The following is a 98,653-nucleotide window of genomic DNA, read 5'->3' as shown; positions in this document are numbered from 1 at the left end:
GGGCGGCCGGCCGGGCGTCGGGACGCCTCGCACGGTCTCCCGTACGGCACTCACGGCCGCGGGCGGCTCCGGCTGCCCCGCACCGGCCCCGGCCGGGGAGGCGGGGTCGGGGTCGGGGTCGGGGGTGGTGGGGGCCGGGCCGGGTCCGGGCTCGATCGCGCCCTGGAGCAGGGAGTTGGGCAGCAGCACGACCGCGGTGGTGCCTCCGTAGGGCGAGGGCCGCAGGCGCACCCGCACCCCGTGGCGGGAGGAGAGCCGGCTGACCACGAACAGGCCCAGCCGGTCGCTGTCGAAGAGGTCGAGGTCCTCGGAGTGCTCGATGCGGCGGTTGGCGTCGGCCAGCGCCTCGCGGCCCATGCCGAGTCCCCGGTCCTCGACCTCCAGGACGTACCCGGCGCCGACGGGCTCGCCGCTGACCCGGACCTTGGTGTGCGGCGGGGAGAACTGGGTGGCGTTCTCGACGAGTTCGGCGAGGAGGTGGGTGAGGTCGGCCACCGACGCGCCGACGACGGCGGCTTCCGCGAGGCCGCGGACCTCGACCCGCGGGTAGTCCTCGATCTCGGAGACGGCGGCGCGCACGACGTTCGTGAGCGGGACCGGCACGCGCCAGGCCCGGCCGGGAGCGGCGCCCGAGAGGATGATCAGGCTTTCCGCGTGGCGGCGCATCCGGGTGGTGAGGTGGTCGAGCCGGAAGAGGTCGTCGAGCTCGCCGGGGTCGTCGGCGCGCCGCTCCATGGAGTCCAGCAGGTTGAGCTGCTTGTGCACGAGGACCTGGCTGCGGCGGGCGAGGTTGACGAAGACCCCGCTCACCCCGCTGGCGAATTCGGCCCGTTCGACGGCGGCGCTCAGAGCCGCCCGGTGGACGGTGGAGAGCGCGGCGGCGACCTGGGTGATCTCGTCCTCGGTGGTCCGTCCGGACACGGGCACGGCCTCGAGGTCGGTGTCGATGCCGAGGCCGATGTCGACGGGTTGGCCCGCGCGGAGCCGTTCCATGGCGTCCGGGAGCCCCCGGTGGGCGATCTCCAGGGCGGTGTTGCGCAGCGAGACCAGTTCGACGACCAGGGTGCGGCCGATGCGGACGGAGATGACCAGCGAGGCGGCGACGGCGGCCAGCCCCAGCAGTACCGCCGCCCCGGCGGGGCCGAACAGGCCCTCGGCGAGCGGGTCGGCCCGGCCCGCGGACCCGGCAGCGGCGGCCAGCCGGATGTCGCGCATCGAGCCGCTGACGCTCGTGTACGCGGCCTCCCACCCGGCGGGCACCGCGCGCGGGGCCTCCCGGGGTGCTTCCCGCTGCGCCGTCGCGCCGCCGGCGGGGGTGGTGGCGGGGGCGGCGGCCAGGGCCTTGTCCTCCGCGCCCGTGAGCTCGGCGTAGGACGCGCTCTTCGCCACGGACTCCCAGGCGGCGCGCTGGGCCGTCGGCAGATCCGGGGCGGTGGCGGCGGTCAGGGTGCGGCGGTTCTCGATCACACCGGTCAGGCGGCGGAGCGCATCGGGGGTGCGGGGTCCCGGCACGGCGAGCAGGACGTCCTCGCGGGAGAGCATCTCGCCGGCTCGGGCGAACTCCAGCAGGACGCGGCCGTCGGGGCCGGGTACGGGGTCCTGACCGCCGGAGAGGGCACCCTCGACGGCGAGGGCGGAGTCGGCGGCCTCGGTGTAGACCGCGTAGGCGCCGTCCGGGGTGGCGCGGCGCTCGGTGACGTCCTTGCGGGCCGCGGCGAGCCCTTCCGCGCGGGAGACGAAGGTGTCCAGTCGGGTGACCACGTCGCCGTGGTAGTCGCCCGAGTCGGCGACGGTGTGCCGGTTTCCCAGGCGGAGCCGCCGTACGGCGTCGTCCGTGCGCCGGGCCTGCTGCTCCAGGGCCGCCGCCTGGTCGGAGGCCGGATCGGCCAGGAAGCGCACGGCGGCCCGGCGTTCGGCCTGGAGCTCGGTCAGGGCGGCGGCGACGGGTGTGCGGATCTCGGCGTCGGCCTGCCGGACCCGGCCGATCCGGGCGACGTCCTGGGCGGCGGCGACGGCGGCGAAGGCCCACAGGCCGAGCAGGGAGACGACGGGGACCATCAGCAGCGAGACGATCTTCGCCCGGACGGTGGCGGGGCGCAGCCGGATCCGGGGGCGCGTGCCGACGGGAGCGCTCCCGGCCGGGTCGGTACGCGGGTCCGGGACCAGCGGTTCCACGGCGGGGGGACCGGCGTGCGCCCGGCGGCCGCGCACCGGGGGCACGGGTGGCCGCGGAGCCGCTGCCTGCGGTCTTCTGCGGGATGTGCGCATGGGCTCCTCGTTCGGGGCGGTGCGGGGCGGCGGGGCCGGGACGGGCGGTCGTTCAGTGCGCGGGCACGGCGCCCTCGCCCCGTCGGCCGGGGGCCGCGGGCGGGGGGACGGCGCCGTGGGCCGAGGCGGACGCGGCGCGTTCGTCGGCGGTCGGGGACAGCGCCACGAAGGCGGCGGTGATGAACAGGTAGGAGCCGAGCCCGACCGCGAGCGGGAAGATGAACTGCAGGGCGGTGGCTCCGGGCAGCGCCTGGTCCGAGGGGGTGACGCGGACGGAGACGGCCAGCATCCCGGTGTAGTGCATGCTGCTGACCGCGAGGCCCATGACCAGGGAGGCGACGGCCACGGCGGCCGGCGACTTGATGTTGAGGGCGGCCCACAGGGCGGCGGTGGCGGCGACGACGGCGATGACGACGGACAGTCCGACGGTGAGCGGCTCGTAGGAGACCCGGCCGTGCAGGCGCAGGGCCGCCATGCCGAGATAGTGCATGCTCGCGACGCCGAGTCCGGTGGTCAGACCGCCGAGGACGAGGGACCGGCCGCGGGCCGTGCCGTAGCCGACGGCGAAGACGCCCGCGCCGACGACGAGCACCGCGACGAGCAGGCTGAGGATGGTCAGCGGCACGTTGTAGTGGATCTCGGTGCCGGTGACGTGGAAGCCGAGCATCGCGACGAAGTGCATCGTCCAGATGCCGGTGCCGATGGCCGAGGCCGCCGTGAGGAGCCAGTTGCGGCGGGAGGCCCCGGTGGCGGCGAGCGCGCGGACGGTGCAGCGCAGTCCGAGGGCGGCGCCGATCGATGCCATCACATATGACAGTGCGGGTGTCAGCCAGCCATAGGCGGCGTGGTCCAGGTGTCCCATGGCCACGGGACGCTAGTCCGGGTGAGGGCACGAACAGGGGGAGCATTTCGAAAGCCGCTGGAACTGCCGGAATATGACAGAGATACGTTCGTCTCCGATCACGCCACGTGCCAGCTTGCACACGGCCCCCGGGCGGGCGACGGTACGGGATCATGGGGGCATGAGCCGTACGAACGAGGACCACACACACGTGCAGGAGTTCTTCGGGGCACGCGCCGCCGACTGGGACCGCAAGTTCCCCGAGGACGGGCCCGCCTTCGCGGCCGCCGTGGGCGAGCTGGGCCTGGCCCCCGGCGAGCGGGTGCTCGACGCGGGCTGCGGGACGGGCCGGGCCCTGACCCCGCTGCGCGCGGCCGTCGGCCCTTCCGGCACCGTGCTCGGCGTGGACCTCACCGAGCGGATGCTGGCCGCCGCCCGGGAGGCCGGGCGGGACGCCGACGGCACCCTGCTGCTCGCGGACGTGGCCCGGCTCCCGCTGCGCGACGGGTCCCTCGACGCGGTGTTCGCGGCCGGGCTGATCGCGCACCTGCCCGACCCCGCGGCCAACCTGCGCGAGCTCGCCCGCGCGGTCCGCCCCGGTGGACGCCTCGCGCTGTTTCACCCGATCGGGCGAGCGGTGCTCGCCGCCCGCCACGGTCGCGAGCTGACCCCGGACGACCTGCGGGCGGAGCACAACCTCCGCCCGCTGCTGTCCGGTTCGGGCTGGGACATGACCTCGTACGCCGACGAGGACGCCCGCTTCCTGGTCCTGGCGGCCCGCCGCCCCTGAGCCCTTCGGACCCTACGTCGCCCCGCACGCCGGGGCCGCCCCGGCGCCCGGCGGCTACGCGGGCGGCTGGGCTTCGGCTCCGGCCGGGCGGCGCGGATGCGGCACGGGGCAGCCGCCCGCGCCGGGCACGGGGAACGTACCGAGCTCGCCGACGTCGTAGCCGTCGGGGTAACCCTTGATCTCCGGGTTCTGGCGGACGTAGTGAGGGGCCCGGCGGGGCGGCAGGAGCCGCACCGCGCGGCCCCGCAGCCACAGCGCGCCCCGGACCAGGCGCCGGAGGCCGGGGCCCGGGGGCTCGTAGCGGAAGGCGCTCAGCAGCGGCTCGTCGAGGAGGGTGAGGCTCGCGCGGCGCACGGCGGGGGCCAGCGGTGCCGGGTACCAGGACGCCATCAGGTCGAGGGTGGAGTCGGCGACCTCCCGGCCCCCTTCGTCCCAGCCGAAGTGCTCCTGTTCGTAGGCGTTCAGGGTGGTCTCGAACTCCTCGTAGGAGCCCGGAACGTCCTTGATGCCCAGCCGGCGGCCGAGGGCGGCGTAGTAGTTGGCGCAGGCCCGCCGCTCGTGCCGGGTCAGCGGGCGCCAGCCGTAGGCGTCGATCCAGCGGGCGGGGATCACGACGAACGTGCACAGGACGTAGCGCATGTCGTCGTCGGAAATGTCGTAGCTGCGGTGCATCTGGTTAACGCGACGGATCGCGGTGCGCGCCGTGTCGCTGTCGAAGCCGTGCTCGACGACCGCGTCGAGGAGCAGCGCGGTGTCGTCGTAGCGCTTCTGGGCGCGCCGGGTGAATTCGGCCGTCTCGGCGAGCAGGCTGCCGATGGAGGGGACGGCATAGGTGCGGAAGAGCGCGAGTTCCAGGGCGCGGGAGAAGTCCCACGGGAACTCATAGGTGGCGGTGAGCCGGTAGATGGCCAGGAAGTCCTTGTCGGGGTCGAGCCGGAGGATCTCCCTCAGCCGGTCGTAACGCTGCACCGGTGTCCCTTTCTGTGGCGGGTGCCCAACTCTACGTGCAGGTAGCGGGCTTGGAAATCGCCGCCCGCGGACTCTCGACGCGCGTATTACCCGCTGGTTAAGGTGCGCCGACGAGAGAGCGATCGGGAGGCCACGTGTCCGCTGAGGAGGATGGGGGTTCGCTGTTCGTGCTGACCGCCGTACTGCTGACCCCCACGCAGTTCCCGACGGCGTTCGGCGACGATTTTCCGCAGGCCTGCGCCCTCCTGGGCGTGCCACCGGTCGCCGGCGGGTACGGGCTGGTGCTCGGACAGGACGCGGAAGGTGCGCGCTGGACGGTGGTCGTCGACGACGTTTCGCTCGTGGCCACCGCGATCGCCTCCTGGGACTGCGGCATGGAGTACGAGCTGTCGCCCGACGAGAGCACGATCGTGCTCTCGCTGGCGGGCTGGCCGCTGGATCTGACGGTGGCGGCGCCGGGCATCCCCGAGCCGCACGACCCCGAGCAGGGTGCGGACGGCACGGGGCGGGTGCCGCTGGCTCCGCCGTCGGCGGAGTCGTGGGGCCCGGTGCAGCGGCGCATGGGCGCGGACCAGATCGCCCGGGAGTGGGCGGACTGGCGCGAGCGGGTCGCGACGGACGGCGGGGCCGCCGCCGCGGCGCACCCCGGGCTGGCACGGGCGCTGCGGGAGGCCACGGGATACGCCGAGCAGGCGCCACCGCCGGGCCGGGTCCGGTCCGCCTTCGCCGGTGAGGGCGTGCGGACGATCCGGGCGGACGGGCCCGGATGGTCCCTGGTGGCCCGGACCGACGACGCGGCCTTCGTCCTGCTGGACGAGGAGCCGGGCGAGGTCCTGACCGTCCCGCGCGCCGGCGACGCGGAACTGCCCGAACTCCCGGAGCTGCTGGCGGCCCTGGAGCGGGTGGCCACCCGGCCGTCCTGACACCTCGCGGGGCGCCCCGCGGGCCCGCGCCCTCCGGTCGCCCCGGAGCCCGGTCGCCCCGGAGCCCGGTCGCGCGTCGGCGCGTGTGGTGCGGGCCGCCCGCCGCCGGACCGGCGGCCCGCCGATGCCCTGGGACGGCGCGGTCGACGGACCGGGCCTCAGACGCGTTCGAGCGGAACGTGCGGGAGGTCCGGCAGGGTCACCGTGATGGCGTCGCCGGGGCGGATCGTGCCTCCCCGGTGGACCACGCCCATGATCCCGGCCTTGCGGACCACCCGGCCCTCCTCGTCCCGGCCGACGACCTGCTTGAGCAGCCCGTCCTGGAAGGCGTTGATCTGCGGGCAGGGATTGCGCAGCCCGGTCACCTCGACCACCGCTTCCTCGCCGAGGCGCAGGAGGGCGCCCGTCGGCAGCGCGTGCAGGTCTATGCCCTCGGTGGTGACGTTCTCCCCGAGCTGGCCCGGTCCGACGCCGAATCCCGCCGCGGCCACCTCGTCGAACAGTTCCCGGTGGATCAGGTGTACCTGGCGCAGGTTCGGCTGGGTCGGGTCGGCGGCCACCCGTGAACGGTGTCTGACCGTGACCCCCGCGTGCACGTCGCCCTCCACCCCCAGGCCCGCGAGCAGCGTGATGCTCTCCCGGTTGGGCTTGGTGAACGCGTACTCGGCGTTGCTGCTGACCGCTCTGACCCGTGCCCTGCTCATCGAAAACGCCCCCCGTGCGGCCTTCAGCGGCCTAGTTGCTTCCTGGACATGCCCCGCAGACGACGCTTCTGGGAGGAGTCCAGCAGGAGATACGCCACCACCGGGACCCCGATCAGGACCGCCAGTCCTGCCCAGAACCCGAGCAGGGAATACAACACGATGGCTGCCACGACCGCGCCAACGGCGATCTTCGCGCCCTTCGACATCTGCGGGCACCTCCTTCTTCCACGTCGACCACTACCTGTCACAACGCGCCACGGGGGCCGTGCGTTCCCGGCCACCCGGGCGGTCTTCGAAGTGCCCACCCGGTTTCGGCGTGGTGTGGCCGACGTAGTGCTTGCCGGGGACCGGGAGCCGCACGACGATGGGGGCGCTCCGCGCACCCGCGGCGCCACGGCCCCTCGGGAGGGTGACATGGGCGGTCCGTCGTTGGCGCTGCCGGGCGGGGCCGACCCCGTCGAGCGCACGCGCGTCCTGCGGCGGGCGCACGAGGCCTTCACCCGGGACGGACGCGTCGAGCCGCCGGTCCGGGCGGTGATCGCGAAGTCCTGGCGGCGGTGCGCGCGGGCGCGGGTCAGCCCGGAGTGCGCGCCCCGGCTGGAGCTGGCCGGGGCGGATCTGCGGGACTACCGCGCGGCGCACCCCCTGGCCCGGGTGATGCCCCTGTTCCGGGACCTGATCGGGGCGTTCGCGGCGCACGGGGCCCATCTGCTCGCGGTGTGCGACGCGCGCGGCGCGCTGCTGTGGGTCGAGGGGGAATCGGCGACCCTGCGGCGGGCCGAACGGCTGGGCTTCGTACCGGGGGCCCGCTGGGCGGAGACCGCGATGGGAACCAACGCCCCCGGCACGGCGGTCGCGCTCGGGGAACCGGTCCAGGTCTTCGGGGCCGAACACTTCAGCCGCCTCGTGCACCCCTGGACCTGCGCGGCGGCTCCGGTTCGCGATCCCGCCACCGGGCGCGTGCTGGGGGCGGTCGACATCAGCGGCGGCGACGGACTGGCCCACCCCCACTCGCTCGCCTTCGTACAGGCGGTGGCCCGGGCCGCCGAGGCCCAGCTGGCGCTGCTCGCGCCGCAGCCGGCCGACGCGGCCCGGAACAGCCTCACGGCGCTCGGCCGCGACGAGGCCCTGCTGGTGCTCGGCGGCCGGCGGATCGTGCTGGGGCGGCGGCACAGCGAGATCGTGGCGCTGCTCGCACAGCACCCCGAGGGCCTGTCGGGGGAGGAACTCGCCCACGCGCTGTACGAGGACGAGTCGGTCTCGGCAGTGACCCTGCGCGCGGAGGTGTCCCGGCTGCGCACGCTGCTGGGCGCCGCGCACCTGCTCTCCCGCCCCTACCGGACCGCCGCCCCGGTGGAGGCCGATTTCGCCGCGGTCACCCGGCACCTGGCCGCCGGCGCGGTGTCGGCCGGCCTGGCCCGGTACGCGGGCCCCCTGCTGCCGGCCTCCGGCGCACCGGGCATCGTACGGCTGCGGCGGCGCATCGAGGACCAGGCGCGGGCGGCGGTGATCGCCCGCGCGGACGCGGGGCTGCTGACCGACTGGGTGTGCAGTGCGTGGGGCGCGGAGGACCCGGAGGTGTGGCGGGCGCTGGCGGCGGCCCTGCCGCCGGAGGGCCGGCCGGCCGCGCTGGCCCGCGTACGGGCCCTGGACGCTGAGCTGGGCGGCGGGCCGCAGCGGGTGCCCCGGCGGTACGCAACGTACCCGCAACCCGCCCGCTCCTAGCCTCCTCCCCGAGCGCCGTCCGACGACGGCCGGCGCCCGGCAAGGGGAGGAACACCATGGCCCGATACGCTGCGCCCGGTACCGAGGGCGCGCTGATGGCGTACGCGTCCCGCTACGACCACTTCATCGGCGGCGAGTACGTCGAACCGGTCCGGGGCCGGTACTTCGAGAACCCCTCCCCCGTGAACGGCCTGCCCTTCACCGAGATCGCGCGGGGCACGGCGGAGGACGTGGAGCGGGCCCTGGACGCGGCGCACGCGGCGGCCCCCGCCTGGGGCCGGACCTCGGTCGCCGAGCGGTCCGCGGTCCTGCTGCGCATCGCGGACCGGATGGAGCAGAACCTGGAGGCCCTCGCGGTCGCGGAGACGTGGGAGAACGGCAAGCCGGTCCGTGAGACCCTCGCCGCGGACCTGCCCCTCGCGATCGACCAGTTCCGCTACTTCGCGGGCGCGCTGCGCGCCCAGGAGGGGGCGCTGAGCCAGCTCGACGACGACACGGTGGCCTACCACTTCCACGAGCCGCTGGGCGTGGTCGCCCAGATCATCCCGTGGAACTTCCCCATCCTGATGGCCGTGTGGAAACTCGCCCCGGCGCTCGCGGCCGGCAACACGGTCGTCCTCAAGCCGGCCGAGCAGACGCCGGCTTCGGTGCACTACTGGCTGAGCCTGGTGTCCGACCTGCTGCCGCCGGGCGTGGTGAACGTCGTCAACGGTTTCGGCGAGGAGGCGGGCAAGCCGCTCGCGTCGAGCCCGCGCGTGGCGAAGGTGGCCTTCACCGGGGAGACCTCGACCGGGCGCCTGATCATGCAGTACGCGGCCGAGCACCTGAAGCCGGTCACCCTGGAGCTGGGCGGCAAGAGCCCGAACCTGTTCTTCGACGACATCTGGACGACGGACGACGACCTGCGCGACAAGGCCCTGGAGGGCTTCACGATGTTCGCGCTGAACCAGGGCGAGGTCTGCACGAGCCCGTCGCGCGCCCTGATCGAGCGCGGCAGGTACGGCGATTTCCTGGACGCGGCGGTCGCCCGTACGGAACTGATCGTGCCGGGTCATCCCCTGGACACGGACACGATGATCGGCGCGCAGGCCTCGGAGGAACAGCTGAGGAAGGTCCTGTCGTACGTGGAGATCGGCCAGCGGGAGGGCGCGAAGGTCCTCACGGGCGGCGGGCGCATCGACCACGGCGGTGACCTGGCGGGCGGTTTCTACGTCCAGCCGACCATCTTCGAGGGGGACAACCGGATGCGGATCTTCCAGGAGGAGATCTTCGGCCCGGTGGTGTCGGTGACGTCCTTCCAGGACTTCGACGACGCCGTGCGCATCGCCAACGACACGTCCTACGGCCTGGGCGCGGGCGTCTGGACCCGCGACATCAACACGGCCTACCGCGCGGGCCGCGCGATCCAGGCGGGCCGCGTCTGGACGAACTGCTACCACGCCTACCCGGCCCACGCGGCCTTCGGCGGGTACAAGCAGTCGGGCATCGGCCGCGAGACCCACAAGATGATGCTGGAGCACTACCAGCAGACGAAGAACCTCCTGGTCAGCTACTCCCCGAAGAAGTTGGGCTTCTTCTGAGTCCTCAAGTCGGGCTCCTGGAGTGGCGATTGCCCTCCAGGAGCCCTTTCCGGCCATGACCCTCGAGTACCCGCCGGGTGACGGACGGGCGGCCCCGTCGCGATTCAGGGCTCACGGATGCCGTCGCAGGCGATCGGCAGGTGTCGAGGGCCGCGGAGCACCGCATTCTGGCGGTACGGGGGCGGGTCCTCCAGCAGTCGCGGATTCTCCAGCCGACGGGCCAGCTCACTCAGCGCCAGCTGGGCTTCCAGGCGGGCCAGCGGGGCACCGAAGCAGCTGTGGATGCCACTGCCGAAACCGAGGTGCTGGACGTCCTTGCGGTCGGGGTCGAAACGGTCCGGGTTCTCGAACCGTTTCGGGTCGCGGTTGCCGGAGGCCAGGATCAGCGAAACGGTGGCGCCTTGGGGGATGCTCACCCCGCCCACCTCGATGTCGGCGAGCGTGCTGCGCCGCGGCAGCATCTGGACGGGCGGTTCGTACCGCAGCAGTTCCTCGACGATCTGCACCGACAGGGCCGGTTCCTCGTGCAGCCGCTGGAGGACGTCCGGGTGACGCAGGAGGGTCAGCATGCCGTTCGTGATCAGGTTGACCGTGGTCTCGTGGCCCGCGATCAGCATCAGCGCCGCAGTGCTGATCATCTCCAGCGTGCTCATGGAGCCGTCCGGTTCCTCCTTGACGGCCGCGAGCTGGGACAGCATGTCCTCGCCCGGCTTCTTGCTGCGCTCCTCGATCAGCCCGCCCAGGTACATGCCGAGTTCCATCTGCGCATCGGACGCGCCCTTGTGCCCTTCGGCGGGGTCGGCGTCCGGATCGGGGTCCAGGCTCGCGGCGATGGTGTCGGCCCAGCCGTGGAAGCGGGACTCGTCCTCGTGCGGCACGCCGAGCAGCCGACAGATCACCGTCACCGGGAAGGGGTAGGAGAACTGGTCGACCAGGTCGATCCGTTCCAACGAGTCCCCTCCGGCGATGCCGTCGATGAGGTCGGCGACGATGCCGTCGAGCTCACCGCGCATGTCGTGGACCCTGCGCGGGGAGTGCGGGGGCCCGAAGGGCCGGTTCGTGATACGGCGCAGCCGGTCGTGGTCCGGCGGATCGAGCCTGATGAAGACCGGAGGCAGGGCCGAGTCGTCTCCTTCGTCCTGCGCCAGCGGATCGTTCGACGACAGCGTCAGGTTGCGGGGGTCGGAACTGATGCGCGGGTCGTGCAGCAGGCCGTTTATCTCGTAGTAGGTGCTCACGATGTACGGCCCGTCCTCATCGTGGAAGACCGGCGTCCTGCGCAGCTCCTCGTACAGCGGGTACGGATCGGCTCGGTTGGCGTAGTCGATGATCTGCCGGAGCATTGCTCTGCCCATGGCGTGTCCTCGTGAACTCACGGGATCGAGAGGTGGAAGAAGGCACGGGCCGGTGCCGTGCAGTGCAGGGCGCGGACCTCGGGCGTGAGTCGCTTCGGACTCCCGTCGGCTTCCGCCGTTGGCACACTGCTCGTCGGACGACTCCGAGCCAGGCTTCTCCCAGCATGCACGGAGGTCCCCGGAGCCGCCCGCCGGGCGACAGAGCCGCAGGTCACGCCCCTCGACGCGCTACCGACGGCCACCCGCGCGCACGCCCGTCCGGACCTTCGGCAGCCCGTCGGCCCCGCAGCCGGGGCAGCAGTGCACCACTTGGTCGTCATCACGCCGAACGGTGGCGGCGGGCCCTGGGGGTTTTGACTGGTTCGTCCAGCCCCTCCCCCACGGTCGGGGTACGCGTCAGCCGACCCGGAGGCCGACCGCCAGCGTCAGCTCGAGGACCCGGTGTGGCGATGCGAGATCCGGAAACAGATCCCGCAGCTGCGACATCCGGTACCGGACGGTCTGGGGATGGACGAACAACGCCGCCGCCACCTCGTCCCGCCTGCCCTGGTGGAGCAGCCACGCCCGCAACGTCTCCTCCAGCCGCCGTGCGGTCGCGGCGGGCAAGGGCCGCAACGGTGCGAGGGCTCGGGCCCGCAGGTCTGCGAACGCGTCCGCGTCGGCGCTCAGCACCAGCTCGGGCAGGTGGTCCTCGGTGTCGCGGATGTCGGACGAGAGGGAGCGCGCGCGTGCGGCTCGTGCGTACGAGGCGGACGCACGGGTCCATGGCCGGGCCGGGCCGACCACAGCGGTGCGGTCGGTCAGCTGCCGCAAGAGATGCGACCGGTCGGCGTCGGGGACGAGCAGCACACCGAAGGCGTCCGGCAGATCGTCGAGGACGAGGGTGCCCGGGTCGAGCGCGCGGTAGGCGGGCCGGGCCTGGGCGGCGGGCAGCAGGACGGCGGTCAGCGAAACCGGAGGCTGCCACCGGGCCCGCTGGACGGAGGCCAGCAGCACGTCCGGGCTCGCGCCGGCGAGGAGGTCGCGGGCCAGGTGTTCCAGGTGGCGCTCGTGGTCCCGGCCCCGGGCGGCCAGTTCGTCGGCGTGGCCCGCGGCGCTCGCGGCGGAGAGCTCGTCGATGTAGGCGAAGGTCAGCTCGGCGAACTTGGCGACCTCGGCGGCGGGCAGACCCGCGGGTACGGCACCCGCCGCCAGGCATCGCCAGGCCACGCGGGCACCGACGCGGTAGGCACTGAGCAGGGCGTCCATCGAACGCCCGTCGCGCACCTCGCCGCGGCCCAGCTCGTAGGCCGCGTCACCGGCGTCGCCGCCTGTGGCGTTCCCGCTCGCGAGGTCCAGGTAGTGCCCCAGGGCGGTGCGGACGGCTCGGCGGATGGTGACGCCCATGCGGCCCGAAAGGGCGTTGGCGTAGGGAGGGACCTCGTCGATGATCGCCTGGACGACCTCGTCGGCGGTGGTCTTCAGCGCGGCCCGAAGTGCGGTGACCGTTGTCCGGTCCAGGGCCAGGTCGGTGACTCTCCGGATTGGATGGCTCATGCTTTATTCCCTGCGAACAATTCAGCCGACGAAATTTACGTCCTGCGGTCAGGACTTTACGCCTTGTGGCGCATCAAGCTGGGGTCATGACGAGTACCGCCCTCCGCAGTAAGGCGTGGAAACTGCTGGAGATGATCACGACGCCGCTGCTGCCGTCGGACTACCTCGACCTGGTCAGCCCGCTGCGTGCGGGCGCGGACCTGCGTGGGCGCATCGAGGCCGTGCACCCCGAGACGGGCGACGCCGCGACCATCGTGATCAGGCCGGGAAGGGGCTGGCGCGGTCACACGGCCGGTCAGTACGTGCGGGTCGGGGTCGATGTCGACGGGAGGCGCCTGTGGCGCGCCTACTCCATCACCTCGCCGACGGACCGCCGGGACGGCCGCGTCACGATCACCGTGAAGGCGATCCCGGACGGCAAGGTCAGCAACCACCTGGTCCGCAGGGCGAAACCGGGCACGCTGATCCAGCTCGACCAGCCGGCCGGTGACTTCGTACTGCCGAAGGCCAAGCCCGCCAAGGTGCTCTACCTGACGGCCGGCAGCGGGATCACGCCCGTGATGGGCATGCTGCGTGACATCGAGTTCGACGACGTCGTCATGGTCCACTGCGCGCCACGGCCGCAGGACGTGATCTTCCGCAACGAACTGCACGACCTGGTCGCGGACGAGAAGCTGCGGCTCACCGAGGTGCACACCGACACGGACGGCGTGCTCGACATCGCACGTCTCGACGAACTGGTACCCGACTGGGCCGAGCGCGAGACCTGGGCCTGCGGGCCCGCGGGCCTGCTGGACGCCGCCGAAGCGTTCTGGAGCGATCACGGCGTCGTAGAGCGCCTGCACACCGAACGCTTCCGCCCCGGCGTCGTCGTCGCCGGTGACGGCGGCGCGGTCACGTTCAGCACCACCGGCAAGACCGTCGACGCGGACGGCGCCACGCCGTTGCTGGACGTCGGCGAGGAGGCCGGCGTGCTCATGCCGTCCGGGTGCCGTATGGGCATCTGCTTCGGCTGCGTCACGCCGCTCAAGGCGGGCGCCGTCCGCGACCTGCGCACCGGCGAGATCACCGAGGCCGAGCCGGGCGTCCTCATCCAGACCTGCGTGTCCGCCGCGGCGGGCCCCTGCGACATCGAACGGTAGGAGCACCTTGACCGCCATCGACCCCACCGCCCACCTGACCGCGGAGCAGATCGAGGAGCTCGGCCGCGAGCTGGACGCGATCCGCGATGAGGTGATCGCCAGCCGAGGCGAGAAGGACGCCGCCTACATCCGCAAGGTCATCTCGGCGCAGCGCAAGCTCGAGCTGGTCAGCAGGGGTGTGCTGCTGTTCTCGATCTTCCCGCCGGCTTGGCTGATCGGCACCGCCGGGCTGTCCGTGGCGAAGATCATGGACAACATGGAGATCGGCCACAACGTCCTGCACGGCCAGTGGGACTGGATGCGGGACCCGAAGATCCATTCCACCACCTGGGAGTGGGACCACGTCTCGCCGTCCGATCAGTGGCGGCATTCGCACAACGAGCTGCACCACACGTACACCAACGTGATCGGCAAGGACAACGACCTCGGCTATGGCATCATGCGCGTCGACGAGGACCAGAAGTGGCACCCGTTCCACCTCGGCCAGCCGCTGTGGAACTTCATCAACGCCTGCTTCTTCGAGTACGGCATCGCGGCGTACGACCTGGAGCTGGGCAAGAACCTGCACAAGCGCCGCCGCAAGAACCCGGAGTTCCGCGCGCGGGCCAGGGCCGTGGGCCGCAAGATCCGCAAGCAGGTGCTCAAGGACTACGTGATCCACCCGCTCCTGTCGGGCCCTTCGTTCCTCACCACGCTCGCCGCCACGTTCACCGCGAACCTGGTCCGCAACATCTGGTCCCACTCGGTGATCATGTGCGGGCACTTCCCCGAGGGCGTGCAGGTCTTCGAGCGCCGGTCGATCAAGGGCGAGACGCGCGGCCAGTGGTACCTGCGCCAGATGATGGGCTCGGCGAACATCAGCGGCAGCAAGGCCATGCACTTCATGACCGGCAACCTCTCGCACCAGATCGAGCACCACCTGTTCCCGGACCTGCCGAGCAACCGGTACGCCGAGGTCGCGGTGAAGGTGCGCGCGCTGTTCGAGAAGTACGAGCTGGAGTACGTCACCGGGCCGCTGCCCAAGCAGGTGTTCTCGGCGTGGCACAAGGTCTTCCGGCTCTCGCTGCCGAACAAGAAGCCCAAGGTCGATGCGCCGGACCGCGAGCAGGAGCTCGTCGCTGCCTGATTCCCGGTATCCGTTCAGATCTTCCGGCCGTACCGGCGGCGCCTTCTTCAGCTCTCGGTTCCCGCCGTGGCGGGGATGGCCGTGGGGGTGGCGCACATGTTTTCGACGTATTCGAACAGGCGATAAACGTCTCGTTGTTGCACGTGTGCCAGCAGGGGGCGAGATGAAGTACGACCTGTCCGACCGCGTCGTCATCGGGATCGCCTCCAGCGCCCTGTTCGACCTCGCCGACTGCGACGCGGTGTTCCGGGAGCAGGGTGAGGACGCGTACCGGAGGTACCAGGAGGCCCACGTTGACGACGTCCTGGACAAGGGGGTGGCCTTCCCCTTCGTCCGGCGCCTGCTGTCGCTGAACGACCTCGCGGAGCCCCTCGATCCGCTGGTCGAGGTCATCATCCTGTCGCGCAACGACCCGGACACCGGGCTCCGCGTCATGCGTTCCATCGCGGCGCACGGCCTGCACATCAGTCGGGCCGTGTTCCGGCAAGGCCGGTCGTCACACCGCTTCATATCCGCTCTGAACATGTCCCTGTTCCTGTCGGCCAACGGTTCCGACGTTCGGGAAGCGGTGGCCGACGGCCTGCCGGCGGGGCACGTACTCGAGACCGAGCGAGTCGATGACGACACCGACCGGGAACTCCGCATCGCCTTCGACTTCGACGGCGTACTGGCGGGCGACTCCTCCGAGCGGATCTTCCGAACCGCCGGCATCGACGGGTTCCGCGCGCACGAAGTCCTCAATGCGGCCACCCCTCACGACCCGGGTCCCTTGAAGGACTTCCTCGCGGGCATCAACCGCATCCAGCGCCGCGAAGAGGAAGAACGCCGCAAGAACCCCGCCTACCAGCCCCGCCTGCGGGTGTCCCTGGTCACCGCCCGGGACGCCCCCGCACACGAACGTGCCGTGCGCAGCCTCAAGCAGTGGGGACTGCGCGTCGACGACGCCTTCTTCCTCGGCGGCATCGACAAGGCCGCCGTGATGAGCGCCCTCGACCCGCACATCTTCTTCGACGACCAGGTCGCCCACCTGACCGGCACGGCGCCGGCCACCCCAAGCGTTCACGTACCGTTCGGAGTCGTCAATGCACCCCTTCCGGGGCCTGAATGAGTGGCGTACGTGCCGGTCGGTCATGCAAGCGGCTTGCGGTAGCGGACGTACTCGTTCTGCCGCCTGAACCCCACGCTCTCGTAGAGGTCGTAGGACCGGTGCGGGTTTGCCGTGCCCGTGAACAGCCGGGCGGTGGTCGCGCCTTGCTCGCGAAGGCTCCGTAGCCCGTCCAGCAGCAGGGCCCGGCCGATTCCGAGGCGTCGCCGGTCCGTCCGGACACTCAGCTCTTCGACCTCGCCCACGGTGTGGTCGTGGCGGCGGATGGAGCAGAGGGCGACGCCGACCATGTCCTGCCCGTTCCAGGCAGCCCGCCAGCATGCCGGGTCGGCGGTGTCGACGAAGTCCTGGAAAGGCCATTTCTGAGTGAAACCGGTGTCCGCGTACGAATCGACGACCGTCCTCCAGGCTGCACGGTAGTGGCTCGCCCCGATCGGCCCCGTCCGTATCCCGGCCGGCAGTTCACCGCCCGGCTCGGGCAACTGCTGCAGATCGCGCAGCTCCAGCTCGACCAGGCTGAAGACACGTCGGTAGCCCGCGGCGAGCAGGAGCGCCGTGGCGTCCTGCTCGGAGGCCGTGGCGTTCGCTCCGATCACCGCCGTCCGCGCCGTTCCATGCTGTTCGACGAGCCGGCGGATCCGCTCTTCGGCCCAGCTCAGCATGGCCGAGCCGATGCCCTGGCGGCGATGCTCGGGCAAGAGGTGGCCGCTGTGCAGATACAGCCACGTATCGTCCCGCTCCTGCCACCACCGGATCGTCGAGTAGCCGACGACGCTCCCGTCGAGCACTACCAGGATCTGGTTCTTGGACGGCTCCTCCAGCCTGGCGGAAGCCCGGGCGATCTCGGCCGCTGTAGGAAGCCCTTCGACAACGGAATGGGCATCGATCCGGTCCCGTTCGACACACCCCAGCCGCACCGCGGCCATGGCGCTGTGGTCTTCGTCGCCGCGATACCGCCGGAACCCGAAGCCGACGGGAAGGTCCTGTCCTGCCGCGCCATCCAACATGACCGGATGTTCTCGAACTTCGAGGCAGGTCCGCCACCCACTTCACGCCGCGGTCGCCTGGGGCCGTACCTCCGGTCACGCGCTTTCGGCCGGCCCGCGGCCCGGTGGGGGCCGGTTCGGCGAGAGTGAGCCTGCTCGGGTCGAGCGGGCGTACTCGGTGGGAGTCTGGCCGTAGTGCTTCTTGAAGGCTCGGGTGAAGTGGCTGCCGTCCGCGAACTGCCAGTGTGCGGCGAGTTCCGTAATGCTCAAGCGCCCTGACGGCGCGACAAGGGCGAGCCGGGCCTCGTGCAGGCGCCGGTGGCGGATGTACGTGGTCACCTGCTCACCCACGGCTGCGAACGCCCGGTTCAGCGTACGGACGGAGACGTTGAGTTCACGCGCCAGCATCGCCGGGGAGAGCTCGGGATCGGCGAGCCGACGGTCCGCGAGGTCCTTGGCCGCCTGGGTGAGCGCGGGAGCCAGCCGGGGTTCCGCGTCGTCGAACCGGCCCTTCGCCACCGCCTTGGTCAGCTCGACCAGGGTGCCTTGGGCGGCTTCCACACCGGCCGGGCCGAGGTCGGCCACGGTGGTGTGGATCATGTCCGTAAGGGCCGTCAGCAAGCGCATCTCGGCCGAGTCCGCCGGCCCGGTGATGACCCGGCTCCCGAGCAGGGGCTTGAGCTCGCCGGGGGGCAGGACGAGGAACTTCGCCGTGAGGTGTGCCGACGTCTCGAAGGCCGTCAGGCTCCCGAGGTGCCGGACGAGGAACTGCCCGGCCGACACGGTCCGGTCGCCGTGACCGGACGGGCCGCCCAGAGTCCATGCGCCGCGCCGCACGACGTACATGGCAACCAGGTCCTGATCGCCGCCCGGGACCTCCGCGGTCCGGGTTGCCGACGCGGCGTGGAGATCGGCGATCGCCGCGCCGTGCACCTTGGCCACGTTGCCCTTGACCCGGAAGTCACCGATCGTGTCCGGGCTGAAGGCCGGCAGTTGGAAGACATCGTCGCCGACCTGCGTCTGCCACCCGCGCCGGAAGACGTCGAGTCCCCGCGGAGCGGAACCCGGGGCGGTCGAGTCCACCGCGAACACCCCGCGGCTGCCGTCGACTTCCGCTCCCGTACCGTGCATCCCGCTCCGATCCCCTCGTATTCCGTGCTTCAACACCATCCTGTGGTGATCGTGTTCCGCAGGACGCCACCATGACCCATGTGGGCACCGTGCAATCTTCCTATAAACGGCTCGCATGGCAGCGGTCGAGAGATGGTGGCCGGTCCTCCTGCCGCCCCTGCACCCGGGTACCGACCGGTCCGGCCGGGGCGTGCAGGCGCGGCTCGGCGGTCAGCGGGTGATCGAGATCGCGAAGGGCGTGAATCCGCTGGAGCGAATGACGTGCGGGACGAACAGGATCGCGGCCTCCGTGGCGCGGGCGGTCCGGATCCCGCCGAGGTCGGTGATCCATTCCTTGTGCCAGCCGAGGTCGGTGAGGAGTTCGCGGACGGTCTGCTTGGCCAGCGGGTCCTCGCCGGAGAGGAACACGGTGGGCGTCTGGGCGAGCATGCCCGGGGCGGTCATGACCGGGAAGAGCATGGTGTTGAGGGTCTTGACGACGTGTGTTTCGGGGAGTGCTTCCTGGAGTTGCTCGGCGAGGCTCGATCCGGGGTAGAGCAGGTCGGCGGGCAGTCCGTCCGGTCCGTCGACGGTGGCGTTGGAGACGTCCACGAGGATCTTGTCGTGCAGTTCGTCGCGCAGGGCGGCGAGCCGTTCCAGGGAGCCGGCGCCCGGGGTGGCGTTGATGACGATGCGGGCGCGCCGGGCGGCGTCGGCGGCGGCGCCCGGTGTGCGGTCCGCGACGGTCACCTCGTGTCCTGCGCGGGTGAGGGCGGCGGCCAGGTTGCCTCCGACGCGGCCGTTTCCGAGTACTGCGATGGTGGTCATGGTGATGTCCTTGCGTGGGTGCGGTTGTGGTGTACGGGGTCAGCGGGTGAGCGTGGCGACGGCCGCCGCGTGGACGCCGGGCGCGGCGGCCAGGAAGCCGGCGCTCTGCGGGGTCCAGGGGCGGCCTTCGGTGTCGGTGATCCGTCCGCCGGCCTCGGTGACGAGGAGCGCGCCGGGCAGCAGGTCCGCGCGGGCGCCGGCGAACTGCCAGAAGGCGTCGGTGCGGCCGGCGGCCACGTTCGTCAGGTGCAGGGTGGCGGGGACGGCGACGCGGACGACGAGTGCGTCGAAGAGCATCGCGGTGATCGAGGAGCCGACGCGCCGGACGACCTCCTCGTCCTCGTCCGGCCGGGCCTGGCTGGTGGCCACGATGCCCAGAGCGAGGTCCGCGGTCCGGGAGACGTGCAGCGGACGGCCGTCGAGGTAGGCACCCGCCCCGGCGAGCGCGGTGTACGTCTCGCCGGTCAACGGCAGGTGGACCACGGTGAGCACCGGCTGGTTATCGCGTACGAGGGTGGCGGTCACCGCCCACTCCGGCAGCGCGTGCAGGTGGTTGACGTTGCCCTCGGCCGGGTCCACGACCCACCACTCCCCGGACGGCAGCGCCCCGCCGTCCAGCTCGTCCTCCACCCAGCCGGCGTCCGGGCGCAGGGCCGTGAGGCGGGGCCGCAGGATACCGAGGGCCGTGTCGTCATTCGCGGCGAGCGCGCCCATCAGCTCCTCACGGCTCTCGTAGCGGACCACCTCGCCGAACCGCTCGCGCAGCGCCGAACCGGCCTCACGCACGGCGGCCGCGGTCCGGTCGAGCAGGTCGGCGTCGGAGAGGGCGGTGTCAGGGGTCTGAAGGGTTGCGGACATGGTGGTGCTCCTGTCTGAGGAGGGGTGGTGAGGCCGTTCGGGGCCGAACTGCGCGTTGTTTCCTGCGCTTTCGACTCGAAGGTATAGAGCCCCACCATTAACTTCAAATGCATGTGAAGAACGGCAAGGATTACTCGCATGCAATTGGATGTGCATCTGCCCGCCGTGCTCGACGGGTGGTGAGGCGCGATGTGGATGTGGGAGTGCCTTGGGCGCGGGGGAAGGCTCAGTCGAGCAGTTCGGCAGCCCGTTCGGCGATGGCGTAGACGGTCGCATTGGTGTTGGCCGAGGGGATGGACGGCATCACCGAGGCATCGGCGACCCGCAGTCCGGCGATCCCGTGTACGCGCAGGTTCGCAGGGTCGACGACGGCATCGGCGTCGGTTCCCATGCGGCAGGTGCCGGTGAAGTGGAAGTAGGGGCCGGTGGCCTTGCGGATGAACTCGTCGGCGGATGCGCCGCTCGTCCCGGAGCCCGGCACCGCTTCCTGCTTGCGCCAGACGGCGAACGCGTCGGCCTCCCCGATGCGGCGTGCCACTTCCAGGCCCTTGCGCATGACCTCCAGGTCACGCTCGTCGCTCAGATAGCCGGGGTCGACGACGGGAGCGCTCGCGGGATGGGCGTCCGCCAGGCGCACGGAGCCGCTGCTGTGCGGAGCCATCGCGGAGAAGGCGATGGAGTAGCCGCCCGCCGGCGGTCGGCCCCATGCCGACGGGAGCGGTGCGGCGACGACGTAGACCTGGAGGTCCGGCCGGGCCGCGGCGGGGTCGCTGTACAGCAGGCCCATCATTTCGGCCGGCGGGTTGGCGGGAACGAACGGTACGGGCCGGCTCGCCTCGTACACCACTGCCGCCATCGGATGGTCCTGCAGGTGGGAGCCCACTCCCGGCAGGTCGGCGACGACGCCGATGCCGTGTTCGCCGAGGTGTCGTGCCGGGCCGATCCCTGACAGCATCAGGAGGTGCGCGGAACCGATGGCCCCCGCGGTCAGTATGACCTCCGCGCTCTCGACGGACAGGTGCGCGCCACCCACGGTGTACTCGACGCCGGTGCAGCGGCCCGCGGTGATGCGCAGCCGCCGCACGGTCGCGTCCGTGACGACGTCGAGGTTCGGCCGGTCGAGGAACGGGCGGATGTAGGCGTCGGCCGCGCTCTGGCGGGCGCCGCCGGGCAGATTCATGTCGCTCCACCCGAACCCGGTCTCCAGCCCGCCGCCGATGTCCTCGGCGCGTGTGAAACCGGCCTGCACCGCGGCGTCGACGCCCGCCGTGGCCAGGGGATGGGGTTCCGGAACCGGGGCGACCACGACCGGCCCGTCCGTGCCCCGCACGGAGGCGTCACGACCGCGCGTGCTCTCGCTGCGGCGGAAGTAGGGCAGCAGATCGTCGAAACCCCAGCCCGGAGCGCCGAGTCCGGGCCATTCGTCGTAGCCGGAGCGGTGCCCCCGCAGGTGGTAGAGGCCGTTGATGCTCGACGATCCGCCGAGCGCCTTACCGCGCAGCACCTCGGCGGCCCTGCCCGTACCGGCCTGCACGGTCGAGGCGCCCGGCCAGAGGGATGACGGGTCGAACCCCAGGAACCCCCAAGGAGATGCCATCGCCTCGGTCGAGTCCCGGGCTCCCGCCTCCAGCAGCAGCACCCGGACGCCGGGGCGTTCCGAAAGCCGGGAGGCGATCACGCACCCCGCTGTCCCCGCTCCCACCACGACATGGTCGTAAGGACTCTGGCCCATCATGTCTCCGCTCCTCAGGTCGGCCCGGTGCCTCGCTCGGCCGCCTCCGAGCCCGGCGCGCAGAAGGCGTGCAACCGTCTTTGGACAGCCCGGGATTTCCCTTCTGCCGTCGAATCCTAGGAATGGCGACACGGCACGTACTTGTACCTCCGCGACGTCCGTTCGGAACATCAGCGCCATACGGGTGGCGCGACGGGCGAGGTCAGCTCCGGGCGTGCAAGGTGCGCGCGAGCGCGCTCATGCTGATGTCGATGACCGTGCGGAGCTGCTTCTGGCTCGCCCCGGTCCTGCTCATCACGGCCAGCGACTGGTTGACCGCCGTCATGTGAACCGCGAAGTCGTCGGCATCGTCTTCGGCCAACTGTGCGGCGCTCAAAGCGGTCCGCAGCCGTGCGTGCTGAGCGTCCAGGGCTTGGATCGCGCGTGCGGCGATGGTGGGGCTGAGCGCCGGTGCCGCCATCGCGGTCTGGGCGATCAGGCATCCATCCGGTACGTCAGGGTCGGCGATGCGTTGCAGGGTGACGTCGAAGAACGCCCTTACCGCCCGGAGCGGTTCCTCGGGCGCACACGAGAGCGCCTGGTCGTACCTGCTTCCGTACCGCGCGGCGTAGCGGTCCAGGCAGCGCAGGTAGAGCGAGTCCTTGTCGCCGAACGAGGAGTAGATGGAACTGCGGTTCAGTCCGGTCGCCCTGGAGAGGTCGTCGAGAGACGTGTCGGCGTATCCGGCCCGCCAGAACCGGACCATCGCCGCGTCGAGCGCGATGCCCACGTCGAACTGCTTCTTCCCGGCCATCACGCATGCACCTCGCTCTTGTACCGGCCGTTGCGGCCCTGCCCATCCTATCTTGAACTGATCAGTTCAAGATGCCGTAGGCTCCGGACATGACCGACGACGCCGTAGCCCCGAACCGCTCCTGCGACCAGAACCCCGTCCCCGGGTTGCCGCTGCACGACCTTGCGGGTTTCGCCCACCGCTGGGTCGACGCGGAAGGAATCCGGCTCCATGCCGTGGAAGGCGGCCGGCCCGCCGGTCCCACCGTCGTCCTGCTCGCCGGATTCCCGCAGACCTGGTGGGCCTGGCGAAAGGTGATGCCGGGTCTTGCCGAGCGATTCCACGTGATCGCGATCGACCTGCCGGGGCAGGGCCACTCCGAGCGCCCTCAAGGGGGCTACGACACCCACACCGTCGCTTCGCGCGTCCAGGCCGCGCTGACCGCGCTCAACGTGCCGAAGTGCTGGCTCGTCGCCCACGACATCGGAGCCTGGGTCGCCTTCTCGCTGGCCCTGAAGTACGAAGAGCGCCTGCACGGTATCGCTCTGCTCGACGCCGGCATTCCCGGAATCACCCTCCCGGACTCCATCCCGACGGACCCCGACCGGGCCTGGAAGACCTGGCACTTCGCGTTCCACCTGGTGCCCGAACTGCCCGAGACGCTGCTCACCGGCCGCGAGCGTGACTACGTCGGCTGGTTCCTGAAGGTCAAAGCCCTGTCCCCGAACACCTTCGACGGCGCCGAGATCGACCATTACGCCGCCGCCATCGCGGCCGAGGGAGGGCTTTCGGCGTCTCTCGCCTACTACCGCGACGCCGCGGAATCAGCGCGCAGGAACCATGACGCTCTCGAACGGGGGCACGTGACCGTCCCGGTCCTGGGAGTCTCCAGCTCCCACGGCTCGATCCCCGACATGGCCGCCTCCATCAGTCCGTGGGCAGAGAACGCGACCGGCGTCGTCATCCCGCAAGCCGGACACTTCATTCCCGACGAGCAGCCCGACGCAACTGTGGACGCGTTGACCGCGTTCATCGATCCCGAGCGTGTCACCGCTCACGGGCGGAACGCTGGCAGCATCCAAGAGGGCGGCGGGGCGCTCATGGGGTCGGCCGCGGGGAGGCGGCCGCGGGGGCGGAGGCCGTCGTGAGGGTGGCTTCGAGTGATGCCACTCGGTCCGCGAGCAGCCCGAGGGCGGACGCGGCCCGGGAGAGGGGGTCCGCTCGCGGGTCCCCGAGGCCTCGGCTGCGTACGTACGCCGCCTTGACCGCCGCCCACCGCTCGGCCTGCTCCGGGGTGAGGGTGCCGCGCAGTTCGGCGAGCCGGAGCAGGTTGGACTCGGCGTCGGACCTGAGGGTCTGTGCTTCGGCGGCGTAGTGGTCGTCGAGGAGGGCGGCCAGCTCGGCGGGGTTCATGACGGGATCGATACGGGCGGCGATCTTGTTCATGTTGCGGTAGGAGCCCTGGAGGCGGAACGGCGGCTCGGTGCGCGTGGTGTCGCTCTGCGCCGCGGAGGCGATGTACGCGGCGTTGACCGCGAGGACGGTCGTCCGGGCGGTGAGCAGGTGGCGCAGGACGGCGAGGACGCGGTCCCGTTCCGCGGGGAGGTACGGGTGGACGAGGCGGTCCGCACGGGCGGACGGGTCGCCGGCCGCCAGCCGCAGGAGCAGGTCCAGGTCCGTGCGCTCACGGCCCGCGAGGGGCGCCAGCACCGGGTTGGAGGTGAGCGCGTTCTCGATGAAGCTGGTGGCGAAGGCCTCTTCCTTGCCGGTCAGGACGTCGCCGAGGTTCCACACGTCGGCGCGGTTCGCGAGCATGTCGGGGATCCGGAAGGCCTGCCCGGACTCGGTGTAGGGGTTGCCGGCCATGCAGATGGCGAACCGCTTGCCGCGCAGGTCGTAGGTGCGCGCCCGGCCGTCGCGGACGCCCTCCATCCGGCGGGTGGCGTCGCAGAGGGGGATGAACCGCTGCAGCAGCTCGGGCGAGGTGTGCTGGATGTCGTCCAGGTGGAGCAGGATGTTGCTGCCCGCCTCCAGCGCGAAGTTGATCTTTTCGATCTCCTGGCGGGCGGTCGCGTTCGGGGCCTCGGCGGGGTCGAGGGAGGTGACGTCGCGGCCCAGGGCCGGGCCGCTGACCTTCACCAGGACCAGGCCGAGGCGGTCGGCGACGTACTCCACGAGGGTCGTCTTGCCGTAGCCGGGCGGGGAGACCAGCAGGAGCAGGCCGTTGCTGTCGGTGCGCCCGGTCTCGCCCGTGGTGCCGAGTTGCCTGGCCAGGTTGTCACCGATGAGCGGCAGGCAGACCTCGTCGAGGAGGCGGCTGCGGACGAAGGAGGACATGACCCTGGGCCGGTACTCGTCCGGCCTCAGGCGGCTCCTTTCCCTCGCCACCAGTTCCGTGCGCCGTCGCTGGTAGGCCCTGAAGCCGACAGTGGTGTTCGCCGTGAACTCGTGCACCCGGTCGATCAGTTCGTCGATTCGGACGGTGAGCGTCCGGTCGGTGATGCGGGGGTGCCGGCCGAGGAGACCGGCGACGGTGGCGGTCAGGGCGGCGTCCGACCCGTACCGGCGCAGGTCCGGGCAGAGCTCGACGGCGACGGCCTCCGCGAGGTCGCCGGGTTCGACCGGCTCCCCGGTCGCGCCGGCGAAGGCGGTGAGCCAGGCCTCGACGAGCTGGCGCCGGTCCTGCGGTGCGTCGAGGGCGGCGAGGTCCTCGTCGTAGGCGGCGGTCCCCACCGTCCGGCGGAACGTGTCGAGGAGGAGCCGGGTGGCCTTGCCGGTGACGAACCCGCCGGAGGCGGCCAGTTCCTCGAAGAGGTACTCGGCGGCCTGCGGGCCGCCTCCGATGGCGCCGGCGAGCTCCGCCGTGAACGCGGTGATCGCCGGGGTGGCCCCGAAGGCCGTCCGGACCCGGGCGAGGGCGCTCGCGCGCCGGGTCCAGGCCTCCCGCTCGGGGCCGGTCGTCCGGTGCGCCCAGAACAGCTGGGCCTCGGCCCGTGCCCGGGACGGGTAGCGCAGCAGGCCCGCGCCCTCGTGGAGCCGCAGCAGGACGGTCAGGATCGCGGTCGCGTCGTGGTCGTGGACGCCGCGTTCGTAGCCCTCGTCGTACGCGGCCTCCGCGGCCCGCCGCACCAGCGCGGGCAGGTCCGCCCCGGCGAGGGCGGTGGGGCCGTGTTCGGTCAGCAGCCGTACGGCGAGGTACTCGGCGCGGTAGACGTCGGCGTTCTCGGAGGGCAGTGACTGGCCCCAGTAGGCGCGGGTGGCCGCGAAGTCCGGATCGGTGACCGGGGAGCGGTAGTCGGTGCCGGTGAGGGCGAAGGCGAGGCCGTCGCCGTGCGGCACGAGCGCGAGGTCCAGGGGCTGGGTGTTGACGGCGAACCGGTGCCGGCCCAGGCGTACGGTCCGGCCGCCGTCCGCGTACAGCTCCGTGCGGTCGCGCAGGGCGCGGGCGGCTTCCTGCCCGGCGGCCTTCAGCCGGCCGTCGAGCTCCTCGGCGCGGGTGCGCTCGCCCAGTTCCCGCAGTTCGTCCGCGGTGCGGCGGATCTTGGCCACCATCGGGTCGGAGGCGAAGAAGGTGCTGACGGCGTCGGTGTCGGCCAGCGTCGACGCCCGGCGGGTCACGGTCTCCAGGACCCGGGCGGCCGAGCCCGCCAGCCGCTCGGCCCGGCGGGCGCGGTCGTCCTGAAGGGTCTGCTTGCGGGCCGAGAGGGCCTCGTACACCTCGGTGCGCCTGGCGGCCAGTTCCACGAGGAAGGGGTCGTGATCGGCGAAGCGCGACTCCAGTTGTTCCAGGCGCAGCAGCAGGCGGGCCAGTTGCTCGTCGCACGCGTCCGGGGTGTCCGCGGCGGCGAGGGCCCCGGTGACCGTCTGGGCGAGCAGCGCGGATTCGGCCGCGAACTCGGCCCTGCCCTCCTGTGCGAGCAGCTCGCGGCGCCGGGCGTCGAGGGTGGCACGGGCCCGGTTGACGCCGCCGAGCACTTCGGCGATCTGATCCAGGACGGACGTCCGGACCGTCGCGTCCCCGGTGTCCAGGCCGGCGACGATCTCGGTGACGGAGCTCAGCCCCTCGGTCTGCGCGTCGAGCCGGTCGGCCAGTGGCAGCGCTCCGGCGACCGTGGCGATCGCCGCGGCTTCCCGCGTGAGCCGTGCGACCTCCTCGTGGTGGGCCGCGAAGGCGTCCTCGCGGGAGAGGAAGACCATCGCGCGTGCGGCGAAGGAAGCGATGTCGGAGGTGGTCTCCGCGGCGAGCCCGTCGATGCGCCCGGTGTCCGCGTGGCGCAGTTCCCGCAACGTGAGCAGGTGCCCCTGGGCGCGGCGAAGTTCTGTCAGCCGGTCCACCCAGTCGCCCGCGCTACGGGGGCCCTCGCCCCGGATGCGCCGGACCAGCGTGGCGATCCGCCCGGCGGCCCCGTCGAGCGCGTCGGCGGCCCGCCGGGTCAGGGTCCGGACCGTCTCGAACTCGGTCAGCACCTGTTCGGCGGTGGCCCGGAGCTCGCCGAGCGGTGTGCGCAGGTCGCCGAGTTCGGGGTCACCGAGCCAGTGGTGCCGGTCATCGGCACGGACGCAGGCGCTCACGAGCGTCTCGAAGACGGCGGCGGTGGGGGTCGTGTCCGCGACCGCGCCGGCGATCGAGAGGAGGTCCGCTATGCCGCGGACGAGGTCGGCGTTGCCGACGCGGGCCAGTGCCCCGGCGGCGACGGGCCGGCCGGCCGCCTGGGTGTCGCGGGCGTACGGGGTGCTCCACCGCTGGACCGGGTGGACCCGGGCCGGTTCCTCGGGGTCGGCGCGCAGCACCAGCAGGGTGCCGTCGTCGAAGAGCGCGTACCCGTGGCAGGGGATCGGGGTGGCGACCTCCTTGCGGATCAGGTTGTACGGCAGGAGCAGGCTGCGTCCCTCCGCCCGTGCGTGGAAGACGTGGAGGACGTCCTCGCCGTTGGGCGAGCGCACGGCGCGCTCGAACTCCAGGCCCTCGGTGGTGGTGTCGAAGGTCCTGGTGAGCCCGGTGGTGAGGTGGTAGCCGCCGGGGAAGACGATCCCCTGTTCCCCGGGCAGCCGACGGGCCCCCTGTCCGAGGGCGTCGAGGCGGACCACCGTCCCGGTGATGCCGTTGAAGACCAGGTGCCGTGGGGACTCCTCCTTGTACGGGCGCACCCGCAGCAGGATCAGTGGTCCGACGCGGGCGTGATCGATGTCGGCGTCGGCGAGGGACTGGAGCGGTTCGTCGACCGGCTCCCGGTGGATCCCCTCCCCGGTCTCGGTGTCGTCCTCGGTCTTGACGGTGAGGTGTCCGCCGACCGTGGAGACGAAGACCTCTCCCCCGATCGACACGTGCGGGTGCCGGCCCGGGACGTGGTCCTCGCGGGTGGCGGCGGTCCACTCGAAGTCGTACGCGGGCGGCAGGACGTGGTCGCGCTCGCCGCGCGCGTCCAGGAACGTGACGGTTCCGTCGTTGCCCAGGGCCCAGCGCAGGACGCGGACGTCCTCGTCGCCGTCCCCGGTGCGGAAGACGGCGAGCAGCCTGCCCTCGACGTGGCGCAGCCGCAGGAGGCGCGTCTGGCGGTAGTAGCGGTACAGGGCGGCGAATTCGCGGAGGAAGGCCGGATCGTCGAGGAGCCCGGGGACGGCGTCGTCGGGGAGCCGGTTCAGGTCGCGGTCGTGCAGGGTGAGGACGTCGCTCACCGCGGTTTCGGGCCTGTGTCCGGGAACGGGGTCGTGGCCGAAGAGGAGTGCGTCGCCGACGGCCACGATGTCGCGGGGCACGGCGCCGTGCTCGGTGTGCACGCGCCCCGAGCCGGCCAGGGCGGGCTCGGTGGGGCCGAGCCCTTCGGTCCGGCGGGTGTTGAGGGCCTGAGTCCGGCGGGCCAACTCGGCGGACTGCGCGGCGAGGCGGTCCCGCAGCACCTCGTAGGTGCCCGCGTCCATGGAGGACATCGCGCTGGTCATGGTCTGTCCGGCTCCCTGCGGGTGCGTACGGTGTCTGCGGTCTCGGCCCGTCTCGGCGGCGGCGCCCGGGGGCCGGCGCGTCGTGTGCGCCGGCCCCCGGGCGCGTAAGGGGCCCGACCGCGGAAGCGGCCCGGCCCCGGCCGGGTCAGGCCGTGGCCGTCCCGTTGAGGCCGGCGCCCGGCTTCGTGAGCGGCATGTCGGCGATTCCCGACCGGTCGGCCTTCTCCAGCAGTTCCCCGAGCTGTCCGGACTGCGCGCCCGCCCCCTGCATCAGCTTCATCAGCAGCGCCGACACGGTCAGGTTCTGGACGTCGGCGGTCGAGAGGGAGCCGAGCACGCGCGTGATGTCCTGGGTGAAGTCGGACGTACCGTCCAGCCAGGGACCCGCCAGGCGCTGCGCGGTGTCGGAGTTGTGGACGAAGGCGTCCACGCCCTTGCCCAGGGAGATCGAGGAGACGAGACGGTCGAAGAAGACCGAGTCGCCGCCGACGATGTCGATGTCGGCCTTCTCCAGTCCGGCCGCGACCACCATGGCCTGCGCCTCGGCGACCTGGCGCTGCACGTCGAGCCCGGCCAGCCGGATCTCCTTCTCGGCCGCCAGCCTCAGCCGGTACTCCTCGTGCCCGCGCGAGGCCTCGTCCAGCGCGGCCATCGCGGCGGCCTTCTCCGTGAGCCCGGCCGCCTCGGCCCTGAGCTTCTCCCCGATCAACGCGGCCTCGGCGCCCGCCTGCGCCTTCGTACCCTCGGCCTGTGCCGTCAGCCGTGCCTGGGTGGCGTGCGCCTCCGCGCGGCCGGTCTTCTCGATCGCGTCGGCTTCCTTCTCCCGTACCTGCACCGCCGCCAGCCCGGCCGCCGCCGTCTCGGCCTGGACGGCCTCGGCGAGCCGCAGTTTGGCGCGGGCGTCGAAGTCGGCGGACTTCAGCCGGGCCTCGGCGAGCGTCAGCTGTTCCGCGGCGCGGTGCCTGGCGGCGGCCTCCGCGGCTTCCGCCGCCTTGATGTCCTTGACCAGCCGCTCCTGTGCCTCCGCCTCGGCGCCGATGACGATCGCCTGCCGGGTGCGCTCGGCCTCCTCGACCATCCGCAGCTTCTTGATGGACTCCTCCTGCTCGGCGACCGTACGGTCCACCGCGATCCGCTCCCGGACCACGTCGGCGACCTCGCGGCGCTCCGCCTCGACCTCCTTGTCCTTGGCGATCGACGAGAGCGCGGTCTCCCGCTCGCGCGCGATGACTTCGAGCATGCGGTCCTTCTCGATCCGCTCGTTCTCGACGGCGATGACCCGCTCGCGGTTCTTCTGGGCGACCGTGATCTCGCGCGCCTGGTTCTCACGCTGCACCCCGAGGAGTTCCTCGGTCCTCAGGAACGCGCCCTGGGCTCCGAGGCGTTCCTCCTCCTGCACCTTGGCCGTGGCGGCCTCTTCCCGGGCCCGCAGGGTCTCCACCTCACGCCGCTGCTTGATCTCCGCCTCGGACTGCCGCCGTTCCAGTTCCAGGATGGTCTCCCGGGCGTCGACGTTCTGCCGGGTGATCTCCTTCTCCTCCGTGCGCTGGAACTCGTTCGTGCGCACGTGCTCGACGGCCGTCAGCTCCGTGATCTTGCGGATGCCCTGTGCGTCGAGGATGTTGGCCGCGTCCAACTGCGTCATGGGGGTCTGTTCGAGGAAGTCGATGGCCGCGTCGTCGAGGTGGTAGCCGTTCAGATCGGTACCGATGACCTGGATGATGCGGTCCCGGAACTCCTCGCGCTTGGTGTAGAGATCGACGAAGTCGAGCTGCTTGCCGACCGTCTTGAGGGCCTCGGAGAACTTGGCGGCGAAGAAGTCCTGGATGGCCGCGCTGTCGCTCGCCCGCTGCGTGCCGATGGCCTGGGCGACCTTGATGACGTCCTCGACCGTCTTGTTGACCCGCACGAAGAAGTTGATGTGGATGTCGGCGCGGATGTTGTCCTGGCAGATCAGCCCCTCCCGTCCGGTGCGGCGGATCTCGATCGTCTTCACCGAGATGTCCATGTACTCGGCCTTGTGCAGCACGGGCAGGACGACCTGCCCCGTGAAGGTCACGTCGACCTTCCGCATCTTGGAGACGATCAGCGCCTTGCCCTGCTCGACCTTGCGGAAGAGCCGGCTGACGATGACGAGCAGCGCGACCGCGATGAGCAGGACAACGGCGACGAGCACGCCGATGCCCAGGGAGATGGCGTCCATGGTGGGGTCCTTGCGGTGAAGGTGCGGTGACGGGCAGGGGCCGACGGGGGCTCAGCCGGTGGTGCGGGGGTCCAGTGCCGTGTCGTACGGCGCGGCCCAGAAGAACTCGCCCGGTTCGTCGTACGCGTAGAGCAGGGCGATGCTGCCGCGGGTCAGCGGGTCCGCGGCGTACTGGCGGACCTGCACGATGGCGGTCGAGCCGTCGTCGGCGGCCACCTCGGCCTGTCCGAAGCGGGCGTCCACCCGGCCGGTCCGGATCACGGCGATCCGGCCGATGAAGTCCTGGCGCGAGGGCGGCGGGTCGTCGGGCCGGAACACGCGGCGCAGCGGTCGTCGCAGCAGACCCGTCGCGCCGCGGGCGACGAGCAGCGCGAGCGCGAGCAGGAGGAGGGCGGAGCCGCCGCCGAGCCCCAGGCGGTCGGCCAGGACGGTGCCGACGAGGCCGGTGAACCAGGCGACGGTGACCAGCACCGAGACGGAGACGGCGACCGGGACGCCGGGCGCCCCCAGGGCGCGGGACCCGGCGTCGGATTCCCACGCACCGTGCTCGACGGCCCCGAACAGGACGACCAGCCAGTACACGACGACGACGGCCAGCGCGACGGTGAAGATCCCGGCGGGGAACCCCAGGGCGGCGTCGATGAACTCGTCCACTGGTCCCGCCCCTTCGCTCTCGACCGCGTGCCGGGCCGGGCGCCGGGCGGGACCCGGTGCCGGGCGCGACCGCGCCCCCGGCACCGGGACCATCCCCCCGTGTCCCCCCGCAGTCATCCTGGCAACGGGGCACGGCCTTCCGCACTGCCGGACACCAGCAGTCTTTACGGCATCTTGATGCCGAATGCAGGCTGAAGGTGACGGTCTGCCAACCTTGACCGCTGTACGTCAAGAACGCGCGGGCAGCGCATCAGGATGCAGGAGATTCCGTGGCAGGGCGGGAAATACCCGAGGACTATCTCGACGGCTTCGTCGGGATCCTCACCGAGGTCTGCGGGACCGGCCGTCGGCTCACGCGCGAAGAGCTGGAGTCGCGCCGGGCGGTGGGCGAGCGGGCCGCCGAGGCCGGTTTCGGGCTTCGGCCCCTGGTCCGCCAGTACCTCTCGACGACCCGTACCGCCTGTCCCGACCTGCCCCGCGCACCCGTCGACCGGGTACTCGCCGCCGTCGAGCAGGTGGTCGACGCACTCGCCGAAGGCCACGAGCGGGCGCAGTTGGCGGCCGTACGGAAGGAGGAGGCGGCCCGGAGGGAGTTCATCGACGACCTCCTGTACGGCCGCAGCAGCGACCCCGGGCGTCTCGCCGAGCGCGCGGAACGGTTCGGGCTGCTGCTCTCCCACACGCACGCGGTCGCGGTCGCCGAGGGGCCGCAGGTGTACGACGACGTCCACCCGGCGGTCCGACGGGTCGAGCGGGCGCTCGTGGGACGGTTCGGGAACCGGCGCATCCTGCTCACCACCAAGGAGGGCCGCCTCGTCTGCGTGGCTCCGGCCGACCAGGACGACGTCCTCGTGTACTTCGCCGAGCAGGCGCACGCGGGTTCCGACGGCGGCCGGGTGGCCATCGGCCGCCCGCACGCGGGCGCGGGCGGAGTCGTCCACTCCTACGAGGAGGCGCTGAACGCGCTCGAACTGGCCGGCCGCATGAGCCTGGACGACCGGGTGCTGCGCGCCTGCGACCTGCTGGTGTACCCGGTCCTGACGCGGGACCGGCAGGCCATGGCCGATCTGGTGCTGAGCACGCTCGGGCCGTTGACGCGGTCGCGGGGCGGGGCGGGCCCGATGCTCGACACGCTGATCGCCTATTTCGACTCCGGCTGCAATGCGACCGAAGCGGCGCGGCGGCTGAGCCTGAGCGTGCGGGCGTTCACCTACCGCCTGGAGCGGATCCACCGGTTCACCGGCGCCGACCCGGCCGACCCGGCCCACCGCTACACGCTCCAGACGGCCGTCATCGGCGCCCGCCTCCTCGACTGGCCCGCCAAGGACCTGTGACCTCGCCGAGGGGCCGCCCAGCCTGCCGCCGGGCCCTCCGGACCGGGTTCAGAGTTCGACGAGGGTGATCTCCGTGGCCTTGAGGCCGGCCCAGATGCCGGTGCCGTCGGCGAGGGCGAGCTCGGTCGCGGCCTGGGGGGTGATCTCGGCGATGAGGTCCGGGGTCCGGTCCGAGGTGATCAGGATGCGCAGGCGGCTGCCGACGACGGTGATCTCGCGGACGGTGCCGGGCCACGCGTTGCGGGGGCTGCCGGTGGGCTTGTCGCGGTGGAGGGAGACGGACTCGGGGGCGATGATCGCCAGTGCCCTGGCGCCTTCGGGGAGCGGGTCGGCGGCGACCAGGATGCCGCCGGTCGCGAGGACGAGGCCTTCGCGGGTGGCGGTGCAGGGCCAGGCGTTGCGGCCGAGCATGCGGGCCACCCATGGGGAGCGGGGGTGGCGGGTGACCTCGGCGGGCGGGGCGTCCTGGAGGGTGCGGCCGTCGGCGAGGACGAGGACCCGGTCGGCGAGCGAGACGGCCTCGACCGGGTCGTGGGTGACGATGAGGCAGACCCCGCCGAAACCGGCGAGGTGGCGGCGCAGGGTGTGGCGTACGTGGGCGCGCGTGGTCTGGTCGAGGGCCGCGAGGGGTTCGTCGAGGAGCAGCAGGCGGGGACGGGCCGCGAGGGCGCGGGCGAGGGCGACGCGCTGGGCCTGGCCGCCGGAGAGTTCGGCGGGCTTGCGGTGGGCGAGGTGGCCGACTCCGAGCCGGTCGAGCCAGCGCCGGGCCTCCGTGCGGGCCTCGGCCTTCGGCATGCCGTGTGCGCGGAGCCCGTAGGCGGTGTTGGCGAGGGCGTTCAGGTGCGGGAAGAGCGCGCCGTCCTGCGGGACCCAGGCGACCTGCCGTTTGTGCGGGGGCAGGGCGGTCACGTCGAGGTCGCCGAGCCTGAGTTCGGCGTGGGCGCGCGGGGTCAGGCCGAGGAGGGCCCGGAGCAGGGTGGTCTTGCCGGCGCCGTTCTCGCCGACGACGGCGATGGTGGTGCCCGGTTCGGCGTCGAGGGTGAGCTCGTTGAAGCCGGTCACCTCCGCGTGCAGCGGCCAGGGCTCGGTCTGTTCCAGGGGGGCGGGCGGTTCGGTGGTGGCCAGGACCGGGGCGGCCGGCTCCGGCTTGGCGGTGGCGGTGCGGGGGCGGCCGATCGCGCCGGTCCAGCGGCCGCGCAGGGCGACCAGGACGCCCATGGCGATCGCCAGCAGGAGCAGGGAGACGGAGGTGGCGGCCTCGGGGGCGTCCTGGAGGAGCAGGTAGACCTGGAGCGGCAGGGTCTGGGTCTCGCCCGGCAGGTTCCCCGCGAAGGTGATCGTGGCACCGAACTCGCCGAGCGCACGGGCCCACGCGAGGGCCGCCCCGGCGGCGAGACCGGGGGCGACCATCGGGAGGGTGACGGTGAAGAACACCCGGACGGGCGAGGCGCCGAGGGAGGAGGCCGTCTCCTCGTAGGTGGGCTTGAGGCCCGCGAGGGTGCCCTCCAGGCTGATGATGAGGAACGGCATCGCGACGAAGGTCGCGGCCAGGACCGCGCCGGAGGTGTGGAACGGGAAGACGATCCCGAAGGTGTCCTCCAGCCAGGGGCCGAGCAGTCCACGCCGTCCGAAGCCGAGGAGGAGGGCGACACCGCCGACGGTCGGGGGCAGCACCATCGGCAGCAGGACCAGGGACCGTACGAGGGTCTTGCCGGGAAACTCCACCCGGGCGAGCAGCCATGCCAGGGGCACGCCCAGGACCAGGGAGAGGCCGAGCGCGGCGAAGGAGACGATCAGCGACAGCTTGAGCGCCTCGACCACGCCGGGACTGGTCAGGTGCGTGGCGAGTTCGCTCCACTGGGTGCGTACCAGGATGCCGATCAGGGGCAGCAGCAGGAACGCGATGGCCAGCAGCGCGGGCAGCGCGAGGGCGAGGGAGGGGCGGGTGCCGGATATCCGGCGGCCACGGAGCATGAGGGGCGGTCCTCGGCGGGAGTCGGGGCGGTGCGCGGGGAACGGCCGGGGCGCGGGGAACAGCCGAGGGCGCGGTGAACGGCCGGGGGTCGCGCGCGGGCGGCCCCGATCGGCGTGCCGGCCGGGCCGGCTACGGCTTCTGGAAGCCCGCGTCCTGGAGGTACTTCTGGCCCTCGGGGCCGGAGAGCCAGGTCACGAAGGCGTCGGCCGCGGCGCGGTTCTTCGAGCCGTTGAGGGAGGCGGCCGGGTAGGAGGCGACGGCGTTCTGGTCGTCGGGGATGTCCACGGCGGCGACCTTGTCCTTGGCACTGGCGGCGTCCGTCTTGTAGACGAGGCCGGCGTCGGCCTCGCCGAGCTCGACCTTGGACAGGACGGCGCGCACGTTGGGCTCCTGGGATACCGGCTTCACGTCGATCTTCTGGGCGTCGAGGATCTGCTGGGAGTAGCGGCCGGCCGGGACCTCGGGTGCGGCGAGCACGACCTTGACCTTGGGGTCGGCGAGGTCCTTCAGATTGTCGATCTTGTAGGGGTTCCCCTTGCCGGTGGCGATGACCAGACGGTTCTTCGCGATGACCTTCGGGTCGTTCGTGTCGCCCTTCAGCCCGTCCATGGTCTTGGTGTCGGCCGTGACGAGTACGTCGGCGGGCGCGCCCTGCTTGACCTGGGCGGCCAGCTCCTGCGAACCGGCGAAGGAGAAGGTGACCTTCGTGCCCGGGTGCGCCTTCTCGTACGCGGCGCCCGCCGCCTTGAAGACGTCGGTGAGGGAGGCCGCGGCCAGGACCGTCAGGTTCGCCTTCGCGATCCCCGACTCGGAGCTGCCGGTGCTCGCGGTGCTCGCGGAGCTCGTGGCGTCCTTGCCGTCGTTGCCCGAGCAGGCGGCCAGCACCGGGATCAGGAGCGCACCGGCGAGGAGGCCGGCGGCGGTGCGGCGGGTGGTGAGGATGCGGGGCATGGTCGCTGGTTCTCCTGGGACTGAAGGGGAACCGGCCCGCGAGCGGGGCGGGCCGGATACCGCGCGGAAAGGCCGGAGGGACTGCCCGGTCAGGTCCGGTCGATGTGCACGCTCGTGGATTTCACGCGGGCCGTGGCCCGCATTCCGACCTCCAGTCCCATTTCCTCGACGGATTCCCGGGTCAGCAGGGAGACCAGCCGGTGGGGGCCCGCCTGGATTTCCACCTGGGCGGCCACGTCACCGAGCTTGACGGCGGTGATGATGCCGGGGAAGGAGTTCCGGACGGAGCTGTGGACCGGCTCGTCGCCGTCCTGGAGGCGCTGCGCGAGACCGACGGCGAACGCCGCCAGGTCCCGTCCGTCGATGAGGCGGCGCCCCGAGCCTTCGCGGCCTCCTTCCCGGTGGGTGGGGACCTTGCCGGCGTCGGCCCAGCGGCGTGCGGTGTCGGGGCTCACGCCGAGCAGACGTGCGGCCTGACCCACGGTGTAGTGCTGCATGTGCGACACGTTAGGGAGGGAAAGCGCGCATCTGCAATGTGACCATGCCTCTGCATATCAGAGGCAGATCCGACAAGGCGAGCCGAAAGCCATGCCGGTCATTCACCTGGCGTATGAAACCGGCTCTCCGACGGCGCCCTACCGCGTGGCGAGCCGCTCCAGCAGGGCGGCGCTCCGGGCCAGCAGCGTCCGCTCGTCATCCGTGAGCTCGGCCTCGATGGCCTGGGCGAGCCAGCCGGCCCTGCGGCCGCGCTCGGCTTCGAGGGCGGTCCGTCCCGCGTCCGACAGCTCGACCAGTGACTTGCGGCCGTCCGTGGGATGCGCCCGGCGCGTGATCAGGTCCTGCTCCATGAGCAGCCCCACCGCCCGGGCCATCGACTGGGGGCGTACGCGCTGATCGGCGGCGAGGTCGCTGGTGGTCATGGCGCCGTTGCGGTCGAGCGCGCCGAGCACGGCGGCCTGGCCCAGCGGGATGCGGTCCTCGTTCTTGACGCGTCGGGTGAGCTTGCCCATCGCGGTGCGCAGTTCTGCGGCGATGGCGGCGGCTTCCGAGGTGGGCATACGGCACTTTACCCCGCTGTACAGCCATGCTGCGCACCTGACCTGCACAGCAATGCTGTACAGCAATGCTGTGCAGCAAAACTGCACAGCATTGCTGTATGGTTTGGGCTCGTCGGACCCAGCGCCAGCGCTGTCGCAGCCCGGGTCCGGCACATGACAACGGGGAGGAACCACCATGTCCGCACAGGCAGCCGGGGCCGTCGACGCCCGCATCGAGACCGTCACCGCACGCCGGATCATCGACAGCCGGGGCAACCCCACGGTCGAGGTCGACGTCGTCCTCACGGACGGGTCCCTGGGGCGCGCGGCCGTCCCCTCCGGCGCCTCCACCGGCGCCCGGGAGGCCGTGGAACTGCGCGACGGAGACTCCGCGCGCTGGCACGGCAAGGGCGTCGACCGCGCGGTCGCCCACGTCAACGGGGAGATCGCGGCGGCCGTGCGCGGCCGGGAGGCGGCGGACCAGGCGGGTCTCGATGCCGCGCTGATCGACCTCGACGGCACCGCCACGAAGTCGCGGCTCGGCGCCAACGCGATCCTCGGCGTCTCCCTCGCCACCGCCAAGGCCGCCGCGGCGGCCCACCGCCTGCCCCTCTACCGCTACCTCGGCGGCGCCGACGCCCACCTCCTGCCGCTGCCGATGATGAACATCGTCAACGGCGGTGCCCACGCCGACAATCCGCTGGACTTCCAGGAGTTCATGATCGCGCCCGTGGGCGCCGACACCTTCGCCGAAGCCGTCCGCATGGGCAGCGAGGTCTTCCACACCCTGCGCCGCGACCTGCTGGCCGCCGGACACTCCACGGGCGTCGGCGACGAGGGCGGCTTCGCGCCCGCGCTGCGCACCGCCGAGGAGGCGCTCGACTTCGTGGTGGCCGCCATCGAGCGCACCGGCTACCGCCCGGGCACGGACATCGGCCTGATCATGGACCCGGCGTCGTCGGAGTTCTTCCGCGACGGGGTGTACGACTACGCCGGCGAGGGGGTGCGCCGCACCCCCTCCGAGAACGCCGACTACCTGGCCAAGCTCATCGACGCCTACCCGATCGTGTCCGTCGAGGACCCGATGGCCGAGAACGACCTGGACGGCTGGCGCGAGCTGACCGCCCGCGTCGGCGACCGCTGCCAGCTCACCGGCGACGACGTGTTCTGCACCAACGAGACGCTGCTGCGCGAGGGCATCCGCACCGGCGTCGGCAACTCGATCCTGGTCAAGGTCAACCAGATCGGGACCCTGACCGAGGCCCTGTCCGCGGTGGCCACGGCCCACGAGGCGGGCTGGACTGCCGTCATGTCGCACCGCTCGGGCGAGACGGAGGACACCACCATCGCGGATCTGGCGGTGGCGACCGGCTGCGGCCAGATCAAGACCGGCTCGCTCTCCCGCTCCGACCGCACGGCGAAGTACAACCAACTGATCCGGATCGAAGAGGAACTGGGCGACTCGGCACGCTACGCGGGCCGCTCCGCACTGCGCCGGGCGTGACCGGCGGGCGACCGTAGCGACCGCGCGGGCCCCCGATCACGGTCGGGGGCCCGCGCGCGTACCGGGAAGGGCCCGGCGCGACGCGTCACGTCACCAGCCGGTCTCCGAGGGGGCTGCGCAGATAGAGCACGAGGTGTCCGTGCCGGGCCCGGGTGACCAGTCCCGCGCGGTGGAGGACACCGAGGTGCCGGCTCACCGCGCCGGGGCTGACGCCCAGCCGTTGGGCCAGCTCCGTGGTGCTCGCCGGTTCGGAGAGAAGAGCGATGATGCGCGCTCGGGTACGGCCGAGCAGGTCTGCCAGGGCGGTCGGCGGGGCGGTCGTGCCGGCGTGCCAGACCGTGCCGAGGCCACGGGCGGGATACCAGATCCGGGGAGGCAGGGCGAGGTCGACGACCGTGACGGCGTGATCGCAGAACAGGGAGGGCGTGAACGCCACCCCGCGTCCGTCGGCGCCCAGTTCGTGCCGCTCGGCGGGAAAGGCGTCCACGCTCAGAGTGCCCGTGCCCGCGTGCCACCGCACGCCGGGGTCGATGTCGTCGAAGAGCACGCCGGCTCCCCCGTCGGCGAGGCGACGCCCCCGATGGAGGATGTCGGCGCGCAGCACGGCGTGCATGCGCGGCCAGTGCGGTGCGATGACCAGGAGCCAGTAGGTGTGCAGGGCATCCGCGATCTTCCGCAGGAGGCCGAGGGGGTCGGTGTGCGCCTGCCGCAGAAGGGGGTGCAGGGGACGGCCGTGGGCGCTCTGGAGGAGTTCGCGCGTGACGCGCCGGGCCGGTGTGGAGCGCAGGGCGGTGAACTCGTCGTCGATGTCGGCGCTCGGCGTCGGGGGGTGGGGTGTCAGGAAATCGGGGATGAGCCGGGTGGGGCCGACCAACGCCTGCAGCAGGGCCCAGTCGACGTGCCGGATCAGTGGGGCGGACTGCCGGAGCAGTGGTTGGTGCAGGGCGTACCGCGCGGGGCTGCGCCAGGCGCGCAGGCTCTGGACGGTTTCCTGCAGGGGCGAGCAGGCGAAGCGGACCGACGCCAGATCGTCCACATCGAGCCGGAGCAGCAACATTTGACCCACACTAAATCTCTCGCCCCGCCGGTGGCCGGGCTGGTGGGATCCGCCGTATGACTGCTGCTGCTGACGGGCACCCCCCGTCGACTCCGACGTACGACCGCATCGGCCCGGGATACCGCGGCATCCGGCGGCCGGACCCCCGTCTGTCGGCTCTGATCCACCGGGCACTGGCCGGGGCGCGCACCGTCGTCAACGTCGGTGCGGGTACCGGGTCCTATGAGCCGGCCGACGCCGAGGTGACCGCGGTCGACCCCTCGCAGGTCATGCTCGATCAGCACCCCGGCCGGCGAAGGATCCTGGCGGCGGCGGAGGACCTGCCGTTCGAGGGGGACGCGTTCGACGCCGCCATGGCGGTGATGACGGTGCACCACTGGCCCGACGTGCGTCGTGGCCTGCGGGAGATGCGCCGCGTCTCCCGCAGGCAGGTCGTCTTCACCTGGGATCCGCACCACCTGACCGAGCTGTGGCTGATCGAGGAGTACCTCCCGGAGATCCGGCAGCTGGAGCACAGCCGCTTCACTCCCCTCTCGACGGTGGTGGAAGCGCTCGGCGTTCACACGGTGCTGCCGTTCCCCGTCCCGCACGACTTCACCGACGGCTTCCAGATCGCGTACTGGAGGCGTCCGGAGTTCTATCTCGACCCCGTCGTCCGCCGGGCGAGCTCGACGTTCGCCCTGCTTCCCGCGTCCGTGGTCGAACCGGCGATCGCGAGACTGCGGGCGGACCTGGCTTCGGGGGCCTGGCACCGCCGCCACGCCGACCTGTCTGCCCGGGACAGCGTCGACTACGGCTACCGCCTGCTCGTCGCGGGGGAAGGCCGTACCGGTACGACGTGACACGGTCGGTGGAGCGCCGCACAGGGCGCCGGCGACCGCCGGGGCGCTCACACCGGCGGAGCGGGCGATGTGCGGGCCGGTTTACACACGGCACCCGCGGGGCGTGATCGCCCGGTAATGCGGTCTTCCTAGGGTCTTGGCCGTGGGGATCTCCCCACTCCTGCCGCGGCTCACCCCGCTCGCGCGGGGCGAGGACGGTGGCCCTGGGGAAGGAGTCTCGGTGACGACGCCGGATGCGAAGGCGGAGAGCGTACGGACGGTCTGCTCGTACTGCGGAGTCGGCTGCGGCATCCTGCTCGGCATCGGCCGCGACCCCGCCACCGGCCGGCGGACCGTCGAGAAGACCTCCGGGGACAGGAACCACCCGACGAACTTCGGGCGCCTCTGCACGAAGGGCTCGACCAGCGCCGACATGATGGCCGCCGCCGGGCGGGCCGCCACGGCGCTGGTCCGCGCCGAGCGCGGCGCCGAGCCCGTGGAGACGCACGTGGACTCGGCGATCACCGCCGTCGCCGGGCGGCTGCGTACGATCCTCGACGAGCACGGCCCCGACGCGCTGTCGTTCTACGTCTCCGGGCAGATGTCGCTGGAGGCGCAGTACCTGGCGAACAAGCTGGCGAAGGGGTTCGTGCGGACGAACCAGATCGAGTCCAACTCCCGCCTGTGCATGGCCAGCGCCGGCTCCGGCTACAAGCTCTCGCTCGGCGCGGACGGACCCCCCGGCTCCTACCGGGACTTCGACCGGGCCGACGCCTTCTTCGTGATCGGCGCGAACATGGCCGACTGCCATCCGATCCTGTTCCTGCGGATGATGGACCGGGTCAAGGCGTCCGGCGCGAAGCTGATCGTCGTCGACCCGCGCCGCAACGCCACCGCGGACAAGGCCGACCTGTTCCTGCGGATCAAACCGGGAACGGACCTGGCCCTGCTGAACGGGCTGCTGCACCTGCTGGTGGAGAACGGGCACACGGACGAGACGTTCATCGCCGAGTTCACGGACGGCTGGGAGGAGATGCCCGGCTTCCTGGCGGACTACCCGCCGGCGAGGGTCGCCGAGATCACCGGGATACCGGAAGCGGACATCCGGCGGGCCGCGCGGTGGATCGGCGAGGCCGGTGAGTGGATGAGCTGCTGGACCATGGGGCTCAACCAGTCCACGCACGGCACCTGGAACACCAACGCCCTGGTCAACCTCCACCTCGCCACCGGGGCGATCTGCCGCCCCGGCTCCGGCCCCTTCTCGCTGACCGGCCAGCCGAACGCGATGGGCGGCCGGGAGATGGGCTACATGGGCCCGGGGCTGCCCGGCCAGCGGTCCGTCCTCGTGGACGAGGAGCGCGCCTTCGTCGAGGAGCTGTGGGGCATCGAGGCCGGAACGCTGCGCACCGAGGTGGGGCGCGGGACGGTGGAGATGTTCGAGCGGATGGCCGCCGGCGACATCAAGGCGTGCTGGATCATGTGCACCAACCCGGTCGCCTCGGTCGCCAACCGCGCGTCCGTCATCGCCGGCCTGGAGGCCGCCGACCTGGTCATCACCCAGGACGTGTTCGCCGAGACGGAGACGAACGCGTACGCCGACGTGGTGCTGCCCGCCACGCTGTGGGCGGAGTCCGACGGCGTCATGGTCAACTCGGAGCGGAACCTCACCCTCGTCCAGGGCGTCGTCGATCCGCCCGGGCAGGCGCTGCCGGACTGGCAGCTGATCGCCCGCGTCGCCCGCGCGATGGGCTTCACCGAAGCCTTCGCCCACGCGAGCGCCGAGGAGGTCTTCGACGAGCTCAAGCAGGCCTGGAACCCGAAGACCGGCTGGGACCTGCGCGGCGTCGGATACCGTCGCCTGCGCGCGACCCCCGTCCAGTGGCCGGCCCCGTCCGAGGACGGCGACGACCGCAACCCGATCCGCTACCTCAACGACGGCGTCAGCCAGAGCCTCCTGGAACGCGCGGACGGGACCCGGCCCCGGCTGGCCTTCCCCACGGCCACCGGCCGCGCCCGGTTCTTCGGGCGTCCCCACCTGCCCGCCTCCGAACTCCCCGACGACGAGCATCCGTTCGTGCTGAACACCGGCCGTCTGCAGCACCAGTGGCACACCCTCACCAAGACCGGCAAGGTGGCCAGGCTCAACAAGCTGAACCCGGGGCCGTTCATCGAGCTCCATCCCGAGGACGCCGCCGCGATGGGTGCCGAGGACGGGGACCACATCGAGGTCGCCTCCCGGCGCGGTCGCGCCGTCCTGCCCGCCGTCGTCACCGACCGCGTACGTCCGGGGAACTGCTTCGCGCCGTTCCACTGGAACGACCTGTTCGGGGAGTACCTCAGCATCAACGCCGTGACCAACGACGCCGTCGACCCGGTCTCGTTCCAGCCCGAGTTCAAGGCCTGCGCCGTGGCGCTGCGCGTGGTGGCCGCCAGGGAGCCCGAGGAGGCCGTCGCCGTGCCCGCACCCGCCACCCCGTCCGTCCCCTTCATCCCCTCCATACCCTCCGTCGCGCCCGTTCCGGCGCAGCAGTCGCGGGCCGGAGGCACGGCCACGGCCGTGTCCGCCCTCGCCGCCCTCTTCGGCCTCACCGACCTCACCGGACCGGCCCTGGAGGAGCCGGAGCGCACGTACCTCTCCGGATACCTGTCGGGCGTCGCCCTGGCACCGCCCGGCGGCGTCCCGGTACTGCCGGCGGCCGCGCCCTTCGCCCCGGCGACCGCGCGGTGGGTGGACGGCGTGCTGGCCGGCATGTTCTCCCGCGCGGACACGGCCACCACGCCCTCCGCCCCCGCCTCCCCCGAAGGCGTCACGGCCCGGAAGCTCATCGTGCTGTGGGCCTCGCAGACCGGCAACGCCGAGGAGTTCGCCGCCGGCGCGGCCGCCCGCCTCACCGAGACCGGCCACGCCCCGGCCCTGCTCTCCATGGCCGACGTCACCCCCGCGCAGCTCACTCCCGACAGCGACCTGCTGATCGTCACCAGCACCTTCGGCGACGGCGACAGTCCCGACAACGGCACCGGCTTCTGGCAGGGGCTCGCCGCCCCCGACGCCGCCCGGCTGGACGGCCTGCGCTACGCCGTGCTGGCGTTCGGCGACTCCGGCTACGACGACTTCTGCGGCCACGGCCGCCGCCTGGACGAACGCCTCGCGGAACTCGGCGCCACCCGCCTGCACCCCCGCACCGACTGCGAACCCGACCACGACGAAGCCTCCGGGCAGTGGCTCGACCGGGTCACCGCCGCCCTCGACGCCTCGGCCGACCGGCAGCCGGCGACGGCATCCGCCGCCTCCGCGGCGGTCGTCACCACAGGTGCGGCGGCGCCTGCGCCGACGGGGTCCGTGGCCGCACCGGCCGCCGTGCGGCCCGCCGCGTCCGGCAGCTACTCCAAAGCCGCTCCGTTCGCGACCCTGCTGATCGGGAACCGGCTGCTCAGTCTGCCCGGATCACAGAAGGAGGTGCGGCAGTTCGCCTTCGACACCCGCGACGGCGAGCTCGCCTACCAGCCCGGAGACGCACTCGGCGTCTGGCCGGCCAACGGCTCGGGCCTCGTGGCGGAATGGCTCGCCCTCACCGGCCTCGACCCCGACGAGGGCGTCGCCTTCCCGGACGGTGCGCACCTCCCCCTCCGCGAGGCCCTGCGGACCCGCTTCGACATCGCCCGCATCACCCCGGAACTCCTCAGGTTCGTCGCCGCCCGCACCGGGGAGCGGGACCTCCAACGGCTGCTGCGCCCGGACAACAAGGGCGAGCTGGCCAAATGGAGCTGGGGACGGCAGGCCGCCGACGTCATCGGCGCCTTCCCCGTCCGGGCCTCCACCGCCGAGTGGACCGGCGTCCTCAAACGGCTCCAGCCCCGCCTGTACTCCATCGCCTCCAGCCCGCTCGCGCACCCGGGGGAGGTCCGCCTGACGGTGTCCGTCGTCCGCTACACCAACGACAGGGGCCGGGACCGCATGGGCGTCTGCTCCACCTATCTGGCGGACTGCGCCGACGACGGTCCCGTGCAGGTGTTCGTCCAGCGATCGCCGCACTTCCGCCCGCCCGCCGGATCCGCCACACCCATGATCATGGTCGGCCCGGGTACCGGGGTCGCACCGTTCATCGGGTTCCTCGAAGACCGCCTGGCGAAGGGGCACACCGGCCCCAACTGGCTGTTCTTCGGCGAGCAGCGCGAGGCCACCGACTTCTACCACCGTGAGACGCTCGCGGCCTTCCGCTCCTCCGGCCACCTCGACCGGCTCGACGTCGCCTTCTCGCGCGATCAGCGCAACAAGATCTACGTACAGGACCGGATGCGCGAGCACGGCCCGCGTCTGTGGCGGTGGCTGCGGGACGGCGCGCACTTCTACGTGTGCGGCGACGCCGGCCGGATGGCCAAGGACGTGGACCGGGCCCTGCACGAGATCGTCGCGGCGCACGGCGGCATGGACGAGGATGCGGCCGCCGCGTACGTCCGGCAGATGGCCGGCGACAAACGCTACGTCCGCGACGTCTACTGACCGGCCCCGCCCGGGCCGCCTCCGTGCGCCCGCGCCCCGCGACCGGACCGCGTTCGACGGGCGGGACCCGCGTCAATGGTGCGGAACGAGGACCTCACCCCCGGCTGCCGCCCCGCAGCCGCCGGGCCCCGGGGGTGGTGCGGAGTCGCTCGCACGATGACGGGCGGTCCGGGGCCGGTCCGTCGGGCAGCCGCCGGTAGAGGATGTCGTGCGGGGCGGGCGGGAGGAGGATGGGGCCGACGGGCGAGTGCGGACCGGGTCGCCGGGTCCGGGACCTGCCGCAGCGGGCGAAGGAGGTCCGGTCATGGTCACGTCCGAGGCGTCGCGGGCCGGTCACGGCCCCGTGGGAGTGGTTCCCTCCGAGGCCGGCGGCCTGCTGGACGTGCTGAGCGTGGCCGCCGTGGTCCTGGACGCCGAGGGGCGGATCACGCTGTGGAGCCCACAGGCACAGGACCTCTTCGGCTGGTCGGCCGAGGACGCGCTGGGCCGCCACGCGGCCGAGCTGCTGGTCGCCGATGAGCACGTCGACCTGGTGCTGGAGCTGTTCGCCAAGGTCATGGCGGGTGGCGGCGCCTGGGCGGGCGTCTTCCCCGTGCGGCACAAGGACGGCTCCTCGCGGCTGGTGGAGTTCCGCAACATGCGGTTGCAGGACGAGCACGGCGGCGTGTACGCACTGGGGATCGCCTGCGACGAGACCGTTCTGCGGGGCGTGGAGCGCGACCTGGCGCTGTCCGTGCCGCTGGTGGCGCAGTCCCCGCTCGGGCTGGCGGTGCTGGACGCGGGCCTGCGGTACGTGCTGGTCAACCCGATGCTGGAGCGGATCAACGGCCTGCCCGCCGAGGAGCTTCTGGGCCGTACGCCCCACGAGGCACTGCCGTTCCTGGACACCGACACGATCGAGGCCTCCATGCGCCGGGTCCTGGACACCGGCGTACCGCTGCTGGACCAGTACGGCACGGGGCGCACACCCGCGGACCCGGACCACGAGCATGCCTGGTCGGGCTCGTACTACCGGCTGGAGGACCCGGGCGGGAGGGTGATCGGTGTCGCCCTGGTGGTCGTGGACGTCACCGACAGCCACCGCGCGGCCAAGGAGGCCGCCGAGGCCCGCCGGCGCCTCGGCCTCATCGCCCGGGCGTCGGTGACCGTCGGCACCACCCTGGACGTGGAGCGCACGGCCCGCGAGCTGGCCGGCCTCGTGGTGGCCGACCTGGCCGACCTCGCCTCGGTCGACGTCCTCGACTCCGTCCTGGAGGGCGGCGCGGCCACGGCGCCCGGCCCCCGGACGGGGCAGGCGCTCTTCGTGCCCCTCGCGGTGGCGACGTCCTACGGGACGGACGCCGTCCGCGCCGCGGACCCGGTCGGCGAGCGCACCACGTATCCGGCCGAGCGCCTGGTCGCCCGCTGCGTGAGCACAGGGCGTCCCGTCCTGGTGCCGCGGGTCACCGGCGCGGACCTGGCGCACATCGCGCGCGACGGGGCCGCCGCGGACCTCCTCGACCGGGAGGGCGCGCACTCCTACCTGGCCGTACCGCTGACCGCCCGCGGCCAGGTCCTCGGTGCCGTCGGCCTCCTGCGCACCCGCAATCCGGTCCCCTTCGACCACGACGACGCCACCCTGGCCGGCGAGCTGGCCACCCGCGCCGCCATCGCCATCGACAACGCCCGCTGGTACCAGCACGCCACCGACACCGCCCTGACCCTGCAACGCCACCTCCTGCCGCACCCCCCGCCGCGGGCGGCCGGTCTCCAGATCGCCTACCGCTACCAGCCCGCGGTGGCGGCGAGCGGGATCGGCGGCGACTGGTTCGACGCGATCCGCCAGCCCGGGGACAAGACCGCCCTCGTGGTCGGCGACGTGATGGGACACGGTGTCCACGCCGCCGCCACCATGGGTCAACTGCGCACGGCCACCCGAACCCTGGCGGACCTCGGTCTCGACCCGGCACGGGTCCTGCGCCACCTCGACCACATCACCGCCGAGCTGGACGGGACCATGGCGACCTGCGTCTACGCCACCTGGGACCCGCACCGCTCGCGCTGCCGGGTCGCCCTCGCCGGCCACCCGCCCCCAGTCGTCGTCAGGTCGGGGCGGGCGCCCGCGCTGGCCGACCTTCCGGCCGGCGTGCCGCTCGGCACGGGCGGCCTCGGTGACGCCGGGTTCACGTCCACCGTCCTCGACCTGCTGCCCGGTGACCGGCTGGTCCTCTACACCGACGGTCTCGTCGAAACCCGTGACGAGGCCCTGGACGACCGCCTCGACCTGCTCCTCAGCCTCCTCGCCGATCCGGGTCTCCCCCCGGAGGCGACCTGCGACCGGCTCCTGACCGCCCTGCGTCACCGTGACGCCGACGACGACGTGGCCCTCGTCATCGCGCGGGTACTCCCCCACCCGCCCACCACCGGGGCGGCCCCGCACTGAACGGCGCCCGGGGCGCCGTACACGGGGCGCGGCGACGCCCCTAAGGTGTGAGGGCAGCTGGTTCGCCCCGTCCGCCAGGCGGGATGCGTCGCAAGAGGGAACCCGGTGGGAATCCGGGACTGCCCCGCAGCGGTGAGCGGGAACGACCGCCGTCATACGCACTGGGACCGGACAACGGTCCTGGGAAGCGACGGCCAGTAGGTGCCCGCCGGCGGAAGCAGGAGTGCCGGCAGGTGTGCCCGTGAGTCCGAAGACCTGCCGCTGCCCGTACGCGAAGACCGCGTACGGAGATCCCGATGGCCTCGTGGGCGGGCCGGCGGCAGCGGGCGCCTCGCGCGGCCCGCCGCTCCTGCGCGTCCGCGTCCGGCCCGTCGGGACCGCATCCGCACGACTCGCGAAGGAGAGTTCCGTGACCGCGGACATCACCACAGGCACAGGCACCCGGGCCCACAAGGCGTCGGCCGACTCCCGTGTCACCCTCGCCCACATCATGAGCGAGCACGACACCAACCTCTACGGGACCATCCACGGCGGTGTGGTCATGAAGCTGATCGACGACGCGGCCGCCGCCTCCGCGGGCCGCCATGCCGACGGTCCCGCCGTGACGGTGTCCGTGGACCGCATGACCTTCCTGGCTCCCGCCCGCGCGGGCGACCTCCTCACCGTCCACGCCGCACTGGACCGCGCCGGCCGGACCTCCATGACGGTCGCGGTACGGGTCACCGCGGAACGCTGGAACGCGACGACCAGCCCGGCCACCGAAGTCGCCACCGCCCGCCTGACCTTCGTCGCCATCGACGCCGACGGGCGGCCGCGCCGGGTCCCGGGCCTGCTGGAGGGGTAGCGGGGCGAGCCGGGCCCCGCGCCCACCGCGATCCGCTCCGCCGGGACCCCGGTCTCCGCGGCGGCCGCGCGGACGCGTGAGCGCGGTGCCCGGCCGCGGGGATGCGGGCCGGGCGCCGCGCTCCGTCGGGCGGTGGGGCCGTTACGGCACCGGCTGCTGCTGGGTGACGCAGTGGATGCCGCCGCCACCGGTGCCGAGGCGGTCGATGTTGAGCCGTTCGACGACGCGGCCCGGGAACAGGCGCGTCAGCGTGGCCCGGGCCGCCGCGTCGGCCTGGGTGTCGCCGAACTGGCCGCTGATGACGGCGCCGTTGCACACGTAGTAGTTGGCGTAGGAGGCGAGGAAGTCCCGGTTGGTGGAGCGGATCAGGTTGTAGTCGGGGCCCTGGAGCTTCTCGGCGGTCATGCGGGCGCCGCCCGCGGTGGTCGCCCCGGACAGGACCTGGAACTGCTGGCGCGCGTCCTTGGCGTAGGCGTCGTTGTCCGAGGCCAGCGGCATCTGGACGAGGGCCTTGCCGGGGGCGAGGAAGCGCGAGGTGGCGTCGACGTGGTCGTCCGTGATGTCCTGGCCGGTCACTCCGTCGAACCAGATCACCTTGGAGGCGCCGTAGGCGGCGCACAGCGCGGCTTCGATCTGCGCCTGCGACGCGTTGGGGTTGCGGTTGCGGTTGACCAGGCTGCTGCGGGTCGCCATCAGGGTGCCGGCGCCGTCCTGTTCGACCGCGCCGCCCTCCCCCACCAGGCCGGCGGCGGTGAACGGGACGCCGACGTAGGAGGCGATCCGCCCGGCGACCAGGGCGTCCTTGGAGTGGGTCTGCTTGTTGCCCCAGCCGTTGAAGTTCAGCCCGACCGCGTCCAGTCCGCCGGCGCCGTCGGTACGGAAGACCGGGCCGCTGTCGCGCATCCAGCAGTCGTCCACGGGGATGGTGGTGACGACGGTGACCGTCGAGCCGCACAGCTGGCGGGCCCTGGCGGCGCTGCCGGAGTTGGCGCACATGTAGACCGGCTCGTACTTGGCGATGGTGCGGGCGATGAGCGCGATGTCCGACTGGACCCCGCTGAGGCTGCTGCCCCAGATGGAGGTGCTGTCCGGCCAGGCCATCCAGGTGCGGGTGTGGCGGACGTCCTCGATCGGCACGCTGAACGCTCCCGCCGCCGCGCGGGCGGGGCGGGGCGCCGCCGAGGCCCGTCCGTCGGCCGCGGTCAGCGCGGCGGCCGCGCCGGCCGCGGCGGTGAGACCGGCGGCGGCCAGGAACCGGCGCCGGTCCATGCCCCGGGCGGGCGGGCGGAATGCGTTGTCGCTCATGGGGGTCTCCTTGGGGGATGCCGGGGATGCCAACTCCCCCGCCTGGCAGCGGGGTTGACCGGAAACGTAAAACTGGCCAAGCGCTCGGTCAATAGTTTGGACAAGGTCGTTCCGGAGGATCGGGAAAAGCCCCAGGTCGGGTGCTGGAGCCTCGTTAGAGTGACGCCATGGCACCTTCCGCACAGGGCTCCCCGGCCCCGACCACGCCCCCCGTCCGCGCGGGACGGCCCCGGGTCTCCGCGAAGGGCGAGCAGACCCGGGCACGGCTGATCGCCGCCGCGCGGACCCTCCTCGCCGGAGGCATGAGCGAACGCTTCACCACCCGCAACGTGGCGGCGCTGTGCGGCGTGTCGCACGGGATGTGCCACTACCACTTCCAGGACCGGACCGATCTCGTCCTGGCGGTCATCGCGGACATCCGTCCGGAGTGGATCCACCCCCTGGAGGCGGCCGTCTCCGGGGAGGGCTCGTTCGAGCGGCGTTCCGAACGGGTGCTGGAGCTGCTGTCCCGGCCCGAGGGCGCGGAACTCTCCCACCTCCATTCGGCGTTGCACTGGCACGCCCTCAACGACGCGCGGGTCCGGGAGGCCCTGGAAGCCGAGTACTCGCGCTGGCGCGGCTGTTTCGTCACGCTGTTCGGGGTGCTGGCCGACGAGCGGGGCGGCGGCGTCGACCCCCGCCCGCTGGGCGAGGCGGTGGCCGCGGCCGTGGACGGCCTGGCCGCCGCGGAGTCACTGGGCTCCGAGGTGGATCCCGGTCCGGTGCTGCGCACCCTGATCCGTACGATCGCGGCCGGCGCCCGGCCCGGCGTCTGACCGGACCGGGCGCGGGGCCCGGCCCGGAGCCGCCCGGCCGGGAGCGGGCCCGCTGCGCCCGGGTGGCGCTCTCCTACAGCGCCCGTCGGGCCGCCGCGATGGCCTCCGGATCCCACCCCGGCCGCGGCACGGACTCCAGGAGCAGCCGGGTGTACGGATGGGTCGGCGCCGAGAGCACCTCCTCGGTGCTCCCCTGTTCGACGACGGCCCCGTGCCGCATCACGACGATCTCGTCGGTGACGCACCGGACGACCCCGAGGTCGTGGGTGATGAAGAGGAAGCCGATCCCGGTCTGCTCCCGGATGTCGGCCAGCAGGTTGAGGATCTGCGCCTGGACGGAGACGTCGAGCGCGGCGACCGCCTCGTCCAGGATGAGCACGGCCGGTTCGACGGCGAGGGCCCGTGCGATGGCGACGCGCTGGCGCTGGCCGCCGGAGAGGTTGCGCGGGAGCGCGTCGGCGGCCCGGGTGCCCAGACCGACCTGGTCGAGCAGTTCCCGTACCCGCGGGGTGTGGTCGCGTCCGGGGAAGTGCAGGCCCAGGGTTTCGCGCAGGACCGCCTCGACGCTGGTGCGCGGGTCCAGGGAGAGGTACGGGTCCTGGAAGACCATCTGGATCTCACGGGCGCGGGCCAGCCGCGCCGCCCGGCCGCGCGGCTGCCCGCCCCGTGGCCGACCCCGGACCAGGATCTCGCCCTCGTCGGCGCGCTCCAGGCCGACGACGATCCGGGCGGTGGTCGTCTTGCCTGAGCCGGACTCGCCGACGATGCCCAGCGATCCCCCCTGCGGGAGGCTGAAGGACACGTCGTCCACGGCGCGGACGGCGCCGAAGGAGCGGCGCAGCCCCGTGACCTCCAGTACGTTCTCAGGCATCGACGACGCTCCCTTCGAGCTGGTCGCTGTGGTGGCAGGCGGCGCTGTGGTCCGGCCGGCCGGGAGCCGGGGTCGGCAGCGGAGCCCGCTCGTCGCAGACCTCCGTGGCGAGGGGGCAGCGGGCGGCGAACGCGCAGCCCTTCAACGGCTCGCGCAGGTCGGGCGGTTGGCCGTCGATGGCGGCGAGCCGGCCCCGGGGGCCCTCCATCCTCGGGGTGGAGGCGAGGAGGGCTGCCGTGTAGGGGTGCCTCGGGCGGGCGAAGAGGACTTCGGCCGGCCCGCTCTCGGCGATCCGGCCCGCGTACATGACGTAGACGCGGTCGCTGATGGCGGCGGCGAGGTCCAGGTCGTGGGTGACGAACAGCAGACCGGTGCCGAAGCGTTCGCGGAGCGTGGCCAGGACGGCTATGACCTCGGCCTGGCTGGTGACGTCCAGTGCCGTCGTGGGTTCGTCGGCCATCAGGAGCACGGGGTCGCCCATGAGGGCCGCCGCGATGACGACGCGCTGGAGCATGCCGCCGGAGACCTGGCCGGGGTACTTGCGCAGGACGGAGGCGTCCAGCCCGACGGCGCCCAGGAGTTCGACCGCCCGGGCCGTGGCCTGCGCGGCGCTCATGGTCCCGGCGAGGGTGACGCCCTCGGTCAGGAAGTCACCGATGCGGCGCAGCGGATTGACGGCGGCGCGCGGGTCCTGGAAGACCATGGCCACCGTACCGGCACGCACCTGCCGCAGTCGGGCGGCGTCCATGGTGAGGACGTCCTCGCCCGCCACCCGCACCTCGCCCTCCACGACCCCGCCCGGCGGCAGCAGGCGCAGCGCGCTGCGGGAGGTGATGCTCTTGCCGGAGCCGGACTCGCCCACGAGGGCCACGGTCTCCCCGGCGCCGACGGTGAGGTCGACCCCGTCGAGGACGGGGCGGGCGGTGCCGGGCAGGGTGACCCTCAGGCCCCGGACGTCGAGTGTGGGCGTCGGCCTCATCGGGCCCTCCTGGAGACACGGTCGGCCCACCGCTCGCCCACCACGTTGAAGGCGACGACGGTCAGCACGATGAAGGCACAGGGCAGTACCGCGGAGAGCGGGTAGCCGGCCTGGATGGCGGTCTGCCCGTCGAAGACCATGCGGCCCCAGTCGGGGGTGAGGGCGGGGACGCCGAGTCCGAGGAACGACAGGCCCGCGAGGTCCATGAGGGCGTAGCCGAAGTTGATGGTGGACTGGGCGAGGACGACGGGTGCGATGTTGGGCAGGATGTGGCGCAGGCAGATCTGCAGGGCGGAGTGGCCCTGGACCCGGTACGCGCTGACGTACGGGCGGGCGCGCTCGGCCAGGACCAGGGAACGGGTCAGCCGGCTCACGTAGGGCATGTAGGCGACGGCGAGCGCGATGACCGGGGCGAGCAGGCCCTCTCCGTAGACCGAGATGATCAGGATCGCCAGCAGCATGCCGGGGAAGGCGAAGACCAGCTCGGTGCTGCGGGACAGGACGGAGTCGAGCCAACCGCCCCGCCAGGCGGCGGCCATGCCGATGGCGATGCCGGCGACGGTGGAGAACACGACGACGCCCAGCGGGCCGAGGAGGGAGGTGCGGGCGCCGAGCAGCAGCCGGGAGAGGGTGTCGCGGCCGGCGGCGTCCACGCCGAGCGGGTGCTCGGCGGAGGGTCCGGCGAGGGCGTTGCCCAGGTCGACGGCGTTGGGGTCGTGGGGCACCACCCAGGGCGCGAGCACGGCGGCGACGGCGACCAGGGCGGCGAGGCCGAGGCAGACGAGGTGGAGCGGGGATCCGGTGGCGCGGATCCGGGACAGGCCCGGCCGGCGCGTCAGGACTGCGGTCATACGGCGGCCTCCCGGGCTCCGAGGGTGACCCGGGGGTCGACCAGGGGCAGCAGCAGGTCCACGATCAGGTTCACGATCATGAAGAGGGCGACGACGATCAGGGAGATCGCCTGGACGGTCGGGAAGTCCTTGGTGGTGGTGGACAGTTCGAGGAGCTGGCCGATCCCGCCGATGCTGAAGGCGGTCTCGACCAGGATGGTGCAGACCAGCAGGGTCGAGACGATCAGTCCGCCGGTGGTCAGGACCGTGCCGAGGGAGTTGCGGAAGACGTGCCGGCGGATGACCTGGCGTTCGGGGACGCCCCGGCTGCGGGCCACGGTGACGTGGTCGCTGTCGAGGGCTTCGAGCATCGCCGAGCGGGTGACCCGGGCGAGCATGCCGATGAGGTAGAGGGCCAGGGCGATCGCGGGGAGGGTGAGGTGCCAGAGCATGTCGCCGAGGCCGTCGCCGGCGCCGCTGCTGGGGAACCAGCCGAGGCGGACGGAGAAGAGGCCCTGGAGCAGGACCGCCGCGACGAAGGACGGGGTGCCGACGGCGAACGTCGTGGTGACGAGGATGGCGGAGTCGGTCGTCCCGCCCCGGACGGCGGCGAGGCGGCCCAGCAGCAGGCCGACCACGACGACCACGACGAGGGCCATGGCGATCAGGAACAGCGTCACGGGGAGCCGGTCCGCCAGGAGGCGCGAGACGTCGGTGCGGTAGGTGATCGAGCGCCCGAAGTCGCCGTGCAGCATGTCGCCGAGCCAGCGGAAGTAGCGTACGAGGAAGGGGTCGTCCAGGTGGTACTGGGCGTTGATGGAGGCGAGGGCCTCGGGTGAGGCCGACCGGCCGGCGAGCAGGAAGCTCGCCGGGCTGCCCGGCGCCAGGTACATGGCCCCGAAGACCACGAACGAGGCGACGAGCAGGGTGGCGGCCATCTCCGCCACCCGGCGTACGGCGAATCGGACGAAGTTCACTGTGCGGCCCCCACACCGGCGGCCCACGGCTGGTACATGTACGAGATCGTCGTGGGCGCTCCGGTGATGCGCTTGCCCTGGAACATCGCGGTCGGCCATTCGGCTACGGGGATCCACAGCAGCTGCTCGGCCGCGTGCTTCTGGAGCTTGGCTTCGACGGCCATCCGCTCCTCGACGGGGTAGGTGCCGGCGGCCTGCTCGACGAGCTTGTCGTACTCGGGGTCGCTGTAGCCGGCGAAGTTCATGTAGGCGCCGGTCTTGAAGTTCGACAGCAGGTCGAGGGGGTCGGTGATCGAGTCGTAGTAGGTGAGCGGGAACATGTCGATGCCCTCGCGCGCCCCGGGGTCCGTGAACAGCGCGGTGAAGGCGTTGGGCGCGATGGTCTTGAGGCGGACGTCCAGGCCGATCCGGCTGCCCGCCGCCTGGACCGCGGTGGCGAGGAGGGAGACATCCTGGCCTATGGAGCTGGTGGCCATGGTCAGTGTCCTGCCGGTGGCTCCGGCCTCCTTGACCAGGGCCTTGGCCCGCTCGACGTCCTGGCCGGCGGGCGGCAGTCCGTCGAAGGCGGTCTTGCGGACGGCCTCGGGGGCGGCGGCCCAGGCGGCCCGGGTGGTGAGGGAGCCGGTGACGGTGCCGGCGCCGGCGAGTCCGGCCTTGACGAATCCGGTGCGGTCCAGTGCCAGGGACAGCGCCTGGCGTACGCGGACGTCGCCGAGGGGGCCGTTCATGTTGGTGACGTTGACGTTGACGGTGCTGAGGCCCTCGCCGAAGTAGAGGGTGCCGGCGCCGCTGGCGCGCAGCCGGGCGTAGCTCTCGGTGGGGATCAGGTAGCCGCCGTCGACCTCGCCGCTGAGCATGGCGTTGGTGCGGGCGGAGGGGTCGGTGAGGATGCGGAAGACGGCCTTCTTCGCCTTGGCCCTGGTGCCCCAGTAGCCGTCGAAGCGGTCGAGTTCGATCGACTGGCCCTTGTTCCAGGTGCCGAGCTGGAAGGGGCCGGAGCAGGCGAGGCCGCCGGTGGTGCCGTAGTCCTTGCCCGCCGCCTCGACGCCGGCCTTGGAGGCGACCACTCCGGCGGCCGAGGCCATGTACTGGGGGAACTGGGAGTCGGGCTTCTTGAGGGTGACGGTGACCTGGAGCGGGCCGGTCTTGGTGATCGCGGAGACGTTCTGGAAGACCTGGGCCCAGGCCGCGGCGTTGTCGGGGTCCATCTGACGGCCGAGGCTGAACACCACGTCGTCGGCGGTCATCTCCTTGCCGTCGTGGAAGCGCACGCCGGGGCGCAGGTCGTACACCCAGGTGGTGGGGTCGGGGTTGGATGCCTTCTCGGCGAGACCCGGTTCGGTGGTGAGGGCCGGGGTCCAGCGCATCAGGCTCTCGCACACGTTGGACAGGATCGTGTTCTGCGGGTAGTCGAAGGCCACCGTGTAGTCGAGGGTGGGCGGCTCCGCGTACACGGCCCAGCTGAACGAGTCGATCTCGCCCCGGGCCGGCGGGCTGGACGCGGAGAGGTGGGCGTCCGTGAGGGCTCCTCCGCCCTTGGGCGGCCCCGCACAGGCCGCGAGCAGGGCGAGAGAGGCCAGGACGGCGGTTGCGGCGGGGAGGGCCGCGAGGCGGGAGGACAGACGGTACGGGCGTCTGCTCGCGCGGGGTGGGGAGCTGGTCATCGTCACGCTCTCTGGTCCGTGAGGGGGGCGGGGGGAGGAGCGGGCGGACCGCCGGGGCGGTCCGCCGGGAGCGTTGGGCGCCTGGTCAGGAAGCGGTGGCCGGGCGTCGGGGCGCGGGGATCTGCTGGGTGATGCAGTGCACCCCGCCGCCGCCGAAGGCGATGGCGAGCGCCCGTACCCCGACGACCTTGCGGCCGGGGTAGGCCGAGGCGATGACCGCGAGGGCGTCCTCGTCCTGGTGCAGCCCGGCCACGGGGACGACCACTCCGCCGTTGGCGACGTAGTAGTTCAGGTAGGAGACCTCGATCTCGCCGTCCGCGAGGTCGGCGAAGGCCGTCTGGGGCACGTCGACGATCTCCAGCCGGCGGCCGCGGGCGTCGGTGGAGGCTTCCAGCACCGCGCGGTTGGCACGCATCCGGGCGTAGTCGGGGTGGGTGGGGTCGGAGGGCAGGGAGACGACGACCGTGCCGGGCGCGGCGAAGGCGCAGACGCCGTCGACGTGGCCGTCCGTCTCGGTGTCGAGCAGGCCGCCGTACGGCAGCCAGATGACCTTGGTGACCCCGAGCCTGGCCTTCAGTTCGGCCTCGATCTCGTCGCGGGTCATGCCGGGGTTGCGGTTGGGGTGCAGCAGGCACTGCTCGGTGGTGATCAGCGTGCCCTCGCCGTCCACGGTGATCGCTCCGCCTTCGAGGATCATGTCGGAGGCGTGGCGTTCGGCCCCGACGTGCTCCAGCAGCAGGGCGCTGATCCGGTCGTCGGCGTCGAACGGGTGGTGCTTGCCGCCCCAGGCGTTGAAGCGGAAGTCCACGCCGGCGCGGTTGCCGTCGCCGTCGAGCACGAAGAGCGGGGCGGAGTCGCGGAACCAGGAGTCGTCGACCGGCAGCTCGATGACGGTGACGTCGGCGTCCTGCCCGCAGTGGGCGCGGGCGTCGTCGCCGTGGCCGGGCGGGGCGACCATCGTGACGGGTTCGAAGGCCGCGATGGCACGGGCGACGTTGGCGTACTCCTCCTTCACGTCGTCCAGCACGCTTCCCCACAGGTCCTCGCGGACGGGCCAGGCCATCAGGCAGCCCTCATGCTCGGACCACTCGGCAGGCATACGATATCCAGACATCTGGGTGGCTCATTTCTTTCGTTGACGGAGTGTTCCACTCGACTGAAAATTCAGTCAAGCGGCAGTAGGGGGCAAAGCTGCCGACCGAGGGCGGCGGGGCGGCGGCCCCACGGGCCTTCGGAGGAAACAGGGGCGGCCAGGCGGGACCCGCCGGGCGCGGAGCGCAGGGGGCTCCCCACCGAGGGGGACGACGAGGCCGGTGACGGGGCTCACGCGGACGCCCCCGGGGCGGGCGGCGGCGACCCTTCGGGCCGATGCGCGGGTACCGCCTACGGCGATCCCGCCGCAACGGCCGGTCGCGCGCCGCAGGCCGCGGCCCGGTCGAAGTCGAGGCGCGGATTCGCCCCCGAGAAGCACGCGAGGGCCTCGGCGGCGTCCGCCCGGGAAACCCGGCCGGTCGAGAACTTCATGACCCCCACTCTTCCATTGACTGAAAATTCAGTCAATGGAAAGGGCGACGTAAACTCCCGGCCTTCCGCAGGACGGGGGCGGGTTCGTCAGTTCTGCCGGAGTCCGTGGAGTTCGGCGTCGATGGAGGAACGCAGGAGCTCCTGCGCGTGTCCGATCCGCACACCACCGCTGAGCCAGCGCATGCTGAGCCCTTCGAGCAGCGCGGTGAGCCGTTCGGCCGCGGCGGCGAGCGAGGAGGCGGGCGCCATCGGCTGGATCTGGCCCAGCAGCGCGGCGACTTCCTGGACCCACACGAGGGTGGCGCGGGCGAGGTCCTCGCGCAGCACCTCGTCGAAGACGGCGCTGGCCCGCAGTTCGCCCCAGACCGAGCTGTTCTCCCGGACCTCCACGGTGTCCTGGAGCTCCAGCAGCAGGGTTTCCTCCAGCTCCTCGCGGGGGGAGAGCGGCGGGGAGTCCGGATCGCGGTCGGTGGTGTAGCGCTCCGCGCGGTCGTTGATGAACTCGAGGGTCTGGCGCAGGACCCCCGTACGGTCCTTGAAGTGGTAGTAGATCAGGGCGGTGGAGACACCGGCCTCGGCGGCGAGTTCCTCCACGCGCAGCCCGCGGACCCCGCGCCGGGCGATCACCCGGGCGGCCGCTTCGAGGATCTGAGTGCTGCGCGACGCCATGGCCGGCACTTTACCGGGGTGTTCGGGGTCGGCCGCAGGCGCCCCGTCACCCGGCGTACGGGCCCCGGGGGCGGACGGCGCCCGCACGGCGGCCGGGGCTGCCTCCCGCCCCCGGGGCCCGGCGGCCATCAGACGGCCGGGGGCACGGCCGGGTGCGACTGCGTGGCGCAGTGGATGCCACCGCCGCCGGAGGCGATGTTGTCGATGCGGACCTGGACCACCTGCCGGTCGGGGTAGGCGGCCTGCAGGATGGCGTACGCGAGACCGTCGGCGGCGGCGTCGCCGAACCGCGGGGCGATGACCGCGCCGTTCGCGGTGTAGTAGTTGGTGTAGCTGGACAGGAACTCGTCACCCTTGGCCGGGACGCGGGCGGGAGCCGGGAGCTCCGTGATGGCGAGGCGGCGGCCGCGGGCGTCGGTGGCGCTCTCCAGCACCCTCCGGGTCTCCTCGTAGACGGCGACCCACTTCGGGTCCGTGCCGGCTCCCGGCTTGTCCAGGATGACCCGCCCCGGACCCGTGAAACGGGCCAGGCAGTCGATGTGACAGTCCGTGATGTCCTGCCCGGCCAGCCCCGGTACCCAGATGACCTTGTCGATGCCGAGCGCCGACTTCAGGGCCTGCTCGACCTGCTCCTGGTCCATGCCCGGGTTCCGGTTGGCGTTCACCAGCGAGCTCACGGTGGCCAGCAGGGTCCCCTCGCCGTCGGTCTCCAGCGAGCCGCCCTCGCCGACGAACCCGGCCCCGATCCGGGGCACCCCGTACTCGTTGAGGAGGACTCCGGCCGCTGCCGCGTCGTTGGCGAACGGCTGGGCGTACTTGGTGCCGGTCTTACCCCAGCCGTTGAAGTTGGTGTCCACGCCGGCGATCGCGCCGGGGCCCACGACGAAGGTGGGGCCGAAGTCACGGATCCACAGGTCGTCGACGGCGATCTCGATGACGTCGATGGCGTACCGGTCGCCGCGCCCGCAGCGGTAGCGGGCGTCCGCGGCCTGAGCGGGGCGGGCCAGCATCACGACCGGCTCGAAGCGCGAGATCGCGTACGCGACCTCCGCGATGTCACTCCGTACCGCGTCGAGCTTGTTGCCCCAGACCGAGGAGAGGGCGGGCCAGGCCATGTAGGTGCGGACGTGGCGGTCGGTCTCCTCCGGCATCCGCAGCGGCGGAGCACCGGCGGGGGCGACGGCCGCCCGCGCGACGGAGGGCAGGCCCGAGGCGAGGGCGGCCAGCGGCAGGGCCGCCGCTCCGAGTCGGAGCACCTGTCGGCGGGTGGTGCGGAACGTGTCCATGGGGGGGCTCTCCCTGAGGGGAAGGAGTGGGATGTGGCGACATCCTGACCTTGACTGAAAATTCAGTCAAGCCCTTGGAACGCATCGCTCCGGCACGCCGGCCCGGTTCGGCACGAATGTCAGTTCCGCAGGAACTGGTCCACGACGACCGTGACGGAGCCGTCCGCGGGCGCCTCGAGCAGCCGCACGATCGCGATCTTGCTCCGGTCCGGGCTGCGCACGCAGAAGGGGCGCCGGTCCGCGAGGGCGTCGAAGGGCAGGGCGGCGACCGGCTTCGCCTCGATGCCGCGGACGCAGTCGGCGGCCGTCAGCTCCCCGGTGCCGGACACGAAGGCGTCCGACTCCTCCGACGGCACGAAACCCCGGCCGTCGCGCGCGAGGTACCAGTCCACCGTCGTCGCCGCCGCGACCTTGCCCGAGGTCAGGTCGAACTCGTAGCCCGAGTCCGGGGCGGTGAGCTCCGCCTTCGCGTAGCCGGGGCGGTAGGCGGGGCCCGCGGCGGCCCCTGGACCGTCGGCCCCGTCCGCCCCCTCGTCGGCGGGACCGTCCAGGAAGTACACGGCACCGGCGCACACCAGGAGGGTGGCGGCCACCGCCGGCAGCACCGTCCGCGCGCGCCGCCGTCCGCGCCCCCGCGCACGCCTGCCGGGTTCGGGCTCCGGCGCCGGTCCCGGGGCCGGAGCCGGAGCCGGGGCCGGCGGGGCGCCGGGCGCGGACGTGGCCAGGGCCGTCGGGGCGTGGCTCACCGCCCCGTACGGGGCCGGGGCCCCCGGGGCGGGCCGGTCGGGGCCGGGACGGGCGTGCCCCCGGTCTCCCGCCCGGTCGTGCCCCGAGTCCGAGCGACCCCCGCCCGACCGCTCTCCCACGTCGTCCAGGACCGGCCGGGGCAGCCAGCCGCCGGTGAACCCCGGCCGCGGCCCCACCGCGGGGTGGGCGTGCACGGCGGCGATCAGTGCGGCGGTCCCCGGCCGGTCCTCGGGGCGCTTGGCCAGGCACCATGCGACGAGGTCGTGCAGCTCGGGCGGAATGCGCGTGAGGTCGGGATGCTCGTGGACCACTCGGTACAGGGCACCGGACTCCGGCCCTTCGCCGAAGGGCGGACTGCCGCAGGCCACGTACGCGGCCAGCGCTCCGAGGGCGAAGACGTCGGTGGCCCCCGTCACCCGGAGCCCGAGGGCCTGCTCGGGCGCCATGAAGGCGGCGGTGCCGATCCGCAGGCCCGCACCGGTGAGGGCGACGGCGTCGGCCGCGCGCGCGATGCCGAAGTCGATCACCCGGGGGCCGTCCCCCGCGATCAGCACGTTGGCGGGCTTGAGGTCCCGGTGGACGACACCCGCCCCGTGGATGGCCTGGAGCGCCTCGGCGATGCCCGCGACGAGCAGCAGGACCGTGCGGACCGGCAGCGGTCCGTGCCGGTGCACCACCTCGTGCAGGGACGGGCCCGGGACGTAGGTCGTGGCGAGCCACGGCGTGTGGTCGTCGACGCCGGAGTCGACCACCTGGGCCGTGAAGAGCCCGTGGATCCGGCGGGCGCTGGCGACCTCCTGGGCGAAGCGTTCGCGGAACTCGGGATCCGCCGCGAACTCCCTGCGCACGGCCTTCAGGGCGATGGGGCGGCCACCGGGCGTGTAGGCCAGGTAGACCACGCCCATGCCACCGGAACCGAGACGGGCGTGGAGACGGTAGCCGCCGATGTGGCGGGGGTCGTCGGCGGACAGTGCCGCGGGCAGGGGCCCCGTGCCGGGTGGGGCGTCGGGCAGGCGCTCAAGCATGGGTGGGCTCTTTCGATGCGGGTGATGACCTGCGCGCATCGTGCCTGCTGACTAAACTTTCAGTCAATGTACTACCATACGAGACGAACACGGCAGGGCGGGATCGGACTGTGACCGACAACAAGAGAGCCATCCTCACGGGCGCCGCGCGGGTCATCGCACGTCAGGGCGTCCGGGGGCTGCGCGTGGCCGACCTGGCGGCCGAGGCCGGGGTCTCCACCGGCCTGGTCTACTACCACTTCAAGGACCGGCCCGGCATCCTGCGGCACGCCCTCGCGTTCATCGGGGACCGCGCGGACCGCTACACCGTCACCGCGCAGGGTTCCGCGGCGGCCCACCCGCCCGACCGGCGGACGCTCCTGGAGCAGACCCTGCTGCTGGAGTTCCAGGACGTGCCCGAGGTCCGCGAGAACAGCACGGCCTGGGGCGAGCTGCGGGCCCACTCCGTCTTCGATCCGGAGCTGCGGGACGAACTCGCGGCGGCGGGCGCGGCCTGGGTCGCGGAGGTCGCCGGCCACCTCGCCGCCCTCTGCCCGCGCGCACCCGCCGAAGCCGTCACGGCCGCCGCGGAGCGGCTGACGGCCCTCCTGGAGGGGCTCAGCGCCCGCTGGCTCAGCGGCCTGCTCCCGCTGCAGCACGCCCGGGGACTGCTGCGCGAGGCGATCCGAGTGGAAATCGGCCGCTTGGGTTCCCTCGGGGGGCAAATTGACTGAATTTCCAGTCAGTGCCACAGTGGCGGTACGAGGCCGCGTCTTTCTTCGCGTCGACCGGCCGTTCGCACCGCGGATCGCGCACCCTTGTCCTTGAGGCCTGTTTTGTCGGTCCATGCGACGAGTGCGCACGCCCCGGCCGATGCGGCGCATCGGCCGGCCCATGATCGGAGTTCCCCGTGCCCTTCCAGCCCCCCACCCGACGGACCGTCCTTCGCGCCCTCGCCGGCATCGGTGCCGCGATCGCGGGCGCCTCGGCCTGTGGTCCCGCGGCGGGCGGAGCCCAGGCGGGCGCCGCCGGCGACTCCTCCCCTTCCCCCGCCGCGGGCGCCAAGCGCCGTCTCGGCGCCGAATGGGAGAGCCACACCCGTACCTTCATGTCCTGGCCCGCACTCTCCTCGGTCTGGCACGAGGACCTGCCGTACGTACGCGAGGACATCGCGCGGATCGCCCGTGCCGTCGGACAGTACGAGGCGGTCGTCATGATGGCCCGGCCCGAGCAGGTGGACGCGGCGCAGCGCGCCTGCGGCAAGGACGTCGAGGTGATTCCGCTGGCCGTCGACGACCTGTGGGCCCGCGACATCGTCCCCGTCTTCGTGGAACAGGGCGGCAAGGTCACCGGTGTCGATTTCAACTTCAACGGCTGGGGCAACAAGCAGGAGCACAAGAACGACGGGGCGGTCGGCCGCAACCTGCTGCCGAAGTACGGGATCCCCCGCGTCCAGGCGCCCCTGGTCGCCGAAGGCGGCTCCTTCGAACCGGACGGCGAGGGCACCCTGCTGATCACCGAAAGTTCGATCGTCAACGACAACCGCAACAAGGGGAAGTCACGGGACACCATCGAGGCCGAGCTCAAGCAGACCCTGGGCCTCGAAAAGGTGATCTGGCTGGCCGGCGTGCGCGGCGAGGACATCACCGACGCCCACGTGGACAGCCTCGTGCGCTTCACCGCCCCCGGTGTCGTCCTGCTGGACCGCGCGCACCCCTCCACCCCGCCGGACTCCTGGTCCCGCTCCGCCGACCAGGCGAAGTCCGTCCTGTCCCGGGCGACGGACGCCCGCGGCCGACGCTTCGAGATCATCGACCTGCCCCAGCCCGACCTGGACAGGATCACGGGGCGGGGCGACGACTTCGTCTCCACCTACGCCAATTTCTACATCGCCAACGACGCGGTGTTCATGCCCGAGTTCGGTGACCGCCAGGCCGACGACCGGGCCCGCGGCATCCTGCGGGAGCACTTCCCCAAGCGGGACGTCGTGGCGATCCCGATCGACACCATCGCCTCGGGCGGCGGCGGCATCCACTGCTCCACCCACGACCAGCCCGGCAAGCCCGCGGCCTGACCGCCCGGCCTGCCGGCCCCCGTCCCGACGGACGCCCGCCCGAAGGCCCTCCGGAGCAACGGTCGTCCCTCGTGTTGCGTTTGCCGGTCGCTACGGACCGCAGGAGACTGGTGTTGTCAGCGTGACTGCGCCGCCGGAAACCGGGTTGGTCGGCGCCGACGCTCCTCCCGCCGCTTCCACAGCAGCGGATGTCCGCGGTCCGTCCGCGATCGGCCATGTTGAACGTCGAAGTACCGTCCACATGTTGACGGATTGATGGTTGAACGTCGACATGAACACCCCTTCGCCCCTTCCGTGGCCCCGCATCCGGCGGAGGCTCCCGTCACCCGGTCCGCGACGACCGGTGACCCGTGATCAGCCGAGCGCGCGGTCGCATTGATGAAGGCTCAACCGTCGGTCCTCTCTCTCAGGAGGTGTCCTATGAGCAGGACCCGACCCATCAACTGCATCGTTCCGCCGTACATCCTCGAAAAGCTCCTCAAGAGCGAGGACAGCGAGGTGCGCCGAGCCGCCCTGGACAGCCTGCTGATCACCGCCCGCCTGCACGGTGAGCGGACGGTCAGGGCGTCCTTCGCGGGCGCGGCCGCCCCCGGCAACGGACGGCGCACCGTCTTCGACTGCGAGCAGGAGGAAGTCCTCTCCGGCGCAGTCCTGGCCAGGACGGAGGACGGTCCGCAGTCCTCGGACCAGGCCGTCAACCGCGCGTTCGACGCACTCGGCATGACGCGCGATTTCTACAAGGAAGTGTTCCATCGCAATTCGATCGACGACAGGGGCATGCGCCTGAACGGATTCGTCCACTTCGGTTTCCAGGTCGACAACGCGTACTGGGACGGACAGGAGATGCTGTTCGGCGACGGGGACGGCATGGAGTTCAGCAACCTCACCGGATCCTCCGAAGTGATCGGCCACGAGTTGACGCACGGAGTCACCGACCACACCGCGGGGCTCGTGTACCACGGTCAGTCCGGGGCACTGAACGAGTCGATGTCGGACGTCTTCGGATCGCTGGCCAAGCAGTGGTCGCTGAAGCAGTCGGCCGACGAGGCGGACTGGCTGATCGGGGCCGACATATGGACCCCGGGAATCGCCGGCGACGCCCTGCGGTCGATGAAGGACCCGGGGCACGCGTACAACAATCCCCAGTTCGGAAAGGACCCCCAACCCGACCGCATGAGCAGGCTCGTCCACCTGCCCGACACCAAGCCCGGAGACTTCGCCGGGGTGCACATCAACTCCGGAATCCCCAACAGGGCGTTCTTCCTGACGGCCTCGCACATCGGCGGATTCGCCTGGGAGGCCTCCGGCAGCATCTGGTACGCATCGCTCAAGGCCACCGGCGCCCATGACCAGTTCGAGGATTTCGCGAGCACCACGTTCCAGAAGGCCGGGGAACTGTTCGGCACCGGCAGCCCCGAGCAGTCGGCGGTGCTGTCGGCCTGGCAGGAAGTGGAAGTCCCGATCAGGGGCGTCCCGACCGGAGTGGCCCGGGTGCGCAGTTTCGCGGTCAGCGGGAGCGGCCGCGCGAGCGGCAACGGACACGGCGGAGCGGCCCAGGACGACGGACTGGCGGCCCTCAGCCGGCAGGTCGGGACACTCACCGACAAGGTCACGGGGCTGGCGAAAGAGGTCACCGCGATGAAGACCAGCAGGTGAAGGTGTCCCTGGAGACATACGGCGGGCTGGCGGCGGTGACCAACCTCCGCCGCCCGCCCCTGGTGCTGGACACGGTCACCCTGCCCGAGGACGCCGCGGCCGAACTGGCCCGCCTGGTGGCGGCGGCCGACTCGACGCCCGGGGAGGAACCGGACGGCCGTGCCCGGGACGCGATGAGCTACACGATCACGGTGGAGGAGGGCGACCGCGCGACCGTCCTCGAACAGTCGGACGGCGCCATGACCCCCGCGTTCGCGACCCTGCTCACCTGGCTCAGGAAACACTTCGCGCGGCAGTGACCCACGACCACCCGGGAGCCCCGTCGGCCGGCGGGGCTCCCGGCCGCCCGGGGGGCGATCTTGGCGGGGCGAGCACACAATGAGCGCTGAGGATCCTCCTCGTGTCGACGGCGGGACGCGTGCTTGCGCGGTCGGGAGGCCACGGGCCATGGAAGCGGTGCAGCGGCCATGACGGTCGGAGAACGGGCTCCCCGAGCCGGCGGACACCGTCCCGCCGAGGGCTGGAGCGGCCCTGCCGGGCCCGTGGAGAGCGCCGGCCCCGTCACCCCGCCGGCCCCTCCCCCGCCCGGACGGCCGGACGAACGGACGACCGTACGGAACCTGGTGGCACGCTTGAAGGCCTCCTACCCGACGCTGGACGCGCTCACCGTCGAAGCGGCGGTCGGGGCCGCGTACGACTCGTTCCACCGGGCCAGGGTCAGGGCCTACATCCCGATCCTGGTCGAACGCCGGTCCCGCAGGACGCTCGACGCCGCGTGCCGCGCCGCCCCCGACGATGGCGCAGACGGCGGCGGGGCGGTCGCCCCGGAACCGGCGCGGAGGGATCCGACGCTCCCCCGGCCGTTACCCGCCCCGTTCCCGCAACGCGCCGTGCTCGCCCAGGACCAGCGAAGGGGTGGAAGCTGATGGCGGACGACAGAGCCGCACGCATCGCCGAATTCATCAGGCCCCTGAGGGTGAAACCGGGGTCGGAAGTACGTCTGGACCGGGACTTCGACCCCCGTTACAAGGCCGGTCTGAAGAAGCGGGACGGGATCGAACTGCTGCGGACCGGGGTATCGCTGCTGGCCGAATACCAGGAGCGGCTGGCCGCCCAGGACACGTTCGGCGTGCTGCTGTGCCTCCAGGCGCTGGACGCCGGCGGCAAGGACGGGACGATCCGCCACGTGATGAGCGGCGTCAACCCCCAGGGCGTGAGCGTCAGCGGCTTCAAGGTGCCCTCCAGCGAGGAACTCGACCACGACTACCTGTGGCGCTACGCCCGGCGGCTGCCCGGTCGCGGCGAGATCGCCATCTTCAACCGTTCCCACTACGAGGAGGTCCTCGTGGTCCGGGTCCACCCCGAGGTCCTCGCCCGGCAGAAGCTGCCGGACGAACCGTTCGGGCCGGACCTGTGGGACCGGCGCTACCGGGAGATCAACCAGTGGGAGCGCTACCTCACCGACAACGGGTTCAAAGTGGTGAAGATCTTCCTGAACCTGTCCAAGGAGGAGCAGCGCACCCGCTTCCTGAAAAGGATCGACCTGCCGGAGAAGAACTGGAAGTTCTCCGCGGCCGACGTACGGGAGCGCCGCCACTGGGACGAGTACCAGGAGGCGTTCTCCGAGATGCTGTCGGCCACGAGTACGAAGTGGGCGCCGTGGTACGTCGTACCGGCGGACCGGAAGTGGTTCGCGCGGATCTGCGCGGCGGCGGTCCTCGCCCACACCCTGATGGACATCGACCCCCGGTTCCCCGATGTGGGGGAAGAGGCGCGCAAGGAGCTGCTCGTCACCAGACGGGAGCTGGAGCAGGAGGCCCCCGCCGGTGTTCCGGCCGATCCGTACGCCGCCGCCCACCCGTCGGCCGGCCGGAGCGGCGGGCGGCGGGAGAAGGGGAGGAAGGGAAAGAAGGGGAAACGCGGCTAGGACCCGTCGGACCGGCACGCGACGTGCCCGGACGTGACGCTTCCCCGGCCACGAATCGGAGGCGACGATGACAGTGCGGTCGGATTCCGTGGGACGAGAGCCCCGCGCTCCGCAGGATCTCTGGTACACGCGGGCCCCCGAGGAGGTCGCGGCGGCGTTCGACGTCGATCCCGCGGTCGGCCTCTCCGGCGCGCGGGCGGCGGACCTGCTGGCCGCCCACGGCCCGAACGCGCTGCCCCAGGAGAAGCGCACCCCGACCTGGCTGCGGTTCCTGCGGCAGTACCGCAGCTACATGCAGATCGTCCTCGTGGCCGCCGCGGTCGTCTCGCTCCTCATCCAGCAGTGGACCACCGGCGTCCTGCTGATCTTCCTGACCCTGCTGAACGCGATCATCGGCCTGCGTCAGGAGGGCAAGGCCGAGAGCGCGATGAACGCGCTGCAGTCGATGATGAAGGCCACGGCCAGGGTGCGCAGGGACGGAACGGAGGCCGAGATCCCCGCCGAAGAGCTCGTCGTCGGCGACGTCGTGCTCATCGCCGCGGGGGACCAGGTGGCGGCGGACGGGCGCATCGTCAGGGCCAGCGCCCTGCAGATCGACGAGTCGGCACTGACGGGCGAGAGCGTTCCCGCCGCGAAGGACGCCGGTACGCTCACGGGCCCGCTCCCGGCGCCCGGTGACCAGACCAACATGGCGTTCATGAACACCCCGGTCACCCACGGCAGCGGCGTGGTCGTGGTCACGGCGACCGGCGCCGCCACCGAGCTCGGCAAGATCTCCGGAATGCTGTCGGCCACCGAGAAGGAGGTGCCGCCGCTGACCAAGGAGCTCGACACCCTGACCCTGTGGATCACGGCGGCGGCCGGCCTCACCATGATCGTGATGTTCGCCCTCGGGCGGCAGCGGGACCAGGCCTGGGACGTCCTGTTCGTCAGCGCGGTCTCGCTGGCCATCGCCGCCATCCCCGAGGCCCTGCCCACCGTGACCCAGGCCATCCTGTCCGTCGGCAGCCTCAACCTGGCGGAGCGCAACGCCATCGTCAAGGAACTGCCGTCGGTCGAGACGCTGGCGTTCACGTCGGCGATCAACTCGGACAAGACCGGCACTCTGACGATGAACCAGATGACCGCCGTGGAGGTGGTGACCCCCACCGACCGGTACAGCGTCTCGGGCACGGGCTACGAGCTCGCGGGGAAGGTCCACCACGCCGCGGGCTCCGCCCCGGACATCGAGGACGCGATCCTGCCCTACCTGGTGGCCAGCGACGCGAAACTGGTGGACGGCCGGGTGGTGGGCGATCCCACCGAGGGCGCGCTGCTGGTGCTCGCGCACAAGGCCGGACTGGACATCGAGGGCACCAGGGAGCGGCTCCCCCGGCTGGCCACGCTGCCGTTCGACCCCGGCTACAAGCTGATGGCCACCTTCAACGCGGCGGTCGACACCTCCGGGCGGGAGGTCGTCCGGTGCTTCGTCAAGGGTGCCGTCCCCGCGATGGTGGCACGGGCCGCCACCGCGCTCGCGGCGGACGGGTCCAGGCCGTGGGACGCCGAACTGGCGGCGCGCGCCGAGGCGCAGACCGAGCGGATGGGCTCCGAGGGCTACCGGGTGATGGCCGGGGCCACCCGTGACCTGGACCCGGCCGCCTTCGACCCGGAGGGCGACCTGCTCGCGTACGTCACCGAGCTGCGGATGACCAGCCTCGTCGCCATGGTCGACCCGCCCCGCGAGGAGGCCAGGGCGGCCGTGGCCGGCGCCCGGGCCGGGCACATCCGGGTCCGCATGGTGACCGGTGACGACGTCACCACCGGCGCGGCGATCGCCCGGCAGCTCGGCATCCCCGGCGAGGCCGTCCTCGGCGCCGACTTCGCGGCCATGAGCGAGGAGGAGCAGCTCGCCCGGATCGACGACATCGGTGTGGTGGGGCGCGTCGCCCCCGAGCACAAGGTGCTGCTCGCCGACACGCTCAAGAAGAAGGGCGAGGTCGTGGCGATGACCGGGGACGGGGTCAACGACGCCCCGGCCATCAAGGCCGCCGACATCGGCATCGCCATGGGCAGCGGCACGGACGTGGCGAAGAACGCCGGACGCATGATCCTCTCCGACGACAACTTCGCCACGATCGTCTACGCGGTGGAGCAGGGCCGCAGGATCTACGACAACCTCACCAAGTACATCCGGTTCGTGCTGCTCCTGCTGGTCACCTTCGTCCTGACCTTCCTCGGGGCCACGGTCTTCAACATCGCGGCCGGTGAGCCCTTCACTCCCCCGCAGGTGCTGTGGATCCACTTCGTGGTCAACGCCTCCTTCGGCTTCGCGCTGGGCTTCGACCGGGAGAGCCCCGGGCTGATGCTCCGCAGGCCGCGTCCGCGCGGGGAGTCGGTGCTGACGCGGCCCGTACTGGTGACGGTGGGACTGGGCGGCCTGGCGATCACCGTCCTCCTGCTCGGTCTCACCCAGCTCGGCCGGAGCTCCTCCGACGGCGCCGGGACCGGCCAGTCCGTCGCGTTCACCGCCTTCGCGCTGTGTCTGATCGTGGCGGCGTTCGAGTGCCGCAGCGAGACGGAGTCGGTGCTGACCCCGTCCACCTTCGACAGCAAGCAGATGAACTGGGTGGCGCTGGCCCAGTTCGTACTCGCGGTGCTGGTGACGCAGATGGACGGCTTCCGCCGCCTCCTCGGCACGACCGAGATCGACGCACGGCAGTTCGGCAGTGCGCTGCTGGCCGCCCTCGTGCTCCTGCTCCTGTGGGAGCTGGGCAAGCTCCTGGCCCGCCGGATGACCCGGGGCACCTGATGCGCGGGCGGCTCGCCACCCGTCTGCGGGCCGTTCCCGGAGTGCGTGCGGCGTCGTCCTACCGGAAGGAGTGGCTGGTCAAGGACCTGGTGGCCGGGGTCGTCCTGACCACGCTGCTGGTGCCGCAGGGCATGGCGTACGCGGAGCTGGCGGGCCTGCCGCCGATCACCGGCCTGTACACGACGGTGCTGTGCCTGCTCGGGTACGCGGTGTGCGGGCCGTCCCGGATCCTGGTGCTGGGCCCGGACTCCTCGCTGGGGCCGATGATCGCGGCGACCGTGCTGCCCCTGGTGGCGGCGGACGGGGACCCCGCGCGGGCCGTCGCCCTGGCGTCGGTGCTCGCGCTCATGGTGGCGGCCGTCATGATCCTGGCCTCGGTGGCGAAGCTCGGGTTCATCGCCGACCTGATCTCCAAGCCGACGATGATCGGCTACATGAACGGTCTGGCGCTGACCATTCTGATCGGTCAACTGCCCAAGCTGCTCGGCTTCAAGGTCGAGGCGGACGACCTGCTCGGCGAGTTCGCCGGCTTCGTGCAGGGAGTCGTCGGCGGGGACGTGGTGCCGGCCGCCGCGGCGGTCGGCTGCGGGGGGATCGTCGTGATCCTGGTCCTGCAGCGGCTGCTGCCGAAGGTCCCCGCGGTGCTCGTGATGGTGGTCCTGGCGATCGCCGCGGCCACCACCTTCGACCTGGGCGGGCGCGGCGTCGGTCTGGTGGGGGTACTGCCCGAGGGCTTCCCCCCGTTCACCATCCCGGACGTGCGGATCGGCGACCTGACGCTGCTGCTGGGCGGTGCGCTGGGCATCGCCCTGGTGTCCCTGGCCGACACGATCTCCAACGCGTCGGCGTTCGCGGCCCGCACGGGCCAGGAGGTCCGCGGCAACCAGGAGATGGTGGGGATCGGTGTCGCCAACCTCGCGGCCGGTCTCTTCCAGGGCTTCCCCGTCAGCACGAGCGGCTCCCGTACGGCGGTGGCGGAGCGCGCGGGGGCCAGGAGCCAGCTCACCGGGGTCGTCGGTGCGGTGCTCATCGTCCTCATGCTGGTGCTGGCCCCGGGCCTGTTCCGCAACCTCCCCCAGCCGGCCCTCGCCGCCGTGGTCATCACCGCGTCGCTGTCCCTGGCCGACGTCGCCGGAGCCGTACGGCTGTGGCGCCAGCGCCGGACGGACTTCCTGCTGTGCTGCGCCGCGTTCGTCGGCGTGGCCCTGCTCGGTGTGCTGCCCGGCATCGCGATCGCCGTGGCCCTGTCCGTCCTGAACGTCTTCCGGCAGACGTGGTGGCCGTACCACACCGTGCTGGGGCGGGTGCCGGACCTGGAGGGGTTCCACGACATCCGTTCCTACCCCCGGGCCCGGCAGCTGCCGGGCCTGGTGATCTACCGCTTCGACGCACCGCTCCTCTTCGCCAACGCCAAGGCCTTCCGCGACGAGATCAGGCGGCTGGCGGAGACGGAACCGCGGCCGAGCTGGATCGTGGTCGCGGCGGAGCCCATGACCGATGTGGACACCACCGCGGCCGATGTCCTGGAGGAGCTCGACGAGACGCTCAACGCGGACCGCGTGCACCTCGTCTTCGCCGAGCTCAAGGACCCGGTACGGCGCAAGATCGAACGGTACGAACTCACCCGCACCATCGACCCCCGGCACTTCTTCCCCACCGTGGAGGCCGCCGTCGAGGCCTTCCGTCGGGAGACCGGAGCCGAGTGGGAGCCGCCCGCCGACGGGCGGTGACCGCGCTCCGGGTGGATCAGGCGCCGTGCCGTCCCGCCGCGACGCGCCCCATCGTCAGGGCCAGGCGCCGTACCCGCCGCCAGTCCAGCGGCGGCGCGGTGCGCGGCACGCCGGGCCGGTTGCGGGGCACCCGCACGCGCAGGGCGCCGGGTTCGATGCGGCAGCGCACCGGGGTGGGCAGCGAGAGGGCCTCGCCGTCGACGCCGACCGCGACGGCGGGAGCGTCGCTGTCCACGACGACCTCGCGGGCGGTGGTCTCGGTCAGTCCCCGGCCCTGGCTGCCGCGCAGCAGGAGCTGCGTGGCCTCGGCGGCGTTGGCGACCTCCACGCACAACACGCCGAGCTCGCCGGAGTCCAGCCGCTCCCGACGTCCCAGACCCGCCGAGTCGCCCCTCTGGTAGGGGTTGTTGCTCACCAGTACGGCCTGGGGTCCGTCCGTGGTCAGCGGGCCGGCACGGACGCTCAGCCGGGCGCCGCTCTGGTGGGTCAACAGGTCGGGGAGCATCTCCAGGATGGTGCGGGCCTTGTCGTCGCGGTAGGCGGGACTCTGGACGACTTCCGCGTACACGCCGAACGAGGCGTTGTTGATGAAGACGCGCCCCGGACTCCCGGCCTCGGGCTCTCCGGCGTGGATGCGTCCGAGGTCGATGCGCAGTTCCACCGCGTCGGTCAGCGCCTCCAGGCAGGTGGACGGGTCCTGCCGGTCCAGGCCCAGGTCCATGGCGAAGTGGTTGCGGGTGCCCGCGCTGATCACCATGAAGGGGAGGCCGTGCTCCGCCGCCACGTCGGCGACCAGGGCCTGCGTACCGTCGCCGCCGGCGACGCCGAGGAGGTCGGCCCCGGCCTCGACGGCCCGCCGGGCGAGCGCGGCCACGTCCTCGTGCCGGTCCGGATCCAGGACGACGACCTCCGCCCCCAGGGCCCTGGCCCGCTCGGCGAGCCGGAACTTCTCGACCTTCCCGCCGCCGGAGCGCGGATTCATGATGAGGAACGGGCGCCCGACCGGGCCGACGGGCCGCTCCGGCATGCCCGGCGGGGAGTCCTCGGTCAGCGCGGTCCGGCCGGCGAAGACGGCCAGCGCCCACAGGCCGAGCGAGACCAGCACGACCCACAGCAGGTCGGCGGAGGCGTACAGGACCAGGACGGTGAGCGGCGCGGCGACCATGAGCACCAAGGCCAGTGCCCTGATCCAGCCGGTGTGGGTGAGCATCCACCAGGCACCGGCAGCGGTCAGTACCAGACCCGCCCACGCGGCTCCCATGAGCAGGAGGCTCGCGAGCCCGGCGAAGACGACCAGCACCACGACCGCCGCCACGCCCGCCGTCAGGGCCAGACGCGCCGCCCAGCGCCTGTTCATGGGGGCTACCTCCCGCCGCTCCACCGCGCACCGCCCGGATGCCCGGCCGGTGCGACCCGGGCGGGCCGACTTCCCGGAGACGCGGACGCCGACGCCGACGGGGATCCACTTCAGCGTACGAGCGGTCACCGTGCGCGGCACGTCCGTGGTGGGGCGGCCGGACGGCACGGGCGGCCGGGCCCCGGGACCATGACCCCGGAGGCCGGGCCCGCCCCTACTGCCAGTCCTCGTCCCAGGGCGGGTCCATCTCGTCGTCCAGGTCGAAGGGCGGCTCGTCGGCGTCGGGTGCCGACGACCGGGGCGCCGGCTCGGCCGGAGGCGGGGCGGCGGCGGGGCCGGGGGCAGTGCCGGTGGCAGTGCCGGTGCCGGCGCATTCCGCGAGGGTGGCGAGGACCCCCTCCGCGTACTTGGTGAGCTTGGCCTCGCCGACTCCGCCGACCGTGCCCAGTTCCTCCACGGTGGCCGGCAGCCGCGTCGCGATCTCGCGCAGGGTCGCGTCGTGGAAGACCACGTACGCCGGTACGCCCTGCTCGCGCGCCGTCGCGGCCCGCCAGGTCCGCAGGGCCAGGAACACCGGTTCGGCCGCGGCGGGCAGGTCGACCGGTACGCGGGCGCCCTTCCCGGAGCGCGCGCCGGACTCCTTGCGGGAAGGGGCGGCGACTGCCTTCTCCTTGCGCAGCGGGACGCTGCGGCGGCCTCCCAGGACCTCGCCGCTCTCGTCCGTGAGGACCAGCGTGCCGTAGTCGCCCTCGACGGCCAGCAGCCGCTGCGCCAGGAGCTGGCGGACCACGCCGCGCCACTCGGCGGTGCTCAGGTCGGCCCCGACCCCGAACACCGACAGCCCGTCGTGGTCGAACTGGATGACCTTGGCCGTCTTCTTGCCCTGGAGGATGTCGATGATCTGCCCGGCGCCGAACTTCTGGCGCCGTTCCTTCGCCAGCCGCCACACCGTGGACAGCAGTTTCTGCGCCGCGACCGTCCCGTCCCAGGACTCGGCGGGCGTCAGGCAGGTGTCGCAGTTCCCGCAGGGCTCGCCCGGCTGCCCGAAGTACTCCAGCAGCCGCACGCGCCGGCAGTCGACCGTCTCGCACAGGGCGAGCATGGCGTCCAGGTGCATGCCGAGCGAACGGCGGTGCGCCTCGTCGCCCTCGGAGCCCTCGATCAGCTTGCGCTGCTGGACCACGTCCTGCAGGCCGTACGCCAGCCACGCCGTGGCCGGTTCCCCGTCACGGCCGGCGCGGCCGGTCTCCTGGTAGTAGCCCTCGACGGACTTCGGCAGGTCGAGGTGGGCGACGAAGCGCACGTCGGGCTTGTCGATGCCCATGCCGAAGGCGATCGTCGCCACGACCACGATCCCGTCCTCCCGCAGGAAGCGCGCCTGGTTCGCGGCGCGCGCCCGGGAGTCCATGCCCGCGTGGTAGGCGACGGCCTCGACGCCCTGCTCCACCAGGAAGGCCGCCGTCTTCTCCACCGAGGCCCGGGAGAGGCAGTAGACGACTCCCGCGTCCCCCTCGTGCTCCGTCCTGATCAGCTCCAGCAGCTGCTTGAGCGGGTTGTTCTTGGGGGCGATGCGGTACTGGATGTTCGGCCGGTCGAAGCTGGCGACGAAGTGCCGGGCCTCGTCCAGGCCCAGGCGGGCCACGATCTCGGCGTGGGTGGCACGGGTGGCCGTCGCGGTGAGCGCGATCCGGGGCACCTTCGGCCACCGCTCGTGCAGCATCGACAGCGCGAGGTAGTCGGGCCGGAAGTCGTGGCCCCACTGGGCGACGCAGTGGGCCTCGTCGATCGCGAAGAGGGAGACCCGGCCCCGGTCCAGGAGCCGCTGGGTGCCCTCGGTGCGCAGCCGCTCGGGAGCCAGGTACAGCAGGTCCAGCTCGTCGGCGAGGAAGGCCTGCTCGACGGCCTGCCGCTCGTACGGGTCCTGCGTCGAGTTGAGGAATCCGGCCCGCACCCCGAGTGCGGTGAGCGCGTTCACCTGGTCCTGCATCAGGGCGATGAGCGGCGAGATCACGACGCCCGTGCCTTCTCTGACGAGGGCGGGGATCTGGTAGCAGAGCGACTTGCCGCCGCCGGTCGGCATCAGCACGAGTGCGTCACCGCCGCCGACGACCTGCTCGATGATCTCCTGCTGCTCACCGCGGAAGGATCCGTATCCGAAGACGCGGTGCAGCACCTCCAGCGCAGGGGAGGTCTCGGGGGAAGCGTCCGTAAGGGCCATCCACGAAGCCTATCGGCAGCCGCCGACACCCCTGCCCCACAGGCGGGAGCCTGTGGACAACCGGCGGGCCGGGGCTCTTGGCGCGTTCCCTACGGCCGCGCCGCCCGTCTTCACGCGCCCTTGACGGCGGCGCGGGTGGCCCGCCGCGCCGGCGAGGGCAGGATGGAATGGGGGCCGGGAGGGCGGGCGAACAGGAGGCACGACATGTCCGGGTACCGACTCCGCGACCCCGCCGCCCTGCTCGCGGCGCTGGTGGTCCCCTTCCTCGTAGCGCTGGCGCTGACACCGCTGCGCGGCGATCTGTCGCCGACGAACGCGGCTCTGGTGCTGGTCGTCGCGGTGGTCGCGGTCGCCGCCGCCGGGACGCGCGCGGCGGGGGCGGTGGCCGCCCTCTCGGCGGCCGCCTGGTTCGACTTCTTCCTCACCGCGCCCTACGGGCGGTTCGTCATCACGGGCCACGCGGACGTCGTGACGGCGGCGCTGCTGCTGGCCGTGGGCCTGATCGTCTCGCAGCTGGCGGTGCGCGGGCGCCGGCTGCGCTCGGCCGTGGCGACGGACGCCGCACAGCTGTCGAGCCTGCGGCGGTCCGCCCGGCTGGCCGAGTTCGGCGGCTTCCCGGACACGGCGGTCCAGTACGTGGGCCGGGAGCTGACCGGCCTGTTGGGGCTGCGCGGCTGCCGCTTCGAGTACGGGACCCTGATGGGGCACCTGCCGCGGCTGGAACACGACGGCGGCGTGTGGTGGCGCCGCGGGGACCGGGTGACGGAGTACGCGAACTGGCCGGACGGCGAAACCGAGCTGCGGGTGGTCGGCGGCGGCCACTACTACGGGCGCTACCTCCTCGACCCGCCGCCCGGCCGCCCGCTGCCCGCGGAGCAGGACCGCCTGGTGGCGGTCGCGCTGGCCGCGCAGGCCGGGGCGGCCCTGGACACGGCGGGCCTCTCCGCGGGTCACCAGTAGTGGCGCCGGCCGCCGACCGCGTGTCCGACCGAACCGAGGATCCACAGCACCGCACCCACCACGAGCAGGATGATCCCCAGGGTCCACAGGATGGAGATGCCGGTCAGGAAGCCGATGAGCAGGAGGATCAGTCCGATGGCGATCATGGTGTCCCTCGTCTTCCGGTAGGGAGGCGGTGCGAGATGCGATCCGCCGGGGTGTGACTCCCGGCGTCTACCCGCCGATCCCGGTCTCACCGGTTTCGGGCCCGTCCGGTTTCAGAGGGGTTCCACGTCCAGGAAGGCGGCGAGTGCGGATTCCGCGGTGTCGGGCGGGCTTCCGGGGGCGCCGGGAAGGGACTGTTCCGCCCAGATGACCTTGCCCTCCGGGGTGTAGCGGGTCCCCCAGTGTTCGCTGAGCTGGGCCACGAGGAAGAGTCCCCGTCCGCCCTCGTCGGTGGTGGCGGCGTAGCGCAGGTGCGGGGCGGTGCTGCTGCCGTCCCACACCTCGCAGGTCAGGGCGTGGTCGTACAGGAGCCGCACGCGCACCGGCCCGGAGCCGTGCCGCAGGGCGTTGGTGATCAGCTCGCTGAGGATCAGTTCCGTGGAGAAGCCCAGCTCGGACAGGCCCCACGCGTCGAGCTGGCGGGCGGCGGCGTTGCGTACGGTGCCCACCTCGCTCGGCTCGAACGGCACCTCCCACTGGGCGACGCGGTCGGCGCCGAGGGTGCGCGTGCGCGCGATGAGCAGGGCCACGTCGTCGGTCGGGCGGGCCGGCAGCAGCCGGTCGAGGACGGCCCGGCAGCTCTCCTGCGGGTCCCGGTCCGGATGGCTGAGGGCGGCGCGCAGCAGCTCCAGCCCCTCGCCGATGTCCCTGGTCCGCTCCTCGACGAGCCCGTCGGTGTACAGGACCAGCTGGCTGCCCTCCGCGAGGTGCAGCTCGGCGGTCTCGAAGGGCATCCCGCCCAGTCCGAGCGGGGGCCCGGCCGGCAGCTCCACGAACTCGGTCCGGCCGTCGGGGGCGACCAGGAGGGGCGGCAGGTGCCCGGCCCGCGCCACCGTGCACAGCCGGGACACCGGGTCGTAGACGGCGTACAGACAGGTCGCGCCGAGTACGCCGCCGCCCGGGTCGGCGGCGTCGTCCGCGTCGTGGTCGATGCGCTGCACGAGGTCGTCCAGGCGGGCGAGGATCTCCTCGGGCGGCAGGTCGAGGGAGGAGAAGTTGTGGACCGCCGTGCGCAGGCGGCCCATGGTGGCCGCCGCGTGCAGGCCGTGGCCGACGACGTCCCCGACGACGAGGGCGACGCGGCTGCCGGACAGCGGGATCACGTCGAACCAGTCCCCGCCCACCCCCGACTGCGCGGGCAGGTAGAAGTGCGCCACGTCGACGGCGCTCTGCTCGGGCAGGGCGCGGGGCAGCAGGCTGGTCTGGAGGGTCACGGCGAGGGCGTGTTCACGGGTGTAGCGGCGGGCGTTGTCCATGCTGACGGCCGCGCGGGCGACGAGTTCCTCGGCCAGGGACAGCTCGTCGTCGTCGAAGGGCTCGGGCTTGCGGGAGCGCCAGAAGTTGACCACTCCCAGGACGACGCCACGGGCGGTGAGGGGGGCCGCGATCAGCGAGTGGATCCCGAAGTCGATGATGGCCTCGGCGCGCGGCGGGTCCTGGGCGTGCCAGCCGGGCGCGTCGGAGAGGTCGGGCACGAGCTCCGCCTCTCCGGTGCCGTAGCCGCGCGCCTGTGGGGTGGAGGGCAGGAAGTCGATCAGCCGGCCGCGGGGGTAGAGGGGGTGGTCGGAGCGGATGCCGCTGACCGCCGTGCGCCGCATGTCGGCCCCCGGGCCGGGTTCGTCGCCGTCGAGCACGGCGTCGGCGAGGTCGACCGTGACGTAGTCCGCGAAGCGGGGGACGGCGACGGCGGCGAGTTCCTCGGCCGTGCGGACCACGTCGAGGGTGGTGCCGATGTCGACGCCCGCGTCGTAGAGCAGTTTGAGGCGCCTGCGGGCGGTCTCGGCCCGGCTGGTGAGGATCCGCATCTCGGTGGAGTCGCGGATGGTGACCGCGCTGCCCTCGGCCCGGCCCCGGGTGTGGGTGGGGCGCTGGTTGACGACGAGCAGCCGGTCACCGGCCTCCAGTACCTCGTCGGTGGCCACCCGGCCGGACAGCAGCAGGTCGGACATCCGGCGGTCCAGACCGGGGACGTCGCCGATGTAGCGCCCCTCGGCGCCCTCCGGCAGCCCGAGGAGCCGTTTGGCCTCGTCGTTGGCCAGCAGCAGCCGCCCGTCGCCGTCGGTGATCACAACGCCCTCGCGGACGGCGTGGAGCACCGCGTCGTGGTGTTCGTACATCCGGGTCATCTCGTGCGTGCCGAGGCCGTGGGTCTGGCGGCGCAGCCGTCTGCTGATCAGGGCCGTACCGCCGGTGGCCAGGGCCAGGCCGGTCGCGATGGCGAGGAGGATGACGGGGAGCTGGCGGTCGACGACCCCGCTCACGTTCTTGACGGTCAGGCCCGCCGACACCAGGCCGACGACCTTGCCGTCGGCGGCCTTGACCGGGACCACGGCCTGGATCTCCCGGCCGAGCGGGCCGTTGACGCTCTCGGTGTAGGTGTGCCCGGCGAGGGAGGGCGCGATGGTGCCGACGAAGCGTTTGCCGATGCGGTCCGGTTTGGGGTGGGAGTAGCGGATGCCGTTGGTGTCCATCACGACGATGAAGTCGACGCCGGCGTCCTTGCGCGTGGACTCCGCGAGGGGCTGCAGGATCGTGGACGGGTGGGGGGTCTTCAGGGCCCCCTGGAGCCCGAGGGAGTGGGCAAAGGTTTCCGCGACGGCGACGGACCGGTTGCGCGCCTCCCGGTCGACGTCGTGGCGCGACTGGAGCAGCAGGGCGATGAGCGCTCCGGTCGCGAGCAACACCACGATCGCCACCTGAAGGACGAATACCTGTCCGGCGACGCTCCGGAAGCGCTTGCCTACGGGTGACCGCACCGACGTGCCCGGCGCGGGTGGCGGCGAGGAAGGGTCACGCACCCAGTTGTAGCACTTCCGGATGGCCGCGGCCCCCGGCGGGCGCGAAATGCGTCCCGCCGGTCACGCGCCGTGTCGCGGCGCGTGCGGGCCCGGCCCGGTGCGTGGCGCTCCTACCGGGGGGCGGAGGCCGCGGCGAGGGCCGTGGTGGACGGGGCCTGCGAGGTGGGCGCGGCCGGGGTGGCCGGGGTGGCCGCCGGGGTCTGCGGGTCGCAGGTGACCTCGTCGCGCGGGGTGTAGTGGGTCTTGAAGTCCTCGTGCCGGACCGTGCGCCCGCCCTGGACGAAGTCGCGTCCGACCTGGACGTCGAAGCCCTCCAGCGGGGTCTGGACCTCGCAGGCCGGCCCGCTGCCCGTGATCTTGGCGGGCGGGGTGACCTGGGTGCGCGGCCCCTTGGTCGCCTTGATCTCGTCGTACTTCTTGGTGCCGAGCAGGGTGATGGTCAGCGAGGTGTCGGTGGAGTGGGCCTGCACGTAGAGGGCGTGCCCGGTGTCGTTGACCCAGCGCAGGTCGAGGGTGCCCCAGGCGACGGTGGCCTCGCGGCCCTCGGGGTAGCGCTCGATGTAGAACGAGTGCGCGCCGTGTTCGACGAGCTTGACGCCGCCGAAGAAGGCGGCGTTGTACATGGTGGTGGCGACGGCGGAGACCCCGCCGCCGGGCGACTTCACGAACCGGCCTTCGTTGATCATGATGCCGTCGACGAAGCCGTTCTCCTTCGTGCGCTCGCCGACGGTCCGGTTGAAGCTCCACTCCTCGCCCGGCAGGACGACGGAGCCGTTGATGAGCTCCACGGCGCGGCCGATGTTGGTGGTGCGGTAGGGCGCCGCGGGGAACTGGACGGTGAAGGAGGAGACCTTCTCCTTGATCCCGAGCCGCCGGGCCTCGGCGCTGGTGAGGTCGGGCTGGACCTCCTCGGTGGCGACCTCGCCGCTGCGGCCGGCGCCCGTGCCGGTCAGCAGGGGCATGACGGCGCGTCCGAGGGCCGCCTGGGTGACCTGGTGGCCCGGGCGGGCGTCGGTGTCCACGGCCACGCGGCCGGCGGCGTCGAGGCCGAGCACGGCGTCGCGCGGGGCCTGTACGGCCCGCTCCACGGGTCGTGCCACGGCGGGGTCGGCGAGCAGGCCCTTGGAGTCGAGGGCCGGTACGAGGCGGCCCCGGGCGTCCGGGTTCATCGTGAGGTGCTCGCCGAGGACGGCGGGGGTGATGGGTATCCGCTGCCCGGCGACGGCGACCGTCACCGGCCCGGACATCGCGGGCCGCGCGAAGGCCTCCAGGGCCCGGTTCGTCTCCTCGGCCCCGACGTGCGGCTCCCGGCGCTCGACCGGCATCACGACGGGATCTGTGGCGCCGGCGAGGTAGGCCGCACGGAGGGTGTCCAGGGCCCGGTCCTCGATCAGGTCGATGCCCGGCCGCGCGGCGACGGCCTTGACCGCGCCCTTGTCGAAGGTGATCGACCCGTCGCGGACCTGCTGGCGGGTGCTCTCGTCCAGACGTCCGAGGGCGGCCCGGGCGGTGGGCTCGTCGACCCGGATCACGGGCTCGACGTCGCGGTCGCGGTCGCCCGCGGTGAAGAGCCTGCCGATGACGGTGACCGGGTCGTGGCCGGTGCGGGCGGCCCGGTCGACGGTCGCCCCGGTGTCGAGGGAGAGGCCCAGCGCGGCCGGGTCGGCCTTCTCGACGCGGTCGCCGATCTTCATGGCCACGGGCGCCGCCGCGCCGGGTCCCAGCGCCCGGTCCAGCGCCTGGCGGGCCTCGGCGCGGCTCATGCCTCCGATGTCCACGCCCCGCACCCGGGTCCCCTGGTCGATGTCGCCGCCGGTCACGAGTCCGGTGACGTACAGGCCGCCCAATCCGAGTACGGCGGCTCCGCCCACCAGGGGCAGAGCGATCCGCCAGTTGCCCGTCCTGTTGCCCGCGCGTGCCATGTCACTCCCTGGCGCGCCGACCGGCAGGCGGTCGGCGCTGGGCCGCGGCAGCAGCCCGTAGATGACGATTACCGAACCCCCATGATTGACCGAAATGGGTGATTTCGGGGCAACATGTAATGGTTCTCACGCACACGGAAAAGGCGCCTGCCCCGAGCGGGAGCTCGGGGCAGGCGCCTTCGCGCGCAGGGCGGACCGGATCAGACGACCGGGACCGGGTACGTCGGGTACTCGACGCCCGAGACGTGCTGGACGACCCGGATGACCTGGCAGGAGTAGCCGAACTCGTTGTCGTACCAGAGGTAGAGGATGGCGTTGTCGCCGTCGACCTTGGTGGCGCCGGCGTCGACGATCGAGGAGTGGCGCGAGCCGACGAAGTCCATGGAGACGGCGTCGGGGGCCGTGGTGAAGTCGATCTGGCGCTTGAGCGGCGAGTGCAGCGAGACGTCGCGGAGGTAGTCGAGGACCTCCTCGCGGGTGGTCTCGCGGCCCAGGCGCAGGCTGAGGATGGCGATCGAGACGTCCGGGACGGGGACGCGGATCGAGCTGCCGGTGATCGGCGCCTTGAGGTCCGGCAGCGCCTTGGCGACGGCCGAGGCGGCACCGGTCTCGGTGATGACCATGTTCAGCGGCGCGGAGCGGCCGCGGCGGTCGGCCTTGTGGTAGTTGTCCAGCAGGTTCTGGTCGTTCGTGAACGAGTGGACGGTCTCCACGTGGCCGCGCAGCACGCCGTACTCGTCGTCCATGGCCTTCAGCGGCGGAACGATCGCGTTGGTGGTGCAGGAGGCGCAGGACAGGATCTGCTCGTCCGGCTTGATGGTGTCGTGGTTGACGCCGTGGACGATGTTCGGGACGTCGCCCTTGCCCGGAGCGGTCAGGACGACCTTGTCGATACCGGGGCGCAGGTGCTTGGAGAGCCCCTCGCGGTCGCGCCACTTGCCGGTGTTGTCGATGAGGATGGCGTCCTTGATGCCGTACGCCGTGTAGTCGACCTCGGACGGGTCGTTGGCGTAGATCACCTTGATGGTGTTGCCGTTGGCGACGATCGTGCTCGTCGCCTCGTCCACGGTGATGGTGCCCTGGAACTGGCCGTGGATGGAGTCGCGGCGCAGCAGCGAGGCGCGCTTGACGAGGTCGGCCTCGCCACCGCCGCGCACGACGATGGCGCGCAGGCGCAGGCCGTTGCCGGAGCCGGCCTTCTCGATCAGCAGGCGGGCGACGAGGCGGCCGATGCGGCCGAAGCCGTAGAGGACGACGTCGCGGCCGGCGCCGCGCTCGATCTTGTTCTCACCGGTGGCGCCGGCGACGGCCTCGGCGGTGAAGGCCTCGACCGACAGGCCGCGGTCGTCGGCCTTGTAGTCCGAGGCGAGCATGCCGATGTCGATCTGGGAGGGGCCCAGGTCCAGCGTGGTGAGCGCCAGGAGGAACGGCAGCGTCTCGGTGACCGAGAGCTCCCCGCCGGCGATCTGCCGGGCGAAGCGGTGGGTCTTGAGGATGCTGACCACCGACTTGTTCACCAGGGAGCGGCTGTGCAGCAGGATCGTCACGTCCCGCTCGCGGTGCAGCTTCCCGATGATCGGGATCATCGACTCCGCGATCTCTTCGCGGTTCTTCCAGTTGGTGAACGAGTCCTCGTTGACAGTCACAGATCCATCTTTCGAGCTAGGCAGCGCTCATATGCTAACCCCTAGGAAATTTGATCATTTCTGCGGTCCCGTCCATGCGCTTGTTGACCTGATCTGATCTGTTTTGGCCGACGGCCATTCGCCCCGGCTCTCATCCGGTGGTACGCGGCGCCGGACGGCCCAGTGGCAGCAGGTACTGCAGGGGCTGCTCCAGGTCGTCCAGGCCGAGGAGCTCGTGGGCCAGGTCGTCGTGGAAACCGCCCAGCGTGGTGCCGCCCAGGCCCAGCGCCGAGGCCGTCAGGAGCAGGGTCTGGGCCAGATGGCCCGTCTCCAGCAGGGCCAGGCGCAGGGCGCGCAGCCCGTAGCGCCGCCGCAGCACGCCGAGGTCCGCGTAGAGGCCGAGGACCACGGGCACCTCGTCGACACCGATCCAGTCCGGATCCGTCGCGGGGCGGGAGGTGTACGTCGACAGCGGCTTGAGCTCGTCCGCCGTCGGCGCGGGCCCGATCCGGCGCAGGGTCCGGCGCTCCGGCACGCACGCGTACGTGCCCGGCTCGACGCCCGCCACGTCCAGCACCAGCAGCCGCACCCCGGCCGTGTACAGGGCCCCCGCGCTCGGGTAGGGCCGGTGGGCGAGCAGGCGCTGCGTGCCGTCCGCCAGGGGCTGGACGCTGCGGCTGCTCTCGGCCAGGGCGTGCCAGAGCAGGGAGCCCAGGGCGGTGGCGTCCAGCGGCCCCGTGAGGCGCCCGCGCCGGGAGGACCGGTCGGCCAGTACGGAACGCAGCGAGACCTCCGGGAGGGGGGCCGCGGGCAGGGCCGTCTCGGGCAGGGACACCGGCGGGGGCGCCGGGGCGGGGGCCTGCCGCACCGCGGCGTCCCCGTTGCGGCCGATGTGGACCTTGCTGCGCTCCAGGTACTGCAGGTCGGCGGCGGTGTGCCCGGCCGGGAAGTAGTCGGGCTCCCCGTCCGTCTCCAGCAGGGTCCTGCCGGCCAGCCGGCACACCGCGCGCTCCTCGTCGGGGGTGACCCCGAGCCGGTTGAACAGCATGTGGAGCTGCGAGCCCCAGACCCAGGCCGCGGTCTCCTCGGAAAGGCCCGCCCCGGCCCCCGGCGTACCTTCGGCGGCGCGCAGCCGGGCGTCGGCCTCGCGGACCCGGTCCGTCCAGCGCGTGAGCCAGGGCGCGGCCGTACCGGCACCGAGCCGCTCCCGCAGGGCTTCGGCGCGCCGGGCCAGGCCGGTGCGCTGGGCGGCGTGCACGGCGTTGACCCGGGCGTGCACGGAGGCCCCCGGCAGCAGGGGCGTCTCGGTGACCCAGCGCCAGCCCGCGGCGTGCCGGCGCAGCCAGCGCGCCGCCGTGCGGCGGTCCATGCCGAGCGCGTACGCCGTCGCGTGCGCCAGGTCCGCCGCGCGGGTCAGCCGGGCCGCGTCCGCGCCCTCGTCGGGGAGGTCCCGCAGGACGTCCAGCACGGCCCGGGTGGAGTCCGCGAACACCTCCTCGGCGACCGGCAGCGCGCGCGGCCCGCCGTAGCGGTCGGTCTCGGGCACGTAGGGCACTGCGCGGACCTCCCCGTGGCGGGACGGCCAGGGGCCGGGCACCGCGGGCACCTCCCCGGCCGCGCCGGCCAGGGCCCGCGGGAGCGCCGCGGCGGCGCGCTCGCTCAGGCCGCGCACCCGGATCCGTACGTGGGGGCCGTCCTCCCCGTACCGGATGAAGAACCACCGGGCGGCCTCCCCCGAGGCGACGAGGCCGTCCAGGAGCGGGGCCGCGGAGCGGACCAGGAAGGCGTCGGTGTCGGAGGTCCCGGAGTGCAGGAAGAGGTGGTGGCTGTGCCAGGTGTCGGTGGTCGTCACGTGCGGTCCTCGGTCCTCGGGTGTCAGGGGAAGGGGTGGGGATGGACCGCGAGGTCCTCGTGGCGCAGCGGGCGGGGGGTGCGGCCCAGCCGGTACGGCACCTCCAGCAGCCGGGGCAGGCCCCGGGTGCGGCGGTTGACGTGCCCGAAGGTCATCGGCAGCGAGCCGGGGACGACGACCTTCACGCAGTGCAGGCCCAGACCGGCGCGCAGGCCCGGCTCGCTCTGGTCGACCGCGATCACCTCCAGCCCGGCCCGCGCCAGCCGGTCCACGGTGGCGCCGAGCAGCGCGGAGAGGTCACCGACCGGCTCGGGCGCCCCCGGCCAGGCCTCCGCGACGGTCAGGCGGGGCGTGTCGGCGAAGAGGAACTCCAGGCGGGGGGCCGCCTCGGGGAGCGTGTTGAGACCCACGTGGTCGTCGAGGGTGACGACCAGTTCGGGCCGGTCCAGCATGGGCCGCAGCCGCTCCGGATCGCGCGGGCCGCCCGCGGCGGAGGCGCGCTGCGGCGCCTCCAGGACGTTGGTGACGACCTCGGCCACCGCCGACCGGATCGCCGCCCGGGGGTCGTGGTGCGCGCCCGCCGCCAGGAACGCGCGGGGGGCGTCCGGATGGGAGCCGGTGTAGCGGCAGACGGCGACGACGGCGGGGATGCCGAAGTCGTTGGTGGCGTCGAGCAGGACGAGGCGGTAGCCGGCGACGGCCGCCCGGTCGGCGAGCAGGAGCGTGTCGAGGTCGTCCGGCGACGGTTCGACGCGGCGCAGCGGGGTGGCCGCGTACCAGGCCATCAGGAAGGCGTCGCGTTCGGCGACTTCGAAGAGGCCGTAGAGGGCGGCCTCCTCGGCGCTGTTGCCCAGTCCGCAGCCGTTGGAGGACTCGTACACCACGCGCGGGCCTCGGTCGGCGCCGCCGGGGACGTCCCAGTACGCGACGTGTTCGGGCACGGCCGTGGCCCGCCGCCGGGTGAGCGACCAGCCGTGCACCCAGTCGAGGGCGAGGCCGGGCGTGTACGGGACCGTCGGCGAGGCCGGGTGTCCGTGGTGGGCGGGGTCGGGCAGGCCGAGCCGTCGCGGGTCCACGGCGCGGTCGGGGCCGAGGGCGGCGAAGGGGGCCCGCAGGGCGGTGCGTCGGCCGGTGGGGCGCATCCCCGCGTAGCGCTCGGCGCTCTCGAACAGCGCGATGCGTTCGCTGCCGGGGAAGTCCCGGGCCCGGCCGTAGCCGCCGTCCTCGACGGGCCGGCCGTCCGTCACGAAGGCGCCGGTCAGGGAGAAGGCGGAGTCCTCGGCGCGCAGCAGGCGGCGGACCGGGCCGAAGCGCTCGTCGTACAGGGCCGCCCGCAACCGGTCTGCGGAGGTACGGGGGTTGGGGGCGCGCAGGACGTACGGGTCCGGGAGCGGGCGGGGCGCCGAGGGCAGCGGAACCGCCGCAGCCGGGGAATCGGCGGGCAGCGGGTGACAGACCGTACAACCGCCCACCGGGCGGACGCGGTGGGTGGACCAGGTGCCGCGGCCCTGGTGGAGCAGGTGCACGACGGCGCCGTCCTCCTCCGCCGCGTCCCGGGGGGCGTCCAGCAGCTCCCGCGCGAGGGCCACGGCCGCCTCGGCGAGGGCCGGTGACGGTACGCCGGCCAGCGCGAGTTCCCCGCTCCGCCAGGGGACCCGGCCCCCGGCGGTGGCCAGTCGCTGGTACTCGGCGCAGCACAGGCAGGCGGCCGCGCCGGGGCGCAGCACGGGGCCGACGACGGCGACGGCCCCGTCGAAGCGCACCGGCGCCAGGGCCACGGGGTGGCGCAGGGCATGCCGGCTCAGTTCCTCGGCGAGGCCCAGGCTCCAGCGGGTCAGCAGCACCACGGCCCCTCCGGCGGTGGCCGCGAGGGCGGAGTCGGCGTCGAGCAGCGGCGCGGCGGTCACGGTGCCTCCTGCGGGCGGTTCAGGACGGTGAATCCGAACGCCCGCAGCAGGGAGGCGAGTTCCCCGTCGGGGGCGGGCCGGGGAGGTCCGGTCAGCCGGAGCGCGGCGGCCTGGAAGGCGCCCTCGCGCCCGGCCGTGTCGGCGAGCCACCGTCCCGTCCACCCCGGCTCCTCCCACACGACCGCCGGGGCGCCCTCGACGGCGAGCCCGGCAGCGGCCGCACCGGCCCCGGCGGCCGGGGTGCGGCCCGCCGCCGGGTCGGTGACGGCGGTGACGGCGGTGGATGCGGCGGCGACGGTGGCGGCGGTGGATGCGGTGGATGCGGCGGCGGCCGACACCGCGGCGACGGCGGACAGCGCGGCGCAGGCCGCCGCGTCGCCGGGGGTCGCCTCGACGGCGTCGCCGAGCGGAGTCGATCCGTCCGGGCCGGTCCGGTGGACGACGGCCCGGTACACCTCCTCGCCGGGAGCGGCCCGGAACACGTGCAGGCGGGCGGGCACGGCGAGACGGTCCGTCAGGGTGGTCCACCAGTGGCGGGCCTGCGGATGTCCGGACCACAGCTCCGGGTCCACCGGTGTCCGCCCCGCGCCCGTCCCGGCACGCCGGGCGACCTCGGCGCGCAGGGCCCGGCCGCGGGCGTGCCCCGGATTGGCGCCCACGGTGGAGCCGGGCCGGCCCAGGGCCAGTTCGGCCGCGACGCAGAACACCTCCAGGCGGGCCAGGTCCAGCCGCGGGGCGCCGCCGATCACGGTCGCCCCGGGCCGGTGCGCGACGGTGCCGGGCGCGGTGCAGGAGGCGAGGGGGACCGGCAGCTGCGGCAGGTCCGCCGGGCCGGGGTCGGGCAGCACCCCGCACCTCTCGTCTCCGAGGGCCGCCACGCGGCGCAGGGCCTCGCGCAGGGTGGTGGCGGGTGCCAGGACCGCGCCGCGGGGGCGGGGCCCGACCCAGGTGCGGTACTCGGCGCGCGGCGGACGGGCGTCCACGAGGAGCACCGCGGGGAGCCCGGGCAGCAACCGGTCGTCGTCCCCCTCGTCGGCCGGGTCTGGCAGGCCGGCCGCCGCGCACAGCAGCCGGTGCGCGGCGGCACCGCCGAGCAGGGCGGCCGTCGCCCCTGCCCCGCCGGAGGGGTCCGGGCCCGGATCCGTACCCGACCGGACCGCGCCGGCCGGGCGGCCGGTGTGGTCCCCGCCGGGTGTGCCCGGAGCCGGGCGGGCGGCCAGGCGGGCCTCCAGGGCCGTCGCCGTGGCGGCCGTGGCGGAGGTGGTGTCCGGGGAGGTGACGTAGCCGGTCGGGGCGGGCAGGGCGGCCGCGAGGGTGTGGGTGACGCCGTCGGGGTCGTGGGCTCGCAGGTGGATCCGGCCCTCGGGCAGGTCCGCGTCCCGGGTGTACGTGACGGGCAGTCCACCCTGTTCGAGCGCCCGGCCCGCGGCCCTGGCCAGGGGGGCGTCGACGGTGGCGGCCACCACCTCGGCCCGGGTCGCGGCGAGCGCGGCCGCCGCGACCGCGGGCCGGTCGGCGCTCACGGCGAGCCACGGTCCGACCGGGCCCGGATCGGGTGCGGGCCGTGGCGGACCGGTCACGAGCAGGTCGTGCGCCTCCAGTTGGGCGACGACCGCCTCCACGGCCGTCCGTACCGGGGAGCCGGGCTCCAGGCGGTCGAGGAGCGCGTCGAGTCCGCCCGAGCGCAGTGGCTGCTCCAGGGAGCGCCACAGCACGGGCAGTGCGGCGCTGCCCTCCAGGGTGACGCTGCCCCGCCGGCCCCGCAGGTGCAGTCCGTCGCGCAGCGGGGTCACGGCGGTGCCGGGCCGCAGCCGGCGTCCGGTGCCCGTCATGCCCCGCGCTCCACTGCCTCGACGGCGGCGCCGACCTCGGCGCGCCAGTCGCAGCCGGTCAGGGCGGGCACGGCGCGGACGACGAGGTGGGCCGCCAGGTACCGCTCAAGCGGGCGGACGTCGCACAGGGCGAACAGCCGGTACAGGGCATTGGTGCAGGCCCGGTGGATGAGGTAGTCGGGGCGTCGCCACATCGTGCCCTGCGGGTCGGAGCGGCTCAGCAGCCGGTGGAACTCGCTGTACCGGGTGCGGAGGTCGTGGTTCCAGCGTTCCCGCGCCGCCGCGTCACCGGTGGCGGCGGCCCGGTCGCGGTAGGCGTGCGGGTCGCCGTGCAGGTCGGCGCCGGCGTCGTGGCGGCTGCGGGCCAGCCGCCAGGCTCCGGCCGAGAAGTCCGCCCACTCCCGTTCCCAGCCCTGCGCGCCACCGTCGGCGATCCTCCCGACGAGGGCGGTCACGGCCTCTGCGGCCCGCTCGGCGTGCTGCTCGAAGCGGGCCCGTACGCGGCCGTCCGGGTCGTCGTGGACGAAGAAGTCCTCCAGGTGGGAGACGTACGAGTAGTGGGCGCCGGCCAGGCCGCCGGGGTGGGCGGCGGCATGCGCGGCGAGGCCGGTCACCGCGAGCCGGAGCCGGGCGCCGGAGCCGTCGCCGCCTTCCCCGAGGAAGGCGGCGCCCGCCCGCAGCGCGCCGAGGCCGGCCCGCAGCAGGTCCTCGCGCAGGGCGGCGCCGTCGTCGCCGAGGAGGGTGCGCAGCGGGGTGCGGTCGACGGCCTCGACGCGGACCGTGTTGTCGGGGGCGATGGGCCCGTAGGGCGGGGGGACGAGTTCGGCGCGTCCGGCCTCGGCCGCCAGGCGCAGCAGCTCGGACTCCGTCAGGTCCGTGTGCGAGGGGTGCGCGCGGAGCCAGGCGCGGACGCGTCGGGCGGCGGCCTCGGCGGCGGCCTCCACCCGGGCGGGCGGCCCCTGGATGCGCAGCCGCAGGTGGGGGCCGTGCAGCCAGTGCCGCTCGACGTGGGCCGCCAGGCCGTCGGCGGCGCAGGAGGCGGCCAGCGGCAGCAGCGCCCCGCGCAGCAGGGGTGCCTTGACCGGGTGGTGGTGGAAGGCGACGACGTCGCGCGCGCCGCCGTCGCCGTCGTCGTCGTACGGGTGTGGTGCTGTCGGCACGGGCCCTTCCTCCCCTTCCACTGCGGCGGCCTTCATCGCGGCCGTCCGGACCGGTAGACCTCCAGGACGAGTTCGACGGCGCGGGCCGGGGCGGCCGGGCCGCCGGGGGCGGGCAGCGCTTCCTCCAGGACGGCTCCGTCGTCGTGCCGGGACAGCCACTTGGGCAGGCAGCGCAGGTGCAGCGCGCTGCCGAGGTCCACGAAGTGCGGTTTCGGACGGCTGAGGCGGCTCAGGAAGTCCTCGGCGGGGCGGCCGGTGGGGGCGGTCGCGGCCGGGTGCAGGAAGAGCTGTTCGGGGAGGTCCAGCAGGGCGCGCCAGCGGGCGGCCGCCCGCGCCGGGGAGGGGGCGGCGGCGAGTTCGGCGCGCAGTTCCCGCACGACGCCGGGCGTCAGCTGCCAGCGGCGTCGGCGGAGCACCACGTGGCGGTGGAGCAGGCGGGGGCTGTGCACGACGCGGCCGCCCGGGGCGGGCAGGACGCGGCGGGGCACCAGGGCCCGGAAGTCGACCACGCCGTGGGGGTGGTCGCAGAGGTGGGCCGCGATGCGGCGGGGCAGCAGGACGGGGGCGAGGAAGCCGGGGTAGAGCACGTCGAGGTGTTCGCCGGTGCTCCGCAGCCGCAGGCGCACCTGGTCGGTGGGCTCGTCGTGGACGAGTTCCAGGTCGCCTTCGGCGATCGAGGCCCGGCGGCGGTCGGGGCCGATCTCGTCGGGGACCAGCAGGGGGTGGAGGTTGGCGTTGAACCCGCCGACGGGCCTGATCTGGGCCGCCCTGGCGCCGGGGGCGAGGCCGCGGCGGATCTGCCGGGCCGTCTCGGCGGTGGCGCGCGGGTCCAGGGCGTCCAGGAACCGGCTGCTGAAGCGGCCCCATCCGCCGTACACGTGGTTCACCGCGAGCAGGCCGCGGTCCGGGTCCCGCTGGAGGAAGTACGCGTAGCTCAACGGGCGTTCGAGGGCCCAGCCCGGCAGGTGCCCGCCGAGGGCGCGGACCGGGCCGGGCGGCAGGACGACCTCGGCGGCGTCGGCGGGGTCCTGCGCGCGGGCGTCCCGTACGGCGGCCGTGAACCCGGCGCGCAGCGCGGCGAGTTCCTCCGTCCCGGTGGGGAGGTCGGCCCGGTCGGCGGGGTCGAGGTCCGCGAGCCGGCCGGCCGTTTCCCAGGCCTCGGTGACCTCGGCGCCGAACTCCCAGGGGTGGTGGCAGGTGCCGCCGGGGCCGTAGCGGGCGACGAAGCGGTCGCGGACGACGCGGCGCAGGAGGTGTCCGAGGTCGAAGAGTTCGGCCAGGGCGGTGACCTCGGCGAGCGCCGCGTGGTCGGCGGTGTCGAGGAAGCCGTCGAGCGGTAGCGGGAGCGGGGCGACGACGTCCTCGGACAGGGCGGTGAGCGGGGCCGAGCCGGCCGGGACGGGACGTCCGGCGTCGGCCAGTTCCTCGGCCCAGCGGCGGGCGAGATCGGCGAGCAGGGCGGGCCGTTCCTCGACGGCGGCGGAGCCGAACGCGTCGGTCAGCCGCCCGATCCCGGCGATCCGCCGGGCCCGCGCGGCGTCTTCGGCCCGCCGCGCGTCCCGGGCGGGCTCCGCCGGGCCGTCGGGGCGCAGCCAGGTCTCGAGGGCGTGGAGCGGGTCGGCGCTCTGGGGCGGGACGGGGTCGGCGGGCACCAGCAGGCCCGCCTCCGTCAGGCGGGCGAGGTAGGCCTCGGCGGCGGCGCCGGCGGCGGGACCCGCCTCCCGCAGGGCCCCGGTCAGCCGTTCGGCGAGGTCCCCGAGGGGCACCGGGGTGGCGGCGTACTCGGTGACCAGGCCCAGGGGGCCGCCGGCCGGCAGCTCCGCCTCGTCCTCGCGCGCCACGAGGTAGCGGCCTCCCGCGAAGGCGGTCCGGTCGCGGGAGTAGGCCGCCCGGCCGTCGGCGGTGCGTGCGGAGCTGGTGATGCGGTGCGGGAGACCGGCCCGGCGGTGCGGGGCGTCCAGCAGCGCGAGGGTGAGGGCCGTCGTCAGGGTGCGGTTGGGCTTGACCACCGCGTGCAGGGGGCCGTCGAGGAGCCGCGTCCCGCCCCAGGACGACCGGGGGCCGGCCTGCGCGGAGGGCAGCGCGCCCCAGCCGACGGCGGTGAACCAGGACAGCGGGCTGGTCTTCGTGCAGGCCCGCAGCGCGTGGCGCAGCACGGTGGCCTCTTCCTTGCGGGCCTTGCGGTCGGCCGCTCCGCCTGCCGCCCTGCGTACGGCGCGCAGCAGGTCGGCGCTGGTGAGGGCGACGGCCTTGGCGAGGGCGGGTTCGCGGCACAGGGCCGCCAGGGCCTCGCGTTCGGCGGCGAGGGCGGATCCGGCGACGGCGCCGAGCTCGGCGAGGAGGGCTTCGCGGCGTGCCCGCAGGGCGGTCCAGTCGGCGAGGCGGGGCACCCGCTCGGGCAGGTCGCCGAGGCGGGCCAGCAGTGCGGGGCGCGGTTCGCGCCCGTTGTGCAGGGCGCGGCGCAGCGGGAGGACGACGTCGCGGTGGAAGTCGGCCGGGTGGCCGTCCCGGCTGTCGTGGAGGTCGTCGCACAGGGGTGCGGTGGTGCGCAGCAGCCGCGATTCGGTCCGGTGCAGCCGGGCGAGCAGGGTACGGAAGCGCTCCGCTTCGGGCCCCTGGGGCGGGTGGGCGAGCACGGTGGTGCGGACCAGCGCGTACGGCGCGGACCGCACCCGGTAGCCGGCCGGGCGTCCGGGGTCGGCGGGCGCCGCGAGCCGGGGCTCCGGTGACCGTGACGGTTCCTGCGGCATGGCGCTCCCCCGTTCCTGTCGGTGGTGGCGTACGGGCCTCCCGCCGCACCGGGGTGCGGCGGGAGGCGGGCTGGACGCTCGGGGTCGGTGGGCGGTGGGGGTGGGGACGGCTGTCGAACGGTCAGCCGGTCGGGGTGTCCGTCTGGGGCTGGGCGCAGGAGGAGGAGCCCTGGCAGGAACACGAACCCCAGGACGCTCCGCCTTCGGGCAGTGCGGCGGTGTCGCGCATCGAGGTGACGCTGAGGTCGCCGAGGTCGAGCTCCAGGTCCTGGAGGTCGAAGGCGGCGTCGGGTGCGGTGTCGGACATGGGTGTCTCCCGAAAGTTGGAAGCGATAGGCCGAATGTGCACGAACGAAACCGCGGTTCCCGGGCCGTAATTCTCCTGCCCGGAACCGCCTTTCGCAGGAAAAGTATTACAACCCAGAACGCGCCACGGCAAGCATCGGATGGATATGCCAGCACCTCCGGAATCCGCTCCCTCCCCACCCCCGCAGCGCGGCCGAAAATGCAGGTTTAGCCTGCTCAGAACCTTGTAAATTTCAGCCACCTGCGGATTTCCCACACCCTTGGAGAACATTCAACGGAATTCGATCAGGGGTGCGTCAGCAGTGCGTCAGCAACGCGTCAGGAATCCGGCCTCCCCCGTCAAGGCTCCGTCAGGAAAAGGAGAAGCCGGAGGGAATTCGGGGATAACTTCGATGGCGAGCCCCGGACCGCCTCCCCGCGGTCCGGGGCCCCGTCCGCCACCCGTGGTTCCCCGAGGAGGGCCCATGTGCCTGTTCCTGTACGACGACGACCCCGAGCCCGAGGAACGGGTCCCGGCCGGGCCCCTGTACGTACCGGCCCGGCCGGGAGGCGAGAGGGCGGTGCTGCGGCTGTTCCGGACGCCGCTGGGCGAACGCACCGCCGTCGGCTTCACCAGCCCGGAGCGGCTGTCCGCCACGCTCGGCGCCGCCCAGACCTGGATCCGGCTCTCCGAGCCCGTCCTGCGCGCGCTGGCCGCGCCCCTCGGGGTGACCCTGCTGACGGTCGATCCGACACTGACCGCTCCCCCGGTCGCGGCGGCCCCGGTCGGGGGCCCCGGCGCCGGTCCGCTCACGCGGACCGCCGGAACCGCCCGGACCGCCTGATGGGAGATCAGACCATGACCGCCGACGTCCTCCCCACCCCGGCCCCGGCCCCCGCCCCGGTCCACGCAGGCGACCTGTCCGTCTGGCCGGCCTCCACCGCCCCGCTCCCGCACGGCGGGATGGCGGTCGGCGGGGTACCCCTGGCCGAACTGGCCGACCGCTTCGACACCCCCGTCTACGTCCTGGACGAGGGCGAGGTCCGGGCGCGCTGCCGGAGCTACCTCGACGCCTTCCCCGACGCCGACGTGCTGTACGCCGCGAAGGCGTTCCTGTCCCGGGCGATGGTGCGCTGGGTCCGGGAGGAGGGCCTGGGCCTGGACGTCTGCTCGGCCGGGGAACTGGAACTGGCCGTGACCTCCGGGTTCCCGCCCGAGCGGATCGTGCTGCACGGCAACGCGAAGTCGCCCCGGGACCTGGAGGCGGCGCTGCGGCTCGGTGTGGGGCGGATCGTCATCGACAGCGCCTCCGAGATAGCCCGGATCGCCGCCGCCGTCGGCCCCGGGGAGCGCCAGCGGGTGATGGTGCGGGTGGTGCCCGGCGTCTCGGCCGGCGGCCACGACAAGATCCGTACCGGCACGGACGACCAGAAGTTCGGCCTGTCGATCACCGACGGGGCCGCGCAGCACGCCGTCGCCCGGATCCTGGGGCAGCCGCGGCTCGAACTCACCGGACTGCACTGCCACATCGGCTCCCAGATCACCGGGGTGAAGCCGTACGTGACCTCCCTGCGCCGGATGGTCGGACTGCTGGCCCACATCCGCGATCTGCACGGGGTCGTCCTGCCGGAGCTGGACATGGGCGGCGGCCACGGCATCGCCTACCGGCCCGGCGAGGCCGTCCTCGACGTCGCCGCCCTGGCCGTGCGGCTGCGCGCCGAGCTCGCCGAGGGCTGCGCGGCCGCCCGGCTGGCCGTCCCCCGCCTCCTCGTCGAACCCGGCCGGGCCCTCGTCGGTCCGGCCGGAGTGGCCCTGTACCGGGTGCTCGCCGTCAAACGCACCGGCGCGACGGTGTTCGTCGCGGTGGACGGGGGCATGAGCGACAACCCCCGGCCCGCCCTGTACGGGGTGCGCTACGCCCCCCGCCTGATCGGCCGGCACTCGACGGCGGCCCCGTGCGCGGCCACCGTCGTCGGCCGGCACTGCGAGGCGGGGGACGTACTGGCCGCCGGGGTCCAGTTGCCCGGCGACGTCCACCCCGGGGACCTGCTGGCCGTCCCGGTGGCGGGCGCCTACCAGTTGTCGATGGCCTCGGGGTACAACCTCGTCGGCCGTCCGGCGGTCGTCGCGGTCCACGGGGGCGCGGCCCGTCTCCTGGTCCGGCGCGAGACGCTGGAGGACTTCCGGGGCCGGGACGTCGGCGCCTGAGCGGTCCCGCACCACCGCCCCCGCGTCGCGCCGGCCGCCCGGAGCGCCGTACGTCAGCCGGCGTGGACGTGGGGGCGGCGGGCCCGGTCGGATTCGGCCGCGCGGATGACCTCCCGGGTGACGGGGGCGACCTCACCCTGTCCGAAGAGGAAGAAGCGCAGGAAGTTGGCCATCGGGTTGCCCTCGGTCCACTCGAAGTAGATGTGCGGGCGCTGTCCCGTCGCGTCGCGCACGTGCAGGAGCAGGGCCGCGAGCGCGTTGGGGACGGTGGAGCCCTCCAGGGTGAGGACCCGGTAGCGGTCGTGCAGCACCTCGCCGCGGACCTTGAGGCCGGATTCGAACTCGGACGGGTCCAGGACGGTGACCTCGACGAACAGCACGTCGTCGCCCGGGGGGATGTCGTTGTCCTCGCGGATCTGCTCGACCTTGTCCCGGTACTCGGCCTTGTCCCGCCGGTCGGGCTCGTTCGCTATGAAACGTATCGTCCGGTTGGCGGTGTCCCGGACGAACCGCTGCGCCATGTCGTCGAGCTCCACGTGCGTGACGCGCAGTTCGAAGACGCGGGCGAGGCGGGAGAGCAGGGAGAGGGCCATGATGCCCGCGATGAAGCAGGCGCCGATCTTCACGCCGTCGGGCCGCTCCACCACGTTGACGGCGGTGGTGTAGACGAAGACGGCGGAGATGATCCCGAAGCCGATGGTCCAGCCCCGCTCCCCCGCCCGCCTGGCGGCGATGGTCACGGCGACGGCGGCCGAGGTGATCAGCACCAGGACACCGGTGGCGTACGCGCCGCCCTGGGCGTCGACGTCGGCGTCGAAGAGCCAGGTCACCAGGAAGGCGACGAGGGTGAAGACGATGGCCATCGGGCGCAGGGCGCGGGCCCAGTGGGGCGCCATGCCGTAGCGGGGCAGGTAGCGCGGCATCAGGTTGAGCAGGCCGGCCATGGCCGAGGAGCCCGCGAACCACAGGATCAGGATGGTCGAGACGTCGTAGACCGTGCCGAAGGCGGAGCCCAGGTGCTCGTGGGCGAGGTAGGCGAGCGCGCGGCCGTTGGCCTCGCCGCCCGCCTTGAACTCGTCGGCGGGGATCAGCAGCGTGGTGACGAAGCTGGAGCAGATCAGGAAGACGCTCATGATCACTGCGGCCGTGGTCAGCAGCTTCTTCGTGCCGCGGATCCGGCCGGCCGGCCGGGACGCGGTGTCGTCGGGGTCGCCGTGCACGTGCGGCATGACCGCGACGCCGGTCTCGAAACCGGACAGGCCGAGCGCCAGCTTGGGGAAGACGACCAGCGCGATGGCGATCATCATGAACGGGTTGCCGTGTTCGGCGGTGAGGGCCTGCGTCCAGTCGGCGACCACGTGCGGCTCGGTGGCGACCTGCCACAGACCGACCGCCACGACGACCACGTTCAGGCCGAGGTAGGTGGCGACGAGCACCACGGCCACCCCGATGGCCTCGCTGAACCCCTTCAGGAACACCGCGCCCAGCAGCGCGATCATCAGCAGGGTGATCGGCACCTCGTGGCCGTGCAGGGTGCTGGTGAGGTGCGGGTTCTCCACCAGGTGCGCGGTCGCGTCGGCGGCCGAGAGGGTGATGGTGATGAGGAAGTCGGTCGCCGCGAACCCGAGCAGGGTCAGGACGAACAGCTTGCCCTTCCAGAACGACAGCAGCCGCTCCAGCATCGCGATGGAACCCTCGCCGTGCGGGCTCTCCTCGGCCACCCGCCGGTAGACGGGCAGGGCGCCGAAGAGGGTGAGGACGACCAGGACGATGGTCGCCAGGGGCGAGAGCAGTCCGGCGGCGAGCGCGGCGATGCCGGGCTGGTAGCCGAGGGTGGAGAAGTAGTCCAGGCCGGTCAGGCACATGACGCGCCACCAGGGGCGGCCCTCGTGCGCGGTCCCGGTCTGCGCGTGCGCGTGCTGCCCGGGGCGGTCGGTCAGGCCTTCCAGCATCCACGCGCGCAGGCGTGGTGTGCGGGCAGGGGTGGCCATCGTGGGGGGCTCCTGTGTCGTACGGCATGGAAAAGCCGTCGGTATGGACACGACGGCTGAGTCAGCGTACGCATTTCGATCGCTTGTGCACGCAAATGGGCCAATCCTGACGCGTCCTTAACGCGGGTGTCCGGCCGGGCGACCCGCACCGCCGCCGAGCCGCGGCGGCCCGGCCGCGGTGCGGCCGAGCGGCCCTCCGCGGGGGCGCTTTCGAGTGACACCGCCGCCCGGCTCCGGGCGTGGTCCCCGCCGGGTGCCCGACCATCTCAGGCGGCCGGTCATGTTCCGGTCACGGGACGCCGATCAGGCCGGGATCCACGCCTTCGTGGCACCGGGCCGCCGCTGGGAGACACACGTGTACGTCCTGCTCGTCGCGAGCGCCTTCAACAGCCTCACGCAGCGAGTCCACGCCGAACTGCGCGACCACGGCCACCGCGTGGCGGTGGAACTCGCCCTGCCCGGCGTCCCCCTGGCGCAGGCCGTGCGCCGGCACGATCCCGATCTGGTCCTCGCCCCGATGCTGACGACGGCGATCCCCGAGGAGGTGTGGGCGGCCCGCACCTGTCTGATCGTCCACCCGGGGCCCGTCGGCGACCGGGGTCCCTCGTCCCTCGACCGGGCCGTGCAGGAGCGGGTGACCCGCTGGGGCGTGACGGTGCTCCAGGCCGGAGCGGAGATGGACGCCGGCGACGTGTGGGCCACGGTGGAGTGCCCGGTCCCGCCGGTCGGCAAGAGCGACCTGTACCGGGGGGAGATCGCCGACGCGGCCCTGCGGGCGGTGCTGCTCGCCGTCGAGCGGTTCGCCTCGGGCACCCACACCCCCGTCCCGCAGGATCCGGCCGCCGTCCGCAGCCGCCCGTACCTGCGCCAGGAGGCCCGCCGCATCGACTGGGAGGCCGACTCCACCGACCGGGTCCTGCGCACGCTGCGCGCGGCCGACTCCCGGCCGGGGGTCCTGGACGAACTGCTGGGCGGCGAGTGGTACCTGCACGGCGGCCACCCCGAACACCGGCTGCGCGGCCGCCCCGGCGACCTGTTGGCGACCCGGGCGGGGGCCGTGTGCCGGGCCACCGCCGACGGCGCCGTGTGGATCCCGGAGCTGCGGGCCCGCAGGGTGCCCGGGGAGCCCGCCCCGGTGAAGCTGCCCGCCACCCTCGCGCTCGGCGACCGGCTGCCGCCGCTGCGCGAACACCCCGCCCCGCCCCCGCACGCGGACGCCCGCGGCCGTACGTGGGCGGACATCCGCTACCGGGAGGAGGGGCCGGTCGGGTTCCTGTCCTTCGCCTTCCCCGGCGGGGCGATGGGCACCGCGCAGTGCCGCCGGCTGCTGGAGGCGTACCGGGCCGCCTGCGCCCGCCCCACCTCGGTGCTCGTCCTGGGCGGTGGCCGCGACTTCTTCTCCAACGGCATCCACCTGGGCGTCATCGAGGCGGCCGCCGACCCGGCCCGGGAGTCCTGGGACAACATCAACGCCATGGACGACCTGGTCGAGGCCGTCCTCACCACCACCGACCGGCTGGTCGTCGCCGCCCTCGGCGGGAACGCCGCCGCGGGCGGGGCAATGCTGGCGCTCGCCGCCGACGAGGTCTGGTGCCGTGCGGGCGTGGTGCTGAACCCGCACTACCGCCTGATGGGGCTGTACGGCTCCGAGTACTGGACCTACACGCTGCCGCGCCGCGTCGGTGCCGCCGCCGCGGACCGCCTGACCACCGAGGCGCTGCCGCTGAGCGCGGCCGGCGCGCTGCGGCTCGGGCTGGTCGACCGTACGGTGCCCTGCGCGCCCCGGGCCTTCGCCGGCGAGACCGCGCGGCTGGCCGCGCACCTGGCGGCGCTGCCCGCCGCCCAGTCCCGGATCGCCGCGAAGAAGGCCCTGCGGGAACGGGACGAGGCCGTCCGGCCGCTGGCCTCCTACCGGGAGGCGGAGCTGGCGCTGATGCACCGCACCTTCTTCGACCCCGCAGCCCCGTACCACGCCCTGCGCCGCGCCTTCGTGCGCAAGGAACCGGCGGCCGCCACCCCGCCGCACCTGGCCCGTCCCGTGCCCGGGCGGCCCGGAGCCGCCGTCACCCCACTGGCCGTACATGACGGAGCACCGGGGGCCGGGGGCTGTTAGCAAGAAAGGTGTGGCCGGGACGGTCCGGCCCACCGCGCACCCCGCCCGGAACTCCTCCCCGCCCTTCCCCAAGGAGGCATCCGCATGGATGCAGCACCGACCGCCGCCCCGGCAGAGGACCCCCCGATCCACATCCTCTGGATCAACGCGGGGCTGAGCTGCGACGGCGATTCCGTGTCCCTCACGGCAGCGATGCAGCCCAGCATCGAGGAGATCGTCACGGGGGTCCTGCCGGGGCTCCCCAAGATCGCCGTGCACTGGCCCCTGATCGACTTCGAATGCGGCCCCGTCGGGGGCGCGGACACGTTCATCGAGTGGTTCTTCAAGGGCGAACGGGGCGAGATCGACCCGTTCGTGCTGGTGGTCGAGGGCTCGATCCCCAACGAGAAGATCAAGCCCGAGGGCTACTGGTGCGGGTTCGGCGACGACCCGGAGACCGGCCAGCCCATCACCACCAGCGAGTGGATCGACCGGCTGGCCCCCAAGGCCCTCGCGGTCGTGGCCATCGGCACCTGCGCCACGTACGGCGGCATCCACGCCATGGAGGGCAATCCGACGGGCGCGATGGGCGTGCCCGACTACCTCGGCTGGAACTGGACGTCGAAGGCCGGGATCCCGATCGTGTGCGTGCCGGGCTGTCCGATCCAGCCCGACAACTTCTCCGAGACCCTCACCTACCTGCTGTACCAGGCGGCGGGCTCCGCGCCGATGATCCCGCTCGACGACAAGCTGCGCCCCACCTGGCTGTTCGGCAACACGGTCCACGAGGGCTGCGACCGCGCCGGGTACTACGAGCAGGGCCAGTTCGCGCAGACCTACGACTCCCCCCAGTGCCTGGTCAAGCTGGGCTGCTGGGGTCCCGTCGTCAAGTGCAACGTGCCCAAGCGCGGCTGGATGAACGGCATCGGCGGCTGCCCCAACGTCGGCGGCATCTGCATCGCCTGCACGATGCCCGGCTTCCCCGACAAGTTCATGCCGTTCATGGACGAGCCGCCCGGCGCCAAGGTCTCCAGCAAGGCGAGCGGCGT

73 protein-coding genes and 1 riboswitch (1 of these 74 running past the window's edge) are annotated in these 98,653 nt (G+C 73.0%); of the genes, 28 read left to right on the top strand and 45 right to left on the bottom strand.

Features of this window, described 5'->3' with window-relative positions; all coding sequences use genetic code 11:
• Positions 1 to 2,268 (bottom strand): ATP-binding protein (locus ABZW32_RS06395; protein WP_356211924.1); only part of this gene is annotated, 2,268 nt, incomplete at its 3' end.
• Positions 2,269 to 2,320: 52 nt separating this feature from the next.
• On the bottom strand, positions 2,321 to 3,130 hold the full coding sequence (locus ABZW32_RS06390; protein WP_356211921.1) for an MHYT domain-containing protein: 810 nt from the start codon (positions 3,128 to 3,130) through the stop codon (positions 2,321 to 2,323).
• A 160-nt stretch (positions 3,131 to 3,290) separates the two neighbouring features.
• Between ABZW32_RS06390 and ABZW32_RS06385 the strand changes: the two genes are divergently transcribed.
• Entirely contained in the window at positions 3,291 to 3,899 is a 609-nt protein-coding gene (locus ABZW32_RS06385) for a class I SAM-dependent methyltransferase (protein ID WP_356211918.1), read from the top strand.
• A 54-nt stretch (positions 3,900 to 3,953) separates the two neighbouring features.
• Here the strand turns inward: ABZW32_RS06385 and ABZW32_RS06380 are convergent, their stop codons facing one another.
• Positions 3,954 to 4,868 carry an oxygenase MpaB family protein gene (locus ABZW32_RS06380; protein WP_356211915.1) on the bottom strand — a complete coding sequence of 305 codons (915 nt, stop codon included), beginning with the start codon at positions 4,866 to 4,868 and terminating at the stop codon, positions 3,954 to 3,956.
• A gap of 134 nt (positions 4,869 to 5,002) precedes the next feature.
• Between ABZW32_RS06380 and ABZW32_RS06375 the strand changes: the two genes are divergently transcribed.
• On the top strand, positions 5,003 to 5,791 hold the full coding sequence (locus tag ABZW32_RS06375) for a hypothetical protein (RefSeq protein WP_356211912.1): 789 nt from the start codon (positions 5,003 to 5,005) through the stop codon (positions 5,789 to 5,791).
• A 158-nt stretch (positions 5,792 to 5,949) separates the two neighbouring features.
• Here the strand turns inward: ABZW32_RS06375 and ABZW32_RS06370 are convergent, their stop codons facing one another.
• Together ABZW32_RS06370 and ABZW32_RS06365 are read right to left on the bottom strand one after the other, a co-directional pair.
• A complete protein-coding gene (locus ABZW32_RS06370) occupies positions 5,950 to 6,495 on the bottom strand; it encodes an MOSC domain-containing protein (protein WP_356211909.1) in 546 nt (181 codons plus the stop codon).
• 23 nt (positions 6,496 to 6,518) lie between these two features.
• Entirely contained in the window at positions 6,519 to 6,701 is a 183-nt protein-coding gene (locus ABZW32_RS06365; RefSeq protein ID WP_030232626.1) for a hypothetical protein, read from the bottom strand.
• Between the two features lie 208 nt (positions 6,702 to 6,909).
• Between ABZW32_RS06365 and ABZW32_RS06360 the strand changes: the two genes are divergently transcribed.
• On the top strand, positions 6,910 to 8,220 hold the full coding sequence (locus ABZW32_RS06360) for a GAF domain-containing protein (RefSeq protein ID WP_356211906.1): 1,311 nt from the start codon (positions 6,910 to 6,912) through the stop codon (positions 8,218 to 8,220).
• Positions 8,221 to 8,276: 56 nt separating this feature from the next.
• A complete protein-coding gene (locus ABZW32_RS06355) occupies positions 8,277 to 9,800 on the top strand; it encodes an aldehyde dehydrogenase family protein (RefSeq protein ID WP_356211903.1) in 1,524 nt (507 codons plus the stop codon).
• A 104-nt stretch (positions 9,801 to 9,904) separates the two neighbouring features.
• Here ABZW32_RS06355 and ABZW32_RS06350 read toward each other — a convergent pair whose 3' ends face one another.
• Together ABZW32_RS06350 and ABZW32_RS06345 are read right to left on the bottom strand one after the other, a co-directional pair.
• Positions 9,905 to 11,155 carry a cytochrome P450 gene (locus ABZW32_RS06350; protein ID WP_356211900.1) on the bottom strand — a complete coding sequence of 417 codons (1,251 nt, stop codon included), beginning with the start codon at positions 11,153 to 11,155 and terminating at the stop codon, positions 9,905 to 9,907.
• Between the two features lie 396 nt (positions 11,156 to 11,551).
• Positions 11,552 to 12,691 carry a helix-turn-helix domain-containing protein gene (locus tag ABZW32_RS06345; protein ID WP_356211897.1) on the bottom strand — a complete coding sequence of 380 codons (1,140 nt, stop codon included), beginning with the start codon at positions 12,689 to 12,691 and terminating at the stop codon, positions 11,552 to 11,554.
• Between the two features lie 86 nt (positions 12,692 to 12,777).
• Here ABZW32_RS06345 and ABZW32_RS06340 point away from each other — a divergent pair, with 86 nt between their 5' ends.
• The 3 genes from ABZW32_RS06340 to ABZW32_RS06330 all read left to right on the top strand — a co-directional run bounded on the left by ABZW32_RS06340 (position 12,778) and on the right by ABZW32_RS06330 (position 16,067).
• Positions 12,778 to 13,833, top strand: a complete 1,056-nt coding sequence (locus ABZW32_RS06340; protein ID WP_356211894.1) for a ferredoxin reductase — start codon at positions 12,778 to 12,780, stop codon at positions 13,831 to 13,833.
• A 7-nt stretch (positions 13,834 to 13,840) separates the two neighbouring features.
• Entirely contained in the window at positions 13,841 to 14,959 is a 1,119-nt protein-coding gene (locus ABZW32_RS06335; RefSeq protein WP_356211891.1) for an acyl-CoA desaturase, read from the top strand.
• 163 nt (positions 14,960 to 15,122) lie between these two features.
• Positions 15,123 to 16,067: a 5'-nucleotidase gene (locus tag ABZW32_RS06330; RefSeq protein ID WP_356211888.1), complete on the top strand. Its 945-nt coding sequence runs from the start codon at positions 15,123 to 15,125 to the stop codon at positions 16,065 to 16,067.
• A 20-nt stretch (positions 16,068 to 16,087) separates the two neighbouring features.
• On the opposite strand, the gene ABZW32_RS06325 is transcribed toward ABZW32_RS06330, so the two are convergent.
• The 6 genes from ABZW32_RS06325 to ABZW32_RS06300 all read right to left on the bottom strand — a co-directional run bounded on the left by ABZW32_RS06325 (position 16,088) and on the right by ABZW32_RS06300 (position 22,371).
• Positions 16,088 to 17,071: a GNAT family N-acetyltransferase gene (locus tag ABZW32_RS06325; RefSeq protein WP_356211885.1), complete on the bottom strand. Its 984-nt coding sequence runs from the start codon at positions 17,069 to 17,071 to the stop codon at positions 16,088 to 16,090.
• Between the two features lie 75 nt (positions 17,072 to 17,146).
• Positions 17,147 to 18,181: a helix-turn-helix domain-containing protein gene (locus ABZW32_RS06320; protein WP_356211882.1), complete on the bottom strand. Its 1,035-nt coding sequence runs from the start codon at positions 18,179 to 18,181 to the stop codon at positions 17,147 to 17,149.
• Positions 18,182 to 18,391: 210 nt separating this feature from the next.
• Entirely contained in the window at positions 18,392 to 18,988 is a 597-nt protein-coding gene (locus tag ABZW32_RS06315) for an NAD(P)-binding domain-containing protein (protein ID WP_356211879.1), read from the bottom strand.
• A 39-nt stretch (positions 18,989 to 19,027) separates the two neighbouring features.
• On the bottom strand, positions 19,028 to 19,846 hold the full coding sequence (locus ABZW32_RS06310) for a 3'(2'),5'-bisphosphate nucleotidase CysQ (RefSeq protein ID WP_356211876.1): 819 nt from the start codon (positions 19,844 to 19,846) through the stop codon (positions 19,028 to 19,030).
• A 226-nt stretch (positions 19,847 to 20,072) separates the two neighbouring features.
• A complete protein-coding gene (locus ABZW32_RS06305; RefSeq protein ID WP_356211942.1) occupies positions 20,073 to 21,578 on the bottom strand; it encodes a GMC family oxidoreductase N-terminal domain-containing protein in 1,506 nt (501 codons plus the stop codon).
• Positions 21,579 to 21,780: 202 nt separating this feature from the next.
• Positions 21,781 to 22,371 (bottom strand): TetR/AcrR family transcriptional regulator, encoded by a 591-nt coding sequence (locus ABZW32_RS06300; RefSeq protein WP_356211873.1) that lies wholly within the window; start codon positions 22,369 to 22,371, stop codon positions 21,781 to 21,783.
• A gap of 89 nt (positions 22,372 to 22,460) precedes the next feature.
• Between ABZW32_RS06300 and ABZW32_RS06295 the strand changes: the two genes are divergently transcribed.
• Positions 22,461 to 23,498 carry an alpha/beta hydrolase gene (locus tag ABZW32_RS06295; protein WP_356211870.1) on the top strand — a complete coding sequence of 346 codons (1,038 nt, stop codon included), beginning with the start codon at positions 22,461 to 22,463 and terminating at the stop codon, positions 23,496 to 23,498.
• On the opposite strand, the gene ABZW32_RS06290 is transcribed toward ABZW32_RS06295, so the two are convergent.
• The 3 genes from ABZW32_RS06290 to ABZW32_RS06280 form a co-directional block, all read right to left on the bottom strand.
• A complete protein-coding gene (locus tag ABZW32_RS06290; RefSeq protein WP_356211867.1) occupies positions 23,449 to 28,290 on the bottom strand; it encodes a DNA repair ATPase in 4,842 nt (1,613 codons plus the stop codon). The genes ABZW32_RS06295 and ABZW32_RS06290 overlap by 50 nt on opposite strands.
• A gap of 145 nt (positions 28,291 to 28,435) precedes the next feature.
• On the bottom strand, positions 28,436 to 30,493 hold the full coding sequence (locus tag ABZW32_RS06285; protein ID WP_356211864.1) for a flotillin family protein: 2,058 nt from the start codon (positions 30,491 to 30,493) through the stop codon (positions 28,436 to 28,438).
• A gap of 51 nt (positions 30,494 to 30,544) precedes the next feature.
• On the bottom strand, positions 30,545 to 31,147 hold the full coding sequence (locus ABZW32_RS06280; protein WP_356211861.1) for a hypothetical protein: 603 nt from the start codon (positions 31,145 to 31,147) through the stop codon (positions 30,545 to 30,547).
• A gap of 269 nt (positions 31,148 to 31,416) precedes the next feature.
• On the opposite strand from ABZW32_RS06280, the gene ABZW32_RS06275 reads away from it, so the two are divergent.
• Positions 31,417 to 32,481, top strand: coding sequence for a helix-turn-helix domain-containing protein (locus ABZW32_RS06275; protein ID WP_356211858.1), 1,065 nt, complete (start codon positions 31,417 to 31,419; stop codon positions 32,479 to 32,481).
• Between the two features lie 48 nt (positions 32,482 to 32,529).
• Here ABZW32_RS06275 and ABZW32_RS06270 read toward each other — a convergent pair whose 3' ends face one another.
• From ABZW32_RS06270 to ABZW32_RS06255, 4 genes are all read right to left on the bottom strand, one after another.
• Positions 32,530 to 34,455: an ABC transporter permease gene (locus ABZW32_RS06270; protein WP_356211855.1), complete on the bottom strand. Its 1,926-nt coding sequence runs from the start codon at positions 34,453 to 34,455 to the stop codon at positions 32,530 to 32,532.
• A 130-nt stretch (positions 34,456 to 34,585) separates the two neighbouring features.
• Positions 34,586 to 35,407: a molybdate ABC transporter substrate-binding protein gene (gene modA / locus ABZW32_RS06265; RefSeq protein WP_356211852.1), complete on the bottom strand. Its 822-nt coding sequence runs from the start codon at positions 35,405 to 35,407 to the stop codon at positions 34,586 to 34,588.
• Positions 35,408 to 35,496: 89 nt separating this feature from the next.
• The gene (locus ABZW32_RS06260; protein ID WP_356211849.1) at positions 35,497 to 35,904 is read right to left on the bottom strand and encodes a helix-turn-helix transcriptional regulator; all 408 of its coding nucleotides are present in this window, start codon (positions 35,902 to 35,904) and stop codon (positions 35,497 to 35,499) included.
• Positions 35,905 to 36,042: 138 nt separating this feature from the next.
• Positions 36,043 to 36,465, bottom strand: coding sequence for a MarR family transcriptional regulator (locus ABZW32_RS06255; RefSeq protein WP_356211846.1), 423 nt, complete (start codon positions 36,463 to 36,465; stop codon positions 36,043 to 36,045).
• Positions 36,466 to 36,640: 175 nt separating this feature from the next.
• Between ABZW32_RS06255 and eno the strand changes: the two genes are divergently transcribed.
• On the top strand, positions 36,641 to 37,948 hold the full coding sequence (gene eno, locus ABZW32_RS06250; protein WP_356211843.1) for a phosphopyruvate hydratase: 1,308 nt from the start codon (positions 36,641 to 36,643) through the stop codon (positions 37,946 to 37,948).
• 85 nt (positions 37,949 to 38,033) lie between these two features.
• Here the strand turns inward: eno and ABZW32_RS06245 are convergent, their stop codons facing one another.
• Positions 38,034 to 39,005, bottom strand: a complete 972-nt coding sequence (locus ABZW32_RS06245; protein WP_356211840.1) for a winged helix-turn-helix domain-containing protein — start codon at positions 39,003 to 39,005, stop codon at positions 38,034 to 38,036.
• Positions 39,006 to 39,061: 56 nt separating this feature from the next.
• Between ABZW32_RS06245 and ABZW32_RS06240 the strand changes: the two genes are divergently transcribed.
• From ABZW32_RS06240 to ABZW32_RS06225, 4 genes are all read left to right on the top strand, one after another.
• Complete coding sequence (locus tag ABZW32_RS06240) at positions 39,062 to 39,847, top strand: class I SAM-dependent methyltransferase (RefSeq protein WP_356211837.1); 786 nt, start codon at positions 39,062 to 39,064, stop codon at positions 39,845 to 39,847.
• 220 nt (positions 39,848 to 40,067) lie between these two features.
• Positions 40,068 to 44,327, top strand: coding sequence for a bifunctional nitrate reductase/sulfite reductase flavoprotein subunit alpha (locus ABZW32_RS06235; protein ID WP_356211834.1), 4,260 nt, complete (start codon positions 40,068 to 40,070; stop codon positions 44,325 to 44,327).
• Positions 44,328 to 44,631: 304 nt separating this feature from the next.
• Complete coding sequence (locus ABZW32_RS06230; protein ID WP_356211831.1) at positions 44,632 to 46,749, top strand: SpoIIE family protein phosphatase; 2,118 nt, start codon at positions 44,632 to 44,634, stop codon at positions 46,747 to 46,749.
• 41 nt (positions 46,750 to 46,790) lie between these two features.
• Positions 46,791 to 47,027: riboswitch (cobalamin riboswitch) on the top strand.
• Between the two features lie 131 nt (positions 47,028 to 47,158).
• Positions 47,159 to 47,593 carry an acyl-CoA thioesterase gene (locus ABZW32_RS06225; RefSeq protein ID WP_356211828.1) on the top strand — a complete coding sequence of 145 codons (435 nt, stop codon included), beginning with the start codon at positions 47,159 to 47,161 and terminating at the stop codon, positions 47,591 to 47,593.
• A 141-nt stretch (positions 47,594 to 47,734) separates the two neighbouring features.
• Here ABZW32_RS06225 and ABZW32_RS06220 read toward each other — a convergent pair whose 3' ends face one another.
• The gene (locus tag ABZW32_RS06220; protein WP_356211825.1) at positions 47,735 to 48,898 is read right to left on the bottom strand and encodes an agmatine deiminase family protein; all 1,164 of its coding nucleotides are present in this window, start codon (positions 48,896 to 48,898) and stop codon (positions 47,735 to 47,737) included.
• A 167-nt stretch (positions 48,899 to 49,065) separates the two neighbouring features.
• On the opposite strand from ABZW32_RS06220, the gene ABZW32_RS06215 reads away from it, so the two are divergent.
• The gene (locus ABZW32_RS06215) at positions 49,066 to 49,713 is read left to right on the top strand and encodes a TetR/AcrR family transcriptional regulator (RefSeq protein WP_356211822.1); all 648 of its coding nucleotides are present in this window, start codon (positions 49,066 to 49,068) and stop codon (positions 49,711 to 49,713) included.
• Positions 49,714 to 49,786: 73 nt separating this feature from the next.
• Here ABZW32_RS06215 and ABZW32_RS06210 read toward each other — a convergent pair whose 3' ends face one another.
• From ABZW32_RS06210 to ABZW32_RS06165, 10 genes are all read right to left on the bottom strand, one after another.
• Complete coding sequence (locus ABZW32_RS06210) at positions 49,787 to 50,584, bottom strand: ATP-binding cassette domain-containing protein (RefSeq protein WP_356211819.1); 798 nt, start codon at positions 50,582 to 50,584, stop codon at positions 49,787 to 49,789.
• A complete protein-coding gene (locus ABZW32_RS06205) occupies positions 50,577 to 51,563 on the bottom strand; it encodes an ABC transporter ATP-binding protein (protein ID WP_356211816.1) in 987 nt (328 codons plus the stop codon). The genes ABZW32_RS06210 and ABZW32_RS06205 overlap by 8 nt, the downstream gene beginning before the upstream one ends.
• Entirely contained in the window at positions 51,560 to 52,414 is an 855-nt protein-coding gene (locus ABZW32_RS06200) for an ABC transporter permease (RefSeq protein WP_356211813.1), read from the bottom strand. The genes ABZW32_RS06205 and ABZW32_RS06200 overlap by 4 nt, the downstream gene beginning before the upstream one ends.
• A complete protein-coding gene (locus tag ABZW32_RS06195; protein ID WP_356211810.1) occupies positions 52,411 to 53,370 on the bottom strand; it encodes an ABC transporter permease in 960 nt (319 codons plus the stop codon). The genes ABZW32_RS06200 and ABZW32_RS06195 overlap by 4 nt, the downstream gene beginning before the upstream one ends.
• Positions 53,367 to 55,034 (bottom strand): ABC transporter substrate-binding protein, encoded by a 1,668-nt coding sequence (locus ABZW32_RS06190; protein WP_356211807.1) that lies wholly within the window; start codon positions 55,032 to 55,034, stop codon positions 53,367 to 53,369. The genes ABZW32_RS06195 and ABZW32_RS06190 overlap by 4 nt, the downstream gene beginning before the upstream one ends.
• A gap of 85 nt (positions 55,035 to 55,119) precedes the next feature.
• Positions 55,120 to 56,133, bottom strand: a complete 1,014-nt coding sequence (locus tag ABZW32_RS06185; protein WP_356211804.1) for an agmatine deiminase family protein — start codon at positions 56,131 to 56,133, stop codon at positions 55,120 to 55,122.
• Positions 56,134 to 56,417: 284 nt separating this feature from the next.
• Positions 56,418 to 56,558 (bottom strand): hypothetical protein, encoded by a 141-nt coding sequence (locus ABZW32_RS06180; protein ID WP_356211802.1) that lies wholly within the window; start codon positions 56,556 to 56,558, stop codon positions 56,418 to 56,420.
• Between the two features lie 87 nt (positions 56,559 to 56,645).
• Positions 56,646 to 57,227: a TetR/AcrR family transcriptional regulator gene (locus ABZW32_RS06175; RefSeq protein WP_356211800.1), complete on the bottom strand. Its 582-nt coding sequence runs from the start codon at positions 57,225 to 57,227 to the stop codon at positions 56,646 to 56,648.
• Positions 57,228 to 57,355: 128 nt separating this feature from the next.
• A complete protein-coding gene (locus ABZW32_RS06170) occupies positions 57,356 to 58,513 on the bottom strand; it encodes an agmatine deiminase family protein (protein WP_356211797.1) in 1,158 nt (385 codons plus the stop codon).
• Positions 58,514 to 58,632: 119 nt separating this feature from the next.
• A complete protein-coding gene (locus ABZW32_RS06165) occupies positions 58,633 to 60,285 on the bottom strand; it encodes a serine/threonine-protein kinase (protein ID WP_356211794.1) in 1,653 nt (550 codons plus the stop codon).
• Between the two features lie 110 nt (positions 60,286 to 60,395).
• Between ABZW32_RS06165 and ABZW32_RS06160 the strand changes: the two genes are divergently transcribed.
• From ABZW32_RS06160 to sulP, 8 genes are all read left to right on the top strand, one after another.
• Positions 60,396 to 60,998: a helix-turn-helix domain-containing protein gene (locus ABZW32_RS06160; protein WP_356211791.1), complete on the top strand. Its 603-nt coding sequence runs from the start codon at positions 60,396 to 60,398 to the stop codon at positions 60,996 to 60,998.
• Positions 60,999 to 61,174: 176 nt separating this feature from the next.
• Positions 61,175 to 62,338 (top strand): agmatine deiminase family protein, encoded by a 1,164-nt coding sequence (locus tag ABZW32_RS06155; protein ID WP_356211788.1) that lies wholly within the window; start codon positions 61,175 to 61,177, stop codon positions 62,336 to 62,338.
• A gap of 420 nt (positions 62,339 to 62,758) precedes the next feature.
• Positions 62,759 to 63,994, top strand: coding sequence for a M4 family metallopeptidase (locus ABZW32_RS06150; protein WP_356211785.1), 1,236 nt, complete (start codon positions 62,759 to 62,761; stop codon positions 63,992 to 63,994).
• Positions 63,995 to 63,996: 2 nt separating this feature from the next.
• Positions 63,997 to 64,293 (top strand): protealysin inhibitor emfourin, encoded by a 297-nt coding sequence (locus tag ABZW32_RS06145; RefSeq protein ID WP_356211782.1) that lies wholly within the window; start codon positions 63,997 to 63,999, stop codon positions 64,291 to 64,293.
• A 168-nt stretch (positions 64,294 to 64,461) separates the two neighbouring features.
• Complete coding sequence (locus ABZW32_RS06140) at positions 64,462 to 64,920, top strand: three-helix bundle dimerization domain-containing protein (protein WP_356211780.1); 459 nt, start codon at positions 64,462 to 64,464, stop codon at positions 64,918 to 64,920.
• Positions 64,920 to 65,921 carry a polyphosphate kinase 2 family protein gene (locus ABZW32_RS06135; RefSeq protein WP_356211778.1) on the top strand — a complete coding sequence of 334 codons (1,002 nt, stop codon included), beginning with the start codon at positions 64,920 to 64,922 and terminating at the stop codon, positions 65,919 to 65,921. Before ABZW32_RS06140 ends, ABZW32_RS06135 begins: the two co-directional genes overlap by 1 nt.
• A 67-nt stretch (positions 65,922 to 65,988) precedes the next feature.
• Entirely contained in the window at positions 65,989 to 68,712 is a 2,724-nt protein-coding gene (locus tag ABZW32_RS06130; RefSeq protein WP_356211776.1) for an HAD-IC family P-type ATPase, read from the top strand.
• Positions 68,712 to 70,442, top strand: a complete 1,731-nt coding sequence (gene sulP, locus ABZW32_RS06125; RefSeq protein WP_356211775.1) for a sulfate permease — start codon at positions 68,712 to 68,714, stop codon at positions 70,440 to 70,442. The genes ABZW32_RS06130 and sulP overlap by 1 nt, the downstream gene beginning before the upstream one ends.
• Positions 70,443 to 70,458: 16 nt before the next feature.
• On the opposite strand, the gene ABZW32_RS06120 is transcribed toward sulP, so the two are convergent.
• Both ABZW32_RS06120 and recQ read right to left on the bottom strand, forming a co-directional pair.
• On the bottom strand, positions 70,459 to 71,799 hold the full coding sequence (locus ABZW32_RS06120) for a diacylglycerol kinase family protein (RefSeq protein WP_356211773.1): 1,341 nt from the start codon (positions 71,797 to 71,799) through the stop codon (positions 70,459 to 70,461).
• A gap of 214 nt (positions 71,800 to 72,013) precedes the next feature.
• Positions 72,014 to 74,017, bottom strand: coding sequence for a DNA helicase RecQ (recQ, locus tag ABZW32_RS06115; protein ID WP_356211771.1), 2,004 nt, complete (start codon positions 74,015 to 74,017; stop codon positions 72,014 to 72,016).
• A gap of 204 nt (positions 74,018 to 74,221) precedes the next feature.
• On the opposite strand from recQ, the gene ABZW32_RS06110 reads away from it, so the two are divergent.
• Positions 74,222 to 74,977 (top strand): DUF4118 domain-containing protein, encoded by a 756-nt coding sequence (locus ABZW32_RS06110; RefSeq protein ID WP_356211769.1) that lies wholly within the window; start codon positions 74,222 to 74,224, stop codon positions 74,975 to 74,977.
• Here ABZW32_RS06110 and ABZW32_RS06105 read toward each other — a convergent pair.
• From ABZW32_RS06105 to ABZW32_RS06060, 10 genes are all read right to left on the bottom strand, one after another.
• Entirely contained in the window at positions 74,968 to 75,123 is a 156-nt protein-coding gene (locus tag ABZW32_RS06105) for a DUF6131 family protein (protein WP_356211766.1), read from the bottom strand. The genes ABZW32_RS06110 and ABZW32_RS06105 overlap by 10 nt on opposite strands.
• Before the next feature lie 111 nt (positions 75,124 to 75,234).
• Positions 75,235 to 77,937 (bottom strand): SpoIIE family protein phosphatase, encoded by a 2,703-nt coding sequence (locus tag ABZW32_RS06100; RefSeq protein ID WP_356211763.1) that lies wholly within the window; start codon positions 77,935 to 77,937, stop codon positions 75,235 to 75,237.
• 152 nt (positions 77,938 to 78,089) lie between these two features.
• A complete protein-coding gene (locus ABZW32_RS06095) occupies positions 78,090 to 79,901 on the bottom strand; it encodes a VanW family protein (protein WP_356211761.1) in 1,812 nt (603 codons plus the stop codon).
• A gap of 200 nt (positions 79,902 to 80,101) precedes the next feature.
• Positions 80,102 to 81,547, bottom strand: coding sequence for a glyceraldehyde-3-phosphate dehydrogenase (locus ABZW32_RS06090; protein WP_356211758.1), 1,446 nt, complete (start codon positions 81,545 to 81,547; stop codon positions 80,102 to 80,104).
• A gap of 130 nt (positions 81,548 to 81,677) precedes the next feature.
• Complete coding sequence (locus tag ABZW32_RS06085; protein ID WP_356211755.1) at positions 81,678 to 83,378, bottom strand: thiopeptide-type bacteriocin biosynthesis protein; 1,701 nt, start codon at positions 83,376 to 83,378, stop codon at positions 81,678 to 81,680.
• A 23-nt stretch (positions 83,379 to 83,401) separates the two neighbouring features.
• The gene (locus ABZW32_RS06080; protein ID WP_356211753.1) at positions 83,402 to 85,285 is read right to left on the bottom strand and encodes a TOMM precursor leader peptide-binding protein; all 1,884 of its coding nucleotides are present in this window, start codon (positions 85,283 to 85,285) and stop codon (positions 83,402 to 83,404) included.
• Positions 85,282 to 87,117, bottom strand: a complete 1,836-nt coding sequence (locus ABZW32_RS06075) for a hypothetical protein (protein ID WP_356211751.1) — start codon at positions 87,115 to 87,117, stop codon at positions 85,282 to 85,284. Before ABZW32_RS06075 ends, ABZW32_RS06080 begins: the two co-directional genes overlap by 4 nt.
• Positions 87,114 to 88,277: a lantibiotic dehydratase C-terminal domain-containing protein gene (locus ABZW32_RS06070; protein ID WP_356211749.1), complete on the bottom strand. Its 1,164-nt coding sequence runs from the start codon at positions 88,275 to 88,277 to the stop codon at positions 87,114 to 87,116. Before ABZW32_RS06070 ends, ABZW32_RS06075 begins: the two co-directional genes overlap by 4 nt.
• Before the next feature lie 32 nt (positions 88,278 to 88,309).
• Entirely contained in the window at positions 88,310 to 91,027 is a 2,718-nt protein-coding gene (locus ABZW32_RS06065; protein WP_356211746.1) for a lantibiotic dehydratase, read from the bottom strand.
• Positions 91,028 to 91,148: 121 nt separating this feature from the next.
• Positions 91,149 to 91,334, bottom strand: coding sequence for a thiazolylpeptide-type bacteriocin (locus ABZW32_RS06060; RefSeq protein WP_356211744.1), 186 nt, complete (start codon positions 91,332 to 91,334; stop codon positions 91,149 to 91,151).
• 463 nt (positions 91,335 to 91,797) lie between these two features.
• Between ABZW32_RS06060 and ABZW32_RS06055 the strand changes: the two genes are divergently transcribed.
• Positions 91,798 to 92,157 carry an SAV_915 family protein gene (locus ABZW32_RS06055; protein WP_356211742.1) on the top strand — a complete coding sequence of 120 codons (360 nt, stop codon included), beginning with the start codon at positions 91,798 to 91,800 and terminating at the stop codon, positions 92,155 to 92,157.
• 14 nt (positions 92,158 to 92,171) lie between these two features.
• Positions 92,172 to 93,521 carry a diaminopimelate decarboxylase gene (lysA, locus tag ABZW32_RS06050; RefSeq protein ID WP_356211740.1) on the top strand — a complete coding sequence of 450 codons (1,350 nt, stop codon included), beginning with the start codon at positions 92,172 to 92,174 and terminating at the stop codon, positions 93,519 to 93,521.
• A gap of 53 nt (positions 93,522 to 93,574) precedes the next feature.
• On the opposite strand, the gene ABZW32_RS06045 is transcribed toward lysA, so the two are convergent.
• The gene (locus ABZW32_RS06045) at positions 93,575 to 95,512 is read right to left on the bottom strand and encodes an amino acid transporter (RefSeq protein WP_356211738.1); all 1,938 of its coding nucleotides are present in this window, start codon (positions 95,510 to 95,512) and stop codon (positions 93,575 to 93,577) included.
• A 355-nt stretch (positions 95,513 to 95,867) separates the two neighbouring features.
• On the opposite strand from ABZW32_RS06045, the gene ABZW32_RS06040 reads away from it, so the two are divergent.
• Positions 95,868 to 97,625, top strand: a complete 1,758-nt coding sequence (locus ABZW32_RS06040; RefSeq protein WP_356211939.1) for an enoyl-CoA hydratase-related protein — start codon at positions 95,868 to 95,870, stop codon at positions 97,623 to 97,625.
• 84 nt (positions 97,626 to 97,709) lie between these two features.
• Positions 97,710 to 98,653, top strand: the 5' portion of a protein-coding gene (locus ABZW32_RS06035) for a hydrogenase expression protein HypE (protein WP_356211735.1). Its footprint extends 115 nt past the window's final position; the window shows 944 of its 1,059 coding nt (coding positions 1-944); the start codon lies at positions 97,710 to 97,712; its stop codon lies beyond the right edge, outside the window.

Origin of the sequence: Streptomyces sp. NPDC004667, from assembly GCF_040609475.1 — a bacterium.
Lineage (GTDB): Bacteria > Actinomycetota > Actinomycetes > Streptomycetales > Streptomycetaceae > Streptomyces.
Note: the sequence above shows the minus strand (reverse complement) of the source record. Positions and strands in the feature narration are given on the sequence as shown.

What these genes read in the sequence shown, in the direction of transcription:
- ABZW32_RS06390 (WP_356211921.1), bottom strand. Translation starts at nt 3,130, where the DNA reads ATGGGACACCTGGACCACGCCGCCTATGGCTGGCTGACACCCGCACTG.
- ABZW32_RS06385 (WP_356211918.1), top strand. Translation starts at nt 3,291, where the DNA reads ATGAGCCGTACGAACGAGGACCACACACACGTGCAGGAGTTCTTCGGG.
- ABZW32_RS06370 (WP_356211909.1), bottom strand. Translation starts at nt 6,495, where the DNA reads ATGAGCAGGGCACGGGTCAGAGCGGTCAGCAGCAACGCCGAGTACGCG.
- ABZW32_RS06365 (WP_030232626.1), bottom strand. Translation starts at nt 6,701, where the DNA reads ATGTCGAAGGGCGCGAAGATCGCCGTTGGCGCGGTCGTGGCAGCCATC.
- ABZW32_RS06360 (WP_356211906.1), top strand. Translation starts at nt 6,910, where the DNA reads ATGGGCGGTCCGTCGTTGGCGCTGCCGGGCGGGGCCGACCCCGTCGAG.
- ABZW32_RS06355 (WP_356211903.1), top strand. Translation starts at nt 8,277, where the DNA reads ATGGCCCGATACGCTGCGCCCGGTACCGAGGGCGCGCTGATGGCGTAC.
- ABZW32_RS06350 (WP_356211900.1), bottom strand. Translation starts at nt 11,155, where the DNA reads ATGGGCAGAGCAATGCTCCGGCAGATCATCGACTACGCCAACCGAGCC.
- ABZW32_RS06345 (WP_356211897.1), bottom strand. Translation starts at nt 12,691, where the DNA reads ATGAGCCATCCAATCCGGAGAGTCACCGACCTGGCCCTGGACCGGACA.
- ABZW32_RS06340 (WP_356211894.1), top strand. Translation starts at nt 12,778, where the DNA reads ATGACGAGTACCGCCCTCCGCAGTAAGGCGTGGAAACTGCTGGAGATG.
- ABZW32_RS06330 (WP_356211888.1), top strand. Translation starts at nt 15,123, where the DNA reads ATGAAGTACGACCTGTCCGACCGCGTCGTCATCGGGATCGCCTCCAGC.
- ABZW32_RS06325 (WP_356211885.1), bottom strand. Translation starts at nt 17,071, where the DNA reads ATGTTGGATGGCGCGGCAGGACAGGACCTTCCCGTCGGCTTCGGGTTC.
- ABZW32_RS06320 (WP_356211882.1), bottom strand. Translation starts at nt 18,181, where the DNA reads ATGCACGGTACGGGAGCGGAAGTCGACGGCAGCCGCGGGGTGTTCGCG.
- ABZW32_RS06315 (WP_356211879.1), bottom strand. Translation starts at nt 18,988, where the DNA reads ATGACCACCATCGCAGTACTCGGAAACGGCCGCGTCGGAGGCAACCTG.
- ABZW32_RS06310 (WP_356211876.1), bottom strand. Translation starts at nt 19,846, where the DNA reads ATGTCCGCAACCCTTCAGACCCCTGACACCGCCCTCTCCGACGCCGAC.
- ABZW32_RS06305 (WP_356211942.1), bottom strand. Translation starts at nt 21,578, where the DNA reads ATGGGCCAGAGTCCTTACGACCATGTCGTGGTGGGAGCGGGGACAGCG.
- ABZW32_RS06300 (WP_356211873.1), bottom strand. Translation starts at nt 22,371, where the DNA reads ATGGCCGGGAAGAAGCAGTTCGACGTGGGCATCGCGCTCGACGCGGCG.
- ABZW32_RS06295 (WP_356211870.1), top strand. Translation starts at nt 22,461, where the DNA reads ATGACCGACGACGCCGTAGCCCCGAACCGCTCCTGCGACCAGAACCCC.
- ABZW32_RS06290 (WP_356211867.1), bottom strand. Translation starts at nt 28,290, where the DNA reads ATGACCAGCGCGATGTCCTCCATGGACGCGGGCACCTACGAGGTGCTG.
- ABZW32_RS06285 (WP_356211864.1), bottom strand. Translation starts at nt 30,493, where the DNA reads ATGGACGCCATCTCCCTGGGCATCGGCGTGCTCGTCGCCGTTGTCCTG.
- ABZW32_RS06270 (WP_356211855.1), bottom strand. Translation starts at nt 34,455, where the DNA reads ATGCTCCGTGGCCGCCGGATATCCGGCACCCGCCCCTCCCTCGCCCTC.
- modA (WP_356211852.1), bottom strand. Translation starts at nt 35,407, where the DNA reads ATGCCCCGCATCCTCACCACCCGCCGCACCGCCGCCGGCCTCCTCGCC.
- ABZW32_RS06260 (WP_356211849.1), bottom strand. Translation starts at nt 35,904, where the DNA reads ATGCAGCACTACACCGTGGGTCAGGCCGCACGTCTGCTCGGCGTGAGC.
- ABZW32_RS06255 (WP_356211846.1), bottom strand. Translation starts at nt 36,465, where the DNA reads ATGCCCACCTCGGAAGCCGCCGCCATCGCCGCAGAACTGCGCACCGCG.
- eno (WP_356211843.1), top strand. Translation starts at nt 36,641, where the DNA reads ATGTCCGCACAGGCAGCCGGGGCCGTCGACGCCCGCATCGAGACCGTC.
- ABZW32_RS06245 (WP_356211840.1), bottom strand. Translation starts at nt 39,005, where the DNA reads ATGTTGCTGCTCCGGCTCGATGTGGACGATCTGGCGTCGGTCCGCTTC.
- ABZW32_RS06240 (WP_356211837.1), top strand. Translation starts at nt 39,062, where the DNA reads ATGACTGCTGCTGCTGACGGGCACCCCCCGTCGACTCCGACGTACGAC.
- ABZW32_RS06230 (WP_356211831.1), top strand. Translation starts at nt 44,632, where the DNA reads ATGGTCACGTCCGAGGCGTCGCGGGCCGGTCACGGCCCCGTGGGAGTG.
- ABZW32_RS06220 (WP_356211825.1), bottom strand. Translation starts at nt 48,898, where the DNA reads ATGAGCGACAACGCATTCCGCCCGCCCGCCCGGGGCATGGACCGGCGC.
- ABZW32_RS06215 (WP_356211822.1), top strand. Translation starts at nt 49,066, where the DNA reads ATGGCACCTTCCGCACAGGGCTCCCCGGCCCCGACCACGCCCCCCGTC.
- ABZW32_RS06210 (WP_356211819.1), bottom strand. Translation starts at nt 50,584, where the DNA reads ATGCCTGAGAACGTACTGGAGGTCACGGGGCTGCGCCGCTCCTTCGGC.
- ABZW32_RS06205 (WP_356211816.1), bottom strand. Translation starts at nt 51,563, where the DNA reads ATGAGGCCGACGCCCACACTCGACGTCCGGGGCCTGAGGGTCACCCTG.
- ABZW32_RS06200 (WP_356211813.1), bottom strand. Translation starts at nt 52,414, where the DNA reads ATGACCGCAGTCCTGACGCGCCGGCCGGGCCTGTCCCGGATCCGCGCC.
- ABZW32_RS06190 (WP_356211807.1), bottom strand. Translation starts at nt 55,034, where the DNA reads ATGACCAGCTCCCCACCCCGCGCGAGCAGACGCCCGTACCGTCTGTCC.
- ABZW32_RS06185 (WP_356211804.1), bottom strand. Translation starts at nt 56,133, where the DNA reads ATGCCTGCCGAGTGGTCCGAGCATGAGGGCTGCCTGATGGCCTGGCCC.
- ABZW32_RS06180 (WP_356211802.1), bottom strand. Translation starts at nt 56,558, where the DNA reads ATGAAGTTCTCGACCGGCCGGGTTTCCCGGGCGGACGCCGCCGAGGCC.
- ABZW32_RS06175 (WP_356211800.1), bottom strand. Translation starts at nt 57,227, where the DNA reads ATGGCGTCGCGCAGCACTCAGATCCTCGAAGCGGCCGCCCGGGTGATC.
- ABZW32_RS06170 (WP_356211797.1), bottom strand. Translation starts at nt 58,513, where the DNA reads ATGGACACGTTCCGCACCACCCGCCGACAGGTGCTCCGACTCGGAGCG.
- ABZW32_RS06165 (WP_356211794.1), bottom strand. Translation starts at nt 60,285, where the DNA reads ATGCTTGAGCGCCTGCCCGACGCCCCACCCGGCACGGGGCCCCTGCCC.
- ABZW32_RS06150 (WP_356211785.1), top strand. Translation starts at nt 62,759, where the DNA reads ATGAGCAGGACCCGACCCATCAACTGCATCGTTCCGCCGTACATCCTC.
- ABZW32_RS06140 (WP_356211780.1), top strand. Translation starts at nt 64,462, where the DNA reads ATGACGGTCGGAGAACGGGCTCCCCGAGCCGGCGGACACCGTCCCGCC.
- ABZW32_RS06135 (WP_356211778.1), top strand. Translation starts at nt 64,920, where the DNA reads ATGGCGGACGACAGAGCCGCACGCATCGCCGAATTCATCAGGCCCCTG.
- ABZW32_RS06130 (WP_356211776.1), top strand. Translation starts at nt 65,989, where the DNA reads ATGACAGTGCGGTCGGATTCCGTGGGACGAGAGCCCCGCGCTCCGCAG.
- sulP (WP_356211775.1), top strand. Translation starts at nt 68,712, where the DNA reads ATGCGCGGGCGGCTCGCCACCCGTCTGCGGGCCGTTCCCGGAGTGCGT.
- ABZW32_RS06120 (WP_356211773.1), bottom strand. Translation starts at nt 71,799, where the DNA reads ATGAACAGGCGCTGGGCGGCGCGTCTGGCCCTGACGGCGGGCGTGGCG.
- recQ (WP_356211771.1), bottom strand. Translation starts at nt 74,017, where the DNA reads ATGGCCCTTACGGACGCTTCCCCCGAGACCTCCCCTGCGCTGGAGGTG.
- ABZW32_RS06110 (WP_356211769.1), top strand. Translation starts at nt 74,222, where the DNA reads ATGTCCGGGTACCGACTCCGCGACCCCGCCGCCCTGCTCGCGGCGCTG.
- ABZW32_RS06105 (WP_356211766.1), bottom strand. Translation starts at nt 75,123, where the DNA reads ATGATCGCCATCGGACTGATCCTCCTGCTCATCGGCTTCCTGACCGGC.
- ABZW32_RS06095 (WP_356211761.1), bottom strand. Translation starts at nt 79,901, where the DNA reads ATGGCACGCGCGGGCAACAGGACGGGCAACTGGCGGATCGCTCTGCCC.
- ABZW32_RS06075 (WP_356211751.1), bottom strand. Translation starts at nt 87,117, where the DNA reads ATGACGGGCACCGGACGCCGGCTGCGGCCCGGCACCGCCGTGACCCCG.
- ABZW32_RS06065 (WP_356211746.1), bottom strand. Translation starts at nt 91,027, where the DNA reads ATGCCGCAGGAACCGTCACGGTCACCGGAGCCCCGGCTCGCGGCGCCC.
- ABZW32_RS06060 (WP_356211744.1), bottom strand. Translation starts at nt 91,334, where the DNA reads ATGTCCGACACCGCACCCGACGCCGCCTTCGACCTCCAGGACCTGGAG.
- ABZW32_RS06055 (WP_356211742.1), top strand. Translation starts at nt 91,798, where the DNA reads ATGTGCCTGTTCCTGTACGACGACGACCCCGAGCCCGAGGAACGGGTC.
- lysA (WP_356211740.1), top strand. Translation starts at nt 92,172, where the DNA reads ATGACCGCCGACGTCCTCCCCACCCCGGCCCCGGCCCCCGCCCCGGTC.
- ABZW32_RS06045 (WP_356211738.1), bottom strand. Translation starts at nt 95,512, where the DNA reads ATGGCCACCCCTGCCCGCACACCACGCCTGCGCGCGTGGATGCTGGAA.